Below are 115,042 nucleotides of genomic sequence, written 5' to 3'. Positions count from 1 at the left end.
GGACGATGGCAAGGCGAGCAAGGCGTCGCCGGCAGCGACTTTGGAGCCGTCGATGATTTCGGATTTTTCCACCACGCCGACGCAGAAACCGGCCAGGTCGTAGTCTTCGCCTTCGTACATGCCTGGCATTTCAGCGGTTTCGCCGCCGACCAGGGAGCAACCCGACAGTTCGCAGCCGGCGCCGATACCGGTGACCACTTGGGTCGCGGTCTCGACATTGAGTTTGCCGGTGGCGTAGTAGTCGAGGAAGAACAACGGCTCGGCGCCGCACACCACCAGGTCGTTGACGCACATGGCAACCAGGTCGATGCCGATGCTGTCGTGCTTGTTCAGGTTCAGTGCCAGGCGCAGCTTGGTGCCTACGCCGTCGGTGCCGGAAACCAGTACAGGCTGCTTGTAGCCGGCCGGGATTTCGCAGAGGGCGCCAAAACCGCCCAGGCCACCCATGACTTCAGGGCGCGCAGTGCGCTTGGCGACGCTCTTGATGCGTTCGACCAATGCTTCACCGGCGTCGATGTCTACACCGGCGTCCTTGTAGCTCAGGGAGGGTTGCTTGCTCATGATCCAGGCCTTTAAGGGGGATTTCTGGGTAACGACCGAGCGGGCAGGCACTTTTGGCGAAGGCCCAGCCGTTGACGGTCTGCGAAGGCGCGCGATTTTATCAGGCTTGAGGGGCAGCGGCCATCCTCGGGCCGACGGGCAGGGCATATGAGTCTAAAAAAAACCGAATCGGCCCGGTAATGCACCGTATTAAGGTATAGCCTTGAATCCGCTATCGTTATGACAGTATGAAAACTTACCGAGACCCGTGAATGTTTTACCGGTCGCTGTGTCACAGCCTTGCCAAACCGAGATCACGCGGTCTGTTCCAGCCGCTAAATTTGTCGTTCGGGAATCTTCCATGCGTCTGTGTAAATTCTTTTTTGTAGGCTGTTTGTCGTTGGTCAGCCTGGCGAGTCATGCCGAAACCCTCAATGGCCTCTATCAAGTCCTCGAACCGGTCAGCAGCCAATCGCCCCAGGAGCGCGACCAGGCCACCCAACGCGCCGTGCAGACCCTGGTCATCCGCCTGACCGGCGATGCCAAGGCCGCCGAGGGTCCGGGCCTGGCGGCGGTCCGCAAAGACCCGCAACAAATCATCAGCCAATACGGCTACGACGCCGGCCCGCCGGAAAGCCTGCAAGTGGATTTCGACCCGGTCAGCACCGATCGCGCCCTGCGTGACGCCGGCTTGGCGATCTGGGGCAGCAATCGCCCCTCGATCCTCGGCTGGTGGCTGAACGACTCTACCGAAGGCAGCAGCCTGGTCGGCGACGGCCAGGCGGTGGCTCAAGCGCTGCGCCGGGCGGCCCAGCACCGAGGCTTGCCGTTGCGCCTGCCGCTGGGTGACCTGGACGAACAGGTGGTCGCCACCGCGCCGAACCTGGAAAGTGCCGACGCCACGCCGCTGCGCGCCGCCTCCGAGCGCTATGGCGCCGATGCGTTATTGGCGGTGCATGCGCGCCAGGAAGGCAACCAGTGGCAGGCCAAATGGCGCCTGTGGCTGGGCGACAAGACCGAGCAGGGCAGCGTCCAGGGCGCTGACACTGGCGCGGTCGCCGACGCCGTGTTGCTTGCGGTCAGCCAGAAGCTCGCGCCGCGTTTTGCGGTCAAGCCGGGGGTCAGCGCCGAACAGTTGCTGGAGGTGCAGGGCATGAACCTGGAGCGCTACGCCGTCCTGGGTCGTTTGCTCGAGCCCTTTGGTGGCCAGCCGCAGCGGGTGGACGGCAATCGTATTGTGTATCGCGTCAATGGCAGCGCCGATCAGTTGCGCACCCAGTTGAGCCTGGCCAAGTTGCAGGAAGTGCCGGCGGGTGAAGCCTCCGCCCCGCAACCGCCGGCCGATGGCGCACAACCGGCTGCCGCGCCTGAGCCCCAGGCGCAGTTACGTTTTCGTTGGTAAGTGGCCTGGCTTCTATATAGAAGCGGCAAGCAAATAACAGAGGAAGTGGTTCATGGCGGATACGCGTCGTTGGGTGTGGCTTGGCGGGATTGTCCTGCTGTGCGTTTTTGTGTTCTTGCTGCATTCGATCCTGACGCCATTTCTGGTGGCGTTGCTGCTCGCCTATCTGTTCGATCCGGTGGTGGATCGCCTGGAGAAGGCCGGCCTGTCGCGAACCTGGGGTGTGATCGCGGTGTTTGCCTTGTTTACCCTGATCATCACCGTTCTGGTGCTGGTGCTGGTGCCGATGCTGGCCAAGCAGCTGTATCGACTTTACGAACTGGCGCCGCAGATGCTCGACTGGTTGCAGCACACGGCGATGCCATGGGCCCAGGCCAAGCTTGGGCTGTCGGACGGGTTCTGGAAGTTCGACAAGGTCAAGGCCGCGATCAGTGAACACATGGACAAGACCACCGATATCGTCAGTATGGTGCTCAGCCAGGCCACCGCTTCCAGCCTTGCGCTGATCGGCTGGCTGACCAACCTGGTGCTGATCCCGGTGGTGGCGTTCTACTTGCTGCGGGACTGGGACATCATGATGGCCAAGATCCGCAGCCTGCTGCCGCGCGACCGCGAGGAGCGCATCGTGTCCCTGGCGGGCGAGTGTCATGAGGTACTGGGGGCGTTCGTGCGCGGGCAACTGCTGGTGATGCTGGCGCTGGGCATCATCTACGCCGCCGGCTTGATGGCGATCGGCCTTGAGCTGGGCCTGTTGATCGGCCTGATCGCCGGGCTGGCCGCAATCGTGCCCTACATGGGCTTCGTGATCGGCATCGGCGCGGCGCTGGTGGCGGGGCTGTTCCAGTTTGGCGGCGACCTGTACCCGATGCTGGGCATCGTCGCGGTGTTCATGGTCGGCCAGGCGCTGGAAGGCATGGTATTGACGCCGCTGCTGGTGGGGGACCGTATCGGCCTGCATCCCGTGGCGGTGATCTTTGCGATCCTGGCGGGCGGTGAGCTGTTCGGCTTTACCGGCATCCTGCTGGCGCTGCCGGTGGCGGCGGTGATCATGGTGCTGGTGCGGCATGTTCACGATGTGTACAAGGATTCGGATGTGTACACGGGCGTTGAAGATCCCGATCTGTAATCGCGCTATCACGAACCCGGCTCATGGCCGGGTTTGTTGTTTAATGTGGCGGGTGCGTCAAACAATTCGCGCAAAACCAACAGGTTAACGCAAACCTTTGATTTTGCTTGTGGTCTGCTGCATTGTGCGCCCGGCGCCACGCGTATAAACTTTGCAAACTTTACACAGAGGCCACTCACGGTTCGATGGGAGCCGTTCAGTCAGCATGAAACCGATTCAGCTGCCCCTAGGTGTGCGTCTGCGTGACGACGCTACCTTTATCAACTACTACCCAGGCGCCAATGCCGCTGCACTCGGCTATGTCGAGCGCCTCTGCGAAGCCGACGCCGGGTGGACTGAAAGCCTGATCTATCTGTGGGGCAAGCATGGCGTCGGGCGTACCCACTTGCTGCAGGCCGCGTGCCTGCGTTTCGAGCAGATGGGCGAGCCGGCGGTTTACCTGCCGTTGGCTGAGCTGATGGACCACGGTGTGGGGATCTTCGACAACCTCGAACAATACGAACTGGTGTGTCTGGACGATTTGCAGGCGATTGCGGGCAAGGCGGACTGGGAAGAGGCGCTGTTTCATCTGTTCAACCGCCTGCGCGACAGTGGCCGCCGCCTGTTGATCGCCGCGTCCACGTCGCCGCGTGAACTGCCGGTGAAGCTGGCCGACCTCAAGTCGCGGCTGACGCTGGCGTTGATCTTCCAGATGCGCCCCTTGTCCGACGAAGACAAACTCCGTGCCCTGCAACTGCGCGCCTCGCGGCGCGGGCTGCACCTGACCGACGAGGTCGGGCACTTCATCCTCACCCGTGGCACGCGCAGCATGAGCGCGCTGTTCGAGTTGCTCGAACAGCTCGATCAGGCCTCGTTGCAGGCCCAGCGCAAGCTCACCATTCCCTTCCTCAAGGAAACCCTAGGCTGGTAGCCGAGCCTTGTGTTTCCAGGCTTTCGGCAAATTCCAGGCGCCAGAAAACCTGCGTTTTGGCCGGTTTGGCCACGCACAGGGCCTGTATGTGGGATTAACGGCTTAGATGGCGTGGTCCAAACAGGAAGTCACAAAGAGTTCGATTGAATTTGCAAATCGATGTGATAGAAGGCATAGTCTCGGCTTCTTTACACATCAGCCACGGTCGTGCCCATGCTAAATCGCTTCGCACCCCTCGTGCCTCTCGCACTCGTTACCCTGTTGTTTGGTTGCGCTTCCCACCCTCAGCAGGTGGCAGAACAGCCCAAACCACAGGTTCAAAATCAGGCTAAATTCGTTGCTGCACAGTCTGCTTCTGTTTATGAAGAAGAGCTGGCAACTGAAAAAGAGCTGGCCGACTTCTCCGGCAGCAAGCCTTACCAGCTTCCCGTTCTGGCCGACAGCATTCTCGAACGCGGCATGTCCCTGATCGGTACCCGCTACCGTTTTGGCGGCACCTCTGAAGCCGGTTTCGATTGCAGCGGTTTTATCGGCTACCTGTTTCGTGAGGAAGCCGGCATGAACCTGCCGCGCTCCACCCGCGAAATGATCAACGTGAAAGCACCGTTGGTCGCACGCAACAACCTCAAGCCCGGTGATCTGCTTTTCTTTAGTACAGCCGGTCGCGGTCGTGTCAGCCACGCCGGTATCTACTTGGGCGATAACCAGTTTATCCACTCCAGCAGCCGTCGTAGCGGTGGGGTGCGGGTCGATAACCTGGGTGACAGCTACTGGAGCAAAACCTTCATCGAAGCCAAGCGTGCACTCGCCATGGCCCCGTCTACGGTTACCGCCAGTAAGTAAAGTTAAAGTGATACTTGAAGTTTGACGTGTAAGCGCTAGAATCCCTGGACATTGCTGTAATCCGTTCGCGCGAGCTTTGCTTGCGCGTTCTGGTTTTCAGCGTTCGGCAGCGAAAGCCGCATCCAGACCAGGATTGTTCTGCCCATGTCGACCTCGGCCCGCCTCTTTCTTCTCGTTTGCGCCGCGCTCCTCAGCGCCTGCGCAAGCCGTCCACCGCCGCCTGCTCCCGTAGCCGTCAAGCCTAAGCCGGTGTTCAACTATTCCACCCAGAATTTCTCGCCGGCCGCCGAAGACGTGCTCTTCCGCGCGCTGGGCCTGGTGGGCACGCCGTATCGCTGGGGCGGCAACACGCCGGACTCGGGCTTTGATTGCAGCGGCCTGATTGGCTTTGTCTACCGCGATGCGGCCGGTATCACCTTGCCGCGCACTACCCGCGAGTTGATCGTGATGCGTGCCCAGGACGTCAGCGAGCAGAACCTGCAAACCGGTGACCTGCTGTTTTTTGCCACCGGTGGTGGTTCGCGGGTGAGCCACGCCGGCATCTACGTGGGTGAGGGCCGTTTTGTGCACGCTCCGCAGACTGGCGGTACGGTGAAGCTGGATACGTTGTCGAAGGCGTATTGGCAGAATGCTTACCTGAGTGCCAAGCGCGTGTTGCCAGCAAACTTGGCGCGCAATCCCTGAGTCGAACACCGAACCAAATGTGGGAGGGGGCTTGCTCCCGATAGCAGTGGGTCAGGCGCAGATACTGTGACTGATACTCCGCTATCGGGGGCAAGCCCCCTCCCACATTGTTTTGTGGTGTGCTTGAGAGGGTCTACTTGACCGTAGACACCCGCCACACCCTATTCCCCACATCATCGGCCACCAGCAAATCCCCTTGCTGATCGATCACCACGCCCACCGGCCGGCCCATGGCGTTCTCATCTTTATCGAGGAACCCGGTCAGCACGTCCACCGGCTTGCCTTTCGGCTGCCCGCCCTCGAACGGCACGAAGATCACCTTATAGCCACTGTGCGGCTTGCGGTTCCAGGAACCATGCTGGCCGATGAACGCACCGTTGCTGAACTGCGCCGGGAGTGTGTTGCCCTGGGCGAATGTCAGCCCCAGCGAAGCGGTATGCGGGCCGACCGCATAGTCTGGCGCAATGGCTTTGGCGACCAGCTGCGGGTTCTGCGGGGTGACGCGCACATCCACATGCTGCCCGTAATAGCTGAACGGCCAGCCATAGAACGCGCCGTCCTTGACCGAGGTGATGTAATCCGGCACCAGGTCGCTGCCGATTTCATCGCGCTCGTTCACCGCCGTCCACAATTTGCCGCTCTGCGGCTCCCACGCCATGCCGTTGGGGTTGCGCAGGCCGGAGGCGAAAATACGATGCTGGCCCGTGGCGCGGTCCACTTCCCAGATCGCCGCCCGGCCTTCTTCGGCTTCCAGGCCATTCTCGCCGACGTTGCTGTTGGAGCCGACGCTGACATACAGCTTGCTGCCGTCCTGGCTGGCGATCACGTTTTTGGTCCAGTGATGGTTGAGGCTGCCACCCGGCAAATCGACGACTTTGGTGCCGGCCGCCTTGATCGCGGTCTCCCCAGGTTGATAGGGGAAACGCAGCAACTTATCCGAGTCCGCCACGTACAGGTCATTGCCGACCAGAGCCATGCCGAAGGGCGAGTTGAGGTTTTCCAGGAACACCGTGCGGGTTTCGGCGACGCCGTCGTGATCGGCGTCGCGCAGCAGGGTGATGCGGTTCGGGCTCGGCACGCCTGCGCCCGCGCGGCCCATGACTTTCTCCATGACCCAGCCGCGCACGCCTTTGGCGTCATCGGGCTTGGGCGGTGCATTGGTCTCGGCCACCAGGATGTCGCCGTTGGGCAGCACGTAGAGCCAGCGCGGATGCTCCAGGCCCTCGGCGAATGCAGCCACCTGGGTGCCAGCAGCGGCCGTTGGCTTGGCGCCGCCTGGCCAACCGACAGCCGGCGCGATGTTCACGGTGGGGATCAGCGTCTTGTTCGGTTCCGGCAACCTGGGCGAGGGCCCGGTGCCGTCGGCTACCTGCAGGGTAGAGCTTTCTCCGCAGGCGGCGAGGGTGCCGGCGAGCATGATCAGTAGGGCGAGTCTGGTTTTGTGCATGGTGTTCTCCTGAATACCTGTAAGGGTAGAGAAGCACATCACCTTGATGGTTCAAGTACAGGGCCAGCTTTAATTGACGCTCCACCCCCAACCCACTAACCTTCGCGGCTTGTTCCAGGTGCTCTGTGGCGCATGCGTCGACAGAGTGAAACAGGGAAGCCGGTGAGTGAGCGCACTTGTACACAGTGCCGCCGCAATTCCGGCGCTGCCCCCGCAACGGTAAATGAGTCAAGACGGCGCTATTGGCCACTGTATCGCAGGCGATATGGGAAGGCGCGCCGTTGGCATGTCCTGTCTTTTACAAAAGGCAGGGCGCCACTCATGAGCCCGGAGACCGGCCTGAAACATCCAACAGCATCACGGTGGGCGATGCTTGGCTGTCTGTTGTCTTTTTTCCTGCCCGCCGTTTTTGTCCAGCCCCAACGGAGAGCTGCCATGACCGATACCCCCGACCGCGACGAACGCCACCTGGCGCGCATGCTGCGCAAAAAAGCCGTGATCGATGAACGCATCGCCAACTCGCCCAATGAATGCGGTTTGCTGCTGGTGCTGACCGGCAACGGCAAGGGCAAAAGCAGTTCGGCCTTCGGCATGTTGGCCCGCGCCATGGGGCATGGCATGCAGTGCGGCGTGGTGCAGTTCATCAAGGGGCGCAACAGTACCGGCGAAGAGTTGTTTTTCCGCCGCTTCCCCGAGCAGGTCCGCTTTCACGTGATGGGCGAAGGCTTCACCTGGGAAACCCAGGATCGTCAGCGCGATATCGCCGCCGCCGAAGCGGCCTGGGCGGTGTCCCGGGCGATGCTCAATGACCCTTCCATCGGCCTGGTCGTGCTCGACGAACTGAACATCGCCCTCAAGCACGGCTACCTTGACCTCGACCAGGTGCTCAGCGACCTGCAGGCGCGCCCGCCGATGCAGCACGTGGTGGTCACCGGCCGTGGCGCCAAGCCTGAGCTGATCGAAATGGGCGATACCGTCACCGAAATGGGCATGCTCAAGCACGCGTTCCAGGCCGGTATCAAGGCACAGAAAGGCGTCGAACTTTGAATCAGCCCCGTCATTGCCCGGCCGTCTTGATCGCCGCACCGGCGTCCGGCCAGGGCAAAACCACCGTCACCGCCGCGTTGGCGCGTTTGCACCGCAACCTGGGGCGCAAGGTACGCGTATTCAAATGCGGGCCGGACTTCCTTGACCCGATGATTCACGAGCGCGCGAGCGGCGCGCCGGTGTATCAATTGGATATGTGGATGGTGGGCGAGCAGGAAAGTCGTCGTTTGTTGTGGGAAGCGGCCGGGGAGGCCGACCTGATCCTGATCGAAGGCGTGATGGGCCTGTTCGACGGTACCCCGTCCAGCGCCGACCTGGCGCGGCATTTCGGCGTGCCGGTGCTGGCAGTGATCGACGGCACGGCCATGGCGCAGACCTTTGGCGCCCTCGCGTTGGGCCTGGCGCGCTACCAGCCCGACCTGCCATTCGCCGGCGTGCTCGCCAACCGCGTCGGCACGCTGCGCCATGCGCAGTTGCTGGAAGGCAGCCTCACCGAAGGGTTGCGCTGGTACGGCGCGCTGTCGCGTGAAACCGGTATCGAATTGCCCAGCCGTCACCTGGGCCTGGTGCAAGCCAGCGAACTCAATGACCTCGACCTGCGTCTGGACGCCGCCGCCCAGGCGTTGGGCAGCAGTTGCGAAGTCGCCGTGCCGCCACCGGTGACATTTGCCGCGCCGCAGGTGATCACCGCCGAGCCGTTGCTCGCCGGGGTACGCATTGCGGTGGCCCGTGACGAAGCCTTCGCGTTTACCTACGGTGCCAGCCTCGACTTGTTGCGCGCGATGGGCGCCGAGTTGCGTTTCTTTTCGCCGATCCATGACGGCGCATTGCCTGAAGCCGACAGCCTCTATCTACCCGGCGGTTACCCGGAGCTGCATCACCGGGCCCTGTCGCAAAACACGCCGATGCTCGCCGCCATCCGCGCTCATCATGCAGCCGGCAAGCCCTTGCTCGCCGAATGCGGCGGCATGCTGTATCTGCTGGACTCGCTCACCGATGTCGACGGCAACCGCGCCGAACTGCTCGGCCTGTTGCAGGGCGACGCAGTGATGCAAAAGAAATTGGCGGCGCTGGCGCTGCAAAGCGTCGAACTGCCCGAAGGCACCTTGCGCGGGCACACCTATCATCATTCCCTGACCAGCACCGAATTGGAGCCGATCGCCCGTGGCCTGAGCCCCAATGGTGGGCGTGGGGCTGAGGCGGTGTATCGGCAGGGGCGGATGACAGCGTCCTATGTACACTTTTACTTTCCGTCGAACCCGGAGGCGGTGGCCGCACTTTTTGTGCCAGGCCCTGACACCGCTATCGGGAGCAAGCCCCCTCCCACAGGGGAGTGCATTCCACAGGTGGGAGGGGGCTTGCCCCCGATGACGCCATGAGCGACAACGCCTTCCCCGAGGCCGACCGCCAAGCCGTCTACCGCGCCATCGCCGAACGTCGCGACATGCGTCACTTCAGCGGTGGCAGCGTCGCGCCTGAGTTATTGCAGCGCCTGCTCCAGGCTGCTCACCAGGCACCCAGCGTCGGCCTGATGCAACCGTGGCGCTTTATCCGTATCAGCGACCGTCAATTAAGAGGGCGCATTCAGCAACTGGTCGAAGAAGAGCGCCTGCGCACCGCCGAGGCGTTGGGCGAGCGCTCCGATGACTTCATGAAGCTCAAGGTCGAAGGCATCCACGACTGCGCCGAAGTGCTGGTGGCAGCGCTGATGGACGATCGCGAGCGGCACATCTTCGGCCGTCGCACCTTGCCGGAAATGGACATGGCGTCGTTGTCCTGCGCCATCCAGAACCTGTGGCTGGCGGCCCGCGTCGAGGGGTTGGGCATGGGCTGGGTGTCGCTGTTCGAACCCCAGGCCCTGGCCGACCTGCTGGGTTTGCCGGCGGGCGCAAAACCCCTGGCGGTGCTGTGCCTGGGGCCGGTTGCCGAGTTCTATCCGGCACCGATGTTGCAGCTTGAAGGCTGGGCCGAGCCGCGGCCATTGGGTGACATGCTGTACGAAAACCTGTGGGGAGCGAGTCAATGAGTGTGGCCTTGCTGTGTGTGGCCGCAGTGGCGCTGGATGCGCTGCTGGGTGAGCCCAGGCGCTGGCATCCGCTGGTGGCGTTCGGCAATTTTGCCGGGCGCATCGAACAGCGTTTCAATTCAGGCGGTCGTGGCTGGCGCAGCCATGGGGTGACCGCGTGGTTTATCGCGGTGGTGCCGCTGACCCTGCTGGCCACCGCATTGTCCTGGGCGCCGTACATCGGTTGGGTGCTGGAAATCCTGGCGTTGTACTGCGCCCTGGGCATGCGCAGCCTGGGGGAGCACGTGATTCCGGTCGCCCAGGCCCTGCGCAGTAATGACTTGGAAGCAGCGCGCCAACGCGTGAGTTATCTGGTCAGCCGCCAGACCAGCGAGTTGGATCGCACCGAAGTCGCTCGCGCGGCCACCGAGTCGGTGCTGGAAAACGGCAGCGACGCCGTGTTCGCCGCGCTGTTCTGGTTCGTAGTCGCCGGCGTGCCGGGCGTGGTGCTCTATCGCCTGAGCAACACCCTCGATGCCATGTGGGGCTATCGCAACGAACGCTTCGAACGTTTTGGCTGGGCGGCGGCGAAGATCGACGATGGGCTCAACTATATTCCTGCACGCCTGGTAGCCTTGACCTACGCGTTGCTGGGCAAGACTCGCCTGGCGCTCAAATGCTGGCGCACCCAGGGGCCGACCTGGGACAGCCCCAACGCCGGTCCGGTGATGGCCGCTGGCGCCGGTGCGCTGGGCGTCGAACTGGGTGGCGCGGCGATTTATCACGGCGAGGTGCACCAGCGCCCGCCATTGGGCGAAGGCCCGCCGGCCGACGCTGACGCCATCGACCGAGGCTGGCAGCTGGTGCAGCGCGGCGTATGGTTGTGGCTGCTGGTCCTGTGCGCGGGGGCGCAATTTTATGCTTGAACACGGTGGTCGGCTGCGTAAGGCGGCAATTGAATACGGCATCGCGGAGGCGGATTGGCTCGATTTGTCCAGTGGCCTGGCGCCCTGGCCGTGGCCGATCCCCGAGATTCCCTTGCGCGCCTGGGCACGGCTACCGGAAGCCGATGACGGCCTGGAAAAAGCCGCCAGCGACTACTACGGCGCGGCTCACGTGCTGCCGGTGCCGGGCTCCCAGGCCGCGATCCAATTGCTGCCGCGCCTGCGCCGTTCCGGCAAGGTCGGCGTACTGTCGCCGTGCTACGCCGAACACGCCGAAGCCTGGCGTCGTGCCGGTTATGTGGTGCGCGAAGTGCAGGAGCAGGAAGTCGATTTCTTTCTCGACGGCCTCGACGTGCTGGTGGTGGTCAACCCGAATAACCCCACCGGCTTGAGCCTGGCCCCGGAGCGCCTGCTCGACTGGCATACGCGGCTGGCCCAGCGCGGCGGCTGGCTGGTGGTGGACGAAGCCTTCATGGACGTGACGCCGCACTTGAGCCTGGCCAGCCACACCCAGCAGGTCGGCTTGATCGTGTTGCGCTCATTCGGCAAGTTCTTCGGCCTGGCCGGCGTGCGCCTGGGCTTTGTGCTGGCCGAGCGCCGGTTGCTCAAATTGCTCGCCGAACAGGTCGGGCCCTGGGCGGTCAGCGGGCCGACACGGGTACTCGGCCAGGCATGCCTGCGCGACAGCGCCGGGCACGCCCGCCAGCGCACGCGTTGCATCGAGGCCGGCCAGCGCCTGTCCGAGCTGCTTGAGCGTCAGGGTTTTCAACCCCAGGGTGGCTGCGCCTTGTTCCAGTGGTTGATCACCCCGCACGCCGAACGCTTGCACGAATTCATGGCCCAGCGCGGCATTCTGCTGCGCCTGTTCGTTCACGACAGCAGCGTGCGTTTCGGCCTGCCCGACACCGAGGCCGATTGGCAGCGTCTCGAGACGGCACTGGCCGCCTACAAGGAAGCGACATGACTACGTTGATGGTGCAGGGCACCACCTCCGACGCCGGCAAAAGCACGCTGGTGACCGCACTGTGTCGCTGGCTGGTGCGCCAGGGGGTTGCAGTGGCGCCGTTCAAGCCACAGAACATGGCGCTCAACAGTGCGGTGACTGCTGAAGGCGGCGAGATCGGCCGCGCCCAGGCGGTCCAGGCGCAGGCCGCCAACCTGGCGCCCCACACCGACATGAACCCGGTGCTGCTCAAGCCCAACAGCGACACCGGTTCCCAAGTGATTATCCATGGCCGCGCCGTGACCAGCATGAACGCGGTTGCCTACCACGACTACAAAGCCGTCGCGATGCAGGCGGTGCTGGCCTCTCACACACGGTTGAGCCAGGCCTATCCGGTGGTGATGGTCGAAGGCGCGGGCTCGCCGGCCGAGATCAACCTGCGCGCCAATGACATCGCCAATATGGGCTTCGCCGAAGCCGTGGATTGCCCGGTGCTGTTGATCGCCGATATCAATCGCGGTGGGGTGTTCGCCCATCTGGTCGGCACGCTGGAATTGTTGTCCCCCAGCGAACAGGCGCGGGTCCGGGGTTTTATCATCAACCGGTTTCGCGGAGATATCGCGCTGCTGCAACCGGGGCTGGATTGGTTGGAGGCGCGTACCGGTAAGCCGGTGGTGGGCGTATTGCCCTACGTGATGGACCTGCACCTCGAGGCCGAAGATGGCATCGACCAGCGCCAGCCCGACAAGGCCGCCCAGGTGCTCAACGTGGTGGTGCCCGTGCTGCCGCGCATCAGCAACCACACGGATTTCGATCCGCTGCGCCTGCATCCCCAGGTGAACCTGCAATTCGTCGGGCCGGGTCAGCCGATCCCGGCTGCCGACCTGATCATCCTGCCGGGGTCGAAAAGTGTGCGCAGTGATTTGGCGTACTTGCGTGCCCATGGCTGGGATACCGCCGTGGCGCGGCATTTGCGCTATGGCGGCAAGGTGCTGGGGATTTGTGGTGGCCTGCAGATGCTCGGCGAGCAGGTGCATGACCCGCTCGGCCTGGAAGGGCCCGTCGGCTCCAGCGATGGCCTGGGGCTGCTGGCGTTCAGCACGACGCTTGAGCAAGAGAAGCAGTTGCGCAATGTGCGCGGGCGTTTGTTGCTGGAGGATGCGCAGGTAAGCGGGTATGAGATCCATGCGGGGGTGACGTCCGGCCCGGCGCTGGCGAATGCCGCCGTGCGGCTCGACGACGGGCGCAGTGATGGCGCGCAGAGTGCCGACGGGCAGATCCTCGGCACTTATCTGCACGGCCTGTTCGAGACACCGGCGGCGTGCAGCGCACTGCTGCGCTGGGCGGGGTTGCAGGACGTGCAGGACGTCGACTATCACGCCCTGCGTGAGCGGGATATCGAGCGCTTGGCGGATTTGGTGGAAAACCATCTGGACACTGAATTGTTGCGTCGATTGTGCGGAATCTGACGTCGGCTGACTGGAAAAGGATTGGCTCATGCATCAATTGATTCTCGGCGGCGCCCGTTCGGGCAAAAGCCGTCTGGCTGAAAAACTCGCCGGCGGCAGCGGTTTACCGGTGATGTATATCGCCACCAGCCAGCCGCTGGACGCTGAGATGAACCAGCGCGTTGCCCTGCACCGTGCGCGTCGCCCCGACCATTGGGGCCTGATCGAAGAGCCCATCGAGCTGGCGCGGGTGTTGCGCGACAACGCCGCTGCCGAGCGTTGCCTGCTGGTGGACTGCCTGACCCTGTGGCTGACCAATCTGCTGATGTTGGAAGACCCTGAGCGCCTTGCTTCGGAGCGCGACCAGTTGCTCGATACCCTGGCTGCACTGCCGGGGCAGATCATTTTTGTCAGCAACGAGACCGGACTGGGTGTCGTGCCGCTGGGTGAATTGACTCGCCGTTATGTGGATGAAGCCGGTTGGCTGCATCAAGCCTTGGCCGAGCGATGTCAGCGCGTAGTGCTGACGGTTGCCGGCCTGCCCCTGACTTTGAAAGGTACTGCGTTATGACGGATTTCTGGTGGCTCAACCCCTGCAAGGCCATCGACGCCGCTGCGCAAGCACAGGCGTTGGCGCGTCAGCAGCAGTTGACCAAGCCCGCCGGTTCGCTCGGCCAGCTGGAAGCGCTGGCGGTGCAGTTGGCCGGGTTGCAGGGCCGGGTCAAACCGTCGGTGGAGCAGCTGTGGATCGCGATTTTTGCCGGCGACCATGGCGTGGTTGCCGAGGGCGTGTCGGCGTTTCCCCAGGCTGTGACCGGGCAGATGCTGCACAATTTTGTCAGCGGTGGCGCGGCCATCAGCGTATTGGCTCGCCAGCTGGATGCGCAGTTGGAAGTGGTCGACCTCGGCACGGTCACGCCCTCCCTGGATCTACCCGGCGTGCGCCACCTGAATATCGGCGCGGGCACGGCCAACTTTGTCCACGGCCCGGCGATGACCCAGGTGCAGGGGCGCCAGGCCTTGCAGGCCGGCCGAGACAGCGCACGCCGCGCTTTGGAGCACGGCGCAGAGCTGTTTATCGGCGGTGAAATGGGCATTGGCAACACCACCGCCGCCAGCGCGTTGGCGTGTGCGCTGCTCGATTGCCCGGTGAGTGACCTGACCGGTCCGGGCACGGGGCTGAATGCCCAAGGCGTCAGCCACAAGGTGGCAGTCATCGAGCGCGCCCTGACGTTGCACGCGGCCCAGCGTGGCGACGCGTTGCAGACGCTGTTCAACCTGGGGGGCTTTGAAATTGCCGCGCTGGTTGGTGCCTACCTGGCCTGCGCCCAGGCAGGCATCGTGGTGCTGGTGGACGGGTTTATCTGCAGCGTCGCCGCGCTGGTGGCCACGCGCTTGAATCCGGCCTGCCGCGACTGGCTGGTGTTCGGCCATCGTGGCGCCGAGCCGGGCCATCGTCAGGTGCTGCACAGTCTTGACGCACAGCCGCTGCTGGACCTGGGCCTGCGCCTGGGCGAAGGCAGCGGTGCGGCGCTGGCGGTGCCGCTCCTGCGCCTGGCCTGTGCGTTGCACGGCCAGATGGCGACGTTCGCCGAAGCCGCCGTGGCGGATCGCCCTGCATGACCTTGCACCTGGACCTGCTGCGCCACGGTGAAACCGAGCTGGGCGGCGGCCTGCGCGGCAGCCTGGATGATGCCTTGACGGCCAGGGGCTGGGAGCAGATGCGCGCGGCTGTGCTGGGGCAGGGGCCTTGGGACCGGCTGATCAGTTCGCCGTTGCAACGCTGTGCGCGCTTTGCTGAGGAATTGGGCGGGCGTCTCAACCTTCCAGTCAGCCTGGAAGAAGACCTGCAAGAGCTGCACTTCGGCGCCTGGGAAGGGCAGAGCGCGGCGGCGTTGATGGAAACCGACGCCGAGGGCTTGGGCTTGTTCTGGGCGGATCCCTACCGCTTCACGCCGCCAGAAGGTGAGCCGGTGGAGGCGTTTTCCGAACGGGTGCTGGGCGCCGTCTTACGTCTACAGCAGGCCTATGCCGGTGAACGCGTGCTGTTGATCAGCCACGGCGGCGTCATGCGCCTGTTACTGGCGCGCGCGCGCGGCCTGCCGCGTGAACACTTGCTGAATGTCGAAGTCGGCCACGGTGGGCTGTTCAGCCTGCAGGTAGCGGCCGATGGCACGTTGAAGGAAGGAGTCTGAACATGCTGCCATTCTGGATCGCCCTGCAATTCCTCAGCAGCCTGCCGATTCGCCTGCCAGGCATGCCGCAACCTCAGGAACTGGGGCGTTCGTTGCTGTTTTACCCGGTGGTGGGTCTGCTGTTTGGCCTGCTGCTATGGGGCCTGAACAGCCTGTTGATGGGTGCGCCATTGTTGCTGCACGCCGCGCTGCTATTGACCGCCTGGGTGCTGCTCAGCGGCGGCCTGCACCTGGACGGCCTGGCGGACAGTGCCGACGCCTGGCTGGGTGGCTTCGGCGACCGCGAACGCACCCTCAGCATCATGAAGGACCCGCGCAGCGGGCCGATTGCCGTGGTCACCCTGGGCCTGGTGTTGCTGCTCAAATTCACCGCGCTGGTGGCCTTGATCGAGCAGCATAATGGCGCCGCGCTGATTCTCGCGCCATTGATCGGCCGGGCTTCGATGTTGGCGCTGTTTCTCACCACGCGCTATGTGCGTGCCGGTGGATTGGGCCAGGCGCTGTCGGATCATTTACCGAGGATTGTCGGCCAGCAGGTGCTGATCCTCAGTGGACTGGCCTGCATCCTGATCGGTGGTTTCAGCGGTGGGATAGCGGTACTGCTCGCGGCGGGCTGTTTTATCGGCTTGCGCCATTTAATAATCAGGCGCCTCGGTGGCACCACCGGCGATACCGCCGGCGCCCTGCTGGAACTGCTCGAAGCGGCCGTGCTGATCGGGCTGGCGCTGTAACACTTTCTTGCATTTGCTTAACTCCGGGTATATACACGCTCTATGCTTGCTTCCCAATGTTTGTGCACCAACCTGCGACGCGCCGCCCGTGGCGTCAGCCGGTATTACGACGGCGCCCTCGACGGCTTCGGGATCAACGTTGCCCAGTATTCTTTGCTGAGCAACCTGCAACGTCTCGATCAGCCGAGCATTTCCAGCCTGGCGGAAGCGATGGGCCTGGACCGCAGCACCTTGGGGCGCAATCTGCGCGTACTGGAAGGTGACGGCCTGGTCCGGTTGGTTGAGGGCGATGACCTGCGCAACCGCCTGGTGCAGCTGACCGAGGCCGGGCAGCAGCGGTTGGCCGCGGCCTTGCCGGCATGGGAAGCGGCGCAACAGAAACTGATCGATCAACTGGGCGCCGAAAAGCGCGAAACGTTGTTGGCCTTGCTGGATGAACTTGCCTGAACGGCGGTTTGTTCGACTATAAGCGGGTATATACCCGCGAGCGGAGAATAAGAAATGACCTCAATGTGGCGCACCAGTGGCTGGGTTCTTGTGGGGAGTGCGCTGATCCTGGCGTTGTCGTTGGGCGTGCGGCACGGCTTCGGCCTGTTCCTGGCACCGATGAGCAGCGAATTTGGCTGGGGACGTGAGACGTTCGCCTTTGCCATTGCCTTGCAGAACCTGATCTGGGGCCTGGCGCAGCCGTTCACCGGGGCCCTGGCTGACCGTTTCGGCGCGACCAAGGCGGTGTTCGTCGGTGGCGTGTTGTACGCCGTGGGCCTGGTGCTGATGGGCATGTCGGATTCGGCGTGGTCCTTGTCCCTGAGCGCGGGATTGCTGATCGGCATTGGCCTGTCCGGCACGTCGTTTTCAGTGATCCTCGGTGTGGTCGGCCGCGCCGTACCAGCGGAAAAACGCAGCATGGCCATGGGCATCGCCAGCGCCGCAGGCTCCTTTGGCCAGTTCGCCATGGTGCCAGGCACCCTCGGCTTGATCGGGTGGCTGGGCTGGTCTGCGGCGCTGCTGGCGTTAGGCTTGATGGTCGCGTTGATCCTGCCGCTGGTGGCCATGCTCAAGGACCGGCCGCTGCCGACCACGGTCGGTCAGCAAACCCTGCGCGAAGCGTTGAAGGAGGCGTGCTCTCATTCCGGGTTCTGGCTGCTGTCCTTCGGCTTTTTCGTCTGCGGTTTCCAGGTGGTATTCATCGGCGTGCATCTACCGGCATATCTGGTGGACCAGCATCTGCCGGCTACCGCGGGCACCACGGTGCTGGCGTTGATCGGCCTGTTCAATGTGTTCGGCACCTACACGGCCGGCTGGCTGGGTGGGCGCATGTCCAAGCCGCGCTTGCTCACTGGCTTGTACCTGTTGCGTGCGGTGGTGATCGTGTTGTTCCTGTGGGCGCCGGTCACCGAAGTCACGGCTTACCTGTTTGGCATGGCAATGGGGTTCCTGTGGCTGTCTACCGTGCCGCTGACCAACGGCACTGTTGCGACCTTGTTCGGTGTACGCAACCTCTCGATGTTGGGGGGGATCGTGTTCCTGTTCCATCAACTCGGCTCGTTCCTCGGTGGCTGGTTGGGCGGGGTGGTCTATGATCGAACCGGTAACTACGATTTGATCTGGCAAGTGGCGATTCTGCTCAGCCTGCTCGCGGCGGCCCTGAACTGGCCGGTGCGTGAACGGCCAGTGGCGCGCGTGCAGGCGCAAATGGAGGCGGCATGAGTGCAGCACTGCGGTGCACGGCCCTGGTGGCAGGGCTGATGTTGTTGCTGTTGGCCTGGTGGGGCTGGCAGCACGGCGGCCTGGCGTTGATGCAGTTGGGCATGGCGATCTGTTAAGTTCTATGTCTGAACCCATGCGAGGACTTTTCACATGTTGATGCGCTGGCTCGCTGTACCCGTCCTGATGGCTGCTGGCAGCGTGGCCCTGGCCGCCAGTTGCCCGCCGTTGCTCGAGGGCCAATTGCCCAAGCTGCGGGCCAAGGAATCCATTGACCTGTGCCAGCGTTTCGCGGGTAAGCCCCTGGTCATCGTCAACACGGCGAGCTTCTGCGGCTTCGCCCCGCAATTCAAAGGCCTCGAAGCGTTGTACCAGCGCTATAAGGGCCAGGGCCTGGAAGTGATTGGCGTGCCGTCCGACGACTTCAAGCAGGAAGCCAAGACTGGCGAAGAAACCGCCAAGGTCTGCTATGTGAACTACGGCGTGACCTTCACCATGACCGAGCCGCAGAAGGTCAAGGGGCCGGACGCGGTCAATTTGTTCAAGGTGCTGGCGCAACAGACCGACACGCCGCCCAAGTGGAATTTCTACAAGTACGTGGTGGATCGCCAGGGCAAAGTCATCGCCAATTTTTCCAGCCTGACCAAGCCCGACAGTCCGGAGTTGATCAAGGCGGTAGAAGAGGCGCTGGCGTCCAAACCCTGATCGCCGCCCATTGAAAAGCCCCGCCTCCTGTGCAGGAGAGCGGGGCTTTTTTATACCGCAACCAATCAGAAGCGGTAGGTCATGCCCAGGCCGAAACCGTTGGCACTGTTTTCATACTTGGCGTTGTAGCTGGCCAATTGGTTGGAGCGTGCAACCTTGACGTCCTCTTCCTTCAGGTAGGAGTAGGCCACGTCGATGGTCATGTTCGGCATGACCTCGTAGCCCAGGCCCAGACTGAAGATGGTGCGGTCGCCGGTAGGAATGCGCGGCGAGCGATCAGTGTTGTTGGTCGGCGACTGGTCGAACGTCAGGCCGGTACGCAGCACCACTTGCTTGGTCAACTGGTACGAAGTACCCAGGGCGTAAGCCCAGGTGTCGTGCCAGTTCTGGTCTTCCTTGATGGTGCTTACCAACGCTGGGGCCAGTGCGCCACCGGTTGCGCCGGTGACGCCGTCGTTCTTGACGGTGATGTCTTTCAGGCGGCTCCAGCGGGTCCAGGTTGCACCGGCATAGAGTTTCCATGCGTCGGTCAGGTCCTGGGTCACCGACAGGTCGTAGGACTCAGGCGTATCGATCTTCAGCGAAGCGTCGTAACGGTTGCTGCGCAGGAACGGAGAGGTCGCGGTCGGCGCGGTGACTTCGGTGTGGCCCTCCAGCTTGTAGCTGACCTTGGAGTGATAGGTCAGGCCGACGCGGGTGGTATCGGTGGCTTGTACCAGCACGCCGACGTTGAAACCCAGCGCGGTGTCGTCACCCTTGATCTTGATATTGGTGTCCGGCGCGGCAGGGTTCAGCGTGATGTCCGATTCCAGGGTACCGCCGATGCGGTTGATGGTCGGGCCGAAGCCGACGGAAACGCGATCGTTAAAGGCGTAGCTGACCGTTGGTTGCAAGGTGATGACTTTCACTTCGCTCTTGCTGCCAAAGCCACGGCCCTGGAAGCCGCTTTCGTAGTCGGTTATCAGGCCGAACGGCGCATACACGCCGAAACCGACGGCCCACTGGTCGTTGAGCTTATTGGTGTAGAAACCAAAAGGTACGGCGGTGAACGGCACCATGTCGCCTTTGTTACTGCCGCGAGAGCGACCGCTTGTGTCGCTGAGATCGGTAGAGGCATCGATGGCTGCGACACCGCCGGTGATTTGCTGGCCGTTCAGGCGAGCCATACCGGCAGGGTTACCGTAGACAGTGCTTGCGTCATCGGCAGAAGAAGAGCGACCTGCGAAGCCAGTACCCATTCCGCTGACGCTCTGTTCGTTCAGGGCGAAGCCGCTGGCGAACAGTTGGGAGGAGGCCATGGCAACGGCGAGGCTAAGTGTGGTCTTGAGCATTACTTTTTTCATTATTAGAACTCCGTGTGATCACCGCTGCGGAAAGTATCAATAAATTTAACATCGCGCTATAGGCTGTAATGCAGGAGATAGAGCGGTTTTGTAGGACAATCCGACCAGATTTCCGGTTTTTTGGCGAATCTTGCAATTTGCCCGGTCAACAGGCCACCTGTTTCATTGGGCTGACACAGCTTTGCCAGGCCTGGGAGAAATCTCGCAGGCGGCCTTGAGGGTGAAATATTTCTTTCCAGATACGTGCCATCGCCAATACATCGCCGGGCGCGGGCAGGGCAGGACGGTGTTGTTCCACCAGCAACCAGGCGATTGCCGTGGCGTAACGCAGGTTCACCGTCAATTCCAACTGAGGCGCGCTGAGAAACGCATGTTGGCTGGCCAGCCCGCGCACCAGGCTCGCACGCTCGGGATCGAGCGCCAGGTAGCTATCCCAGAGGGCGCGGTGACGCGGTTCGGTGATGCGGTAGAGGCCATGGCCGCGTCGATCATGCAAGGCCGAGCCCAGTTCCGACTGGCTGGCGGCAATGCCCAGCAGCAGGGCTTCGGCGGTCGGGTTATGGCAGCCGAGGTACATCAAGGTCGGCCTGATCACATAACGACACAATTCGCTGGCGGCAATACCCATACAAACCTCAGTCCGTGGGAATGAATGACGAGCCTGAGAAGGAGGAGCTTGGCAGCGGTGGATCGGATCTCAGGCCCGTCGCAAGCGGATCATGCCGCTTGAGTTGAAGTGTAGTGTCATATTCATCCTGTAAAGGACTGTTTTTAAAACATCTTCTTTATCCGGTTATAACGTTTATATCTATTCGTGCTTAGTAAAAAATCCCAGAACTAAATTCCAGGCAATAAAAAACCCTGTTTTTCAGACAGGGTTTTTGTGTTTCAGCGACTCGGGTCGATCAGGCAATCAGTGCCTGACGGGTACGCTCGATCACGGCCTGCAGCGGTTCTGCGCTGGAGTATTGATCGGGGTACAGGCGTTCGCTGTGACGTGCGATGCCGTGTTCGTTGACCAGGGTGAAGCTGAAGCAGCCTTTGCGAGCGGCCATGATCAGGCAGTTCATTGGGGCAAAAGCGTTGGTGAGGGTGCGGATGGCATCCTGAGTGTGGATTTGAGCGTTCATATTATTGGTGTTCCTACAAATGACACGGATAAGAACCGTGCAACGTTAAAACGTTCCAGAAACGCTGATCACCATTGATCAAACGAAAGAACCTAGTCTGGAACAAAGCAGCCAGTTTGAAGCGCTATTGGATTAGGCGCGCTTGGGCTGGCAGGTAGGTACTTAGGAGGGCAGGCAACACAACAGGGGCAAAGGTTCTGGGCCCAGGGTGAAGATCCTGATCAATTTGCAGGTTGGTTCGGTCAGAGTATGCAGACTTCGCGGCACCCTTTGCTTGTTCAAAGGCAGTGTCGTCGCAAGTGATACCTGGAAACCATCGAGGTGGTCGATCCCATGAAGTTCTAGGGATATGTCGACCAGAATTGACTTTCAGCTTGGTACTAACGCTGCGGATAGTAACGGATCGAAACAAGGAAAGGAAGTGGCTTGGCAAAAAAACCATCAGCCGTCCACCCTCCAGTTTCCTGGCAGTAACATTTCCTGAGCGTGTCGGATCAAAAAACGCCGGGGATATAACCGTTGGCTGGGTACTTGTGCACATTAGTCGCAGCGCCGGTAACTTCGCTGGTAACTGTCCTGAAGCCTGCCCATTTGCCTGCAATCAAAATTTAAGTCAATGAAAAATCTGGCTTTTTTTTATTGGTGAAAAAATCGTCAGTTTGACTGCGGCCCCCATTCCATGGGCCTTTGCGCGAGTTAAAGGCGGGTTGTCCACTGAGTTATCCACAGCTTCTGTGGATTGTCCCAAGCGCTTGCTCTAGAACGGGCGTGCCGGGTTTTTTCAGCTTTACCTGTACGAAAAAAAGAGTAGAGTGGCGCGCCTTCCGTTCTGTCCCACAGTGCTTTATGAAGTTTCGCTCAGTATCACCTTCTGTTACCGACACTCCCCAGACTGTTACCGCGCCCAAGCGTTTCTCTTTGAAAGTCGCCTTGTGGCTCCTCGACAGCCCGCGCCTGGGGCAGAGTACCAACGTCAAGCACCTGGCTGGCCGCCTGCTCAAGCAGCCTGCCCGCGAAGGCGTGGTGGCCGCGCAGAGCCGCCTGGGCCAATTGATGTGCCGTGAATGCGAAAATGCCCGCGACCGGCGCATCGGCCAGGATCTGTTGCGTTCGGCGGCCCGCGCCGGCGACCGTCGCGCTCAGCGCGAACTGGGCCAGGTCGAAGACTGAGCTGTCCTCCCGGGCATTGCTTGGTTAACCTTGCTCTTTTTTGGTGATGGCAGAAATGGCTATGGTTTTCGACTGGACCAGTGTCGCCCTCGGGCTTGCTGGCGCCGCGCTGCCGTTATTGGCGTTGTGCTGGCAGATTCAACGAAGGCTGACCGCGCGCACCACCGGCTGGGAATTGCTGGAGGAGCGCCTGGCGACCGCGCAATTGGCCCAGGAAGGGCTTGCCGCCCAACTGGACGCCAGCCGCGACGAAATCAGCGATCTGAGCCACGCCAATGCCGCCAAGCAGGCCGACCTGGCTGCGGTGCGCCGCGAAGTCGAGCTGTTGCAGATCGACCGCGATAACGCCCGCGACGCCGCCCACGCCTGGAACCTGGACCGCAGCGCCAAGGAAACCGAGCTGCGCCGGCTTGACGCCTTGGCCGCCGCCTTGCGCGCCGAGCTGCGTGAACAGCAGGACAGTCATCAACAACGCCTCGCCGACCTGCAGGGTTCACGGGACGAGCTGCGCGCGCAGTTCGCCGAACTGGCCGGGAAGATTTTCGATGAGCGTGAGCAACGCTTTGCCGAAACCAGCCAGGAGCGCCTGGGGCAACTGCTGGACCCGCTCAAGGAACGCATCCAATCCTTCGAAAAGCGCGTTGAAGAAAGCTACCAGAACGAAGCCCGCGAGCGGTTTTCCCTGGCCAAAGAGCTTGAGCGCCTGCAGCAATTGAACCTGCGCCTGTCGGACGAAGCCACCAACCTGACCCGCGCCCTCAAAGGCCAGAAAACCCAGGGTAACTGGGGCGAGCTGATCCTCGAGCGGGTGCTGGAGCATGCGGGCCTGGAGAAAGGCCGCGAATACCAGACCCAGGTCAGCCTCAAAGGCCCGGATGGCGAACGCTTCCAGCCCGACGTGCTGATCATGTTGCCGGGCGACAAGCAGGTGGTGGTGGACTCCAAGGTCAGCCTGACCGCCTATCAGCAGTACGTTGCAGCGGATGACGAAGTGATTGGCCAGGCGGCGTTGAAGCAGCATGTGCTGTCCTTGCGCAATCACGTCAAAGGCTTGGCCGGCAAGGATTACAAGCGCCTGGAAGGTTTGCACAGCCTGGATTTCGTGCTGCTGTTCGTGCCGATTGAGGCAGCGTTTTCCGCAGCGCTGCAAGCCGAGCCGAACCTGTTCCAGGAAGCTTTCGACCGTCATATCGTGATTGTCAGCCCCACCACCTTGCTCGCCACCCTGCGGGTGATCGACAGCCTGTGGAAGCAGGAGCGCCAGAGCCAGAACGCCCGGGAAATCGCCGAGCGCGCCGGTTGGCTGTACGACAAGTTCGTGCTGTTTATCCAGGATCTGGACGAAGTGGGTAACCGTTTGCAGCAGTTGGACAAGGCTTACAGCGCAGCACGTAACAAGCTGACCGATGGACGCGGGAATCTGGTCAGCCGCACCGAGCAACTGCGCCTGCTGGGCGCGCGTGCCAGCAAAAGCCTGCCGGCGGATTTGCTCGAGCGCGCGATGACCGATTCGGATGGCGTGGCGCATTCCCCTGAATAAAACATGATCAAAATGTGGGAGGGGGCTTGCCCCCGATTGCGGTGGGTCAGTCAACAAATTCACCGCTGATACACCGCCATCGGGGGCAAGCCCCCTCCCACATTTTTACCGAGTACATCCCGTCTACAGAGGCAGGTGTCTGCTTAACAGCGCCCGCAACGCCGCCGGCTTCACCGGCTTGGCCAGATAATCCAGCCCTGCTCCATGCACCTGCGCCACCATTTCCGGGCGCCCGTCTGCACTGATCACCACGCCGGGAATCGGCTCGGCCAATTGCGCCCGCAGCCAACTCATCAGTTCGGTGCCGGTTTCGCCGTGGTCCAGGTGATAATCCACCAGCGCCAGTTGCGGGCGCATGCCTTCGGCCAACAGGGCCGCGCACTCGGCCTGGCCGGTGGCGGTCCAGACTTCGCAGCCCCAGCGCGTCAGCAGGCTGCGCATGCCGATCAAGATACTTTCCTCGTTGTCCACACACAGCACCCGTGCGCCGCTCAAGGGCACGCCGTTTTCTACGGTGGCCTTTGGCTGCGGGCTGACCTGGCTGCGGGCCAGCGGCACACGCACGCTGAACACGCTGCCCTTGCCCGGCCATGAACGTACGCTCAGGCGGTGGCCCAGCACGCGGCACAAACCGTCGGCGATCGCCAGGCCCAGGCCCAGGCCCTTTTCGGCGCGGGTCTGGTGGCTGTCGAGGCGCTTGAACTCTTCGAAAATCACTTTCTGTTTATCCGGCGGGATGCCAGGGCCACGGTCCCAGACTTCCAGGCACAATTGGCCCTGGCGGCGACGCACGCCCAGCAGCACCGGGCCATCGGCATAGCGGAAGGCGTTGGTCAGGAAATTCTGCAGGATCCGTCGTAACAATTTGATGTCGCTGTCCACCCGCAGGCGACTGCCGCGCAAACGAAAGCGCAAGCCCTGCTCATGGGCCAGTGCCTTGAATTCGGCGCCCAGGGTGTCGAACAGCTCGTTGAGGGCAAACGGCTGGCGTTGCGGATTGATCTTGCCGTTTTCCAGGCGCGAGATATCCAGCAAGTCGCTGATCAGGTCCTCGGCCGAGCGCAGTGAACTGTCGAGGTGCTGCACCAGTTGCCGGGCCTCGCTCGAGAGGCCTTCGTGCTGGTGGGAGAGGGCGGCGGAGAACAGGCGCGCGGCGTTCAGCGGCTGCATCAAGTCATGGCTGACGGCCGCCAGAAAACGGGTCTTCGACTGGCTGGCGGATTCGGCCACACCCTTAGCCTCGGTCAGCGCGACATTGAGTTGCGACAGTTCATGGGTGCGCTCGGTCACCCGTTGTTCCAGGCCTTCATTGGCCTCGGTCAGCGCTTGTGCGGCTTCGCGGAACGCGGTGATGTCGGTGAAACTCATGACGAAACCGCCACCGGGCATCGGATTGCCGATCAGCTCGATCACGCGGCCGTTGGGGAACAAGCGCTCGGAGGTATGCGCCCGGCCCTGGCGCATCCAGTGCAGGCGTCGCGCCACATGCACTTGGGCTTCACCGGGGCCGCACAGGCCGCGCTCGGCGTTGTAGCGAATAATGTCGGCAATCGGCCGGCCGACACTGATCAAACCGTCGGGGTAGTTGAACAGCTCCAGGTAGCGCCGGTTCCAGGCCACCAGCTTGAGCGACTGGTCGACCACGCTGATGCCCTGGGTGATGTTCTCGATCGCGCCTTGCAGCAGGGCACGGTTGAACTGCAGCACCTCGGACGCCTCGTCGGCGATGCGTACTACGTCCTCCAGCTGCATTTCCCGCCCTTCAATCGCCGCTTTCACCACTGCTCGCGTCGAGGACGCACCGAGCACACCCGCCAGCAAGCGCTCGGTGTGGGCGATCCAGTCGTTGTCGGCATTCTGGTTGGGGTTGAAGCCTTTGCCCTGGCGATAGGCGAAACGGATAAAGCTCTGCTGCGCCCGTTCTTCGCCGACAAAGCGTGCGGACAGGCTGAGCAGGTCGCTGATCTGTACCGACAACATGGAGCGGGCGCTGGTGCGCTGGCTGGTTTCCTGGCCGATGAAGCGGCCGGCCTGCCAATGCTCGGACACCCGCGTACGCGACAGCATCGACACCCACACGAACAGCGTGAAATTACCCGCCAGCGAAAACACGGTGCCCAAGGTCAGTGAGGTCACGGAAAACCCGAACGGGTGCGAGTGCATCCAGGTCAGGCCGGGGAAAAGGCTTAGCGACCAGCCCAGGCTTTTCGCGGTCACCGGTAGGACCAGGGTGTAGAACCACAGGAAGGTCCCCGCCGCCAAGCCCGCAAAGACCCCGCGCCGGTTGGCCTGCTTCCAGTAGAGCGCGCCGAGCATCGCCGGTGCCAATTGGGTCACGGCGGCAAAGGCGATCTGGCCGATGGTCGCCAGGCTTGCGGTGGAGCCCAGCAGCCGGTAGCTCACATAGGCCAGCAACAGGATGATCACGATGCTGACCCGGCGCACCGACAGCATCCAATGGCGGAACACTTCAAAGGGTCGCTCGGCGCTGGAGCGGCGCAACAGCCAGGGCAGCAGCATGTCGTTGGAGACCATGGTCGACAAGGCGATGCTGGCCACGATCACCATGCCGGTGGCCGCCGATGCGCCGCCGATGAACGCAAGTACCGCGAGGGCCGGGTGGGCTTCGGCCATCGGCAGGCTGATCACGTAGGAGTCCGGCAGCACCGAACCGGGCAACAGCATCTTGCCGCCCAGGGCGATGGGCACCACGAACAACGCGGCAAGGATCAAATACGCCGGGAACACCCACTTGGCCAGGCGCAAGTCCTGCGGGTCGATATTCTCCACCACCGTCACATGGAACTGCCGGGGCAAGCAGATGATCGCCATCATCGCGACGCCGGTCTGCACCACCATCGACGGCCAGTTGATGGTCTCTTTCCAGTATTCCTCCAGGCGCGGTGCAAGCATCGCCTGGCTGAACAGATCGCCGAAACCGTCGTACAGCCCGTAGGTCACAAACGCACCGACCGCCAGAAACGCGAACAGCTTGACCAGGGATTCAAAGGCAATCGCCAGCACCATGCCCCGGTGGTGTTCGGTGGCGTCGAGGTTGCGCGTACCAAACACAATGGTGAACAGCGCCAGCACCAGCGACACGATCAGCGCGGTGTCCTGGGCCCGGGTGCCCGTGGTGTCGGGCCCGGAGCCGATCAACAGGTTCACGCCGAGCACGATGCCCTTGAGCTGCAGGGCGATATAGGGCAATACGCCAACCAGGCAGATCAACGCGACCACGACCGCCAGGGATTGGGATTTGCCGTAGCGCGCGGCGATAAAGTCGGCGATGGAGGTGATGTTTTCCTGCTTGCTGATCAGAATCATCTTCTGCAGCACCCACGGCGCCAGCACCAGCAGCAGCACCGGCCCCAGGTAGATCGGCAAGAACGCCCAAAGCTGTTCGGCAGCTTGGCCTACGGCGCCGAAGAAGGTCCAACTGGTGCAATACACGGCGAGCGACAGGCTATAGACCCACGCACGCACGCGCGGCGGCAGCGGCGCATGGCGACGGTCACCGTAAAAGGCGATGGCAAACATGATGGCCATATAGGCCAGGGCAACGGCGGCGATCAGCCCGCTGGACAGCGTCATGGTAACTCCGAGCATAGGAACACCGGGCATTCCGGGCCCGGTTGGACAGTCTCGCATGATGCCTGTGGTTAGTCAGTGTCGACCAAGGTCGTGTGAGGGCGAATGTCGCAGGTGTGTTCAGCGAGGGGGCAGGGTTTTCTGGCGCAGGATGTAAATCGTCACCAGCACCGCGCTGGTCAGCATGAAGCCGCGTGCCCACGGCAATGGCACCAGGTAGCAGGAAATGGCGATGCTCAGCCACATCAAGCCGATGGCGTAGACCTTGCCCTTGAGCGGGATGCCGTTACCGTCGAGGTAGTCACGAATCCAGGGGCCCAGGCGCGGGTGGTCGACCAGCCAGTGGTAGAAACGCGGGGAGCTTCGAGCGAAGCAGGCGGCAGCCAGCAGGAGAAAGGGCGTAGTCGGCAATACCGGCAGGAAAATGCCGATCACCCCAAGCGCTACGCTCAGCCAGCCGATGGCCAGCAGTGCGTAACGCAGGAGCGGCGAACGCTTGCCCATGGGGTCCACGGGCAAGCGACTCAGTGGTGACGTGGCTTGAGGATCGCCGGTTTTTCGTCAGGCGCATTGCACAGCAGGTACAGCGCGGTGAGGGCTTCGGGGATCTGCACGATCATATCGTCCATCAGGTTGGCGTCGGCGGCGATATCGGAAAACTCCGGCTGGTCGTCGAACAGGCCCGAACCGACCATGATCGGCAGCAGCATTTCGCTGACTTCTTCCTCGGCGGTTTCGAACCAGGCGGCTTCGCGCAGGAATACGCCTTCCATGAAACCGATGCACCAGCCACGCAGGTCGGAGTCGTCCGGGTCTTCACCCAGGTCCAGCTCGCAAGGCAGCTCGAATTCCTCATCGGAGGCCAGTTGGCGACCGATGTGGGCCTTGAGGGCCAGCAGGGTGGCTTCGATTTCTTCGCGCTGGGCGTCGTCGGCGTAGTGAGGTTCTTCGGCGAACAGCGCGTCGATCCATTCACGCTCGGGCACGTCTTCAGAGCAGATCGACAGGGCGGTCAGGTAGCCGTGGGCGGCCACGTAGTCCAGCGCCTCGTCATGCAGCTCATCGGCGTCGAGGAAGGCTTGCAGGCGGGTTAGTTGCTCAGCGAAGGACATTGAAGGGCTACCTTGGGAATAAACGATGCTGAATTCTAGGCTTTCTTGAGCGCCCAGGCCAGCCGCACGGCATTTTTGCCCGGTTTTAGACAGAGGCGGTCTATTCGTCAGTCGCGCCCTTTGCCGGTGAACGCTCGGGTATACTGCCGCGTTTTGTGATGCCCCTGCAGGCCACGCAGCAGTCCGGGAAAACTTCGCTTACGGATTATTTTCCATGAAAGCGGGTTTTTTCGGCCAGCCTGTAAAGAGGGATTTGCGCACCATTTTGGAGTTTTACATGCTCGAGCAGGCTCAACGCGTCCTCAAGGACATCTTCGGCTACGACAGTTTTCGTGGCCGCCAGGGTGCGATCATTGAGCGCGTGGCCAATGGCGGCGATGCCCTGGTCCTGATGCCGACCGGTGGCGGCAAATCGTTGTGCTTCCAGGTGCCGGCGTTGTTGCGCAATGGCCTGGCCGTGGTGGTGTCGCCGCTGATCGCATTGATGGACGATCAGGTCGCCACCCTGGAAGAACTCGGCGTCGCCGCCGCTGCCTTGAACTCCACCCTGAGTGCCGAGCAGCAGCGCGACCTGGCGGCGCGGATCAAGCGCGGCGAAGTGAAGATGCTCTACCTGGCACCGGAGCGGCTGGTGCAGCCGCGCATGCTGGCGTTTCTGCAGAGCCTGGAAATTGCCCTGTTCGCCATCGACGAAGCTCACTGCGTGTCGCAGTGGGGCCACGATTTCCGCCGCGAGTACCTGCAGCTGGGCCAACTGGCGGAGCTGTTTCCTGATGTGCCGCGTATCGCCCTGACCGCCACCGCCGACAAGCGTACCCGCGAAGAGATCGTCGAGCGCCTGCATTTGCAGAACGCCGAGCGCTTCCTGTCGAGCTTCGACCGGCCGAATATTTTCTACCGCATCGTGCCCAAGGAGCAGCCGCGCAAGCAGTTGCTGGCCTTCCTCTCGGAACGGCGCAGCGACGCGGGTATCGTCTATTGCCTGTCACGCAAGAAGGTCGATGAAGTCGCCGCGTTCCTCTGTGAACAAGGCTACCCGGCGCTGCCTTATCACGCCGGCCTGCCCAATGAAACGCGCTCGGCACACCAGAAGCGCTTCCTCAACGAGGAAGGGCTGATCATGGTGGCGACCATCGCCTTCGGCATGGGGATCGACAAGTCCAACGTGCGTTTCGTGGCGCACATGGACCTGCCCAAGTCCCTCGAGGCCTACTACCAGGAAACCGGCCGCGCCGGCCGTGACGGCCTGCCGGCGGATGCCTGGATGGTCTACGGCCTGCAAGATGTGGTGATGCTCAAGCAGATGCTGCAGAACTCCGAAGGCGATGAGCGCCACAAGCGCCTGGAGCAGCACAAACTCGACGCCATGCTCTCGCTGTGCGAAGAGACCCGCTGCCGCCGCCAGACGCTGCTGGCGTATTTCGACGAAGACATGCCGCAACCGTGCGGCCACTGTGACAACTGCATCGACGGTGTGCAGACCTGGGACGCCACCGAGCCGGCGCGCCAGGCATTATCGACGATCTACCGCACCGGCCAGCGCTATGGCGTGGGCCATCTGGTGGATGTGTTGCTGGGCAAGGACAACGAAAAAATCCGCAGCTTCGGCCACGAGAAACTCTCGGTCTACGGCGTCGGCAAGGCCCGCGCCGAAGGCGAATGGCGCTCGCTGTTCCGCCAGATGGTCGCGCGCGGGCTGGTCGACATCGATATCGAAGGCTACGGCGGCCTGCGCCTGAACGACAGTTGCCGGCCCTTGCTCAAGGGCGAAGTCAGCCTGGAGCTGCGCCGCGACCTCAAGCCGCAGACCACCGCCAAGAGCAGCACCAGCCAGGCCAGCCAGCTGGTGCGTGGCGAAGAGCGCGAACAGTGGGAAGCCTTGCGTACCCTGCGGCGCAAACTGGCGCAGGAACACAGCGTGCCGCCGTATGTCATCTTCCCCGACTCCACATTGCTGGAGATGCTTCGCGAGCAGCCCACCACCATGGCCGAGATGGCCAGGGTCAGCGGTGTGGGCGCGCGCAAGCTGGAGCGTTATGGCCAGGCGTTCCTCGAGGTACTCGGCGGCCAGGCCGAAGCACCGAAGGAAATCGCCGATATTCGCCACGAGCTGATCAGCCTGGCTCGCGCCGGCATGACCCCGATCCAGATCGCCGGCCAACTGCAATGCTCGGAAAAGAACGTGTATACGTTGCTGGCCGAAGCCATCGGCAAGCAGCAATTGTCGTTGGAGCAGGCTCTTGATTTGCCTGAAGATTTGCTCGGTGAAATCCAGGATGCATTTCTTGACGGGGAAGGCGAATTGCCACCTGTCGCGGAAATCGCGCCGCTGTTTACCGGGCGTGTTCCCGAGGGCGTTTTGTACTGCGTACGCGCCGCTTTGCAGTCTGAATTCGAAATTTAGTGTGCCAATTACGACAATGTAACGAATCAGTACATACGGGGCCTTGCCTACTGGCATGGCTCATGCTTAGCTGACTAATAATTAGCCACACTTTGTTTTCAGTCTAAAACATGAGTTTTTTATGCCGTTAACCGATCAACACCGATTTGGCATGCAGTTGGCGCAAATGTCCCGAGGTTGGCGCGCCGAGCTGGACCGCCGTCTCGCGGGGCTGGGCTTGTCCCAGGCGCGATGGCTGGTGCTGCTGCACCTGGCCCGTTTTACCGAAGCACCGACTCAGCGTGAACTGGCACAAAGTGTCGGGGTAGAAGGGCCGACCCTGGCGCGTCTGCTCGACAGCCTGGAAGGCCAAGGCCTGGTTCAACGCCAGGCGGTAGTGGAAGACCGTCGCGCCAAACGTATCCTGTTGTGTGATACCGCTCGGCCCCTCATCGACCAGATCGAGACCATTGCCACGGCGTTGCGCCATGAGCTGTTTGTTGGGGTGGACGAAGAGGATTTGCGCGTATGCATGCGCGTGCACGGGCACATCCTGGCGAATCTGGAAAAGTCCTGATTCCTGACACAACGACGATCAAAGTGTGGGAGGGGGCTTGCCCCCGATGGCGGTGTATCAGTGCCATGTCGGCGCCTGACACACCGCCATCGGGAGCAAGCCCCCTCCCACATTTACTCTGTGTTGTGTCAGAAAGTCTGGCCCAGGTTCAGATACACCGCTTTCTGATTGTCATCATTGAATCCATAGCTGAAATTCAACGGCCCCAGCGGTGTATCAAAGCCGAGGAAAACACTCGCCGCGTTGATATACCCGCTGTCGAACTGGTTGTCGTTGTTCCACGCCCGACCCCGTTCCACCGAGGCTCCCAGGTACAACGGGAAATCCAGCGGCAGGTACGAGCGCGGTGTCAGCCGGCGGTAGTACACCGCGCGCATCAGGCTGACGTTCTGGCCCGAGATCGCGTCCTCGCGAAAGCCTGACAATTGCCGTGCGCCACCCAGCAGGAAGCTGGAGACCACCACGTCGGATTTATCCAGGGTGCGTCCGTAGCGTCCGCCCAGGATCAGCGTGTCGGGGCCGTGACTCATGGCTTTGTCCAGCTTGAACTCCCATTGGCGGTAGCGCTGGTCGGAACCCAGCCCCGGCTCGAACTCACGGTAAGCCAGGGCGATGTCTTCGCCGGTGTGCGGGAAGTACACGTTATCGAAAGAGTCGAACGAGTATTTCAGCTCATAGAAGCCCTCACTGAAACTCACGCTCGGCAGGTCGCGGTCGCCGATACGCACGTCCGCCTTGCCCCAGGCTTCGCCCACGCCAAAGCGAATCTCGCCGCTGTTGCCGATCTGCCGCCCGACGTTCAAGCCGAAACCGTAGCGCTCCAGCCGATATTCCGAGATGGGGTCGTTGTCCATGATCAGCTCGACATTCTGCGCCTGGGCACGGATGTAGGGCGCGACGAAGTAGCGCGAGCCCGTGTCCATCGGTTGGTAGAACTCGCTGTACAGCTCCTGGCGATCACCGATTTGCACCCGCGTCAGCCATTCGGCGCCGAGGCGGTTGATACCGTTCATCCGGTAGCTGGCGCCAAGGTTGAAGGCGCTGTCGCCGCGCATGTCATCCGACAGGTTCAAACCCAGGCGCAGGTAGTCGGTGCCGCTGCGCTTGCCGCGTGCGCTGATGACCAGGGTGTTGTCCTTGGCTTTTTTCACCACGCGGTATTGCACCTGTTCGAAGTAGTCGAGGCCGTACAGCGTGCCCATGTCCGATTGCAGGCGGCCGAGGTTGAGCGGTTCGCCCAGCTCCTGGCGGATGTAATAGCGGATCACGTCGTCGCTGACTTTGGAGTCGTTTTCCACCTTGATCGCGGTAATGATCGGGGTGCGTTCGCCGGGCGTGCGCGCGGCGGTCAGTTGCGGGTCTACCGGTTCGGCGGGCCGCAGGTGCGCCAGGCGCAGGTCGAGGGCACGCGTGGCGCGGTAGCCGGCATCGATCATGTCCTTGGCGCGGCCGAAATCCGTCACGCCGTAGGCTGCCAGGGACGGTTGGATCAACACGTCCCTGGGGTGCAAGGCCTTGAGTTGTTCCTCGGAATTGCGCCGGGTCATCAAGGTGATGGACTGGTTGAGCACATCGACCACGGTCGCCAATTGCTTGCGTGAGCGTAGCGGTGTGCCGATGTCCACCACGATGGCGATGTCCACGCCCATTTCCCGCGCCACGTCCAGGGGAATGTTGTCGGTCATGCCGCCGTCCACCAGCAGGCGCCCGTCCAGCTCTACCGGAGCGAACACGGCGGGGATCGACATGCTGGCGCGTATCACCTGGGGCAGGTGGCCCTTGCTGAACACGACTTTTTCGCCGGTGGTGATGTCGGTGGCCACGGCCCGGAACGGAATCGGCAGCTTGTCGAAATTACGCGTGTTGCTGCTGTGGGCGAACATGCTTTCCAGCAGCAATGCCAGGTTCTGGCCCTGGATCACGCCCAGCGGCAGGCCGAGACTGCCGTCGTCGCGAAAGCTGAGTTTCTGTTTGACCAGGAAATCGCGGTCATCCTGCTTGCGCCTGAACGGCACGTCTTCCCGGGGCGGTGCATCGGACAGCGCCTGTTGCCAGTCGATATTCAGGGCGAGCTTTTCCAGCTCGTCGATCTTGTAGCCCGAGGCATACAGCCCGCCAATCACCGCGCCCATGCTGGTGCCGGCAATCGCGTCAACCTGGATGCCTTGTTCTTCCAGCGCCTTGAGCACACCAATATGGGCCAGGCCACGCGCGGCGCCGCCCGACAGCACCAGGCCGATTTTCGGGCGTGGGCTTTCAACGGCATCGGCAAGAAGGGGGAGCAGGCAGAGGAACAGGCAAGACAACAGGCGGCGCATCATGAATCTCGAGGCTGGGCGATAAAGGCCGGTATTATAGCCATGCGATCCACTGACGCCGTCACGCAGGAGCCTTTCACCTTATGTCCGCAAGCAAACCCGAGATCGTCATCACCTATTGCACCCAGTGTCAGTGGCTGTTGCGTGCCGCCTGGCTGGCCCAGGAATTGTTGAGTACGTTTGCCGAGGATTTAGCCAAGGTGTCCCTGGCGCCCTCAGCCGGCGGCGCGTTTCGCATCACGTGCGACAACGTACAGATCTGGGAGCGCAAGGCCGATGGAGGCTTCCCGGAGGCCAAGGTGCTCAAGCAGCGCGTGCGCGATCAGATCGACCCGCAGCGCGACCTTGGGCATAACGACCGTACGCCGTGAAGTCAGGTTGCGGCCGGCTGCTTGGCCTGGCTGGCGCTGCCCATCAGGCCGGAAAGCACGATTGCGACGATGATCAGCGCGCCGCCCAGCAGCATGCGCAAGGTGGGCGTCTCGGCGAACAACAGCCAGGCCACGGTGATGCCGTAGACCGGTTCCATGGCAAACACCACCGACGCGGTGCGCGCCTTGATCACCGCGAGGCTGGCGACAAACAGGCTATGGGCCAGGCCGGTACAGAACACGCCGAGCAGGCCGATCCACAGCCAGTCCAGTGCACGCACGTGCGCAAGCCCCGGTGCCGCCACGGGCAACAGGCACGCAGCAACCACCAGGTTCTGGCACAACGCGGCCTGTACCGCCGGAATGCGCCCGGAGCTGGCGCGGTTGTTCAGCGACAGCAACGAGAACAGCAGCCCGGAAGCGATTCCCCACAGCAGGCCGCCGGTGGCTTCGCTGGCCAGGTTGAAGTCCGGGGTGACCAGCACCAGCCCCACGGTGACCAATACCACCAGCAGCACTTCATTGGCGCGAATGCGCTCACGGAAAATCAACCCTTCGAGCATCACCGTAAACGCCGGGAAGGCGGTAAACCCCAACGTTGCGACCGCCACGCCGGCCACTTTTACCGCAATAAAGAACGTCACCCAATGCGCCGCCAGCAGTACACCGCTGACCAACAAGCGCTGCCAGTCACGCCACTCAAGCCTCTTCCAGGGCGCGTTGCTGGCAAAGCGGGCAAAGACCGCCAGGGCTATCACGGCGAACGCGGCACGCCCGAATACGATGATGGACGGTGAGGCGGCCGCCAGCTTGCCGAAGACACCGGTGAGGCCAAACATCAATGCGCCGATATGCAGGGCGCCGAGGGCTGAGCGGGGAGTCATTGCGATCCTTGGACCAAGGGGTAACAGGGGCGCAGTCTACAACGCCTGGTGGCGAATGCGCTGTCATCAGACTGAAGCACAGCTGTCATGGGCTATTCACTGCCAGGGCGCAAGCTCGCGAAAACAGCGTCGAGGGACACCCATGACCCGTGCCGAATTCGCCAAGCCCAGCCGCAAGCAACGGGTGCGTACCCTGTGGATTTCCGACGTGCATCTGGGCACCCGGGATTGCCAGGCCGAGCACTTGTCGCACTTTCTCAAGGGCTACCACGCCGACAAGGTGTATCTGGTCGGCGACATTATCGATGGCTGGAAAATGCGCGGCGGCATGTATTGGCCACAAGCCCACACCAACGTCATCCGCCGCCTGCTGACCATGGCCAAGCGCGGCACCGAGGTGGTCTACGTCACCGGCAACCATGACGAGTTTCTAAGGCGCTATTCCAAGCTGATCCTAGGCAATATCCAACTGGTGGACGAGGCGGTGCATGTCACGGCGGACGGTCGTCATCTGCTGGTGATTCATGGCGATCAGTTCGATGTGATCACCCGTTATCACCGCTGGCTCGCCTTCCTGGGTGACTCGGCCTACGAATTTACCCTTACCCTGAACCGCTGGCTCAATCACTGGCGAGCGCGCTATGGCTACGGGTATTGGTCGCTGTCGGCTTACCTGAAACACAAGGTGAAAACCGCCGTGAGTTTTATCAGCGATTTTGAAGAGGCCATCGCCCACGAAGTGACCAAGCGTGAGCTGCACGGGGTGGTGTGCGGGCATATTCACCATGCCGAAATCCGCAAGGTGGGGGAGGTGGATTACCTCAATTGCGGCGATTGGGTGGAGTCGTGCACGGCGTTGATTGAGCACTGGGATGGGCATATCGAGTTGTATCGGCTGGCGGATGCGCAGGCCAAAGAGGCGCTGCTCAAAGCCGAAATGGTTGCAGGCTAGAGGTCAACTCAATCCAAATGTGGGAGGGGGCAAGCCCTAATGCCATTCAGTCAAGCGTACACCGCCCTCTGTAGGAGCGAGCTTGCTCGCGAAAAACTCACAGGCACCGCGTTCATTCAGGAAGCACGCGTTATCGTTGACATTTTTCGCGAGCAAGCTCGCTCCTACAAAAAGCCTTAACCCCTCCTATTCAGTTGGAGACGTCGGCGATGGCTTTAGCCAGCAGCGTCAAGCGCGTGGCATCCACCCCCGCCACGTTGGCCCGTCCCGTACTGACCATATACACACTGTGCTTTTCACGCAGTTGCTGGACCTGTTCGGCACTCAACCCAGTATAGGAAAACATCCCACGCTGCGTCCCGATATGCGCATACCGCTCGGCCAAGCCGTGGGGCGCCAGCGCGTCCACCAGCCCGGCGCGCAACTGCGCGATGCGCGAACGCATGGCCTCGACTTCGTCGCTCCACTGCTGTTTCAGCTCGGCATCGCCGAGGATGGTCGCGACCACCGCGGCACCATGGTCCGGCGGTGTCGACCACAGATTACGCGCGATATTGGCCAGTTGACTGCGCACATCCGTAAGCTTTTGCGCATCGGCCGCACACACGATCAAGGCGCCAACGCGGTCGCGGTACAAGCCAAAGTTCTTCGAGCACGAACTGGTGATCAACACTTCCGGCAGTTCGGCGGCGAACAAGCGCACCGCCCAGGCGTCCTGCTCCAGGCCGTCGCCAAAGCCTTGGTAGGCAAAATCGATCAGCGGCAGCAATTGGCGCTCGCGCACAATCTGCAGCACCTGGCGCCAGTCATCCTGGGACAGGTCGAAGCCGGTCGGGTTGTGACAGCAGGCGTGCAGCAAGACCACATCGCCCTCGGGCACGCTGGACAGGGTGGCAAGCATCGCCGCCACATCCAGGCGATTGTCGCTGCCCACGTAAGGGTAGTGACTGACCTTCAGCCCGGCTTTGGCGAAAATGGTTTCATGGATCGGCCAGGTCGGGTCGCTCAGCCACACGCCACGGCCGGGCAGGTTGTGGGCGATAAAGTCGGCGCTCAGGCGCAGGGCCCCGGTGCCGCCTGGCGTCTGGGTGGCGCCGGCACGCTGTTCACGCAGCAGCGCCGAATCGGCGCCAAGCACCAGTTGGCTGATCAGTGCGCCGAACGCTGCATCGCCGTGACCGCCGATGTAGGTCTTGGTGGTTTGCCTATCGACTAGGCGTTGCTCGGCGAGTTTTACCGAGTGCGGAATCGGCGTCAGGCCCTGGTCATCCTTATAGACGCCCACGCCGAGGTCGAATTTGTTCGGGTTGGCATCCTGGGCATACAGGTCCATCAGCCCGAGGATCGGGTCGCCCGGCACGCGGCCAATCGCGTCGAAATGCATTACTTGCGGCCCTCGGCGCTGTTGGCCACTTCATCGGTGCGCGCGGCCATGATGAAGTCGTTGCGGTGAAGGCCCTTGATGGAGTGGCTCCACCAGGTCACGGTGACTTTGCCCCATTCGGTGAGCAGGCCAGGGTGATGGCCTTCGGCTTCGGAGATTTCACCCACGGCATTGGTGAAGGCCAGGGCGAACTTAAAGTTCTTGAACAGGAAAACCTTTTCCAATTGCATCACGCCGTCGCGCACTTCGATGTTCCAGTCCGGGATCTGTTTGATCAGTACCGGCAGTTCTTCATCGCTGACTTGTGGGGCGTCGGCGCGGCAGGCTTCGCAATGGGCTTGGTTCAAGGTGGTCATGAAGGTGTCCTGAATTCGAATGATTGAAGGTCAGTGGCGTCACCCTAAAGCAACGCGAGGCCAGGGAACAGACTCACCTGGCGTCAAAATGTAAGGTTTACGCAGCTTTGGGCTTTGGCGGAAATTTGGGGGCATGCAGGCCCAACTGCATACCGCGCTCGACCATGCCCATGATGTCTTCCTGCGCCACGTCGAACAGGCGCTTGAGCTCGGGCAGCACGAAGTACAGCGGCTGCAGGATGTCGATGCGATACGGCGTGCGCATCGCCTCCAGCGGGTCGAAGGCCTGGTGTTCAGGCTCGTCCGACAGGCAATACACGCTTTCCTTGGGTGATGACAGAATACCGCCACCGTAGATGCGCCGGCCTTCGGGGGTATCCACCAGGCCAAATTCGATGGTCATCCAATACAGGCGCGCCAGGTACACCCGTTGCTCCTTGGTGGCCGCCAGGCCGAGCTTGCCGTAGGTGTGGGTGAATTCGGCGAACCAGGGGTTGGTCAGCAGCGGGCAGTGACCAAAGATCTCGTGGAAAATATCCGGCTCTTGCAGGTAGTCCAGTTCCTCACGGGTACGAATGAAGGTCGCTACCGGAAACTGCTTGCTGGCGAGCAATTCGAAGAAGGTCTGGAAGGGGATCAGCGCCGGCACGCGGGCGACTTGCCAGCCGGTGGTGTCGGCCAGCACTTTGTTGATCTCGCCCAACTGTGGGATGCGATCCAGGGGCAGGCCAAGCTTGTCGATGCCGTCCAGGTATTCCTGGCAGGCACGGCCCTCGATCACTTTCAACTGGCGTGTGATCAGGGTGTTCCACACCGCGTGTTCTTCCGGCGGGTAGTGGATAAAACCTTGCGCATCGGGCTCGCGGGCCACGTAGTGCGTCTGCTTCATACGGCTCTCCTGCTAGGCATTCGTTCTTGTTATGTCCTGCTGTGTGTCTATTGATAACCCGCACAGCGCAGGTTTTCAGCGGCTTCAAAGGCCCTTGAGTAGGAAAAATTACCGAATTTTGTAAACTATTCGTTACGGATGCGGCGCTCGTCGTTGTCTTGGGCTGGGAAAAGCGCCCGAGCTGTCACATAATCTTGACGACTATCTGCGCCCAGCGGCAAAAAAGACGCGGCGCCTACCCACTTTTCGGGCCTTTTCATGCGTATCAAAGTGCATTGCCAGAACCGCATCGGCATCCTGCGGGACATCCTCAACTTGTTGGTGGAGTACGGCGTGAACGTCGCCAAGGGGGAGGTCGGCGGCGAGCATGGCAATGCCATCTACCTGTTCTGCCCAAACCTGGTGAACATGCAGTTCCAGGCGCTGCGCCCGCAGTTTGAGGCGATCGCCGGCGTATTCGGCGTGAAAAGGGTAGGGCTGATGCCCAGCGAGCGTCGGCACATGGAACTCAATGCGCTGCTGGGCGCCCTGGAGTTTCCGGTGCTGTCCATCGACATGGGCGGCTCCATCGTTGCGGCCAACCGTGCGGCGGCGCAGTTGCTCGGGGTGCGGGTGGATGAAGTGCCGGGCATTCCCCTGTCGCGCTACGCCGAAGACTTCGACTTGCCGGAGCTGGTGCGCGCCAGCAAGTCGCGGATCAACGGGCTGCGGGTCAAGGTCAAGGGCGATGTGTTCCTGGCGGATATCGCGCCGCTGCAATCCTCCGAACACGATGACAGCGAAGCCATGGCCGGCGCGGTGTTGACCCTGCACCGCGCCGACCGGGTGGGCGAGCGTATCTACAACGTGCGCAAGCAGGAACTGCGCGGCTTCGACAGCATCTTCCAGAGTTCCAAGGTGATGGCCGCCGTGGTGCGCGAAGCCCGGCGCATGGCGCCGCTGGATGCACCTCTATTAATAGAAGGCGAAACCGGAACCGGCAAGGAGCTGCTGGCCCGTGCCTGTCACCTCGCCAGCCCGCGCGGCCAGTCGCCATTGATGGCGCTCAACTGTGCGGGCTTGCCTGAGTCGATGGCCGAGACCGAGCTGTTTGGCTACGGCCCCGGCGCGTTCGAAGGCGCACGGGCCGAAGGCAAGCTCGGGCTGCTGGAACTGACCGCGGGCGGCACGTTGTTTCTCGATGGGGTGGGGGAAATGAGTGCACGCCTGCAGGTAAAACTGCTGCGCTTTCTGCAGGACGGGTGCTTTCGTCGCGTGGGCAGCGATGAAGAGGTGTACCTCGACGTGCGGGTGATCTGCGCGACTCAGGTCGACTTGTCCGAACTATGCGCCCGTGGCGAATTTCGCCAGGACCTGTATCACCGCTTGAACGTACTGTCGCTGCATATCCCGCCCTTGCGTGAATGCCTGGACGGCCTCGGGCCATTGGTCGAGCACTTCCTCGATCAAGCCAGTCGGCAGATCGGTTGCCCACTGCCCAAATTGGCGCCTGCCGCGATGGACAAACTCAGCCACTATCACTGGCCGGGCAATGTGCGGCAGTTGGAAAACGTGCTGTTCCAGGCGGTTTCGCTGTGCGAGGGCGGGACGGTCAAGCTTGAGCATATTCGCTTGCCGGATTACGGCGTGCGCCAGCCGCTTGGTGATTTCTCGCTGGAAGGCGGGTTGGACGCCATCGTCGGTCGGTTTGAAAAGGCCGTGCTCGAAGCGCTGTATGCCGAGCATCCGAGCAGCCGGCAGCTGGGCAAGCGCCTGGACGTGTCCCACACCACTATCGCCAACAAACTGCGCGATTACGAAATCCTCAAGGCCAGCAAATAACAACTGGTACAAATTGGTCCAAAAATGTGGGAGGGGGCTTGCCCTAATGCCAGTCAGTTAAGGCGACACCGAACCTGTGGCGAGGGAGCTTGCTCCCGCTGGACTGCGCAACAGTCCCATTGTTTGGGGCCGCTTCGCGCCCCAGCGGGAGCAAGCTCCCTCGCCACAAGTTAGTTCTCGCTCCTGCTACTTCTTAACTGACTCGCATTAGGGCTTGCCCCCGATAGCCATAGGTATCTACACAACTTTGTAGCAGCATAGGTAACCACGATGCGAAGCGAGCCGCTCTTGATCTTGCTCTTGATCTAGGCGCCCCGTTAAACCACGCTGGCCGGAATTCGACAGTGATTTGGGGGGTAAACCGGCAGGGATGCCGGTTTAGCCGCCCCGCGCCATGGATGGCGCGTGGCGGCGGCCCCCCAAATCACTGTCGGATTACGGGCACACCGAGCCTAAGCGAGGTGCCGAGTGGTGGGGCAAGAGCGTTTTGCTTACTTTTGCGCTTTTCAAAAGTGAGACGCCGTAAGGGCGGAACCCATAGCAGCCGTTACCGCAGCAACGGATATGTACTCGCTCTGATCCAACATCCCGGTCGTCTGTCAGGCCGCCATCGGGGGCAAGCCCCCTCCCACATTTGGAGCGCGGGGCGGCAGTTAGAGAGGCTTCGGCTGCTGAGCCGTCACAGGTTCAGGGCCACGCCAAAGTTGTGTAGATACCTATGCCCCGATAGCGGTGTGTCAGCCACAGATTGATGAACTGACCCACCGCCATCGGGAGCAAGCCCCTCCCACAGTTTGATTTGCGTCGCCTTCAAGACCGAGGCTTGCCGTTAGCGGCAGTAGTCCGCCGTTTTTTCGACTCTCACCCCACGCTCGGAATCTTGCGGTTCACCCGCAAACCCCGCCCTGCCTGCTCTTCAGCCAATTTTAAGAAGTTGGTTCGCAAATTGCTTAAGCCTCATCAGTACAGCGGTGGACGGCAAGCGTCCGTCAGAAAGAGGATAGAGCGTGGACAAGTACCTTTACGTGGCAATGACCGGCGCCAGCCAGAATGCTCTGGCGCAGAAGGCCCATGCCAACAATCTGGCGAACATTTCCACCAACGGTTTCCAGCGCGACCTGGAGCAGGCGCGGTCGATGCCGGTGTTCGGTGACAGCTTTCCGGCGCGGGCTTTCGCCCTGACCGAACGGCCGGCCACCGACTTCACGCCCGGGGCGATGATCGAAACCGGACGTGACCTGGACGTGGCCGTCAGCGGCGACGGCTGGATGGCCGTGCAAACCCCCGATGGCAGCGAAGCCTACGTGCGCAGCGCCAGCATGAACGTGGATGCGCTCGGTGTGCTGCGGGCCGGCAACGGTATGCCGATCATGGGCAACGGCGGCCCGATTGCCGTGCCGCCCCAGCAGAAAATCGAAGTGGGCGCCGACGGCACCATCAGCATCCGCGCCATGGGCGAAGGCCCGCGGGTGATGGCCGAAGTGGACCGTATCAAGCTGGTCCAGCCCGACCTCAAGAACATGAACAAAGGTTTGGACGGCACCATCCACACCAAGGATGGCCAGCCGGCCCAGGCCGACGCGAACGTCAAGCTGACCTCGGGCTTTCTGCAGGCGAGCAACGTCAATGCGGTTGAGGAAATGACCGCGGTACTTGCGCTTTCCAAGCAGTTCGAGCTGCACATCAAGATGATGAACACCGCCAAAGAAGATGACCAGGCCATGACCCGCGTCTTGCAGATGAGCTAACAGCCTTAATTGGCTTTTAAATAAACAGCGCAGCACGGCGCCAACAAACAGGCGCACGAAGGAGAACAGCATGCTTCCGGCTCTATGGGTTGCCAAGACAGGCCTGTCCGCCCAGGACACTAACCTGACCACCATTTCCAACAACCTGGCGAACGTGTCGACCACGGGTTTTAAACGTGATCGCGCCGAATTCCAGGACTTGCTCTATCAGATCAAGCGCCAGCCAGGCGCCCAGTCGACCCAGGACAGCGAACTGCCGTCGGGCCTGCAACTGGGTACCGGTGTGCAGATCGTCGGCACCCAGAAAAACTTCAGCGCCGGTAACCTGCAACAGACCGGCCAGCCGCTGGACATGGCGATCAACGGCCGTGGCTTCTTCCAGATCCTGCAACCGGATGGCACGACCTCCTACACCCGTGACGGTACCTTCCACTTAGACTCCAACGGCCAGATCGTGACCGCCAATGGTTTTGCCCTGGAGCCAGCCGTGGTGGTGCCGGCAGACGCCAAGACCTTCACCGTCGGCAACGACGGCACCGTGTCCATCACCGTGGCCGGCAACCCCGCGTCGCAAGTGATCGGCAACCTGCAAACCGCCGACTTCATCAACCCGGCCGGCCTGCAGGCCATGGGCAACAACCTGTTCCTCGAAACCGCCTCCAGCGGCGCGCCGCAAATCGGCACCCCTGGCCTGAACGGTTTCGGCACCACGCTGCAAAGCACCCTGGAAACCTCCAACGTCAGCACGGTTGAGGAGATGGTCAACATGATCACCACCCAGCGCGCCTACGAGATGAACTCCAAGGTGATTTCCACCGCCGACCAGATGCTTTCGTTCGTAACGCAGAATCTGTAATCAGTCTATGGGGCGCCCTTGAAAGCGCCTGCAACACCGTGAGGTTAGGGTCATGAATCGCATTGTTTCTGTTCTGGCATTGAGTGGGATCGCCGTGCTTGCGGGCTGTGTCGCCCCGTCGCCGAAACCCAATGACCCGTACTACGCGCCGGTGTTGCCGCGCACGCCATTGCCGGCGGCGGCCAACAATGGCTCGATCTATCAGGCCGGTTTCGAGCAGAACCTGTACAGCGACCGCAAGGCGTTCCGGGTCGGTGACATCATCACCATCACCCTGAACGAGAAGACCCAGGCGAGCAAGAACGCCAACTCGCAGATCGGCAAGACCAGCAAGACCGGTATCGGCCTGACGTCGCTGTTCGGCGGCGGCCTGACCACCAATAACCCGTTGGGTGACGGTGACCTGAGCCTCAGTGCCGGCTACAGCGGCGACCGCGCCACCAACGGCAAGAGCGCGGCGGGGCAGGGCAACAGCCTGACCGGCTCGATCACCGTTACCGTGGCCGATGTGTTGCCCAACGGCATCATCGCCGTGCGCGGTGAAAAGTGGATGACCCTCAATACCGGCGACGAGTTGGTGCGCATTGCCGGCATGGTGCGTGCCGATGATATTTCCACCGACAACACCGTGCCGTCGACGCGGATTGCCGATGCACGGATTACCTACTCGGGTACAGGTTCGTTTGCTGATGCAAGCCAGCCGGGCTGGTTCGACCGTTTCTTCCTTAGCCCGCTGTTCCCTTTCTAGGTGGCCATTTTGAACTTCAAGCAGTTGATGGCGGCGGTCGTGTTGCTGTGCCTGAGCGCCGTCGCCCAGGCCGAACGCCTGAAAGACATCGCCAGCATTTCCGGCGTGCGCAGTAACCAGTTGATCGGTTATGGCCTGGTGGTGGGGCTCAATGGCACGGGTGACCAGACCACCCAGACCCCGTTCACCCTGCAAACCTTCAACAACATGCTGTCGCAGTTCGGCATCAAGGTACCGCCAGGCTCGGGCAACGTGCAGTTGAAGAACGTCGCGGCGGTGTCGATCAGTGCCGACTTGCCGGCGTTCGCCAAGCCGGGGCAGGTGGTGGACATCACCGTGTCGTCCATGGGCAACTCCAAGAGCCTGCGGGGCGGTACGTTGCTGATGACGCCGCTCAAAGGTATCGACGGCAACGTCTACGCCATCGCCCAGGGCAACCTGGTGGTGGGCGGGTTCGACGCCGAGGGCCGTGACGGTTCGAAGATCACCGTCAACGTACCGTCGGCCGGGCGCATTCCCGGTGGCGCCACGGTTGAACGCACCGTGCCGAGTGGTTTCAATCAGGGCAACAGCCTGACCCTGAACCTCAACCGTTCCGACTTCACCACCGCCAAACGCGTGGTCGACAAGATCAACGACATGCTTGGCCCAGGCGTCGCCCAGGCCATCGATGGCGGTTCGGTGCGCGTGACCGCGCCCCTGGATCCCAGCCAGCGCGTGGACTACCTGTCGATCCTGGAAAACCTGGAGGTCGACCCCGGCCAGGCGGTGGCCAAAGTCATCATCAACTCGCGCACCGGCACCATCGTGATCGGCCAGAACGTCAAGGTCTCGCCGGCGGCGGTGACCCACGGCAGCCTGACTGTGACCATTACCGAAGACCCGATTGTCAGCCAGCCTGGGCCGCTGTCCAACGGCCAGACGGCGGTAGTCCCGCGTTCGCGGGTCAATGCCCAGCAGGAAGCCAAGCCGATGTTCAAGTTCGGTCCCGGTACCACCCTGGACGAGATCGTCCGCGCGGTGAACCAAGTGGGCGCGGCCCCTGGCGACTTGATGGCGATCCTCGAAGCCCTGAAACAGGCCGGCGCTTTGCAAGCCGACCTGATCGTGATCTGAGGCCATGGTCATGGATATGCGCAAGAGCGGGATCAGCAGCACGGCGGACTCGGGGTCTTACTCCGACCTGAACCGGCTTAACCAGCTCAAGGTCGGTGCCGACAAGAACAGCGACGGCAACATGCGCAAAGTCGCGCAGGAGTTCGAGTCGTTGTTCTTGAGCGAGATGCTCAAGTCCATGCGCTCGGCCACCGAGGCCCTGGGCAAGGACAACCCGATGAACACCCCGGCGGCCAAGCAGTACCAGGAAATGTACGACCAGCAATTGGCGGTGTCGATGTCCCGCGAAGGCGGTGGTATCGGCCTGGCCGACGTGCTGATGCGCCAGATGCAGAAGAACAAACCGGTGGACGCCCAGGCGGCCACCTTGCAGGGCCCGGCAGCCGATACCCCGGCGAAAAAAGCCGACGTGCCGACGGAAATCGCCGCCGGCACCCAGGCGCAAGGCCCGTTGGGTCGCTCCAACGGCCAGCGCCCGTTGTGGGCCTACCGCGTGGCGGTGCCCGAAGGCGCCAGTGCGCATGCCAACGATATGGAGCTGATGAACCAGCGCCGTATCGCCTTGCCAAGCAAGCTGACCGACCGCCTGCTCGCGGGCATTGTGCCGAGCACGCCGGTCGCTGCGCAAACCACCAGCGCGCCACTGCGCAACAGTGCTGCCGACGACAACGTGGTCAACAGCACCGCCCGCAGCGTTGCCGTGCCGAGCGGCAAGATGCAGGTCTACGGCCGCGCCATCGCCCAGCCACCGCTGGCACCGGCGAAAAAAGCCTTCAGCTCGCAGGATGAATTCGTCGCCACCATGCTGCCGATGGCCAAGGCCGCCGCCGCGCGTATCGGTATCGATCCGAAGTACCTGGTGGCCCAGGCCGCCCTGGAAACCGGTTGGGGTAAATCGGTGATGCGTGCCGAGGACGGCAGCAGCAGCCACAACCTGTTCGGCATCAAGGCCGGCCAGAGCTGGCAGGGCGGCCAGGCACGTGCGATCACCAGCGAGTTTCGCGACGGCGCGATGGTCAAGGAGACGGCGCAGTTCCGCTCCTACAGCTCCTATCAGGACAGCTTCCATGACCTCGTCACCCTGCTGCAAAGCAATGATCGCTATAAAGAAGTTGTGAAATCAGCCGATAACCCGGAACAGTTTGTACGCGAGTTGCAAAAGGCCGGTTATGCAACCGATCCGGCCTATGCCAGCAAGATTTCGCAGATCGCCAAAAACATGAACAGTTACCAGAACTACGCTGCCGCTGGCGCAACCACACATTTATAAGGTCTGAACCATGAGTTTGCTCAGTATCGGGATGTCAGGGCTCAATGCCGCTCAAGGATCGTTGTCGGTCTTGAGTAATAACATCGCCAACGCCAACACCTCGGGTTATTCGCGTCAGCAGACCACGCAGAATGCCAATGCCAACAACCCTTACGGCGGCGTGTACATCGGCAGCGGCACGACCCTGGCCGATGTGCGCCGGGTGTATAACGAATTCCTCGACGCGGCCTACCAGAACAGCACGGCGCTCAACAACGACGCCAAGGCCTATTCCAGCCAGGCCAGCGCCATCGACAAGACCCTGTCGGACAAGACCACCGGCATGTCTTCGGTACTCAGCGCGTTCTTCGCCGCTGTGCAGACTTCGGCGGCCAACCCCAGCGATGTGTCCGCCCGGCAAGTGCTGCTGACCAGCGCCCAGACCCTGAGCAACCGTTTCAACGCGATCTCCAGCCAATTGAATGAGCAGAAAGAGTCGATCAACGGGCAGTTGGTGACCATGAGCGATCAGGTCAACCAGTTGACCTCCTCGATTGCTTCCCTCAACAAGCAGATCACCCTGGCCCAAGGCTCCAGCAACAGCGCCCCGGCCAACCTGCTGGATGCGCGTAACGAGGCAGTGCGTTCGCTCAATGAACTGGTCGGCGTGACCACCAGCGAAAAGAACGGCGTGTTCAGCGTCAGCACCGGCACCGGCCAATCCCTGGTATTGGGCGATCAATCCAACACGATTTCGGCGGTATCGAGCAGCAACGATCCAAGCCAGTACACCATCCAGCTCAATGCCGGCGGCGGTACGGCGATCGACCTGGGCAACGTGCTCAGCGGCGGCAGCATCGGCGGTTTGTTGCGTTATCGCAGTGATGCCCTGATGCCGGCCATCAATGACCTGGGGCGCATCGCCCTGGCGACTGCCGATACCGTTAACAGCCAACTGGGCCAGGGCCTGGACCTGAACGGTGACTTCGGCGCGTCGCTGTTCAAGGACATCAACAGCGCGGCCGCGATTGCCCAGCGCAGTCAGGGCTCGATGGGCAACAGTACTGGCTCCGGCAACTTGAACGTGAGCATCAGCGACACCAGCAAGCTGTCGACCTACGACTATAAAGTCACCTTTACCAGCGGCAACAACTACACCGTGGTGCGTTCTGACGGCAAAGCCATGGGCGCGTTCGACACCACTACCACGCCGCCACCGGTGATCGACGGCTTCACGCTGGCCCTGGATGGCAAGGGACCGATTGCGGCGGGCGACAGTTTCAAAGTCAGTCCAACGGCCACGGGCGCGGCGACCATCGGCACCGCGTTGACCGACGCCAATAAAATCGCGTTCGCCGGGCCATTGCTGGGCGAGGGCAGCAAGACCAACCAGGGCACCGGCACCTTTACCCCGCCGACCCTGACCCTGCCGATCGATATTCATGGTGGTGCCGACACCGCGCAATTGCGTACCGGCATTGAACATTCGATGCCGGTAAAGATGGTGTTCGGCAAACCTGCGGCTGATGGCACCCAGGGCTATACGCTCAACGATGCCCAGGGTAACTCGATCGGCACCGGCACCATCGTGCCGGGCCAGGGTAACAAGATCACCGTCGACGTACCGATGCGCGATGCCAACGGCACGCTGCTGGTGCCGGCCAAGAGCTTCAAGTTCGACACCACCGTCGCAGGTGCGCCCGCTGCGGGCGACAGCACTACGTTTTCCTTCAACGCCTCGGGCAAATCGGATAACCGTAACGCCCAGGCCCTGCTCGACCTGCAGACCAAAACCACGATCGGCCTGTCCGATGGCACTGGCGGCGGCGTGAGCCTGGTGGCGGCCAACAGCCGCCTGGTCTCGACCGTGGGCGCCAAGGCCGCTTCGGCCAATACCGACACTACCGCCACCGGCGCCTTGCTCAAGGCCAACCAGGACGCGCGCAACTCGGTGTCCCAGGTCAACCTGGATGAAGAGGCGGGCGACATGATCAAGTTCCAGCAGTACTACACCGCGTCGTCGCAGATCATCAAGGCTGCGCAAGAAACCTTCAGCACGCTGATCAATAGTCTTTAAGGGAGCCTGGGACGATGCGTATTTCTACCGCTCAATATTTCGAAACCAGTTCCGCCAAGTATTCGGATAACTACTCCAGCGTGGTCAAGGCGCAGGATCAGGCCAGCTCTGGCGTGCGCGTGCAAACTGCCGCGGATGACCCGGTAGCCGCGGCGCGCTTGTTGTTGCTGCAACAGCAGAAAGACATGTTGGCGCAGTTCGACGGCAATATCACCAGCTTGAAGAACTCGCTGACCAACGAAGAAAGTGTGTTGGGCTCGATCAACGAAGCGCTGCAGGCTGCCAGTAGCCTGGCCCTGGAAGCGGGCGGTTCGCTGAGCGACGCTGATCGCAAGTCAATCGCCGGCCAGATCGGTGCGCTGGAGGACCAGGTGTTCGGCTTGCTCAATAGCAAGGACTCGTCGGGCAACTATCTATTTTCCGGTTCCAAGACGTCGACACCACCCTACAGCCGCAACAGCGACGGTACCTACAGCTATCAAGGCGACGAAACCCCGCTGAGTCTGCAGGTTTCCGACACGCTGAAAGTCAATGCGGGCGATACCGGTAAAAGCATCATGGGCGGGGCCGTCAACGCCGGCCGTACCCAGGCGACGTGGATTGCGCCTGCCATCGTGCCGCCGGCAACTGCGCCAGTGCCGAACGACAATAAAGTGTCGATCTCGGCCGGGCTGGTGGCTTCGGGCCCCGATTACACCAATAAATTCACCGACGGTCAGCCTTACAAGCTGACCTTCACCAGCAGCACCCAGTACAAAGTGTCCGATCGCAACGGCACCGATGTCACGTCGGAGATTCCGGGTAACGGCACCTTTGATTCCACCAAGGAAGGCGGCTCCACAGTCAGCCTGCGCGGCGTCAACTTTGATATCTCGGTGAACCTCAAGGACATCGCGACGGGGCCGGATGCCGATGCGCTGGTCAAGGACCGTTCGTTCAGCCTGGCCGCCAAGCCGGACACGTTCAGCGTTTCCCGTACGCCGAGCAATGCCTCGACTGCGCAGCTGACCAACGCCCAGGTAAGCAATCCGACCGCGTATGCGAGCACGTTCCCGGCGAACAGCGGGGCGGTGATCAAGTTCACCAGTGGTACTGCGTATGAAGTCTATGCCCAGCCCTACAGCGCCGACAGCAAAGCTATCGCTACCGGCGATACCGGTGGCGGCCCAACGGTGACCGCCGCAGGCGTGACCTTCGATGTCAGCGGCACGCCGCAAGCCGGGGATCAGTTTGCAGTCGCCGCCAGCACATCGAAGACCCAGAATGCGCTGGATACACTGAGCCAGCTGCGCCTGGCGCTGGAGCAGCCTGCCGACGGCAAGCCGGATGCGATGGTCAAGCTCAAGAATGCGCTGGACTCCGCCATCAGCAACTTCGCCAACTCCCGCGCCCAAGTCGACAACGTGCGCGGCTCCATCGGTGCGCGCCAAGCCGCGCTGGATATCCAGTCGGCTGAAAACATCAGTATCGGTGCGGCGAACAAGAGCACCATGAGCGATCTGGCCAACATCGACATGGGCGAGGCGGCGATCAATCTCACGCTGCAGCAGACCATGTTGCAGGCTTCGCAGCTGGCCTTCGTTAAAATTTCCCAGTTGAGCTTGTTCAATAAGATGTGATTTCAGGCGGTAGATCAGCGGCTCATCCCGGAAACGGGCTGGGCCGTTGTCATTTTTGCAGCCGACGTGTTTACAGATTTCGCACCGATGCATGGAAATTGAGTGACCTGTGAGTCATAAAGCGCATCTTCACTGTATTGTGTAAAAAGGATAAGTCGCCTTGCCGTCGTTCTGCGCGGCGCTCAGCGAAATTTTTATGGGGGCATCCCCCTTTATTGTCAGCACTTCGGGCGCAGACCCTGGGGTGTTCTCCAGCTATTTAGTATTGGGAAGCCACAATGATTGGCATAAAAAGCATCGCCAGTTACGTGCCGGCGGACGGTATCGATAACTACGCCCAGGGTGCCAAATTCGCCAAGGATGAAGAGTTCATCATTGGCAAGATCGGTTCGGCGTTCCTGCCGCGCAAGGAAGCCACGCAGGAAACCTCCGATCTGTGTGTCGAGGCGGTCAACGCTTTGTTTGCCAACAACCCGGAATTGAAGCGCGAGTCCATCGATGCCGTCATTGTGGTCACGCAGAACGGCGATGAAGAAGGGCTGCCCCACACCGCCGCCATCGTCCAGGACAAACTGGGCCTGCCAACCCACGTGGCCGCCTTCGATATTTCCCTGGGCTGTTCCGGTTACGTTTATGGCATCTACGCGATGAAGGGCTTCATGGAAGCCACCGGCCTGAAAAACGGCCTGCTGATCACCGCCGACCCGTATTCGAAGATCGTCGACCCGGAAGACCGCAACACCACCATGCTCTTCGGCGACGCCGCCACCGCCACCTGGATGGGCGAAGACGCGCCGTGGTTGCTGGGCAAATCCAAGTTCGGCACCGACGGTTCCGGCGCGCCGCACCTGAAGGTCAGCGATGGCGTGTTCTTCATGAACGGTCGCCAGGTGTTCAACTTCGCCCTGCTCAAGGTGCCGGCGCATCTGCACGAACTGCTGGATGAGTCGGACCTCAAGGCCGATGACATCGATGCGTTCTGCATTCACCAAGGCAGTGCGGCGATTGTCGACGCCGTGGCGCGACGCTTTGAAGATGCGCCAGTGGACAAGTTCATCAAAGACATGGTCGAGACCGGCAACACCGTGTCGTCGAGCATTCCGTTGCTGCTGGAAAAGCACGTGATGGACGCCACCTGGAAGCGCGTGGCGATCAGTGGTTTTGGCGTGGGCCTGTCCTGGGGCTCGGCGATTCTGTATCGCCCCTGACCCTTTAAGGGCGCATAACAAAACGCCGATGATCGAAAGATCATCGGCGTTTTTTATTTGGCGCCAGAAAACCCAATAAACCCTGGGTTTTCGGCAGTGCTAACCCCTTGAAATGCAAGGGCTGGCACAGGGCTAGTAAAAAAAATCAAAAAAACCCTCAAGCAACCGGCTACCACGACGATAACTATTACGTAGGTTCTCAGGCCACACCCGGCGGTTGCCAGGGCCGGAAGCCGCAGTATCCATCCATCGAGGATTTCGTCATGGCTTTAACAGTAAACACCAACATTGCTTCCATCACTACCCAGAACGGCCTTGGCAAAGCGGCCAACTCGCTGCAAACCTCCATGCAGCGTCTGTCCACTGGTCTGAGCATCAACAGCGCTAAAGACAACGCCTCGGGCCTGCAGATCTCCAACCGTCTGACCAGCCAAATCAACGGCCTGGGCCAAGCTGTAAAGAACGCCAACGATGGTATCTCCATCGCGCAAACCGCTGAAGGCGCAATGCAGGCTTCGACCGACATTCTGCAAAAGATGCGTACCCTGGCTCTGTCCTCGGCTACCGGCTCCCTGAGCGACGCTGACCGTACTTCCAACCAGGAAGAATACCAGGCGCTGACTTCGGAACTGACCCGTATCTCGCAAACCACTACCTTCGGTGGCCAGAAACTGCTCGACGGTTCGTACGGCACCAAAGCCATCCAGGTTGGCGCCAATGCCAACGAAACCATCAACCTGTCCCTGGACAACGTTGCTGCTAACAACATCGGCTCGCAGCAGATCAAGAGCGTCGGCGTTGCACCTAGCACCACAGGTGTTGCCGGTGGCGATATCGGTATCACCGGTAACGGCCAGACCGCTACTGTTACCGTAGCAGCAGGCGCATCGGCGAAAACCATCGCCAGCCAACTGAACGGCGCTGTAGGTGGCCTGAGCGCTTCCGCCAGCACTGAAGCTCAATTCAGCGTGGGTGCTGCCGCCAAGACCGCGCCTGCTACCTTCACCATGACTGTTGGCGGCCAAGCCACCACTTTCACCGGTGTAACCGATACCGCCAGCCTGGCTGACCAACTGAAATCCAACTCTGCAAAACTGGGTATCAGCGTCAACTATGACGAATCCAAAGGCACTTTGTCGGTCAAGTCCGACTCCGGTGAGAACCTGAACTTCAGCGCCTCCACTGACGCCGGTTCGATCACTGTTGCTACCAAAGACGGTAAAGGTGCCTTCGGTACCGGCGTCGCTCTGGCCGACGGCCTGATCGCTACCGGTGCAGTGAACCTGGATTCGTCCAAAGGCTACGCGCTGAACGGTGCTGGTGTGACCGGTCTGTTCGCCGCAGCAGGTACTGCCGCAGCTTCGGCCAAGACCACTGTTGCACAGACCGACGTAAGCAGCGCTTTCAACGCACAGGCTGCTATCGCGGTACTGGACAAGGCTATCGGCGGCATCGATAGCACTCGTTCGGGCCTGGGTGCTGTTCAGAACCGTCTGACCACTACTGTAGACAACCTGACCAACATTCAGAAAAACTCCACCGCTGCACGCTCCACCGTTCAAGACACCGACTTCGCTGCTGAAACAGCTGAGTTGACCAAGCAACAAACCTTGCAGTCGGCTGCTACCGCGATCCTGTCGCAGGCCAACCAACTGCCATCCGCTGTACTGAAGCTGCTTCAGTAATAACGGCGCTTGGTAACTGACGGAAGGGCGCGTTTACGTGCCCTTTCGTCTTTTCGGTTGTAGAGGAGATTGGACATGGACATGAGTGTAAAGCTGGCCTCGTCTTATCCACCGGTAGCCCCTCAAGGCCCGGCCACCGCGGTGGTTGCGGACAAAGACAAAACCAAGGTCGAGGCGATCGTGCCGACCGCCGGTGAGCCGAAACGGGCTGACCTGGAAAAAGCAGTCACCGATATTCGAGAGTTCGTACAAGCGGCCCAGCGCAAACTGGATTTTTCCATTGATGATTCCACCCATCGGGTCGTGGTCAAGGTCATCGCCACTGAAAGTGGTGAAGTGATCCGCCAGATTCCGTCGGAAACGGCCTTGAAGCTGGCACAAAATCTGGCCACCGCCAGTCATGTGCTGTTCGATGAAAAGGTCTGAACTGGCATGAAACTTGTTGCGCTGTTTTCTTGAAGTGCGGTTCGTCAAGAAAACGCCAGCAGCCGTATTAGGAGAAAGACGATGGCGAGTACAACGGTAAACGGTGTGGGTTCTGGCATCGACATCCAGGGCATCGTAAAAGCTTTGGTCGACGCCGATCGGGCGCCGAAGCAGACCCAGATCAATACCCAGTCACAGAAAGCGACTACCCAGCTGTCGTCGATCGGCAAAATCCAGTCGGCGCTGGACGCTTTCCGTGGCGCCATCAAAAGCATGACCGACGACAACAGCTTCAGTGGCCTGACCGGCACTTCGTCAAATGAAAAGGTCGCGACCATGACCACCGCCCAGGGCGCTGCCAACGGCAGCTTCAACCTGGTGGTCAATAAACTCGCCCAGCCTTCCAAACTGTCCACGGTCACCCTGGCTGGCGGCGCTTCGACAGTGGTTAACAAGGGCGATACCGCAACCACCCTGACCATCTCCCAGTCGGGTAAAAAGTTTGATCTGAGCGTGCCGCCGGGCGCAACCCTGCAGCAGGTGCGTGACTCGATCAACACCCAGTTCGGCACCGTCGGGCTTAGTGCCAACATCGTTACCGACTCCACCGGCTCGCGCATGGTGTTGACTTCCACCACGGGTGGCGTCGGTTCGGACCTGACGTTGTCGGGCAACTCGGGTATTGATACCGGCTACAAAGTGATCGATACGCCGCAGAACGCCGAGTACACCATCGATAACGTGCCCTATACGTCCAAGACCAACAACATCACGGACGCGGTGAGCGGGGTCAGCATCAAGCTGCTGTCGGTTTCACCGCCCGTGGATACGAAGGACCCGGACGGGCCGAAGGCAACCACGACGATTTCCGTGAGTACCAGCACCGCGGCGCTCAAGTCCGGGGTCAAAGGCTTTGTCGACAGCTATAACGCTTTGCTCAAGGCGATGAATGCCGAAACCAAGGTGACCAAGGACGCGGCGGGTAACTCGGTATCGGCGACCTTGACCGGTGACGCCAACATGCGCTCGCTGCAAAGCTCCTTGCGCGCCGAGTTCAACGCCTTGTCCGGGAATGGCACCATCAAGTCCCTGGCACAATTCGGTATCAGTACCGACTCCGGTACCGGTCTGTTGACCATGGATGACAAAACCTTCGACAAGATTGCGCTGACCAACTCGGCAGATATCAGCAGTATGTTCAGCGGCAAGACCGGGTTGCTGGCACGCATGACCAATGCCACTGAAGGTTATGCCAAAGCGACCACCGGTATCTTCGCGACGCGCACGACCGCTCTATCCGATAGTCTCAAGACCTTGAGCAAGGACCAGGCGGAACTAGACGTGCATGTGGCGGATCTGCAAGCCAGCCTGACACGCAAATACGCGGCGATGGATTCGCTGGTCGCCCAGTTACGCCAGCAAAGTAACAACATCATGGGCACGCTCAACGCGCTGAACAACCAGAAAAACAATTGACTGAATGCATGAAAAAAGCCCGGGTCATCTGACCTGGGCTTTGTTTTTTACAGGACCATCGGGGTTAAAGTTTCTAGCAGCCCAGTCGACATAATGGTTACTGAAATCCTTTTCGCTGTCGCCTGTCACGAGGTAGAACCATGAATCCCATGCGAGCCCTTCGCCAATACCAGAAGGTTAATTCCCATGCCCAGATCTCCGAGGCGAGCCCGCATCGCCTGGTGCAGATGCTGATGGAAGGCGGTCTGGACCGCATGGCCCAGGCCAAAGGGGCGCTGGCGCGTGGCGACATCGCTGCCAAGGGCCTGATGCTCGGCAAGGCGATTGATATCGTGATCGGCCTGCGTGACGGCCTGGATGCAGAAAAGAGTGATAACCCGGCCTACGTTCAGCAGTTGGAAAGTTTGTATGCATATATGACTAACCGTTTGATGGAAGCGAACCTGCATAACGACGCCGACATGATCGACGAAGTGGCTCGTTTGCTGATCACCGTAAAAGAAGGCTGGGACGCCATTGCGGCGCAACAGGCAGTAGCAGAATAAGGCCTGAAGCCTTAAGGAGCACGTCATGAGCCACGCACTGCAACGCATTGATGAAACCCGTGAAGCCCTGGTCGACGCACTGGCTGCGCGCAACTGGGACGCCATTGGCGAGTTGGACCTGGGCTGTCGCAACGTGATCGATAACGTGCTCAGCGAAGCGCCGGTGGACGAGAATGCGTTGCGGGAGAAGCTGGAGGCACTGTTGGCGGTGTACCAGCAGTTACTTGAGGTGACGACCGGCGAGCGCCAGGCGATATTCGAAGAGATGTCGCAGATCAACCAAGCGAAAAATGCGTCAAAGGTTTACCATCTGTTCGGCTGATAGGGGCGCGGTTGGTCCGAACGGCGCGTCATATATTTGACTGTGCCAGCATTTTTGACTTAACTAGTGCTGTTTTCAGATTTCAGACGTCTAGTAGAAGATAAGTCTTACAGACGTCTTGATTGCCTTCATTCCGGGGCAGGAAGTTTTACTAGGGAAGTTGCTATTGCATGTGGCGTGAAACCAAAATTCTGCTGATCGATGACGATAGCGTCCGCCGCCGCGATTTAGCGGTGATTTTAAATTTTCTCGGTGAAGAAAATTTGCCCTGCGGTAGCCATGATTGGCAGCAGGCGGTCAGCTCGTTGGCGTCGAGCCGTGAAGTCATTTGTGTGCTGATCGGGACGGTAAACGCTCCTGGCGCTGTTTTGGGCTTGTTAAAGACACTGTCAACCTGGGATGAGTTCCTTCCCGTGTTGCTGATGGGCGATATTTCTTCCGTCGACCTGCCTGAAGACCAGCGTCGCCGGGTACTTTCCACCCTGGAAATGCCCCCCAGCTACAGCAAGTTGCTCGACTCCCTGCACCGCGCCCAGGTCTATCGCGAGATGTACGACCAGGCCCGCGAGCGCGGCCGTCACCGTGAACCCAACCTGTTTCGCAGTCTCGTCGGCACCAGCCGGGCGATCCAGCACGTGCGCCAGATGATGCAGCAAGTGGCCGACACCGACGCCAGCGTGCTGATCCTGGGCGAGTCGGGCACCGGCAAGGAAGTGGTCGCACGCAACCTGCATTACCATTCCAAGCGTCGCGACGGGCCGTTCGTGCCGGTCAACTGCGGGGCGATCCCGGCAGAGCTGCTGGAAAGCGAATTGTTCGGCCACGAGAAGGGCGCCTTTACCGGCGCGATCACCAGCCGTGCCGGGCGCTTCGAACTGGCCAATGGCGGCACGCTGTTTCTCGACGAAATCGGCGATATGCCGTTGCCAATGCAGGTCAAGCTGCTGCGCGTGTTGCAGGAGCGCACCTTCGAGCGCGTGGGCAGCAACAAGACCCAGAGCGTGGATGTGCGCATCATTGCCGCGACCCACAAGAACCTCGAAAGCATGATCGAGGTCGGCAGCTTCCGCGAAGACTTGTATTACCGCCTCAACGTATTCCCAATCGAGATGGCGCCGCTGCGTGAGCGTGTGGAAGACATCCCGTTGTTGATGAACGAACTGATCTCACGCATGGAGCACGAAAAACGCGGCTCCATCCGCTTCAACTCCGCCGCAATCATGTCGCTGTGCCGCCACGGCTGGCCGGGCAACGTCCGCGAGCTGGCCAACCTGGTGGAACGCATGGCGATCATGCACCCCTACGGTGTGATCGGCGTGGTCGAGTTGCCGAAGAAATTTCGCTACGTCGACGATGAAGACGAGCAACTGGTCGACAGCCTGCGCAGCGACATGGAAGAACGCGTGGCGATCAACGGCCACGCGCCGGACTTCGGCGCCACGGCCATGCTGCCGCCGGAAGGCCTCGACCTGAAGGACTACCTCGGCAACCTGGAACAAGGCCTGATCCAGCAGGCCCTGGACGACGCCAACGGCATCGTCGCGCGTGCCGCCGAGCGCCTGCGTATCCGTCGCACCACCCTGGTGGAAAAGATGCGCAAGTACGGTATGAGCCGCAAAGAGGGCGATGAACAGGCGGATGATTGACGCCTGTTTTTCAACCAGTTGATTCTTAGGTAGTTTTTTTTCGGCACGGGTATTGCTACAGCCCTCGCAACGTTCCGTTTAACTGACGGTCAGCCAAGCGAGAGAGCATGATGCCCCACGCCGCCCAACTATCTCCGGCCCCTGCCATCCAGGGGCTGGTTTCGCCTGTAGAGCCGCCGACCCGCCAGGGTCTTGAACAGGCGTTCTCGCAGTTCAACCAGATGTCGAGCCAGCTGACCGATTCCTACAGTCTGCTTGAAGCCCGGGTGTCCGAGCTTAAAGGCGAACTTGCGGTGGTCAGCGCCCAGCGCATGCAGGAACTGGCTGAAAAGGAGCGCCTGGCCAACCGCCTGCAGAATCTGCTTTCGCTGTTGCCCGGTGGCGTGATCGTCATCGATGACCAGGGCCGTGTGCGCGAAGCCAACCCGGCGGCCTGCGACTTGCTCGGCCTGCCGCTGGAAGGCGAGTTGTGGCGCCACGTCATCACCCGCTGCTTCGCGCCGCGTGAGGATGACGGCCACGAAGTGTCGCTTAAAGACGGGCGTCGCCTGTCCATCGCCACCCGCTCCCTGGATGCTGAACCGGGCCAGTTGGTGCTGCTCAACGATTTGACAGAAACCCGTCACCTGCAAGACCAACTGGCGCGGCATGAGCGGTTGTCGTCGTTGGGGCGGATGGTCGCGTCCCTCGCGCATCAGATCCGCACGCCGTTGTCGGCGGCGTTGATCTACGCCAGTCATTTGACTGATGAGCAGTTGCCGGCGGCCACCCACCAGCGCTTTGCCGGGCGTCTCAAGGAGCGCCTGCACGAGCTGGAACATCAGGTGCGCGACATGCTGGTGTTTGCCCGTGGCGAATTGCCGTTGACCGACCGCCTCACTCCGGCCGGTTTGATGCAGGCCCTGCAAGCGGCGGCGGCCACGCATATCCAGGGCGCCAGCCTGCGCTGGCAGTGCGACAGCCACCACGGCGAGTTGCTGTGCAACCGTGACACCCTGGTCGGCGCGCTGCTCAACCTGATCGAAAACGCCACCCAGGCCAGCGGCCCTGGTGCACGCCTCAAGGTGCACCTGTATCGCCGCGAGCAAACCCTGCGCCTGTGCATCAGCGACAGCGGCAGCGGTATCGCACCGGCCGTGCTGCAGCGCCTGGGCGAACCTTTTTTCACCACCAAGACCAACGGCACCGGCCTCGGCCTGACCGTGGTCAAGGCAGTGGCCCGTGCGCATCAGGGAGAATTGCAGTTGCGCTCCCGGTTGGGGCGCGGCACCTGTGCATTGATGACCTTGCCGCTGTTTTCCAGCGCGGCGAGCGCGGAGTAAAAGGATCATGGCTATCAAGGTTTTATTGGTTGAAGACGATCGCGCCCTGCGTGAAGCATTGGCTGACACGCTGCTGTTGGCGGGCCATGACTACCGCGCGGTCGGCTCTGCCGAGGAGGCCTTGGAGGCGGTGCAGCAGGAGGCGTTCAGCCTGGTGGTCAGCGATGTGAACATGCCCGGCATGGACGGCCACCAACTGCTCGGCCTGCTGCGCGCGCGCCAGCCGCAATTGCCGGTGCTGCTGATGACCGCCCATGGCGCCGTGGAGCGGGCCGTGGACGCCATGCGCCAGGGGGCGGCGGATTATCTGGTCAAACCGTTCGAACCCAAGGCGTTGATCGAACTGGTCGCCCGGCATGCCCTGGGCGTCATCTCGGCGGTGGCGGGTGAGGGCCCGATCGCCTTCGAACCGGCCAGTGCACAACTGTTGGAACTGGCGGCCCGTGTGGCGCGCAGCGACTCCACGGTGTTGATTTCCGGCGAGTCCGGCACCGGCAAGGAAGTGCTGGCGCGCTATATCCACCAACAATCCAGCCGTGCCCAGCAGCCGTTTATCGCGATCAACTGCGCGGCGATCCCGGACAACATGCTCGAAGCCACCCTGTTTGGCCATGAGAAGGGCTCGTTCACCGGGGCTATCGCGGCCCAGGCCGGCAAGTTCGAGCAGGCCGACGGCGGCACCATTCTGCTCGACGAAATCTCGGAAATGCCCCTGGGTCTGCAAGCCAAGTTGTTGCGCGTGTTGCAGGAGCGAGAAGTCGAGCGGGTGGGCGCACGCAAGCCGATCCAGCTGGATATCCGCGTGGTCGCTACCACCAACCGCGACTTGGCGGGCGAAGTGGCGGCGGGGCGCTTTCGCGAAGACTTGTTCTATCGCCTGTCGGTGTTCCCGCTGGCCTGGCGCCCGTTGCGCGAACGCCCGGCCGATATCATTCCTCTGGCCGAGCGCCTGCTGAACAACCACGTCAAAAAAATGAAACACGCCCAGGCGCGGCTGTCGGCCGAGGCCCAGGCCTGCCTGGTCGCTTACCCCTGGCCGGGTAATGTGCGCGAGCTGGACAATGCGATCCAGCGCGCGCTGATCCTGCAGCAGGGCGGCTTGATCCAGCCCCAGGATTTCTGCCTGGCCATGGGCAATGGCGTGGCGCCGTTGCCGAGCCTGGCGCCGGCACCGGTGCCTGCCGAAGCCGAATCGGCCGGCGCCCTGGGCGATGACCTGCGCCGGCGCGAATTCCAGATGATCATCGACACCCTGCGCGCCGAGCGCGGCCGCCGCAAAGAAGCGGCCGAGCGCCTCGGCATCAGCCCGCGCACCTTGCGCTACAAGCTGGCGCAGATGCGCGACGCGGGGATGGATGTGGAAGCGTATCTTTTCGCTACCTGAGCAAAGCCTAGGCTGACAAGCTTTGTCGGCTTTTCTTACGAGTCGCAACGAAGCTGGCACCCTTGTTGCACCTCCCCTGGTAACCGCTGCGTAGTGTCAAAAAATTGCGGGTCGTCGGAGAGAGAAGGTCATGAGCCAGGGTATTGAGTTCAATCGGTTGATGTTGGATATGCGCTCCATGCAAATGGATGCCATGGCTCAACCGAAATCTGTCGCGCCAGCGCCGGAATTGGGCCAAAGCAGTTTTGCCGACATGCTCGGTCAGGCAATCAATAAAGTCAGTGATACCCAGCAGGCGTCCAGCCAGTTGGCGACCGCGTTCGAGATCGGTAAAAGCGGCGTGGACCTCACCGATGTGATGGTCGCCTCGCAAAAGGCCAGTGTTTCCTTCCAGGCCTTGACCCAAGTGCGTAACAAGCTGGTTCAGGCTTACCAAGACATCATGCAGATGCCGGTTTAAGGGCGAGATTTAAGTCATGGCAGAAGCAGTCGTGGACAACGTACCCGCCAAGACAGACGGCAAGCCGCCGCTGTTTGGCCTGTCGTTCCTGGAAAACCTCTCGGAAATGACCATGTTGCGTCAGGTGGGCCTGATGGTCGGCCTGGCTGCCAGCGTGGCGATTGGTTTTGCCGTGGTGTTGTGGTCGCAGCAGCCTGATTACCGGCCGCTGTACGGCAGCCTGGCGGGCATGGATTCCAAGCAGATCATGGAAACCCTCGCCGCCGCCGACATCGCCTACACCGTGGAGCCCAACTCCGGTGCCTTGCTGGTCAAGGCCGACGATGTGGCGCGTGCGCGGATGAAACTGGCGGCCGCCGGCGTCACGCCGTCCGACAGCAATATCGGCTTTGAAATCCTCGACAAGGACCAGGGCCTGGGCACCAGCCAGTTCATGGAAGCCACCCGCTACCGTCGCGGCCTGGAAGGCGAACTGGCGCGGACCATTTCCAGCCTGAATAACGTCAAGGGTGCCCGCGTGCACCTGGCCATCCCGAAAAGCTCGGTGTTCGTGCGTGACGAACGCAAGCCGAGTGCCTCGGTATTGGTCGAACTGTTTTCCGGCCGCTCCCTGGAGCCTGGCCAGGTATTGGCGATCATCAACCTGGTGGCCACCAGCGTGCCGGAGTTGAGCAAGTCGCAGATCACCGTGGTCGACCAGAAGGGCAACCTGCTGTCCGACATGGCCGAAAATTCCGCGCTGACCCAGGCCGGCAAGCAGTTCGACTACAGCCGTCGCATGGAAAGCATGCTCACCCAGCGCGTGCATAACATCCTGCAGCCGGTGCTGGGCAACGACCGCTACAAGGCTGAAGTGTCCGCCGACGTGGACTTCAGCGCCGTCGAATCGACGTCCGAGCAATTCAATCCGGACCAGCCCGCCCTGCGCAGCGAGCAGTCCACCAGTGAACAACGCACCGCCAGCAACGGCCCGCAAGGCGTACCGGGGGCCCTGAGCAACCAGCCGCCGGCACCGGCTTCCGCCCCGCAAACCACCGGTGGCGCCGCTGCCACCGCTGGCGCGATTGCAGCCGGCCAACCGCTGCTGGACGCCAACGGCCAGCAGATCATGGACCCGGCCACCGGCCAGCCGATGCTCGCGCCGTACCCGGCGGACAAGCGTAACCAGTCCACCAAGAACTTCGAGCTCGACCGCTCCATCAGCCACACCAAGCAGCAGCAGGGCAAGGTCAATCGCCTGTCGGTGTCGGTGGTGGTCGATGACCAGGTCAAGGTCAACGCCGCTGACGGTGCCGTTACCCGCGCACCCTGGAGCGCCGACGAATTGGCGCGCTTTACCCGCCTGGTGCAGGACGCCGTCGGCTTCGACGCCAGCCGTGGCGACAGCGTCAGCGTAATCAACATGCCATTCTCCGCCGAGCGCGGCGAAGTGATCGCCGACCCGGCGTTCTACACCCAGCCGTGGTTCTGGGACATCGTCAAGCAAGTGCTGGGAGTGTTGTTCATCCTGGTGCTGGTATTTGGTGTGCTGCGGCCGGTACTCAACAACATCACCGGGCATGGCAAGAAACAACTGGCCTTGGCCGGTAGCGACGTCGAACTGGGCGGCATGGGTGGCCTGGACGGCGAGTTGGCCAACGACCGCGTCAGCCTGGGCGGCCCGCAAAGCATCCTGTTGCCAAGCCCGAGCGAAGGCTATGACGCTCAGTTGAACGCAATCAAGAGTCTGGTGGCAGAAGACCCGGGCCGTGTGGCCCAGGTCGTGAAAGAGTGGATTAACGCTGATGAATGATCGAGTCGCTGTTGCCAAGCTCTCCCGGGTCGACAAAGCCGCCGTGCTGCTGCTGTCGTTGGGCGAGACCGACGCCGCCCAAGTGCTGCGCCACATGGGCCCCAAAGAGGTCCAGCGCGTCGGCGTGGCCATGGCGCAGATGCGCAATGTGCACCGCGAGCAAGTCGAACAGGTGATGAGCGAGTTCGTCGAGATCGTCGGCGACCAGACCAGCCTGGGCGTCGGCTCCGACAGCTATATCCGCAAAATGCTCACCTCGGCCCTGGGCGAAGACAAGGCCAACGGCCTGATCGACCGCATCCTGCTGGGCGGCAACACCAGTGGCCTCGACAGCCTGAAGTGGATGGAGCCGCGCGCGGTCGCCGACGTGATTCGCTACGAACACCCCCAGATCCAGGCCATTGTCGTGGCCTACCTGGACCCGGACCAGGCCGGCGAAGTGCTCGGCCACTTCGACCATAAAGTGCGCCTGGACATCATCCTGCGCGTGTCGTCGCTGAACACCGTGCAGCCGGCGGCGCTGAAAGAACTCAACACGATTCTCGAGAAGCAGTTCTCGGGCAACTCGAACGCCTCGCGCACCACCCTGGGCGGGATCAAGCGTGCAGCCGACATCATGAACTTCCTCGACAGCTCGGTCGAAGGCCAGTTGATGGACTCGATCCGCGAGATCGACGACACCCTGTCCGGCCAGATCGAAGACCTGATGTTCGTGTTCAACAACCTCGCCGATGTCGACGACCGTGGCATCCAGGCGTTGCTGCGCGAAGTGTCGTCCGACGTGCTGGTGCTGGCCCTCAAGGGCTCGGACGAGGGCGTCAAGGAAAAGATCTTCAAGAACATGTCCAAGCGTGCTTCCGAACTGTTGCGCGACGACCTGGAAGCCAAGGGCCCGGTGCGCGTCAGCGACGTGGAAACCGCGCAGAAAGAAATCCTCACCATTGCCCGCCGTATGGCCGAAGCCGGAGAAATCGTTCTCGGCGGGAAGGGCGGCGAAGAAATGATTTAAGGCGCCCCGCATGTCGAACAAAGATGAGACGCCCAGCGACCTGATTCGCGCGCGGGATGTCGGCGGGTTCGACATCTGGTCGTTGCCCAGCTTCGACCCCCACGTGCCGGAGCCAGAACCTGAGCCGGTGGAGGAACCGCCGGCACAGATGGAAGAAGTGCCGCTGGAGGAAGTCCAGCCGCTGACCCTTGAAGAGTTGGAAGCCATCCGCCAGGAGGCTTACAACGAAGGCTTCGCGGCCGGTGAAAAAGACGGCTTTCGCAGCACTACTCTCAAGGTTCGCCAGGAAGCCGAAGAAGCCCTCAGTGGTCAATTGGCCAGCCTGGAGCGCTTGATGGGCAACCTGTTCGCCCCCATCGCCGAACAGGACGCGCAGCTGGAAAAATCCATGGTCGGCCTGGTGCAGCACATCACGCGCCAAGTGATCCAGCGTGAACTGGTGCTGGATTCCAGCCAGATCGAAAGCGTGATGCGCGAGGCCCTCAAGCTGCTGCCCCTGGGTGTCGGCAATGTGCGGCTGTATATCAACCCGCAGGATTTCGAGCAGGTCAAAGCCTTGCGCGAGCGCCATGAAGAAACCTGGCGCATCGTCGAGGACGCGGCGTTGCAGCCCGGTGGCTGCCGCGTCGAGACCGAGCACAGCCGCATCGATGCCACGGTGGAAACCCGCATCAGCCAGATCATGACCAAATTGCTCGACCAGTTGCATGAGCAGGTGCTGCACCCGGCCGAGCCTGATCTGAGCGTTGATCTGGACGCCACCGATGCGCCTTGACCGCACCAGCTTCGCCAAACGCCTGGGCAGCTACGCCGAGGCCACTGAGTTGCCCGGCCAGCCGATCCTTGAAGGGCGCCTGTTGCGCATGGTCGGCCTGACCCTTGAAGCCGAAGGCTTGCGTGCCGCCATGGGCAGCCGCTGCATGGTGATCAACGACGACAGCTACCACCCGGTGCAGGTCGAAGCCGAAGTGATGGGCTTTTCCGGCAATAAGATTTTCCTGATGCCGGTGGGCAGCCTCGCCGGTATCGCCCCCGGTGCCCGCGTAGTGCCGCTGGCCGACACCGGGCGCCTGCCGATGGGCATGAGCATGCTCGGCCGCGTACTCGACGGCGCCGGTCGCGCGCTGGATGGCAAGGGCGGCATGAAAGCCGAGGACTGGGTGCCGATGGACGGCCCCACCATCAACCCGCTCAACCGTAACCCCATCAGCGTGCCGCTGGACGTGGGCATACGCAGCATCAACGGTTTATTGACGGTCGGTCGCGGCCAGCGCCTGGGCCTGTTCGCCGGTACCGGTGTGGGTAAATCGGTGTTGCTGGGCATGATGACGCGCTTTACCGAGGCCGACATCATCGTGGTCGGGCTGATCGGCGAGCGTGGCCGTGAGGTCAAGGAATTCATCGAGCACAGCCTCGGTGAGGAAGGGCTCAAGCGTTCGGTGGTCGTCGCCTCTCCGGCGGATGACGCACCGCTGATGCGCCTGCGCGCCGCCATGTATTGCACGCGCATCGCCGAATATTTTCGCGACAAGGGCAAGAATGTCCTGTTGCTGATGGACTCGCTCACCCGTTTCGCCCAGGCCCAGCGCGAGATCGCCCTGGCCATCGGCGAGCCGCCGGCGACCAAGGGCTATCCGCCGTCAGTGTTCGCCAAGCTGCCCAAGCTGGTGGAGCGGGCCGGTAATGCCGAGGCCGGCGGGGGCTCGATCACCGCGTTCTACACCGTGTTGTCCGAAGGCGATGACCAGCAGGACCCGATTGCCGACTCGGCGCGGGGCGTGCTTGACGGGCACATCGTGCTGTCGCGGCGCCTGGCCGAAGAAGGGCACTACCCGGCCATTGATATCGAGGCGTCCATCAGCCGGGTAATGCCGGCGGTGGTGACGCCGGAACACATGGCCCGCGCGCAATACTTCAAGCAGCTGTGGTCGCGTTATCAGCAGAGCCGCGACCTGATCAGCGTTGGCGCCTACGTCGCCGGTGGCGATCGCGAGACCGACCTGGCCATTGCGCTGCAACCGCAGTTGGTGACCTACCTGCGCCAGGGGCTGAACGACAAGATCAGCATGGGCGAAAGCGAAGCGCATCTGCAGTCCATCTTCGCCCCCGCGCCAGGCGGCTAAGCCATGGCCAACAGTCGCGCCGCGCGCCTGGCCCCGGTGGTGGAAATGGCCGAAAAGGCCGAAAAGACCGCTGTGCAGCGCCTGGGCTATTTCCAGGGCCAGGTGCGCCTGGCGGAAAGCAAGCTGGGCGACCTCGAGCGCTTTCGCCTCGAGTATCAGCAACAGTGGATCGAGCGCGGCAGCAAGGGCGTGTCGGGCCAGTGGCTGATGGGGTACCAGGGCTTTCTCAACCAACTGGAAACCGCCGTCGGCCAACAGCGCCAGAGCCTGGCCTGGCACCAGAACAACCTCGATAAGGCGCGCGAAAGCTGGCAAGCGGCGTTCGCCCGCGTCGAAGGTTTGCGCAAATTGGTGCAGCGCTATCTCGACGAAGCGCGGGCCATTGAGGACAAGCGTGAACAAAAGTTGCTCGACGAGCTGTCCCAGCGCCTGCCCCGCCAGGAACAGTTCTAACCAGCGAAACAGGGCACATTTGAAATGCTGTGTTGCTCACATCCAGTTCAGCTGCTACACCTTGTGTCTAGTGCCAATGACAAGGAAGCAGTCACATGTCGATCGAGCCAGATGTATCCCTGGATGGGAAGAAGTTGACGATCACGATCAAGGGCCGATTCGATTTCGGCAGCCACCAGGCATTTCGTGATGCCTACGAGCGGTTCTATAAGGTGCCTGAGTCGTACGTCGTGGACCTGAAAGAAACCACGTATATGGACAGCTCGGCCCTGGGCATGCTTCTGCTGCTGCGGGACCATGCCGGTGGCGATAATTCAGACGTGCGCGTGACCAACAGCAACACGGACGTGCGCAAAATCCTCGCCATTTCAAATTTCGACAAGCTTTTCGATATCTCGTGAGAGTCCTGGCGCCCTTATCCGAGCCGCTGACCATCCTGATTGCCGAAGACAGTGCCGCCGACTTGCTGTTGTTGTCGACCATCGTGCGGCGTCAGGGTCACCATGTGCTCACCGCGACCAATGGCGAGCAAGCCGTTGAGGTGTTTGCGCGCGAGCGCCCGCAGTTGGTGTTGATGGACGCGATGATGCCGGTGATGGATGGTTTTCTCGCCGCGCGCTGGATCAAGCAATTGGCGGGCGAGCAGTTGGTCCCCATCATCTTCCTGACCTCGCTGCGCGAAAGCGCCGCACTGGCCGAGTGTCTGGACGCCGGCGGCGACGATTTCCTGCCCAAGCCCTATAACCAGTTGATTCTGGCCGCCAAGATCAACGCCATGGACCGCCTGCGGCGGCTACAAGCCACGGTGCTGCAGCAGCGTGACCAGATCGCCCGTCACAACGATTACTTGTTACATGAGCAGCGCACCGCCAAGGCCGTGTTCGACAAGGTCGCGCATTCGGGTTGCATCAACGCGGCGCCGAATATCCGCTACCTGCAATCGCCCTATGCACTGTTCAACGGGGACCTGTTGCTGGCGGCCTATACGCCGTCCGGCGACATGCACGTGTTGCTCGGCGATTTCACCGGCCACGGCCTGCCGGCGGCCATCGGTGCCATGCCCCTGGCCGAAGTGTTCTATGGCATGACCGCCAAGGGCTATGGGCTGACGCAGACCCTGCGCGAGATGAACGCCAAGCTCAAGCGCATCCTGCCGGTGGACATGTTCTGCTGCGCCACACTGTTGTGCCTGAGCACCGAGCGGCGCGTGGTGGAGGTGTGGAACGGCGGCATGCCCGAGGGCTATGTGCATGAGGTCGCTACCGGCAAGCGCACGCCGTTGATGTCGCGGCATCTGCCGTTGGGCGTGCTGTCGGCCCAGGCATTCGATGACAGCACCGAAGTCTGGCCCATGGCCCTGGGCGACCGGGTGTTCCTGCTCTCCGATGGGGTGCTGGACACCGCCGACGCCAATGACCAGTTGTTCGGCGCCGAGCGTTTGCAGCAGGTGTTTGCCGCCAACCGCGAGCCCGACCGCTTGTTCGAGGATATCGAGCAGGCGCTGGCGGCATTTCGCGGTGAGGCACGGGACGACGTCAGCATGGTTGAAATCACCTTGCTGTCCGGCCAACCGCTGCGCGTGGCGGAACCGATGTATTCCGACAGTGGCCAGTCGTGCCCGCTGAATTGGTCGGTGAGTTTTGAATTTCGCGCGCAGACCCTCAGGCGCTACAACCCATTGCCCTATCTGCTGCAATTACTGTTGGAGGTCCACGGCCTGCGTGAGCAGAGCGGTGCGCTCTACACGGTGATGGCCGAGTTGTATGCCAATGCCCTCGAACATGGGGTACTGGGGCTGGATTCACAGCTCAAGCAAGATGCCGAAGGGTTTGCGCAGTACTACCGCCTGCGCAACGAGCGGCTGGCGCAATTGAACAGCGGCCATATCCGCATACATGTGCAGGTGTCCCCGACTGCAAAGGGCGGCAAGATGACGTTGCGTGTCGAGGACAGCGGGCCTGGCTTCGATGTTGACGAGGTGCTGGCGCGGCCGCTGGATGCTGACCGTCTGTCTGGCCGCGGCTTGAGCCTGGTGCGTCAACTTTGCAGCGCGGTACGCTGGTCCGATGGCGGGCGCAGTGTCTGCGTGGAGTTTTGCTGGGAGGCTCTGGCATAATCCGCCGATTCTTGATCAAGGAGCGAGCAAGTGGCTGAGATTCATCTGGACCCTGACGTGCTGTCGGGCTTGCAGGAGGTGATGGAGGACGAGTACCCACGGTTGCTGGAGACCTTCCTTCATGACTCCGAAGAGCGCGTCACCGCCTTGCGCAAAGCGCGTGATGACGCCAAGGCGCTGGGGCGCATCGCCCATAGCTTCAAGGGTAGCAGCGGCAACCTTGGGGCGGTGCGACTGGCGCAGTTGTGTCAGCGCCTGGAAGTGGAGTCTGTTGGGACGACGGCGGACCTCGGGGCCCTGGTCGATCAGATCGATCATGAGTTTGCCTTGGTCCGGCCGCTGTATGAGTCGGAGCGGCAGCGCTTCAGTCTCTGAAGCACTTCAAACCGCGATTTAGCTGCCCAGGGCGACTTGGCCCGACTCTTGCTCTATCTCTGGATACTGCATCCCCGACCCCATGCAGTGGAGACCTTTACCTATGCCAGTCGCCCCTAATTCGCTTCTTCAGGCTGCCCCCGCGGCCAAGCCTCAAGCGCCTGCCGCCACCCCTGTGGCAGCGGCTGCGGACCCACGGGACAAGGGCCCTGGCTTCGCTCAAGTGTTCGCCAACCAAGGCGCCAAATCTGCCTTGAAAACCGCCGACGCCCCAGGCAAGTCGGCACCGACGGCAGCCGGCGATCAATCTGCCGCCAGCACGCCGGCGGTTGCCGATAGCGGCAATCCCTTGCCTGCCAAGCCGGCCAAGGCCGACGAGGACGCCGCCGACACAGCCGCCGACCCGTCCCTGGCGCAACAGCCGCCGGCCGATCCGCCGGTCGACCCCGCGCTGATCGCCACGATCACACCCGCTGCCGTGCCGGTGGAAACGCCAGCGCCTGTGGCGGTCGTGGAAGATGACAAGCCCCAGCCGGTCGCCGCCGCCCCCGTTGCCGTGAGCGACCAGGCCAAGTCACCGGCCTTCGACCCCGAAGCCGACCCCCTGGATGCGATGCCCGCCGTACGCTTGGCGATGGAGCAGGGCGGTCATGTATCGGCCAGCAGCCAGGCGCCACAGAAAACTGCGCCAGCCACGCCCCTGGATCAACCGACCGCCGCGCAGAACTTCGCGGCAGGCCTGGCCACTATGGTCGATCAACAAGCCACCAAGGACAGCACCGGCCAGGGCGGCGACAAAGCCTTCGGCGCGCTGATCGATGACGGCCTCAAGGACCTCAAGGACGCCAGCAGCGACACCCGCGTGGATGACTTTGCCAACCGCCTCGCCGCGCTGACCCAGGCCGCCACGCCGAAAACCGCCAACGCCTTGCCGCCGGTGACCAACGCCCCGCTGGCCATGCACCAGAGCGGCTGGACCGAAGAAGTGGTCAACCGCGTGATGTACCTCTCCAGCGCCAACCTCAAGTCGGCCGAAATCCAGCTGCAGCCGGCCGAACTGGGGCGCCTGGACATCAAGGTCAACATGACGCCCGACCAGCAGGCCCAAGTGAGCTTCATGAGCGGCCATGCGGTGGTCCGTGAAGCGCTGGAAAGCCAGTCCGGGCGCCTGCGCGAGATGTTCGCCCAGCAAGGCATGGGGCAGGTGGACGTGAATGTGTCCGACCAGTCTCGCGGGCAGGAGCAGCAGCAACAGCAGAGCCAGGCGCGGGGCGTGAGTAGCGGCCGCAGTAGCGCTGGCGATGCTGCCGACTCTGGCGAAGTGGCGGCCGCCGTCGCGCCGGTGGTGAGCAGTGTGATCGGCTCCAGCGCTGTCGACTACTACGCCTGACCCAAGCCGAACAGAGATCAAAATGTGGGAGGGGGCTTGCTCCCGATTGCGGTGTATCAGCAACAGATTTGTTGAATGACACACTGCTATCGGGAGCAAGCCCCCTCCCACATTTGATTGGTGTTGCCCTGGTGCCAGACAACTCTGGCATAACACTTGCTCCTGCCTTTCCGTAGATCTATGAATCCCAGAATAGTGACGGATTATTGGCATGGCGAAGAGCGACGACGCAGCAACTCCCCCCGCAGGCAAAGGCAAGCTCAAGCTGATCCTGCTGATTGTGCTGGGCCTGCTCCTGGCCATTGGCGCCTCGGTGGGTGGCACCTGGTACATCATGCACAGCAGTGCCAGCAAGCCGGCTCCCGCTGCCGACGCCGCCACTAACGTCAAGCAACCGGCAATCTTCGAGCCGATGCTGCCGGCGTTTGTCGCCAACTACAACCAGAACGGTCGCCAACGCTACTTGCAGGTGAGCATCACCTTGCTGGCGCGCAACCAGGCGGACCTGGACGCGCTCAAGGTGCACATGCCGGTGATCCGCAACAACCTGGTGATGCTGTTCTCCGGGCAGAGCTTCGACAGCCTGGCCACTGCGGTGGGCCAGGAAATGCTGCGCCAGAAGGTCACTGCCAGCGTGCAGGAAGTGGCCCAGAAAGAGCTCGGCAAAGTCGTGGTCGAGCAGGCGCTCTTCACTAACTTCGTATTGCAGTAGGACCACGACATGGCCGTGCAAGACCTGCTGTCCCAGGATGAAATCGACGCGCTGTTGCATGGCGTCGACGATGGTCTGGTACAGACCGAAATGGCTGCCGAACCCGGCAGCGTCAAAAGTTACGACCTGACCACCCAGGATCGCATCGTCCGTGGACGCATGCCGACCCTGGAAATGATCAACGAACGTTTCGCCCGTTACACCCGCATCAGCATGTTCAACATGCTGCGCCGTTCGGCGGACGTGGCGGTGGGCGGTGTGCAGGTGATGAAGTTCGGTGAATACGTGCACTCGCTGTACGTTCCCACCAGCCTCAACCTGGTCAAGATCAAGCCGTTGCGCGGCACCGCGCTGTTCATCCTCGACGCCAAGCTGGTGTTCAAGCTGGTGGACAACTTCTTCGGTGGCGACGGCCGTCACGCCAAGATCGAAGGCCGTGAATTCACGCCCACCGAACTGCGCGTGGTGCGCATGGTGCTGGAGCAGGCCTTCATTGACTTGAAGGAAGCCTGGCAGGCGATCATGGAAGTCAATTTCGAGTACATCAACTCGGAAGTGAACCCGGCCATGGCCAATATCGTCGGGCCGAGCGAAGCCATTGTGGTGTCGACGTTCCACATCGAACTCGATGGCGGTGGCGGCGACCTGCACGTGACCATGCCGTACTCGATGATCGAGCCGGTACGCGAAATGCTCGACGCCGGTTTCCAGTCCGACCTCGACGACCAGGACGAACGCTGGGTCAAGGCCCTGCGCGAAGACCTGCTCGACGTCGACGTACCCCTGAGCGCCACCGTGGCCCGCCGCCAGCTGCGCCTGCGCGACATTCTGCACATGCAGCCGGGTGACGTGATCCCCGTCGAACTGCCGGAAGAACTGATCATGCGCGCCAATGGTGTGCCGTCGTTCAAGGTCAAGCTCGGTTCCCACAAGGGCAACCTGGCGTTGCAGGTGATTGAACCGATCAATCGCCGCTGATGCACCCCCTATTCATGATTGTTTGCTGCGCCGAGGACATGTAATGGCTACCGAACACGAAAACACTTCCGCCGAAGACCAGGCCCTGGCTGACGAGTGGGCTGCGGCCCTGGAAGAAACCGGCGATGTCGGCCAGGACGATATCGACGCGCTGCTGGCCGCCGACGCTGCCTCCGCGCCGGCCGGCAAACGCCTGCCGATGGAAGAATTCGGCAGCGTGCCGAAAAACAACGAACCTGTGACCCTCGACGGCCCCAACCTGGACGTGATCCTGGACATTCCGGTGTCGATTTCCATGGAAGTGGGCAGCACCGAAATCAACATCCGTAACCTGCTGCAGCTCAACCAGGGCTCGGTGATCGAGCTTGACCGCCTGGCCGGCGAGCCGCTGGATGTGCTGGTCAACGGAACGCTGATCGCCCATGGCGAGGTGGTGGTGGTCAACGAGAAGTTCGGCATTCGCCTGACGGACGTGATCAGCCCGAGCGAACGCATCAAGAAGTTGCGCTGAAATGAAGTACAGCATGGCGGGACTGTTGCTGGCGCTGCCCTTGGGCGCCCTGGCGGCTGAGCCGATCGCGCAAGCGGCTGCGGCACCTGCGGTCGGCAGCGTCGGCGGGCAGTTGACGCAACTGATGCTCGGCCTGTTGCTGGTGGTCGGCCTGATTTTCGTGCTGGCCTGGCTGATGCGCCGCGTGCAGCGTATCGGCCCGGGCAACGCCCAGGTCATCGAGCTGATCGGCTCGCGTGCCCTCGGCCCGCGCGATCGCCTGGTGCTGGTGCAGGTCGGCGAGGAGCAGATCCTGCTCGGCCTCACCCCCGGCCGCATTACCCCGTTGCACGTACTCAAGACACCGGTGGACGCGGCCAAGACCGAGGCCGCCACGCCAGAATTCGCCCAGCGCCTGATGGAATTGCTGGGCAAGGATCAGAAGGATAAGAAGTAATGCGCGTGTTCCTGACGCTCATGCTGTTGCTGGCCGCGCCGATGGCCCTGGGCGCCGACCCGTTGTCGATCCCGGCGATCACCCTGGGCACCAATGCGGCCGGCGCGCAGGAATACTCGGTCAGCCTGCAGATCCTGCTGATCATGACCGCGCTGAGTTTTATCCCGGCGTTCGTCATGCTGATGACCAGCTTCACGCGGATCATCATCGTGTTCTCGATCCTGCGCCAGGCCCTGGGCCTGCAACAGACGCCGTCGAACCAGATCCTTACCGGCATGGCGTTGTTTCTGACGCTGTTCATCATGGCGCCGGTGTTCGACAAGGTGAACCAGCAAGCCCTGCAGCCCTACCTGGCGGAGAAAATGACTGCCCAGGACGCCATCGACAAGGCCCAGGGCCCGATCAAGGACTTCATGCTGTCGCAGACCCGCTCCAGCGACCTCGAGCTGTTCATGCGCCTGTCCAAGCGCACCGACATCGCCACGCCGGACCAGGCTCCGCTGACCATCCTGGTGCCGGCGTTCGTCACCTCGGAATTGAAGACCGCGTTCCAGATCGGCTTCATGATTTTCATCCCGTTCCTGATCATCGACCTGGTGGTGGCGAGCGTGCTGATGGCGATGGGGATGATGATGCTCTCGCCGCTGATCATCTCGTTGCCGTTCAAGATCATGCTGTTTGTGCTGGTGGACGGCTGGGCGCTGATTATCGGCACCCTGGCCGGCAGTTTCGGAGGGGTATAGCGCGATGACCCCAGAAGTTGCCGTCGACCTGTTTCGCGAAGCGCTGTGGCTGACCACCCTGATGGTCGCCGTGCTGGTGGTGCCGAGCCTGCTGGTCGGCCTGCTGGTGGCGATGTTCCAGGCCGCCACCCAGATCAACGAACAGACCCTGAGCTTCCTGCCGCGCCTGCTGGTGATGCTGATCACCCTGATCGTCGCCGGCCCGTGGCTGGTGCAAACCTTCATGGAATACATCCTGCAGCTGTACGGCAGTATTCCGCAGTTGATCGGCTGAGCCGATGCAATCGTTACTGGCCTTGACCGACACCCAGATCAGTACCTGGGTGGCCTCGTTCATCCTGCCGCTGTTTCGCGTCACGGCCATGTTGATGGCCATGCCGGTGTTCGGCACCACCCTGGTACCACGGCGTGTGCGCCTGTATTTCGCGGTCGCGATCACCGTGGTGATCGTGCCCGGCTTGCCGCCGATGCCGCCGGTCAACGCCCTCGACCTCAGCGCGTTGATGCTGATCGCCGAACAGGTCCTGATCGGCGCCATGCTGGGCTTTTCCCTGAGCCTGTTCTTCCAGGCGTTTGTGGTCGCCGGGCAAATCATCTCGGTGCAGATGGGCATGGGCTTCGCGTCCATGGTCGACCCCACCAACGGTGTGTCGGCGGCGGTGATCGGGCAATTCCTGACCATGCTTGTGACCTTGCTGTTCCTGGCCATGAACGGCCATCTGGTGGCGTTCGAGGTCATGACCGAAAGCTTCACCACCTTGCCGGTGGGCTCGGGGTTGGTGGTCAACCATTTCTGGGAACTGGTGGGGCGCCTCGGCTGGGTGCTGGGCGCGTCCTTGCTGCTGGTGTTGCCGGCGATCACGGCGTTGCTGGTGGTCAACATCGCGTTTGGCGTGATGACCCGCGCGGCGCCGCAGCTGAACATCTTCTCGATTGGTTTCCCCTTGACCCTGGTGTTGGGCATGGGGATTTTCTGGGTCGGCCTGGCTGACATTCTCAATCAGTATCAACCGCTGGCGACCGACGCCTTGCAGTTCTTACGTGACCTGGCACGGGCGCGCTGAGCCATGGCCGAGAGCGAGAGTGGTCAGGACAAGACAGAAGACCCCACGGAGAAACGTAAAAAGGACTCCAGGGAAAAGGGCGAGATCGCACGCTCCAAAGAGCTCAATACCGTTGCGACCATGATGGCCGGTGCCGGCGCCTTGCTGATCTACGGCGGTGGCCTGGCGCTGGACTTGCTGGAGCTGATGAAGCACAACTTCAGCTTGCCCCGCGAGGTACTGCTCAACCCGGATTCCATGGGGCTCTACCTGCTGCATTCGGGCAAGATCGCGCTGCTGGCGGTGCAACCGATCCTGATCACCTTGCTGCTCGCCGCGCTGATCGGCCCGGTCGCCCTCGGCGGCTGGCTGTTTGCCGCCAGCAGCATGGCGCCCAAGTTCAGCCGCATGAACCCGGCGGCCGGGCTCAAGCGCATGTTTTCCACCAAGGCCCTGGTGGAGCTGCTCAAGGCCTTGGCCAAATTCATCCTGATTCTGTTCGTGGCGTTGTCGGTGTTGTCGTCCGACATCGACGACTTGCTGCGCATCGCCCATGAACCGCTGGAGTCGGCGATCATCCACAGCCTGCAAGTGGTGGGCTGGAGCGCGCTGTGGATGTCTGCCGGGCTGATCATCATCGCGGCCGTGGACGCGCCGATCCAGCTGTGGGAAAGCCACAAGAAACTGCTGATGACCAAGCAGGAAGTGCGCGACGAACACAAGGACCAGGAAGGGCGCCCGGAGGTCAAGCAACGCATCCGCCAACTGCAGCGGGAAATGTCCCAGCGCAAGATGATGGCCTCGGTGCCCGACGCCGATGTGATCATCACTAACCCGACCCACTACGCCGTCGCCCTCAAGTACGACCCGGAGAAGGGTGGCGCGCCCATGTTGCTGGCCAAGGGCAGCGACTTTACCGCGCTCAAGATCCGTGAAATCGCCGTGGCCAACGACATTCTGCTGCTGGAATCACCGGCGCTGGCGCGGTCGATCTTCTATTCCACCGACCTCGATCAGGAAATCCCCGCCGGGCTGTACCTGGCCGTGGCGCAGGTATTGGCCTACGTCTACCAGATCCGCCAGTACCGGGCGGGCAAGGGCAAGCGGCCCGATCCGCTCAAGGACCTGCCGATCCCGCCGGATTTGCGTCGCGACTCCTGAAAACGCGCTTTTATGTCTGCCTCTGTGGGAGCGAGCTTGCTCGCGAAAAACTCCGAGTCGCCGCGTTCATCCTGATTTGCGCGTTATCGTTACCCACCTTCGCGAGCAAGCTCGCTCCTACAGGAGGGTGCCCATTACCTGTCAACTTTGACAGTAGCCAATGCGCCGCCTTCACTGTTTGATACAGCGATGAGTCGCGCAGCCATGCGCGGCTCGGGAGGCGGTGATGGATAGGACTACGGTCAAGTGGTTCGATGCGGTCAAGGGCATTGGTTTTATTGCCCGGGATCGTGATGGCAACGCGGTTGCCGTGCAGTCGACAGATGCCAAGTGCGGTGAAGTCCCGCCAGCCGCTCCCACCATGCGAAAACCCCGCAAGCGGAAAAAAACACCGAAAGCCCCTCGCTAGCACCCATGGTCGTTTGCGTCTACCTGTCAACTTTGACAGTAGCCAGCGCCAGCGTCTCGCGGTTCTATTGCACCAGGCACTGCGCGCAGGCTGTGAACGAGATGCAGGGAGAACGGTATTGAAAGTGACCACGGGTACAGTCAAACGTGAGCTGGCCAGGGGCAAGTGGCTGATTGCGCTGGATGACGGGCATGACTGCGTCTTTATCGATTGGAGCGATTGGCGGGGGGCTGCACTGTCGATTGGTAAGAAGTTAACGTTTCAAATGATCCATAAACCCCAGGGCGTTTATGCGCTCCCCGTCAGCGCGCGTAACGATACCGGGACGGGTCCATAAGTGTGTGGAGAACGGCAATGGCAACTGGCACTGTGAAATGGTTTAACGCGGAGAAGGGCTTTGGTTTTATTACACCGGATGATGGAAGCGCGGATGTTTTTGCTCATTACTCGGCAATTCAGACGGGAGGATATAAAAGCCTGCAAGAAAATCAAAAAGTTGAATATGACCTAGCACAAGGACCAAAGGGGCCTCAGGCCGAGAATATACGGCCTCTTTAAAAGACTACCCGGTTGCAAATGTGGGAGGGGGCTTGCCCCCGATAGCGGCGTATCAGCCACCTGTTCCGGGCCTGACACACCGCCATCGGGAGCAAGCCCCTCCCACATTCGACCTGAGCCACACCCGGTAGGCTGCGTCGCTTTGCCAGTGGCGAGCCTGGCGCTTCAGCGCGTGGATAAAACGGGCGTTGCACATTGAATTCGTTGAGCGAATCAAGGAGGGCAGTGATGGCTACGGGAGTGGTCAAGTGGTTCAACTATGAAATGGGATGTGGCGGGATAATGCCCGATGACGCAGGCGCAGAGGTATTTGTCCACTATGTCGATATTCCAGGCGGCCCGTTCAAGGTCCTTGTGCCAGGCCAGAAGGTCAGCTATGACGTGGTCCAAAGCGCCAAGGGCCCGAGAGCCATACATGTCGAATCGGCCTGTCAGCATACTGTGTTTGATGAGCATCGCTGGCGGTGGAGTTGAGCGGGAAAGCAGAGGCTTGGTACGGGGCGCAGCGTTTGCAGCGATGTGTACACACACATCCAAATGTGGGAGGGGGGCAAGCCCCCTCTTATCAAACTTAAAATAACTCGCTGATTTTAAAGGATTAATTTTTCAGTTAAAAACTGAAATTTCACATTCAAAGATCGTTCCCACGCTCCTGCGTGGGATTGCAGCCCGTGACGCTCCGCGTCACCTGTGCGCAATCGCCGAAACTTGCAGCGCTTGGCGGGACGCGGAGCGTCCCAGGAGGCATTCCCACGCAGAGCGCGGGAACGATCACCTCAGCGCCAAGAATATTTGTAGGCGCCCCCAGTTTGCTGCGCGACAGCGCTACGTCGAAGAGGTAGTGGGGCCTCCCACATTGAGTGCGTGTTATCAGTGGTTTTAGGCTGTCGTCAGCCCGATGCCACGCGATCAGCCAGTAACTGCGCCAGATTGATCAACTGCGCAATGCCGAGCAATTCCTCTCGTTTAGAGCCCTCCAGGTCAAAGGCCAGGTCGCAGCTCAAGGCATTGGCCGAGGCGAGGGTTTCGCTGAGGTTGACCAGCAGGTCTTCGGTGCTGATGCCGTCAGCTACGGTAAACAGCCGGATGGGGGGATTTGGGGTGGGTTTGATCATTGTGACTATCCTCGGTAAAGGTGGAACTGCCGCTGATCGCCGCGACGCGATGGAGGGTGGCAGCTGTGCGCAGGTTCGCGGACCGGTTACCAAGGAACCCGGCATACCCGAAGGTATCCCGCGCACAGCCACCATAAGGGCCGCACAGTAGACGACAAAAAATCGCTGACTGAAAGCGGACAATGGCGCTTCTGCGCATTGGTAAACCGGACCGCGACGCCCGTCCGCTGCGTTTGCAGCGGTGTACGGAGACTAGAGAGCGAGTTTCCTAGGGGCAACCCCAAATCCTTGTCAGAAATTTCCTCAGTAGCAACAGCTGTACATCAATTCAAATGTGGGGGGGGCTTGCTCCCACATTTGACCTGGATTTTCACTTCGATAAGCTCCGTTGACTGTCGAATCGTCACGGCTGCGCCACTCGTCGGCCCCATCAACTATCTGTCAACTCTAACAGTGGTTCTGCCTGTTTTTTTGCGATTAGATGAAATTGCGATGCCGCACGCTGGGTGCGGTGTGTTGAGTCAGGCAAGGAGAATCATCATGGCGACAGGCACGGTGTATTTTTTTAACACGGCTAAGGGTTTTGGATTTATCACTCCAGACGGCGGAGGGGCTGATGTATTTGTACATATCGAAGATGCTCTAGCCTCAGGTATTCAGTCTTTCACGAAGGGGCAAAGGGTATCGTACGAGCCCGGTACCGATAAAAAAACTCTAAAACCAAAGGCTACTGAGCTTAAGCTGATTTAAGCATTGATCGGCGATAGAAACTGCCCCTGGTATTTCCTCCAAGCAAAGTTGGAAGGCTTCTTGCAATACCGCCTGCAGGACGCCCCCCAGCGTCAAAACTTTGCTTCAAGGACACGAGGAAGACCGGTGGTAGATCGCTCTCAAATGCTCAGCACGGCCCGTGGCACCCTGACTGACCTGTCGCGGGGCAACCTGGGCGTGCCGTTGTTGTTGCTGGTGATGCTGGCAATGATGATGTTGCCGATGCCGCCGTTCCTGCTCGACGTGTTTTTCACCTTCAACATCGCCCTGTCGGTGGTGGTGCTGCTGGTGTGTGTGTACGCCCTGCGGCCATTGGATTTCGCGGTGTTCCCGACCATCCTGCTGGTGGCGACCCTGCTGCGCCTGGCGCTGAACGTGGCGTCCACCCGCGTGGTGATGCTCCACGGCCAGGACGGTCACGCCGCTGCCGGTAAGGTAATCCAGGCCTTCGGTGAAGTGGTGATCGGCGGTAACTACGTGGTCGGTATCGTGGTGTTCGCGATCCTGATGATCATCAACTTCGTGGTGGTCACCAAGGGCGCCGGGCGGATTTCCGAGGTGAGCGCGCGGTTTACCCTGGATGCGATGCCCGGTAAGCAGATGGCCATCGACGCCGACCTCAATGCTGGCCTTATCGACCAGAACCAAGCCAAGAGCCGTCGCCTGGAAGTGGCCCAGGAAGCCGAGTTCTACGGCTCCATGGACGGCGCCAGTAAGTTCGTGCGCGGTGACGCCATCGCCGGCCTGCTGATCCTGTTCATCAACCTGATCGGCGGCATGGCCGTGGGTATTTTCCAGCACGGCATGACCTTCGGCGATGCGGGCAAGGTCTACGCCTTGCTGACCATCGGTGACGGTTTAGTGGCGCAATTGCCATCACTGTTGTTATCCACAGCTGCTGCGATCATGGTAACCCGTGCTTCGGGCTCCGAAGACATGGGCAAGCAGATCAGCCGGCAGATGTTTGCTTCGCCCAAGGCGCTGGCCGTGGCCGCCGGTATCATGGCCGTCATGGGCATCGTGCCGGGCATGCCCCACGTTTCGTTCCTGAGCATGGCGGCCATGGCCGGCGGCGCGGCCTACCTGTTCTGGAAGAAACAGAATGCGGTCAAGGTTCAGGCCCTCCAGGAAGTCGCCCGCCAGCAGGAATTACTGCCATCCCCGGCCCGCGCCCAGGAAACCAAGGAACTGGGCTGGGACGACGTAACCCCGATCGACATGATCGGCCTGGAAGTCGGTTACCGCCTGATCCCGTTGGTGGACCGCAACCAGGGCGGCCAATTGCTGGCGCGGATCAAGGGTGTGCGCAAGAAGCTGTCCCAGGACCTGGGCTTTTTGATGCCCACCGTGCATATCCGCGACAACCTCGACCTGGCCCCCAGCGCCTACCGCCTGACCTTGATGGGCGTGATCCTGGCCGAAGCCGAGATCTACCCGGACCGGGAACTGGCGATCAACCCAGGGCAAGTGTTCGGTTCGCTCAACGGCATCACCGCCAAAGATCCGGCTTTCGGCCTGGAAGCGGTGTGGATCGAAGTCAGCCAGCGCAGCCAGGCGCAGTCCCTCGGTTATACCGTGGTGGACGCCAGTACCGTGGTCGCTACCCACCTCAACCAGATTCTCTACAAACACTCCCACGAGCTGATCGGCCACGAGGAAGTCCAGCAATTGATGGGTTTGCTGGCCAAAGCCTCGCCAAAACTGGCCGAAGAGCTGGTGCCGGGCGTGCTGTCGCTGTCGCAGTTGCTCAAGGTGTTGCAAGCCTTGCTCGCCGAACAGGTGCCCGTGCGCGATATTCGCAGCATCGCCGAGGCCATCGCCAACAATGCCGCCAAGAGTCAAGATACTGCCGCGCTGGTGGCGGCGGTGCGGGTCGGTTTGTCCCGCGCCATCGTGCAAAGCATTGTAGGCGTTGAGTCTGAGCTGCCTGTTATCACCTTGGAGCCAAGGTTGGAACAGATATTGCTCAATAGTATTCAGAAGGCAGGGCAAGGCCAGGAAGAGGGCGTCCTGCTGGAGCCAAGCATGGCTGAAAAGCTGCAGCGTTCGTTGATCGAAGCCGCGCAGCGCCAGGAAATGCAGGGCCAACCGGTGATTCTGCTGGTGGCCGGTCCGGTCCGCGCGATGTTGTCGCGCTTCGGGCGCCTGGCAGTACCGAATTTGCACGTGTTGGCTTACCAGGAAATTCCTGACAATAAGCAAGTGACTATCGTCGCGACAGTAGGGCCCAACGGCTGAGGGTAGTGGGTTATGCAAGTAAAGCGTTTTTTCGCCGCCGATATGCGTCAGGCCATGAAGTTGGTCCGCGATGAGCTGGGCGCCGATGCCGCGATTATCGGTAACCGTCGTATTGCCGGCGGTGTCGAGCTGACGGCTGCCCTGGATTACACGCCTCAGGCCCTGGCTCCGCGTGTGCCGAACATGGAGCTCGAAGACGAGCTGCGCAAGACCGCTTCGCGCATCGTCTCGGCCCAGGCCGAACTGAGCATGCGCGGTGACAGCGACGCCACCACCAACCGCCAATTGTTCGCCGGCCTGCCACTGACCGCCGCCGAGCCGCTGGTGGAACCTACGTTTGTCGAGCCGCCACGTCCTGCAGCGCCAGCCCCGGCCGCCGCAGTCGACCAGCGTGTGTTCGATTCGATGCGCTTTGAACTCAACGGCCTGCGCGAGCTGCTTGAAGTGCAGCTGGGCTCGCTGGCCTGGAGCCAACTGCAAGGCAGCAAGCCGCAACAAGCCAACCTGTGGCGCCGGCTGCAGCGCATCGGCCTGTCCGGGCCGTTGTCCCGCGACCTGCTGGCGCTGACCGCCGAAGTCGAAGAGCCGCGCCAAGCCTGGCGCATGCTGCTGGCGCACTTGGCGCGGATGATCGCCACCCCGGAAATCGAACCCCTGGAAGAAGGCGGTGTGATCGCCATGGTCGGCCCCGCCGGCATGGGCAAGACCACCACCCTGGCCAAGCTGGCCGCGCGTTATGTGCTCAAGTACGGCGCATCGAATATCGCGCTGGTGAGCATGGACAGCTACCGCATCGGCGCCCAGGAACAGCTCAAGACCCTGGGCCGTATCCTCAATGTGCCGGTGACCCACGTCGACCCGGGCCAGTCCCTGGCCAATGCCCTCGACCCGCTGCTGCGCAAGCGCGTGGTGTTGATCGATACCGCCGGCCTGCAAGCCAGCGACCCGGCCCTGCGCATGCAGCTCGAAAGCCTGGCCGGACGCGGCATCAAGTCGAAAAATTACCTGGTGCTTGCAACCACCAGCCAGAAACAGGTTCTTACCGCTGCCTATCACAGCTACAAACGCTGCGGCCTGGCCGGTTGCATCCTGACCAAACTGGATGAAACCGCCAGCCTCGGCGAAGTGCTGAGCCTGGCGATCAGTCATGAATTACCGGTCGCCTACCTGACCGACGGGCCGCGGATCCCGGATGATTTGCATCTGCCGCGCCGTCATCAGTTGGTCAGCCGTGCTGTCAGTGTGCAAATGCAAGACGAGCCTAGCGAGGAAGCGATGGCCGACATGTTCGCCGACCTTTATCACAACCCGGCAAAGCGGGTGGGATAAGGCAGGATGAACACCGTGAAATGTACCTACATCGATGGTCTGCAAGCGATACACGCGACCAAGCCATGTAGCCTGCGTCTAAGCAAGACAAGGTAAAGAAATAAAATGGGCAGCATGCATCCCGTACAGGTGATCGCGGTGACCGGCGGCAAAGGTGGCGTCGGCAAAACTAACGTGTCAGTGAATTTGTCCCTGGCCCTGGCAGAGCTTGGCCGTCGCGTCATGCTGCTGGATGCTGACCTGGGCCTGGCGAACGTGGACGTTCTGCTGGGGCTGACACCCAAACACACGCTCGCCGATGTGATCGAAGGCCGCTGTGAGCTACGCGATGTGCTGCTCCAGGGCCCCGGTGGTATCCGCATCGTGCCGGCCGCCTCGGGCACCCAGAGCATGGTGCACCTGAGCCCGGCGCAGCATGCCGGCCTGATCCAGGCTTTCAGCGATATCGGCGACAACCTCGACGTGCTGGTGATCGACACCGCCGCCGGGATCGGCGAGTCGGTGGTCAGCTTCGTACGCGCCGCGCAAGAAGTGCTGCTGGTGGTCTGCGACGAACCCACTTCGATCACCGACGCCTACGCTCTGATCAAACTGCTTAACCGTGACTACGGCATGAACCGCTTCCGCGTGCTGGCCAACATGGCCCAGAGTCCGCAGGAAGGGCGCAACCTGTTCGCCAAGTTGACCAAGGTCACGGATCGTTTCCTCGATGTCGCCTTACAATACGTCGGTGCAGTTCCCTATGACGAGTGTGTGCGCAAGGCCGTGCAAAAGCAGCGTGCGGTCTACGAAGCGTTCCCTCGTTCCAAGTGCGCACTGGCGTTCAAGGCGATAGCCCAGAAGGTCGATACCTGGCCGTTGCCTGCCAACCCTCGGGGGCATCTGGAGTTTTTTGTCGAGCGATTGGTGCATCAGACGAGCGCAGGGCCTGTGCTATGACATCCAGCGGCTACAACCTTTACAAAAAGTCGGCCCGTGACAGCCAGGGCGAGTTGATCGAGCGCTATGCGCCACTGGTCAAGCGCATTGCCTATCACCTGCTGGCGCGCCTGCCCGCCAGCGTGCAGGTGGAAGACCTGATCCAGGCCGGGATGATCGGCCTGCTCGAAGTGTCGACTAAATACGACGCGAGCAAAGGGGCGAGTTTCGAGACGTATGCGGGTATCCGTATCCGTGGCGCGATGCTCGATGAAGTGCGTAAAGGGGATTGGGCGCCGCGTTCGGTACACCGCAATACGCGCATGGTCAGTGACGCAATTCGTGCAATTGAAGCAAAAACCGGTCGTGACGCTAAAGATCATGAAGTTGCGGCCGAACTCCAATTGAGTCTCGACGATTATTACGGGATTTTGAACGATACCTTGGGCAGCCGCCTGTTCAGTTTCGACGACCTGTTGCAGGACGGCGAACACGAAGGGCTGCACGAGGACGGCGCGAGCGCGCATATGGAACCGTCGCGCGATCTGGAAGATGAACGTTTCCAGGGAGCGCTGGCGGAGGCCATTGCCAATTTGCCGGAGCGCGAGCGCCTGGTGTTGGCGCTGTACTACGACGAGGAGCTGAACCTCAAGGAAATCGGTGAGGTCCTGGGGGTCAGCGAATCGCGTGTCAGCCAGTTGCATAGCCAGTGCGCGGCCCGCTTGCGGGGGCGGTTGGGAGAGTGGCGCGCGCGCTGACAGGCAGTGTGGGGACACTGCAGACGCTACCGCGAAGGTTTCGGCCTTCGCGGGTTCGCTCCGTGGTGCCCTGGGCAGTCCTTTTTGTGTAACGCCTGTTGATTGAAGTGGCGCGTCCAGGTGCTGGGCGCGTTTAAGACTGCTTGGAGGTCGAATTGGACAAGAACATGAAAATCCTCATCGTTGATGACTTCTCAACGATGCGGCGGATCATAAAAAACCTGTTGCGTGACCTTGGGTTCACTAACACGGTCGAGGCGGACGACGGCATTACGGCGATTCCGATCCTCAACAGCGGGAGCATCGACTTTCTGGTAACCGACTGGAACATGCCCGGCATGACCGGCATCGACTTGCTGCGTCATGTGCGCGCCGATGAAAAACTGCGCAGCCTGCCGGTGTTGATGGTGACCGCCGAAGCCAAGCGTGAACAGATCATCGAAGCCGCCCAAGCCGGGGTAAACGGCTATGTGGTCAAGCCATTCACTGCCCTGGCCTTGAAAGAGAAGATCGAAAAAATCTTCGAACGCATCGGCCATTGATGCTGCCACGGGGGAGCTATGGACCATAACGAAACGTCACAGGGCGATTTTGAGTCGACCCTGAAAAAACATGCTCACCAGTTGGTCGAATGCCTTGAAAAGGGCCAGTTCGGCGATGCGGTGCAGTTGATCCATGAGCTTAACCAGACCCGTGACCGCGGCCTGTACCAGGAAGTGGGCAAGCTCACGCGTGAGCTGCACAGTGCGATCGTCAATTTCCAGATTGACCCGCGCATGCCCCAGGCCGAAGAAATTTCCCAGATCACCGATGCCACCGAACGCCTGTCCTATGTGGTCAGGCTGACCGAGGCGGCGGCCAACCGCACCATGGACCTGGTGGAAAACGCCACGCCTCTGGTCAATGGCATGGCCAATGAAGCCCAGGCCTTGAGCGTTGACTGGGGCCGCTTCATGCGCCGCGAAGTGGGGGCTGAAGAGTTCCGTGAACTGGCGCGTCGGGTCGACGGTTTTCTGTCGCGCAGCGAACAGGAAAACCGCACGGTGGCCGGCAACCTCAACGACATTCTGCTCGCCCAGGATTACCAGGACCTCACCGGTCAAGTGATCAAGCGTGTGACCCAACTGGTCACCGAAGTGGAAAGCAACCTGCTCAAACTGGTGCTGATGGCCGGCCAGGTCGACCGTTTTGCCGGCATCGAACATGACCGCGAAGCGATCCTCTCGGAAAAAGATCCACAAAAACACCTCGCCAAGGGTGAAGGTCCGCAGATTCATGCCGATAAACGTGAAGACGTCGTATCCGGTCAAGATGACGTAGACGATTTGCTGTCCAGTTTAGGCTTCTAAGGAGCACCCACATGAGCTTCGGCGCCGATGAAGAAATCCTTCAGGATTTCCTTGTAGAGGCCGGCGAAATTTTAGAGCAACTGTCCGAACAACTGGTCGAGCTGGAAAGCCGTCCGGATGATGCGAACCTGCTCAATGCAATTTTTCGCGGTTTTCACACTGTAAAAGGGGGCGCCGGCTTCCTCCAGCTCCATGAGCTGGTGGAGTGCTGTCACATCGCCGAGAACGTGTTCGACATCCTGCGCAAGGGTGAGCGTCAGGTTGACTCGGAATTAATGGACGTGATTCTCGAAGCACTGGATGCGGTCAACGCCATGTTCAGCCAGGTGCGTGAACGTGCACCGGTCACCGCCGCCACGCCGGAACTGCTGGCCGCCCTGGCGCGCCTGGCCGAACCGGCTGCGCAAGCACCGGCTGTGCAAGCCGTGCCTGAGCCAGTGGTGGAAGCCGAGGCGGATGTGACCGACAGCGAGTTCGAGCAACTGCTCGACTCGCTCAATGCGGTCAAGGCCGAGGCTGAAGCACCGGCTGCAACGGCGCCGGTTGCCACACCGACCAGCGAAGACATTACCGACGCAGAATTCGAATCCCTGCTCGATCAGTTGCATGGCAAGGGCCAGTTCGCGGCCGACGCCGTGGCACCGGCGGCTGCGCCAGCGGCACCGGCGGCCAACGCCAGTACCGATATTACCGACGACGAATTCGAGGCGCTGCTCGACCAACTGCATGGCAAAGGCACGTTCGTCGCCGAAGCCTTGCCGCAGGTCGCTGCCACTGCCGCCGTCGCTCCGGCGGCCAGTGCAGCACCTGCCGGTGACGGGTTGATTTCGGATAACGAGTTCGAGGCTTTGCTGGACGAGTTGCACGGCAAAGGCAAGTTCACCGAAGTGGCCCCGGCTCCGGCCGCCGCCGCAGCGGTCGCTACAGCCGCACCGGTTGCCGCCGCCAAAGCCGCAGCGCCGGTCGCCAAGCCAGCGCCTGCACCGGCTGCCGCGCCAGCTCCGGCGCGTCCTGCCGCTGCGCCGGTTGCCGATAAACCTGCCACTGAAGCCGAAACCACGGTGCGCGTAGACACTGCGCGCCTGGACGACATCATGAACATGGTCGGCGAGCTGGTGCTGGTGCGTAACCGCCTGGTGCGCCTGGGCCTGAACAGTGGCGATGAAGCCATGCAGAAGGCCGTGTCGAACCTCGATGTGGTCACCGCCGACCTGCAAACCGCCGTGATGAAAACGCGGATGCAGCCGATCAAGAAAGTCTTCGGCCGTTTCCCGCGCCTGGTGCGCGACCTGGCGCGCCAGCTCAAGAAAGAAATCAACCTGGAACTGGTGGGCGAAGAAACCGACCTCGACAAGAACCTCGTCGAGGCCCTGGCCGACCCGCTGGTCCACTTGGTACGCAACGCCGTCGACCACGGCGTGGAAACCCCGGAAGAACGCGAAGCCTCGGGCAAATCGCGGGGCGGCAAGGTGATCCTGGCGGCGGAACAAGAGGGCGACCATATCCTGCTGTCGATCACCGATGACGGCAAAGGCATGGACCCGGCGATTTTGCGCAATATCGCGGTCAAGCGCGGCGTGATGGACAAGGACGCCGCCGATCGCCTCACCGACACCGAGTGCTACAACCTGATCTTCGCCCCCGGCTTCTCGACCAAGACCGAGATCTCCGACGTGTCCGGCCGTGGCGTCGGCATGGACGTGGTGAAGACCAAGATCAGCCAGCTCAATGGCTCGATCAATATCTACTCGACCAAGGGCCAGGGCTCGAAAATCGTCATCAAGGTGCCGTTGACCCTGGCGATCATGCCAACCCTGATGGTGATGCTGGGCAACCAGGCCTTCGCCTTCCCGCTGGTCAACGTCAACGAGATCTTCCACCTCGACCTGTCGCGCACCAACGTGGTGGACGGCCAGGAAGTGGTGATCGTGCGTGACAAGGCCCTGCCGCTGTTCTACCTCAAACGTTGGCTGGTGGCATCGGCCAAGCATGAAGAGCAGCGCGAGGGCCATGTGGTGATTCTGTCGGTGGGCACCCAGCGCATCGGCTTTGTGGTCGACCAACTGGTGGGCCAGGAAGAAGTGGTCATCAAGCCGTTGGGCAAAATGCTGCAGGGGACCCCCGGCATGTCTGGCGCGACCATCACCGGTGACGGTCGCATCGCGTTGATTCTCGATGTTCCGAGCATGCTCAAGCGTTACGCCGCACGGCGTATTTGATTCTGGCGGGGCAGGGCGGTAGCGCCCGCCCCGTCTAACGGAGTGTTTATGGTAGTCAAGGTCCTGGTGGTGGACGATTCGGGTTTCTTCCGCCGCCGCGTCTCGGAGATTCTTTCCGCCGATCCAACGATCCAGGTAGTCGGCACGGCCACCAACGGCAAAGAGGCGATCGATCAAGCCATTGCGTTGAAGCCGGACGTGATCACCATGGACTACGAAATGCCGATGATGGATGGCATCACGGCCGTGCGTCACATCATGCAACGCTGCCCCACACCGGTATTGATGTTCTCCTCGCTGACGCATGAAGGCGCCCGGGTCACCCTGGATGCGCTGGATGCCGGCGCGGTGGATTTCCTGCCGAAGAATTTCGAAGACATCTCGCGTAACCCCGATAAGGTCAAGCAGATGCTGTGCGAGAAGGTGCACAGCATTTCGCGCAGTAACCGCCGCAGTCTGTTCAGCGCCCCCGCGCCGACTCCTGCGCCTGCACCTGCACCTGTGGCCGCGCCGACATCATCGTTCAGCCGCCCGGCGCCCGCACCCGTCGCTCGGCCCGCGCCGGCAGCGCCTACCCGCGCGGCTGCACCGAGCGCCCATTCGCCCGCGCCCAAGCGCAAGGCCTACAAACTCGTGGCGATCGGTACGTCCACCGGCGGGCCGGTGGCCTTGCAGCGTGTATTGACCCAACTGCCGGCCAACTTCCCGGCGCCGATCGTGTTGATCCAGCACATGCCTGCCGCGTTCACCAAGGCCTTTGCCGAGCGCCTGGACAAGCTGTGCCGCATCAGCGTCAAGGAAGCCGAGGATGGCGACATCCTGCGCCCTGGCCTGGCGCTGCTGGCCCCGGGTGGCAAGCAGATGATGGTGGATGGCCGTGGCGCGATCAAAATCCTGCCGGGCGACGAGCGCCTCAACTATAAGCCGTGCGTGGATATCACCTTCGGCTCGGCGGCCAAGTCCTACGGTGACAAAGTTCTGGCGGTGGTGCTCACCGGCATGGGCGCCGATGGCCGTGAGGGCGCGCGCCTGCTCAAGCAGGGCGGCAGTGCAATCTGGGCCCAGGACGAAGCCAGTTGCGTGATCTACGGCATGCCCATGGCGATCGTCAAGGCTGACCTGGCCGACGCGGTCTACAGCCTGGACGACATCGGCAAGCATCTGGTGGAGGCCTGCCTCTGATGGATGTCTTGAGCCTGATCGGCATCACCCTGGCGTTTGTCGCCATTATCGGCGGCAACTACCTCGAAGGCGGCCACCTCGGCGCCCTGGCCAACGGCCCGGCGGCGCTGATCGTGATCGGTGGCACCGTGGGCGCGGCGTTGTTGCAGGCGCCGGTGAGCTCGTTCAAGCGCGCCATGCAGATCCTGATATGGATCATTTTCCCGCCACGGGTCGACTTGCCAGGCGGCATCGACCGCGTGGTCAACTGGAGCCTCACCGCACGCAAGGAAGGCTTGCTGGGCCTGGAAAGCGTGGCCGATGCCGAGCCCGACAGCTACGCCCGCAAAGGCCTGCAACTGCTGGTGGATGGCGCCGAGCCGGAGGCGATCCGCAGCATTCTCGAGGTGGATTTCTACACCCAGGAAAGCCGCGACATCAACGCGGCCAAAGTCTTTGAAAGCATGGGCGGCTACGCGCCGACCATCGGCATCATCGGTGCGGTTATGGGCCTGATCCACGTGATGGGCAACCTGGCCGACCCTTCGCAACTGGGCAGCGGCATTGCCGTGGCATTTGTCGCCACCATCTACGGTGTGGCGAGCGCCAACCTGGTGTTGTTGCCGGTGGCGAGCAAGCTCAAGTCGATTGCCATGCGCCAGTCCCGTTACCGCGAAATGTTGCTCGAAGGCATCCTGTCGATCGCCGAGGGCGAGAACCCGCGCTCCATCGAATTGAAGCTCCAGGGCTTCATGGATTGATGCACATGGGCATGGGCATGTGGCGAGCGAGCTTGCTCGCGCTGGGCTGCGAAGCAGCCCCACTCCAGGCAACACGGTCTTTCAGACAGGTCGCAGCGTCTGGGTTCAGGGCCGCTTCGCGCCCCAGCGCGAGCAAGCTCGCTCGCCACAATGAAGTGTTCGCTGTTGGTCAGAGAGGGAAGTGCCTGTGAGCCGTCGCCGTCGCGAGCCTGAAGAGCACGTCAACCATGAACGCTGGCTGGTGTCCTACGCGGACTTCATCACCTTGCTGTTTGCGTTTTTCGTGGTGATGTACTCGATCTCGTCGGTGAACGAAGGCAAGTACAAGGTTATTTCCGAAGCGTTGATCGGCGTGTTTTCCGACTCTGATCGCGCGCTCAAGCCTATTCCTATAGGCGATGAACGACCCAAGACCGTGACCCCGGCCAAGCCGTTGGTCAACGACAGCGATGAAACCGCCGCCGGTGTCGGCGGCACCAGCGACCCGCTCAAGAGCATTGCCGACGATATCAGCGCCGCATTTGGCGACCTGATCAGCTCCAACCAGATGACCGTGCGCGGCAATGAGCTGTGGGTGGAGATCGAGCTGAACTCCAGCCTGTTGTTCGCCAGCGCCGATGCACTGCCCAGCGACCAAGCCTTCACCATCATCGACAAGGTGGCAGCGATTCTCAAGCCGTTTGAAAACCCGATCCACGTCGAAGGCTTTACCGACAACCTGCCGATCAGTACGGCGCAGTACCCGACCAACTGGGAATTGTCCTCGGCCCGGGCGGCAAGCATCGTGCGCATGCTCGCGATGCAGGGCGTGAACCCGCAGCGCCTGGCGTCGGTGGGCTACGGTGAATTCCAGCCGGTGGCCAATAACGCCACGCTTGAAGGCCGTGCGCGCAATCGGCGGGTGGTGCTGGTGGTGTCGCGCAACCTGGATGTACGCCGCAGCCTGACCGGCACCGGCACGGCGAATGCAACACCGGATGCGGCGTTGAGGCGCGCTGGCACACAAACTGCACCGGCCCCTGCAAAGCCGCTGGTGCGGGCCAGCTCCGTCAATTCTCCGTCACCGGCTCACTAACCTATGCAATGTCTCGGTCGCGCGTGTGCCCACCGGGAGGAATCAACCGAATGAGAGTCTGGGCAGTTGCCAATCAAAAGGGTGGAGTCGGCAAGACCACCACCTCCATCGCGTTAGCCGGTTTGCTGGCCGAGGCAGGCAAGCGCGTGGTCGTGGTCGACCTGGACCCCCACGGCTCCATGACCAGCTATTTCGGTTACGACCCGGATGCGCTGGAACACAGTTGCTACGACCTGTTCCTGCACAAAGGCAGCGTGCCCGGCGACTTGCCTGGGCAACTGCTGCTGCCCACCAGCAGCGACAGTATTTCGCTGTTGCCGTCCAGCACCGCCCTGGCCACCCTTGAGCGCCAGTCGCCGGGCCAGAGCGGCCTGGGCCTGGTGATCGCCAAGACCCTGGCGCAGCTGTGGCAGGACTTCGACTACGCGATCATCGACAGCCCGCCCTTGCTCGGCGTGCTGATGGTCAACGCCTTGGCGGCCAGCCAGCAGTTGGTGATCCCGGTACAGACCGAACACCTGGCCGTCAAAGGCCTGGAGCGCATGGTCAGCACCCTGGCGATGATCAATCGTTCGCGCAAGCAGGCGTTGCCGTACAGCATCGTGCCGACCTTGTTCGACCGGCGTACCCAAGCCTCCCTCGGCACCCTGCGCGTACTGCGCGATGCCTATCCGGACACCATCTGGAACGGCTACATCCCGGTAGACACGCGCCTGCGTGACGCCAGCCGCGCCGGGCTCACGCCGTCGCAATTCGACGGCAAGAGCCGTGGCGTGCTGGCTTATCGGGCGTTGCTCAAGCACCTGCTGTCCCAGCAGCTTGTGGCGCAGGTGGCCTGATGAACCGTCCCCTGGACTTCAAGACCCGGCCGCAACTGGCACTGGAATCCTACCTGGATGCCTTGCTGCAGGAGGCGACCGCCGAGGAACTGCCGGAACCGATCCTGGTGCTGGAGCCGGCCGTCGAGCCTGACGCTGCGCTGGATGAGTTCCAATTGGCGGTGCTTGAGGAGCAGGCCCGCGATGCACACGTCGAAGCGACGCCGCTGGTGGTGCCAATCACGCCTGAGGTGGTGGCGCCGGTGGTGGTCGAGCCGATCGTGGAAGTGCACCTGCCGCCGAGCATCACGCCGCCGCCGGTGACCGGCGATGGTCGCCCGTCGTGGGCCGCCGAGCCGTTCGAATGCCTGCTGTTCGACGTCGCCGGGTTGACCCTGGCGGTGCCGCTGGTGTGCCTGGGCTCGATCTATTCCCTGGAAGGCCAGGAGCTGACGCCGTTGTTCGGGCAACCGGAGTGGTTCCTCGGCATCCTGCCCAGCCAGGCCGGCAATCTCAAGGTGCTGGACACCGCGCGCTGGGTGATGCCCGACCGCTACCGCGACGATTTCCGCCAGGGCCTGCAGTATGTGATCTCCGTGCAGGGCTACGAGTGGGGGCTGGCGGTGCATCAAGTCAGCCGCTCGTTGCGCCTGGACCCGAACGAAATCAAATGGCGCAGCCACCGTGGCCAACGGCCGTGGCTGGCGGGCACCGTGATCGAACACATGTGCGCGTTGCTCGACGTCGCCGAACTGGCCGAGTTGATCGCCAGTGGTGCGGTCAAGGAAATGGCGCAGAACAAACGCAGTTGATTGAACAATAAAGGTCGTGCGGTTGCGCGGCCCATTAGCACACACGCCGTCGATAGCGGCATTTGAAGGGGTCAGAAGCATGAACAAGTCAGCGTCCACACAAGGTTTGGATGATCCGATCCTGCAATGGGTGACCTTCAAACTGGACAACGAGTCCTACGGCATTAACGTGATGCGCGTGCAGGAAGTGCTGCGCTACACCGAGATCGCTCCGGTCCCGGGTGCGCCGAGCTATGTGCTGGGCATCATCAACCTGCGCGGCAACGTGGTGACGGTGATCGACACGCGCCAACGCTTCGGCCTGGCGCCGACCGATGTCAACGACAACACGCGCATCGTCATCATCGAAGCCGACAAGCAAGTGGTCGGGATCATGGTCGACAGCGTGGCCGAAGTGGTCTACCTGCGCCAATCGGAAGTGGAAACCGCACCGAACGTGGGCAACGAAGAATCCGCCAAGTTTATCCAGGGCGTGTGCAACAAGAACAACGAGCTGTTGATTCTGGTTGAGCTGGACAAAATGATGAGCGAAGAAGAGTGGTCGGACCTGGAGAGCATCTGATTGTTTCTTGAGGCGGCGGTGATCGTCCTGGCCCTGTTGTGGGCCGGGACTTTGGCGTTTGTGCTGCGCTATGTGCGCCAGCAACGGGAGTTGGCCTTGCAACAGGCCGAGCGCGATGCGGTGCGTGACCGGCGCATTCTGGAGCTGGTCAAGCGTGTCGATCATTTCCAGCAGAGTGCGGTGCGGGTGGGGGATGAAGTGCATGAACTGCGCGCGATTCTCGGGCCGCTGCCGGACAAGTTGGTGCAGTTGGAGCAGCGCGATCCTGCGAACCTGTCGTTCGCCCAGGCGGCGAAGCTGGTGGGCATGGGCGCAACCGTGGATGAGCTGACGCAGTCGTGCGGCTTGACCCAGGCCGAGGCGCAGTTGATGAGCAAGTTGCACAAGAGCTGATTCGGGCCGGGCTTGCTGGATTCAATGTGGGAGGGGGCTTGCTCCCGATGGCGGTGTATCAGTCAGCTTAACTAGAGCTGACCCACCGCTATCGGGAGCAAGCCCCCTCCCACATTTTGATCTCCGTACATCTGCCAAATTTGTCCAGCCACAGACTTTTCCTCATCCCCAAGGGTCAACATCCTGCAAGCACCTTGACCCAGGAGAGTTCCCCAAATGACCACCGCCAAAGCCCTGTTGATCCTCCACGGCAAACAAGCCCTCAACGAGGACGTGCGCGCGGCTGTGCTGGCCCGGCGTGAGCAGGGTTGGGAGCTGGCAGTGCGGGTGACCTGGGAAGGCGGCGATGCCCAGCGCCTGGTCAATGAAGCCCTGGCCGACGGTTACACCCACATCATCGCCGGCGGTGGCGACGGCACCTTGCGTGATGTGGCCGAAGCCATGGCTCACGCCAATACCGATGCCAGCCTGGTGCTGATGCCGCTGGGCACCGCCAATGACTTCGCCAAGGCCGCCGGCGTGCCGTTGGAGCCGGCTGGCGCCCTGGCGTTGCTGGACGTTGAACCGAGGGCGATTGACCTGGGCCAGGTCGGCGGGCAGATATTCTTGAACATGGCCACCGGCGGTTTCGGCAGCCAGGTCACCGCCAACACCTCCGAAGACCTGAAGAAAATCCTCGGCGGTGCCGCCTACCTGTTCACCGGTTTGTCGCGTTTCAGTGAATTGAAGGCTGCCTACGGTGAGCTGGAAGGCCCGGATTTCCATTGGAAAGGCGAGCTGCTCGCGCTGGGGATCGGCAACGGGCGCCAGGCCGGGGGCGGGCATGTGCTGTGCCCGGGTGCGCTGGCCGATGATGGCCTGCTGGACATCAGCATCCTGCCGGCGCCCCAGGAGGTGGTCGGCACCTTGCGCGAATTGATGAGCAATGGCTGGGGCCTGGACACCATGTTCGTGCGGGCACGCCTGCCGTGGGTCAATATCAAGGTGGCGCAGGGCTTGTACATCAATCTCGATGGCGAGCCGCTGGAAGGCGATGATCTGCATTTCGAGGCCTTGCCCAAGGCCCTGCGCGTGCACCTGCCGCTGGGTTCGCCCCTAGTCGTCCAGGCTGATGATCTGCTCGCGCACCGCGAATAACACCAGGCCCGCCACGTCGAAAATCTGCAGGCGCTTCATGATCTGCGAGCGATGCGCTTCTACCGTCTTGATGCTCAGGCCCAGGCCGTGGGCGATTTCCCGGGTGGACTTGCCGCGCACGATCAGGCGCAGGATTTCCAACTGGCGCGCCGTCAAGTTGTGGCTATGGGGCGCGGGCGTCGCAGGGCCGTTGCTGCGGATCAGTGCTTGATTGATCACGGTGTGGGCGATGGCCGGGCTCAGGTAGCGCTCGTTGTTGCGCAAGGCATGCAGGGCGTGTTCCAGCTCGTTGGCGGTCATGTCCTTGAGCAGGTAGCCGTGGGCACCTGATTCCAGCGCGCGCATGATCAGGTCGGGGTCGGTGTGCATCGACAGGATCAGCACTTTGCTCAGGGGATAGGCGCCCTTGAGTTCCTGCAAGGCATCCAGGCCGCTGGTGTGTTTCATCGACAGGTCCAGCAGCACGATGTCCGGCTGCAGGGCGCGAAATTGCGCGAGCACTTGCGCGCCATCGCTGGCCTCACCGATCACGTCGTAGCCGGGCATGTCCAGGATCAGCGCACGCACGCCTGCGCGAATCAGTGCGTGGTCATCCACCAGGAGTAAATTGCAGGTCACTCGAAACCCTTAGGGGAACTGGCACGTTCGAGGGCGCGGGGCGCCCAGGGGAAAAGCGCGTCGATCCGCGTGCCTTGGCCTGGCTGACTGCTGACCGACAAGGTGCCGCCCAGTTGGTCTATCCGCTCGGCCATGCCGGCCATGCCGCGTTGGCCTGCAAGGCCTGGGTCGGTAGCCGGCGAAAAGCCCTGGCCGTCATCGCAGATCATCAGCGACAAGCCTTCGGGCAGGCGTCGCAGGCACACCCGCAGGTTGTGTGCCTGGGCGTGACGGAGCATGTTGGTCACGGCTTCCTGGGTGATGCGAAACGCCGCCACGGCCATTTCTTCAGGAATACCGGTCAGGCGTTGCTGGCATTCCAGGCTCCAGCACACCGAGGTGTTTTCCAGGGTCTTGAGCAGGTGCGCGCGCAAGCTGGCTTCCAGGCCCAGGCTGGCCAACTGGCGCGGGTTGAGAATGGCCGACACGTCGCGCACTTTGGCCAGGGTTTCGTCGAGGGTGTTGCACAGCACCGTGCAGTGCTCGCGCAGCTCTGGCGGCAGGCGACGCTGCAGCCATTCGCTTTGCAGCTTGGCGGCGGTCAGCAGTTGGCCGATGTCGTCGTGCAGTTCGCGGCTGAGGCGATGGCGTTCGTTTTCCTGGACCTGCAACAGTCGGTCGGCCAATTCCTGGGGTTGGAATTTGATGGATTTGCGCGAACGCCATTGGTGCAGGCCCACCACCGCCAGCGTGGCCAGGTTGACCAGCAGGATCAGCAGCGACCAGGGCGAAGCATGCGCGTAGGCCCACACGCTGACCGACAACGAACACAGGCACAGCGCAAGGACGATGCGGCGTGCGTTGCTGCGCGACACAGACCTTGAGAAAAGGGGCTTGAGGTTGGCGTACATAGCGGATGGAGCCACTGAGGGTTCGCTGCGGGGAGACCGGTTGGCCGGGCTCTGTTTGGAATACGCTGCCGAATCGTGTTTAACCATGATGAAGTTGAGTCACTTCGAGTGGGGGCATAGTACCACCCCTGTTACCGTTGGTCGCCTGATTGGTTTATGGCCCGCGCAAATACTCTGGGGGGTAATCCCAGAGTTGAAAAAGTTGTATTAGTAAAGTTGGTTTGTATAGTTATTGCGTAGATGGCTAAGTGATATTTCTGCCTTTCTCGCCGTTATCGGTCGTTTTTGGACAGGTCAGCTATCGTCGGTGACATGCTTGGGACTCAGGACGCATGATGCAACCGCTGCTGTGGTTTATGCCGGAAATCCTTTTGCGGAATCTGCAAGGTAACCGTCGCGATCAACGACGTTTGCTCGGTCTCGTCCAGGGCCAGTTCGCCGGTGCGCGTGTCGATCAGCTCCAGTTGCCAGGCCAGCAGCGTGAGGCAGTCATGTAACGCATCCAGTGCCTGGTCATGCAGTTGCATCGGGTTCTCGGCGTTGGCAATGAGGTCCTGCAGGTGCCGCGAGAACTCGCTGATCGCCTGCAGCGCCAGGCTATCGGCCTTTTCAGCCAGTTTGGCGAGGCTGGTTTTCATACAGTCGATGGCGTCGCTGTCGTTGCGGATCAAATGCAGGTGGCTCAAGCACTCTTGGGACTTGATCAGCAGCATTTCGGCCTCCAGCAGAAACTCGGGAAGTGCCGTTTGCCATTCTTTCGCGCTATTCATCATGCATGTCTCCGCAACTCAAGCTCGGGTGATGAGATGTCGCACCGGGTGAATAGCTTAAAACTAGCGCTGAAATATGATTTGAGCTTGTAGGTTGATTCCGATATTCCAGTAGGACATTTATTGAAATGCTCACGAAAGTCGTGCGTAGTCCCAGTTGAGCGGGATGACACGACTTCAGTTGCCGATACGTGAGTGCCTGGAAGGCCCATGGGCCTAGGGCGTGGGATGGCAAACAAAAGCCTGACTCCATTCATGCAATGAGAATGGCGTCACATTAATGGCTATTAGATATCGCGAATATCAGGTCGGGCCTGATTGCGCGTAGGGGAATCCCCTACGTCATGGAACCGCACGCCGATTGGAGTGTCGTGCAAGGCCCACGCAGCCCGAGGACAGGGCTGATGCAGTAAAGCATGATGTCAGTGTGACATCAATGTATTTACATGGCATTTTAGCGGGGTCAAGGTCTGGCGCTTGCCGCCGATAACTTGCCTATACGAACTGCACACCCTCTCAGCGCGCAACCCATGTGCACACCAGGAGCTCTTAATGGCCGGCATTCTCGACACCGTAGATCAACGCACGCAATTGGTGGGTGAGAATCGCCTGGAGATTCTCATGTTCCGCCTGTTCGGGCGGCAGCTGTTCGCGATCAACGTGTTCAAGGTGCAGGAAGTGCTGCAACTGCCCAAGTTGACCCTGATGCCCCAGCGCCATCCGTTTGTCTGCGGCGTGGTCAACCTGCGTGGCCAGACGTTGCCGGTGATCGACTTGTCCCAGGCGATCGGCATGCGCCCGCTGGTGCCAGGGCCCAACAGCACCATTATCGTCACCGAGTACAACCGTTCGGTGCAGGCGTTCCTGGTGGGCGGCGTCGACCGCATCGTCAACATGAATTGGGAAGCCATCCTGCCACCGCCGGCCAGCGCGGGGCGCCAGCACTATCTCACTGCCATCAGCAAGGTCGATGACCAGTTGGTGGAAATCATCGACGTGGAAAAAGTCCTGGCGGAAATCGTGCCTTATAACGCCAAGGTCTCCCGGGAAAAACTCGAGGACCCAGTGCTGGAACGCGCCCGTGGCCGTGAAGTGTTGCTGGTGGACGACTCCAACGTAGCGCTGTCGCAGTTGAAGGACACCCTGGGCCAGTTGGGCGTGAAGATGCACATCGCCAGCGACGGCCTCAAGGCGCTGAACATGCTCAAGGCCTGGGCCGACAGCGGCCAGGTGATGACCGACAAGCTGCTGATGATCTTCACCGACGCCGAAATGCCCGAGATGGACGGCTACCGCCTCACCACCGAAATTCGCAATGACCCGCGCCTGCGTGACCTCTACGTGGTGCTGCACACCTCGCTGTCGGGGAGCTTCAATGACTCGATGGTCAAGAAGGTCGGCTGCGACAATTTTCTCTCCAAATTCCAGCCGGACAAGCTGGTGGATGTGGTGCGTCAACGACTGATGCTGGACGAAGTGCCTGCATGACACTAGGGTATGCGACTTTGTTCCCCAGGAATGCAGGCTCATGCTCCGTCTCAGCGCGTTGTACCGTTACCCCTTGAAATCCGGCAAGGCCGAGGCCTTGCAGCAGAGTGGCCTGGATAAACTCGGGCTGGCAGGGGATCGACGCTGGATGCTGGTGGACGAAGCCAGCGGGCGCTTCCTTACGCAACGCGCCGTGGCGAAGATGAGCCAGTTGACGGCGCTGTGGAACGCGGCGGGCGGCCTGACCCTGAGCTCGCCTGGCTATGGGACGCTCGACGTAGCATTGCCCGGCGCCGATGCGTTGCGCGGTGTGATCATCTGGCACGACACCCTGCGCGTGCCGGACGCGGGCGATGCGGCAGCGGCCTGGGTCAGCGCCTTCATCGGCAAGCCCACGCGCCTGGTGCATATGCCCCTGGAGCGTGCACGCTCGACCCAGGCCGGTTTTGGCCGGGATGACGATCAAGTGGGGTTTGCCGATGGCTACCCCTTGCTGCTGATCGGCCAGGCTTCCCTGGACGATTTGTGCGCGCATATCGGCCGGCCGATGGAAATGCTGCGCTTTCGTCCCAATCTGGTGATCGAAGGCGGCGAGGCCTTTGCCGAGGATGGCTGGAAACGCTTGCGCATCGGCGATGTGGAGTTTCGCGTGGTCAAGCCCTGTTCACGCTGCATTCTCACGACCGTCGACCCCCAGACCGGCGAGCGCAGCCCGGACCGCGAGCCGTTCGCCACCCTGCAGGCCTATCGCAGCACCGAGAAGGGCCCGATGTTCGGTCAGAACCTGGTCAACGATGGGGTTGGCGAGTTGGAAGTCGGGATGCCGGTAACGGTGCTGGAATAAAAAATGCCCGTCTCGCAGGAGACGGGCATTTTTTTGCGCCGAGTCAGGCTCAGCTGCGGTATTCGCACAGGTAAGCGGTGTCTACGCCAACCTTCAACTGGAATTTGCTGTTGGCCGGGACGTTGAACTGGCTGCCGGCGGCGAAGGTTTCCCACTCGGCGTCAGGCAGTTTGACGATCAGCGCGCCGGAAACGACGTGCATGATTTCACGCTGGTCGGTGCCGAACTCGTATTCACCCGGGGCCATCACGCCGATGGTCGCTGGGCCTTCCGCGGTGCCGAAAGCGATCGACTTGACGGTGCCGTCGAAGTATTCATTGACTTTGAACATGAGTGAATCCTCGGAAAAAAGGGTCAGAACTTACGCCACCCGCTGTAGGAGCGAGCTTGCTCGCGAAAAACCTGAGAGCACCTCGTTAAACCAGATGCGCTACGTTATCGTTGGCGATCTTCGCGAGCAAGCTCGCTCCTACAGGTGGGCAGCATTAAGGCAAAAAGGTTGATCAGTATGCCCAAGCCTTTCAGAGCTGCCTAGACCGGCAAAATCAGCGGCAACAGGCGTGCGGTGTTGCGCGCATCCTCCAGCGCCCGATGCTGCTGGCCGTTGAACTGCATCCCCGCCAATTGCAGCGCGCCATTAAGCCCCAAGGGCTTGTCCAGCCGCCGGGCCTTGGCGAACCGTTGCTTGAGGTTGACATGGGGCGTCTGGCCGAGCGCGCTGGCCAGGCCATGGCGTTGCCATTCCAGCTCGAGTTGCACACGATCGTAGTCGCCCCAGCTGGCCCAGCCTTCCAGGCGTGCCTGATGCTGGCCCAGCCAGCGCTCGAACAGCGGCCACACCTCGGTGATCGGCGTTGCCGCGTCGATATTGGCCTGGGTGATATGGGTCAATTGGCGGCAAAAAGGCGTCAGCAGCGGCCGCCGCAGCGGTCGCACGAAGCGCTGGAAGTGATCCAGCTCGCGGCCCTGGCGGTTGACCAGGCTTGCGCCAATTTCGATGACTTCCATCTCCGTCACGGGCCAGCCGCCGTCATCCGTGGTGGCTTCAAGGTCAATAATCAGCCAATGAGGCATGCGCAGGTTCCCGTACTGTTCCTGTCCTGATGGGGATAGAGCGTAGCCGGGCCTTGTAGTTCCGCCCAGGGGGCTGATTCGCCTGGTTTGTAAACCCCGTACACAAGTTTTGCCCAAGCGCTTGCTTGGGTGGCGGTCACGGCCTAAATTGCCGCCCAAGACGATAGTAGACATGAGGGACAGCAGCATGGACGACCCCCAAGCCCTGCGGGTGATGCGCACCCTGGTCGACGCTGGACAATTGACCGACCCCGAGAGTGCCCGGGGCAAGTTGCTGCAAACCGCGGCGCACCTGTTTCGCAACAAGGGCTTCGAGCGCACCACCGTGCGTGACCTGGCCAGTGCGGTGGGCATTCAGTCCGGCAGCATCTTTCATCACTTCAAGAGCAAGGACGAGATCCTGCGCGCAGTGATGGAAGAAACCATCCTCTACAACACCGCGATGGTGCGGGCTGCGCTGGAAGCCGCGAGCACGGTGCGCGAGCGCGTGTTGGCGCTGATCCGCTGCGAATTGCAGTCGATCATGGGCGGCAGCGGTGAGGCGATGGCGGTGCTGGTGTATGAATGGCGCTCGTTGTCTGCCGACGGCCAGGCCCAGGTACTGGCCCTGCGGGATGTGTATGAGGACATCTGGCTGCAGGTACTGGGCGAAGCCAAGGCCGCCGGTTATATCAGGGGCGACGTGTTCATCACCCGACGCTTCCTGACCGGCGCGTTATCCTGGACCACCACATGGTTTCGCACCCAAGGCAGCCTGACCCTCGAAGAGCTGGCCGACGAAGCGCTGTTGATGGTGCTCAAGGCGGACTGAAGTGCGGCTATTAATTTGCGGGTGAACATTGTCTCCCCAGGGAAAAACGCCTAGCTTATCGCCATCATAGAATTCACGGTGTGTGCCTAGATGTTTTCGCCATGGCGGCTGGCTGCAGGACTGACATTTTGGGCATTGGGTACCGCAGGGTGGGCGCAGGCCAGCGCCGCGCAGTTGGTGAGGATCGGCGCGGCGCATTTTCCGCCGTATACCGTACGCCCTGAGCAAGGCGCCGATACCGGATTGCTGCCGCAATTGGTCGAAGCGCTGAACGCCGTGCAAAGCGACTATCAGTTTGTGCTGGTGCCCACTTCGATTCCCAGGCGTTTTCGCGATTTCGAGCAAGGCCGGGTCGACATGGCGATCTTTGAAAACCCGTCCTGGGGCTGGAAAGACGTGGCCCATACCAGCGTCGACATGGGCCTGGAAGACGCTGAAATCTTCGTCGCCGAGCGTGAACCCGGTCGCGACCAAAGCTATTTCAGCGATCTTGCCGGCAAACGCCTGGCGGTGTTCAGCGGCTATCACTACGCCTTCGCCAACTTCAACCCCGACCCCAAGTACCTGGCTGAGCACTTCAACGCAACGTTGACGTACTCCCATGACAGCAACTTGCTGATGGTCGCCCGCAGGCGTGCTGATATCGCCTTGGTCACCCGTTCGTACCTGAGTGACTTCATGGTGCGCAATACCGAGATGGCCGGGACATTCCTGGTGTCGGAGCGCATCGACCAGGTCTATCACCATTACGCGTTGCTACGGCCCAAAGCCCCGATCACCGGGCCCGCGTTTGCCGGGTTGCTCAAGCAGCTGCGGGATAATGGCCAGATGCTCAAGATCTTCGAGCCGTATCGCATCGATGTAATGCCAGTCCCCTGAGAGCGCTGGAAATCAAATGTGGGAGGGGGCTTGGCCCCTCCCACATGTGTTTTTCAGACCCTGCGCGCAAACGTATCGCTGTGGTTGCCCGACACCTTGCGGCAGTGCACCAGCGCATCGCGGATCATGAAGTTCACCAACGTCGGCGAAACCCCGAGTTCCTTGGCGATATCCTTCTGCGGTACGCCGTGCAGGCGGTACATCTCGAAGGCGTAGCGGGTGCGCTGCGGCAGCTCGGTCAGGGCGTCGGCGATGTTTTCCAGGGTGTTGAAATTGATATGGGAAGTTTCCGGTGAAGCGCCGTGGATCACCACATTCAAGCCTTCCTCTTCGGTCCCGGAATACTTGAGCTCCAGGGCCTGCTTGCGGTAGTGATCGATCGCCAGGTTGCGCACGATCTGGAACAGATAGCTCAGTTGGGCCTTGAACGAGGAGGTGATCGTCGGGGCCGACTGCAGCCGGAAATAAGCGTCCTGCACCACATCCTCGGCACGGGAACGACAGCCGGTAATACGTGCCGCGATCTTCACCAGGATCAGTCGATTGTCGACGAACGCCTGGAGAAGTGGTGAGTCGCACCTGCCTGTGGATACTGGTTCCGTCATGGAAATCACCTGGTTGCAAAAGAGGTTAGGGGAGGGCGTCCTTGCTGAGGCCTCCTACACATCGGGCAACAAATTATGCTGAATGATAATGATTGTCAAATGAGAAGGCGAACTAATCTTATGCCTTCCGGTAAGGTGTGAACCGCGTCTCGCTCGCCCCCGGCGACTAATTATTTGCCGGGGCCGTCCGTTCTTCTGGGTGACAGGCCTGTAAACAAACGGCCAAGGATCAGCACCCGCAGGAGGGCGAAATGGGTTTTTATCGTGCACACAGCGTGTTTCAGCTTGGAGTCCTCGGGTGATGAGTACGCCAACGCCGCTGCGCCTGTTCTGCCTGCCCCATTCCGGCGCGAGCGCCTCGGTCTACGCACGTTGGCGCCGCGTGCTGCCGGATTGGTTGCAGGTGTGCCCGCTGGAATTGCCAGGGCGTGGCATGCGCATGGGCGAGCCGCTGCAGCGCGATATCAAGGCCTTGGCTGCCCAGCTCGCGACTGAAATCAGCCGCGACCTCAATGGCCCCTATGCGTTGTTCGGCCACAGTCTCGGCGGCCTGTTGGCGTTCGAACTGGCCCATGCATTGAAAGCGCGCAATGTGCCGGCGCCGCTGGCGTTGTTCGCCTCCGGCACCGCCGGCCCGGCGCGGCGCGATGTCAGTGAATACGCCATCGAAAAGACCGACGCACAACTGATCGTCCGCTTGCGCGAACTGCAGGGCACCTGCGACGCCGCGTTGGCCAATGCTGAATTGATGGAGTTGATGCTGCCGATCCTGCGCGCCGATTTCCTGCTGTGCGGCAGCTTCACCTATGGCGAGCGCGAGCCGCTAGGCGTGCCGATCCATGTGTTCGGCGGCAAGCAGGACAGCGTGCGCGCCGACCAATTGCTCGACTGGCAGCTCGAGGCCGCCAGCGGCTTTTCCCTCGACATGTTCGACGGTCACCACTTCTTCCTCGTGCAGCACGAAAGCGCCGTGCTGCGCTGTGTGCGCCGCTATGCCGACGAGCACCTGACCCGCTGGCGCCTTGGCGCGGCGCGGCAACTGGCCGCCGGCTGAATCTCACCGACTTCCCGACTTTCCCGTAAGCCGATTTCAGGCAGGAACCCCATGATGGACGCCTTCGAACTTCCCCGCACCCTGGTCCAGTCCCTCCAACGCCGTGCCGCGCAGACGCCGGACCAGATAGCCCTGCGCTTTCTGGCCGAGTCCGCCGAGCACAGCGTGGTGCTCAGCTACCGTGACCTGGACCAGCGCGCCCGCACCATCGCCGCCGCCTTGCAAGCCGATGTCGCGATGGGCGAGCGCGCAGTGCTGTTGTTCCCCAGCGGCCCGGACTATGTCGCAGCGTTCTTCGGCTGCCTGTACGCCGGGGTAATCGCGGTGCCGGCCTATCCGCCGGAATCCACCAAGCGGCATCACCAGGAGCGTTTGCTGTCGATCATCAGCGACGCCGAGCCGCGCCTGCTGCTGACCATCGCCAGCCTCGGCGAAAGCCTGGCGCAGATTGACCACGCACCACCGGTCTTGAGCGTAGACACCCTCGACGCACAGCTGGCTGATCACTGGGTCGCCCCCGAGCTGCAACCCGACGACATCGCATTCCTGCAATACACCTCCGGCTCCACCGCCCTGCCCAAGGGCGTGCAAGTCAGCCACGGCAACCTGGTGGCTAACGAAGTGCTGATCCGTCGCGGCTTTGGCATCGACCTCAACCCGCACGACGTCATCGTCAGCTGGCTGCCGCTCTACCACGACATGGGCCTGATCGGCGGCCTGTTGCAGCCGATCTTCAGCGGTGTGCCCTGCGTGTTGATGTCGCCGGCCTACTTTCTGGCGCGGCCGTTGCGCTGGCTGGAAGCGATCAGCGACTACGGCGGCACCATCAGCGGTGGTCCGGATTTCGCCTACCGCCTGTGCAGCGAGCGGGTCAGCGAGTCGGCCCTGGAACGCCTGGACCTGAGCCAGTGGCGCGTAGCCTATTCCGGTTCCGAACCGATCCGCCTGGACACCCTGGAGCGCTTTGCCGACAAATTCGCCGCCTGCGGTTTCACCTCAAGCAATTTCTTTGCTTCCTACGGGCTGGCCGAGGCGACCCTGTTCGTCGCGGGCGGCACCCGTGGCCAAGGCATCCCTGCGCTGCACGTCGATGAGCACGCGCTGGCCGCCAACCGCGCCGCGCCGGGGCAGGGCAGGGCCGTCATGAGTTGCGGCACCCCGCAGCCGGACCACGGCGTGCTGATCGCCGATCCCCACGCGCTGAGCGCGTTGGCCGACAACTGTGTCGGCGAACTCTGGGCGAGCGGCCCGAGCATCGCCCAGGGTTACTGGCGCAACCCTGAAGCCACCGCCAAGACATTCGTCCAGCACGCCGGCCGGACCTGGCTGCGCACCGGCGACCTGGGGTTTATCCGTGACGGCGAGGTGTACATCACCGGGCGCTTGAAAGACCTGCTGATCGTGCGCGGGCACAATCTGTATCCACAGGACATCGAGCAAACCATCGAGCGTGAGGTCGAGGTGGTGCGCAAAGGCCGGGTGGCGGCCTTTGCGGTGAATGACCAGGGCCTGGAAGGCATCGGCATCGCTGCGGAAATCAGCCGCAGCGTGCAGAAAATCCTGCCGCCCGAAGCGCTGATCAAGGCGATTCGCCAAGCGGTGGCCGAGGCTTACCAAGAGGCGCCTAGCGTGGTGGTGCTGCTCAACCCTGGCGCGCTGCCGAAAACCTCCAGCGGCAAGGTGCAACGGGCGGCGTGTGCGCTGCGCCATGCCGATGGCAGCCTCGACCGCTATGCGCAGTTTCCCGAGGTGCAAGCGCCGGCGAGTGAGGTTGCGCTGGCGTCGGCCCTGCAACAGCAGATCGCGGCGATCTGGTGTGAGCAGCTGCAAGTGGCCACGGTTGCCGCCGATGATCATTTTTTCCTGCTCGGCGGCAACTCCATAAGCGCCACCCAGGTGGTCGCGCGCCTGCGTGAAACCCTGGGCCTGGAGCTGAACCTGCGCCTGCTGTTCGAGGCGCCCACCCTGCAAGGCTTCGCCACCAGCGTCGCGCAGGTGCAGCAGGCCGGCGGCGTTGCACAAGGCGCAATGGCTGCGCTGTCGCGCCAGCACGGGCTGCCGCAATCCCTGGCCCAGAACCGCTTGTGGATCACCTGGCAGCTGGACCCTCACAGCAGCGCCTACACCATCCCCGGCGCCCTGCGCCTGCGCGGCGCGTTGGATGAAGACGCGCTGCGCTCAAGCTTCCAGCACCTGGTCCAGCGCCACGAAGCCCTGCGCACGCGTTTCTATGAGCGTGACGGCGAAGGGTTCCAGCGCATCGAGTCCAGTGCGGTGTTCGACCTGCACACCATCGACCTCAGCGACCTGCCCGGCGCCGAGCGCGAAGCCCGTGCGCAGCAAATCCGTGAAGACCAGGCACGTACTTCGTTCGACCTGGAAAAAGGCCCGCTGCTGAGGGTGACCCTGGTGCGCCTGGATGAAGAAGACCACCAGTTGCTGGTCACCCTGCACCACATCATCGCCGATGGCTGGTCGCTGACTATTCTGATCGACGAGTTCTCCCGTCTCTACGCGGCCGCGTCCCAGGGCCAACCCCTGGAGCTGCCGCCACTGAGCCTGCAATACGCCGACTACGGCAGTTGGCAGCGCCAATGGCTGGCCGCAGGTGAAGGCCAGCGGCAACTAGCGTACTGGCAGGCAACGCTTGAGGGCGATCACCCAACGCTCGACCTGGCCACTGACCACCCGCGCTCGGCGCAGCGTCTGAACAGCGCCTCGCGCCATACCGTACGCCTGAGCGCCAAGCTCAGTGACGCGATTCGCCAGACCGCACAGGCCCATGAAGCCACCCCATTCATGCTGCTGCTGGCCGCGTTCCAGACGCTGTTGTATCGCTACAGCGGCCAGCGCGATATCCGCATCGGTGTGCCCAATGCCAATCGCTCACGCCAGGAAACCCAAGGGCTGGTCGGGTTCTTCATCAACACCCTGGTATTGCGTGCCGAGCTCGACGGGCTCCAGCCTTTCAACCAGCTGTTGGCCGCGACACGCCAGGCGGCAATGGACGCCCAGGCGCATCAGGACCTGCCGTTCGAACAACTCTTGGAGGCCTTCCCCCAGGCGCGGGAACAGGGCCTGTTCCAAGTCATGTTCAACCACCAGCAACGTGACCTCAGCGCCCTGCGCCGCCTGCCGGGCCTGCTCGCCGAGGAGCTGCCGTGGCACAGCCGCGAAGCCAAGTTCGACCTGCAACTGCACAGCGAAGAAGACCGCACCGGGCGCTTGAGCCTGGCCTTCGACTACGCCGATGAGCTGTTCGAGCCGGCAACCGTGCAGCGCCTGGCCGAGCATTACATCCACCTGCTGCAAGCGGTCTGCGAACAACCGCAGCAAGCCTTGGGCGAGCTGAAACTGACCGCAGAGGACGAGCAACAGGCGTGGAGCCAGGCACCCTGCGCGCCGGCCCGGCAGTGGTTGCCCGAGCTGCTCAACCAGCACACCTCGCACGCCCCCGCGCTGGTCTGGCAAGCGGGCAGCTTGAGCTTTGCCCAGTTGCATACCCAGGCCAACCGCTTGGCGCATTACCTGCGCGACAAGGGCGTCGGCCCGGACGTCTGCGTGGGCATCGCCGCCGAGCGTTCGCCGCAGTTGCTGATCGGTCTGCTGGCGATCCTCAAGGCCGGCGGCGCTTATGTGCCGCTGGACCCGGAGTACCCCACCGAGCGCCTGGCCTACATGCTTGAGGACAGCGGCGTGCACCTGCTGTTGACCCAAACCGCACTGCTGGAACAACTGCCGACGGTGGCAGGCGTGTGTGTGATCGCCATGGACAGCCTGCACCTGGACCGCTGGCCGACCCAGCCACCGGGCCTGCACCTGCATGCCGACAACCTTGCCTACGTGATCTACACCTCCGGCTCCACCGGCCAGCCCAAAGGCGTGGGCAATACCCATGCGGCGCTGGCCGAGCGGTTGCAGTGGATGCAAGCCACCTACACGTTGGACGCCGGCGACGTGCTGATGCAAAAGGCGCCGATCAGTTTCGACGTGTCGGTGTGGGAGTGTTTCTGGCCGCTGATCACAGGGTGCCGTCTGGTACTGGCCGGCCCTGGCGAGCACCGTGACCCTCATCGCATCGCGCAACTGGTGCAGGAACATGGCGTGACCACGCTGCACTTCGTGCCGCCGCTGTTGCAGTTGTTTATCGATGAACCCTTGGTGGCCGAATGCACCAGCCTGCGCCGCCTGTTCTCCGGCGGCGAAGCCTTGCCCGCGCAGTTGCGCAACCGCGTCCTGGCGCGCCTGCCGGCGGTGCAACTGCACAACCGTTATGGCCCGACCGAAACCGCGATCAACGTCACCCATTGGCACTGCGCCGTGGAGGATGGCGAGCGCTCGCCGATAGGCCGGCCACTGGGCAATGTGATCTGCCGGGTGCTCGACGACCAGCTCAATCCGTTGCCGGCCGGTGTGCCGGGTGAACTGTGCATCGGCGGCATCGGCCTGGCGCGCGGTTACCTCGGCCGTGCAGGGCTCACCGCCGAACGCTTTGTCGCCGACCCGCTGGGCGCAGCCGGGACGCGTCTGTATCGCACCGGTGACCGTGCGCGCTGGAGTGTCGATGGCGTGCTTGAATATCTGGGCCGTCTCGATCAGCAGGTCAAGCTGCGCGGCTTTCGGGTGGAACCGCAGGAAATCGAAGCCCGCCTGTTGGCGTTGGACGGCATCGCCCACGCCGTGGTGCAGGTGCGGGACGGCCAGTTGATCGGTTACTACACCGGCCCGGCCGAACTGGATGCACAGGCAGTGAAAGCCGCCCTGGCCGTTGACCTGCCCGAGTACATGGTGCCTGCCTACCTGATGCGCCTGGACGCGATGCCCCTGAGCCCCAGTGGCAAACTCGACCGCCGCGCACTGCCCGAACCGGTGTGGCAAACCCGCGAACACGTCGAACCGGAAACGCCGCTGCAGCAGCAAATTGCCGCGATCTGGCGAGAAGTGCTCGGCCTGCCACGGATCGGCCTGCGCGACGACTTTTTCGCCCTCGGCGGCCACTCGCTGCTGGCCACGCAAATCGTCTCCCGCACCCGCCAGGCCTGCGATGTCGAACTGCCGTTGCGCACCTTGTTCGACGCCAGCGAGCTGGGCGACTTCGCCGCGCAAGTGGGCCTGATCCAGGCCTCGGGCCAACGCAACCAACAGACTGCAATCGCCAAGGTCGACCGCAGCCAACCCGTGCCACTGTCCTATTCCCAGCAGCGCATGTGGTTCCTCTGGCAGATGGAACCGGACAGCCCGGCTTATAACGTCGGCGGCATGGCGCGCTTATGCGGGGTGCTGGATGTGGGGCGTTTCGAGGCGGCGTTGCAGGCCTTGATCATGCGTCACGAAACCCTGCGCACCACCTTCCCGAGCGTCGATGGCGTGGCCTGTCAGAAAGTCTCGCCACAGACCGGCCTGCGCATGGACTGGCAGGACGTCTCGGCACTGACTGAAACCGAGCGCCAGCAGCGCTTGCAGCAACTGGCGGATCAGGAAGCGCATACGCCGTTCAACCTGGAAACCGGGCCGTTGCTGCGCGCTTGCCTGGTCAAGGCAGGTGAGCAGGAGCATTACCTGGTGCTGACCCTGCACCATATCGTCACCGAAGGCTGGGCCATGGACATCTTTGCCCGTGAGCTCAGTGGGCTCTACGAAGCCTTCATCGACGAGCGCGACTCACCGCTGGCGCCACTGCCGGTGCAATACCTGGACTACAGCGTGTGGCAGCGCCAGTGGTTGGAAGCGGGCGAGCGCCAACGCCAGCTGGATTACTGGACCGCGCAACTGGGCAGCGAACATCCGCTGCTGGAACTGCCTGGCGACCGCCCGCGCCCGGCGGTGCAAAGTCACCGGGGCGAGCTGTATCGCTTCGACCTGAGCGACGCGCTGGCCGCCCGTGTTCGCGCGTTCAACGCCGAGCATGGCCTGACCCTGTTCATGACCATGACCGCCACCCTGGCCGTGTTGCTCTACCGCTACAGCGGCCAGACCGACCTGCGCATCGGCGCGCCGGTAGCCAATCGGATCCGTCCGGAAAGCGAAGGGCTGATCGGTGCGTTCCTCAACACCCAGGTAGTGCGTTGCCAACTCGATGGGCAGATGAATGTCGCGCAGCTGTTCGAGCAGGTGCGTCACACCGTGATCGAAGGCCAGTCCCATCAGGACCTGCCGTTCGACCATCTGGTGGAGGCGCTGCAACCGCCGCGCAGCGCCGCATATAACCCGCTGTTCCAGGTGATGTGCAACGTGCAGCGCTGGGAGTTCCAGCAACGCCGCCAACTGGCCGGCATGAGCGTCGAGTACCTGGCCAACGATGCCCGCGCCACCAAGTTCGACCTCAACCTGGAAGTCACTGACCTCGACTATCGCCTGGGCTGCTGCCTGACCTACAGCACCGATTTGTTCGACGAGCCGCGCATTGCCCGCATGGCCGCGCATTGGCGCAACCTGCTGGAAGCGCTGATCGACAATCCGAAGCAACGCCTCAGCGAATTGCCCATGCTCAGCGCAACCGAGCAGCACGCAGTGCAGGACAGCCTCGGGGTGGAGGCCGGTGAGCATCGGCTCGACCAGTGCATTCACCCACTGTTCAGTGAGCAGGCGCGCAAGCGTGCCGATGCGCCGGCGCTGACCTTTGCCGGGGTGACGCTCACTTACGCCGAACTTGACGCCCGCGCCAATCGCCTGGCCTGGATGCTGCGCGAGCGCGGCGTTGGCCCGCAGGTGCGCGTCGGCCTGGCGCTGCCGCGTTCGCTGGAAATGGTCATCGGCCTGCTGGCGATCCTCAAGGCCGGCGGCGCCTACGTGCCGCTGGACCCGGAATACCCGCTGGACCGCCTGCATTACATGATCGAAGACAGCGGCATCGGCCTGCTGCTCAGCGATGCGCCGATGTTCGATGCCCTTGGCCCGTTGCCCGCGAACGTCGCGACCTGGTGCCTGGAACACGACCTGCCGCTGCTGAGCAACTACCCGGCCGGCGAGCTGCCGATGATCAGCCTGGCGCAACACCCGGCGTACCTGATCTACACCTCCGGTTCCACCGGCAAGCCCAAAGGCGTGGTGGTGTGCCATGGTGAAATCGCCATGCATTGCCAGGCGGTGATCCAGCGTTTCGGCATGCGCCCGGACGACTGCGAACTGCACTTTTATTCGATCAACTTTGACGCCGCCACTGAGCGCTTGTTGGTGCCGTTGCTCAGCGGTGCCCAGGTGGTAGTGCGCGCCCAGGGCCAATGGGATGCCGAGGAAATCTGCGCGCTGATCCGCACGCACCGCATCAGCATCCTTGGGTTTACGCCCAGCTACGGCAGCCAGTTGGCGCAGTGGCTGGCCACGCAACAGCAGACCCTGCCGGTGCGCATGTGCATCACCGGCGGTGAAGCCTTGACCGGCGAACACCTGCAACGCATTCGCAGCGCGTTCCAGCCACAGATGTTCTTCAACGCCTATGGCCCGACCGAAACCGTGGTGATGCCACTGGCCTGCCTGGCGCCGGAGCAACTGGAAGAGGGCGCTGCCAGCGTGCCGATCGGCAGCATCATCGGCGCACGCGTGGCTTACATTCTCGATGCCGACCTGGCCCTGGTGCCGCCAGGCGCCAGCGGTGAGTTGTATGTCGGCGGAGCAGGCCTGGCCCAGGGGTATCACCAGCGTCCGGGGATGACAGCGGAGCGTTTTGTCGCTGACCCGTTTGCCGCAAATGGCGGGCGTCTGTACCGCACCGGTGACCTGGTGCGCCAACGTGCCGATGGGTTGGTGGAATACTTGGGGCGTATCGACCATCAAGTGAAGATTCGCGGGTTCCGCATTGAGTTGGGCGAGATCGAAACCCGCCTGTTGGAACATGACGCCGTGCGCGAAGCGGTGGTGCTGGCGCTGGATTCGCCGAGTGGCAAACAGCTGGTGGCGTATCTGGTCAGCGACGCTGAGCACGGCGCGTTGCGCGAGGCGGTGAAGGCCCGGCTCAAGGCGCAACTGCCGGACTACATGGTGCCCGCCCATGTGATGGTGCTCGACAGCATGCCGCTGACCGCCAACGGCAAGCTCGACCGGCGCGCCTTGCCCGAGCCGGACCCCGAGGCGAATCGACAACAGTATGTGGCGCCACGCAATGCGCTGGAGCACAGCCTGGCAGCGATCTGGTGCGCGGTGTTGAACCTGCAGCAAGTCGGCCTGGACGATAACTTCTTCGAGCTGGGTGGCGATTCAATCCTGTCGATCCAGGTGGTCAGCCGTGCGCGGCAGGCGGGCATTCATTTCAGCCCGCGTGACCTGTTCCAGCACCAGACCGTGCAAAGCCTGGCTGCCGTCGCTACACGCGCCGAGCAGGTCAGCGCCGAGCAAGGTGTGATTACCGGAGCCTCGGCCCTTACGCCGATCCAGCAGTGGTTCTTCGACACCGATATTCCGGCGCGTCAGCACTGGAACCAGGCGCTGCTGCTCAAGCCGCTGCAACTGCTCGACCCGCGCCGCCTGGAGCAAGCCCTGCTGGCGGTGCTGGAGCATCACGACGCGCTGCGCCTGAGCTTCACCCGGCGCGACGCCCAGTGGCACGCCGAACACCTGGCCGTGCCCGAAGGTGGCGTACTGATGCAGGCCCAAGTGCGCGACATGGCCGACTGCACCGCGCTGTACACCGACACCCAGCGCAGCCTCGACCTGCAACACGGCCCGCTGCTGCGTGCCTTGCTGGTGGACGGCCCCCAAGGCCAGCAGCGCCTGCTGATCGTAATCCATCACCTGGTGGTGGACGGCGTGTCATGGCGCGTGTTGCTCGAAGACCTGCAAACTGTTTATCGCCAACTGAGCGATGGCCAGTCCGTCAGCCTGCCGGCCAAGACCAGCGCGTTGCGCGAGTGGGCGGCGCGTTTGCAGGCGTATGCCCACAGCGAATCCCTGCGCGAAGAGCTGAGCCTGTGGCAAGCGCAGTTGGCTGGCCCGGCGCTGGCGTTGCCGGTGGCTCGCCCACAAGGTGCACGGCGCAACCGTGACGCGCAGACGGTCAGCGTGCGCCTGGATGCCGAACGCACCCGGCAATTGCTGCAACACGCACCAAGCGCCTATCGCACCCAGGTCAACGACCTGCTGCTGACCGCCCTGGCCCGCGTGCTGTGCCGCTGGAGCGGCCATGATTCGGCGTTGATTCAACTGGAGGGCCACGGCCGCGAAAGCCTGTTCGATGACATCGACCTGACCCGCAGCGTCGGCTGGTTCACCAGTGCTTATCCGCTGCGCCTGACCCCGCAGGCGCAACCGGGCGATTCGATCAAGGCCATCAAGGAGCAACTGCGCGGCGTGCCGCATAAAGGTCTGGGCTACGGCGTGCTGCGCTACCTGGCGGACGACCTGTGCAAACGCACCCTGGCGGCGCTGCCGGGCGCCGATATCACCTTCAATTACCTCGGCCAGTTCGACCAGAGCTTCGGCGCCGATGCGCTGTTCCATCCGCTGGATGAATCCGCCGGGCTCGCGCACGATCCGGACGCGCCGCTGCCCAACGAGCTGAGCGTCGACAGCCAGGTGTACGGCGGCGAACTGGCGCTGCGCTGGACCTTCAGCCGTGAACGCCACGATCAACACACTATCCGCGCACTGGCCGAGGCGTATCTGGCCGAGCTGCACAGCCTGATCGCCCATTGTCTCGAAGACGATGCTGGCGGCTTCACGCCGTCCGACTTCCCCCTGGCCCAACTGACCCAGGCGCAACTGGACAGCTTGCCAGTACCAGCCAACGCCATCGAAGACGTCTACCCGCTGACCCCGATGCAAGAGGGCCTGCTGCTGCACACCCTGCTGGAACCGGGCACCGGCCTGTATTACATGCAGGACCGCTACCGCATCGACAGCGCCCTGGACCCCGAGCGTTTCGCCGAGGCCTGGCAACGGGTGATCGCCCGCCACGAAGCCTTGCGCGCCTCGTTCTGCTGGAACGTCGGCGAAGACATGCTGCAAGTGATCCACAAGCCGGGCAGCACGCCGATCGAATACCTGGACTGGAGCGCCGATCCCGAGCACGAGCACGAACCGCGTCTGCAAGCCTTGCTCAAGGCCGAGCGCGAAGCCGGTTTCGATCTGCTCAACCAGGCGCCGTTCCACCTGCGCCTGATCCGCGTGGGCGAGGCGCGCTACTGGTTCATGATGAGCAATCACCACATCCTCATCGATGCCTGGTGCCGTTCGCTTTTGATGAATGATTTTTTCGAAATCTACAGGGCCCTGGGCGAAGGTCGCGATGCGCAACTGGCGACGCCGCCGCGTTACCGCGACTACATCGCCTGGCTGCAACGCCAGGACCTGGACGAAGCGCGCCAGTGGTGGCAGCACAACTTGCAAGGGTTCGAGCGCACCACGCCGATCCCGAGCGACCGGCCCTTCCTGCGCGAACACGCAGGCCACAGCGGCGGCATGGTGGTGGGCGATTGTTACACCCGTCTGGATGCCCGTGATGGCGCGCAATTGCGCGAGCTGGCCCAGGCCCACCAATTGACCGTCAACACCTTCGCCCAGGCGGCCTGGGCGTTGGTACTGCGGCGCTTGAGCGGCGAGCGTGACGTGCTGTTCGGCGTCACCGTGGCCGGGCGTCCGGTGCAGATGCCCGAGATGCAACGCACCGTCGGCTTGTTCATCAACAGCATCGCCCTGCGGGTAAAACTGCCGGCAGACGACCAGCGTTGCAGCGTGCGCGACTGGCTGAGCGGCCTGCTCGACAGCAATATGCAATTGCGCGAGTACGAATACCTGCCCCTGGTAACGATTCAGGAACTCAGCGAACTGCCCAAGGGCCAGCCGCTGTTCGACAGCCTGTTCGTGTTCGAAAACGCCCCGGTGGAAACCTCGGTGCTGAGCCAAGCGCAAAGCCTGAAAGCCACCTCGGACTCCGGCCGCACCCACACCAACTTCCCGCTGACCGCCGTGTGCTACCCCGGCGATGATCTTGGCCTGCACCTGTCCTACGACCAGCGCTACTTCGATGAAAGCACCGTGCAAGGCATGCTCGGCGAGTTCAAGCGCCTGCTGCTGGCGCTGGTGCAGGGCTTCCATGGCGACATGGCCGAGCTGGCGCTGATTGGCGAGCAGGAACGTGAATTCCTGGTGCACGGCTGCAACCAGAGCGAACACGACTATCCGCTGCAGCGCAGCTATATCGAGCTGTTCGAGGAACAGGTGGCGCAGCATCCACAGCGTATCGCCGCCAGTTGTCTCGACCGGCAATGGAGCTATGACGAGTTGAACCGGCGCAGTAACGGCCTGGGGCATGCGCTGATCGCGGCGGGTGTCGGCCCGGACCAGCCGGTGGCGTTGCTGGCCGAGCGTAATCTGGAGCTGCTGGGCATGATCATCGGCAGCTTCAAGGCCGGTGCCGGCTACTTGCCGCTGGACCCGGGGCTGCCGAGCCCGCGCCTGAGCCGCATCATCGACCTGAGCCGCACGCCGTTGCTGGTGTGCAGCGAAGCCTGCCGGGAACAGGCCATCGAACTGCTCGAAGGCTTCGACTGCCAGTTGCTGGTGTGGGAGGAAGTACCGGCGCGGGGTGAGAATCCAGGTGTCTATAGCGCTCCGGACAACCTCGCCTATGTGATCTATACCTCGGGTTCCACCGGCTTGCCCAAAGGCGTGATGGTCGAACAGCGCGGCATGCTCAATAACCAGTTGAGCAAGGTGCCCTACCTGCAACTGAGCGAGACGGATGTAATCGCGCAGACGGCTTCGCAAAGCTTCGATATTTCCGTGTGGCAATTCCTCGCTGCGCCGCTGTTCGGCGCGCGGGTAGACATCGTGCCCAACAGCCTTGCCCATGATCCCCAGGGCTTGCTGGCCCATGTCCAGGCACAGGGCATTACTGTGCTGGAAAGCGTGCCGTCACTGATCCAGGGCATGCTCGCCCAGGACGCTGTCCGCCTCGACGGCCTGCGCTGGATGCTGCCGACCGGGGAAGCGATGCCGCCGGAGCTGGCGCACCAGTGGCTGTTGCGCTACCCGCACATCGGCCTGGTCAACGCATACGGCCCGGCGGAATGCTCGGACGATGTGGCGTTCTACCGTGTCGACCTGGCCTCGACGCGGGGCACCTATTTGCCGATTGGCATGCCCACCGACAACAACCGCTTGTACCTGTTGGACGGCGCACTGGAATTGGTACCGCAAGGCGCTGTCGGCGAACTGTGCGTGGCCGGCACCGGGGTCGGTCGTGGTTACGTCAGCGACCCGTTGCGCACCGCACCGGTGTTCGTGCCGAACCCGTTCGGAGCACCAGGCGAGCGGCTGTACCGCACCGGCGACCTGGCACGGCGGCGCAGTGACGGCGTGTTGGAGTATGTCGGGCGGGTTGACCACCAGGTGAAGATTCGCGGCTACCGCATCGAACTGGGTGAAATCGAAGCGCGCCTGCACGAACAACGTGAAGTGCGTGAT

Annotated in this window: 104 protein-coding genes and 1 riboswitch (2 of these 105 cut by a window edge); of the genes, 84 read left to right on the top strand and 20 right to left on the bottom strand. The window is 62.0% G+C overall.

Annotation, left to right across the window (positions count from 1 at the left end; translation table 11 throughout):
• Window positions 1-561, bottom strand: the 5' portion of a protein-coding gene (purM, locus tag C4J86_RS18590; protein WP_124363831.1) for a phosphoribosylformylglycinamidine cyclo-ligase. 498 nt of this gene lie to the left of the window's left edge; only the first 561 of its 1,059 coding nucleotides appear in the window; it begins with the start codon at window positions 559-561; its stop codon lies off the left edge, out of view.
• A 340-nt stretch (window positions 562-901) separates the two neighbouring features.
• On the opposite strand from purM, the gene C4J86_RS18585 reads away from it, so the two are divergent.
• From C4J86_RS18585 to C4J86_RS18565, 5 genes are all read left to right on the top strand, one after another.
• The gene (locus C4J86_RS18585) at window positions 902-1,942 is read left to right on the top strand and encodes a DUF2066 domain-containing protein (protein WP_124371448.1); all 1,041 of its coding nucleotides are present in this window, start codon (window positions 902-904) and stop codon (window positions 1,940-1,942) included.
• A 52-nt stretch (window positions 1,943-1,994) separates the two neighbouring features.
• Entirely contained in the window at window positions 1,995-3,068 is a 1,074-nt protein-coding gene (locus C4J86_RS18580; protein WP_124367880.1) for an AI-2E family transporter, read from the top strand.
• Window positions 3,069-3,273: 205 nt separating this feature from the next.
• Window positions 3,274-3,978, top strand: coding sequence for a DnaA regulatory inactivator Hda (hda, locus tag C4J86_RS18575; RefSeq protein WP_124363828.1), 705 nt, complete (start codon window positions 3,274-3,276; stop codon window positions 3,976-3,978).
• A 213-nt stretch (window positions 3,979-4,191) separates the two neighbouring features.
• Window positions 4,192-4,821 carry a C40 family peptidase gene (locus C4J86_RS18570; RefSeq protein WP_124363827.1) on the top strand — a complete coding sequence of 210 codons (630 nt, stop codon included), beginning with the start codon at window positions 4,192-4,194 and terminating at the stop codon, window positions 4,819-4,821.
• A gap of 144 nt (window positions 4,822-4,965) precedes the next feature.
• Entirely contained in the window at window positions 4,966-5,505 is a 540-nt protein-coding gene (locus C4J86_RS18565) for a C40 family peptidase (protein WP_124363826.1), read from the top strand.
• Window positions 5,506-5,638: 133 nt separating this feature from the next.
• Here C4J86_RS18565 and C4J86_RS18560 read toward each other — a convergent pair whose 3' ends face one another.
• Window positions 5,639-6,952 carry a sorbosone dehydrogenase family protein gene (locus C4J86_RS18560; RefSeq protein ID WP_124371447.1) on the bottom strand — a complete coding sequence of 438 codons (1,314 nt, stop codon included), beginning with the start codon at window positions 6,950-6,952 and terminating at the stop codon, window positions 5,639-5,641.
• Window positions 6,953-7,051: 99 nt separating this feature from the next.
• Window positions 7,052-7,310, top strand: a riboswitch (cobalamin riboswitch).
• Window positions 7,311-7,387: 77 nt separating this feature from the next.
• Between C4J86_RS18560 and cobO the strand changes: the two genes are divergently transcribed.
• The 13 genes from cobO to C4J86_RS18495 all read left to right on the top strand — a co-directional run bounded on the left by cobO (window position 7,388) and on the right by C4J86_RS18495 (window position 18,677).
• Window positions 7,388-7,999, top strand: coding sequence for a cob(I)yrinic acid a,c-diamide adenosyltransferase (gene cobO, locus C4J86_RS18555; protein ID WP_124371446.1), 612 nt, complete (start codon window positions 7,388-7,390; stop codon window positions 7,997-7,999).
• Complete coding sequence (locus C4J86_RS18550; protein ID WP_124371445.1) at window positions 7,996-9,378, top strand: cobyrinate a,c-diamide synthase; 1,383 nt, start codon at window positions 7,996-7,998, stop codon at window positions 9,376-9,378. The genes cobO and C4J86_RS18550 overlap by 4 nt, the downstream gene beginning before the upstream one ends.
• A complete protein-coding gene (gene bluB, locus C4J86_RS18545) occupies window positions 9,375-10,025 on the top strand; it encodes a 5,6-dimethylbenzimidazole synthase (protein ID WP_124371444.1) in 651 nt (216 codons plus the stop codon). Before C4J86_RS18550 ends, bluB begins: the two co-directional genes overlap by 4 nt.
• Window positions 10,022-10,930: an adenosylcobinamide-phosphate synthase CbiB gene (cbiB, locus tag C4J86_RS18540; protein WP_124371443.1), complete on the top strand. Its 909-nt coding sequence runs from the start codon at window positions 10,022-10,024 to the stop codon at window positions 10,928-10,930. Before bluB ends, cbiB begins: the two co-directional genes overlap by 4 nt.
• Window positions 10,923-11,912: a threonine-phosphate decarboxylase CobD gene (cobD, locus tag C4J86_RS18535; RefSeq protein ID WP_124371442.1), complete on the top strand. Its 990-nt coding sequence runs from the start codon at window positions 10,923-10,925 to the stop codon at window positions 11,910-11,912. The genes cbiB and cobD overlap by 8 nt, the downstream gene beginning before the upstream one ends.
• Window positions 11,909-13,360, top strand: a complete 1,452-nt coding sequence (locus tag C4J86_RS18530; RefSeq protein WP_124371441.1) for a cobyric acid synthase — start codon at window positions 11,909-11,911, stop codon at window positions 13,358-13,360. Before cobD ends, C4J86_RS18530 begins: the two co-directional genes overlap by 4 nt.
• A 28-nt stretch (window positions 13,361-13,388) precedes the next feature.
• The gene (cobU, locus tag C4J86_RS18525) at window positions 13,389-13,910 is read left to right on the top strand and encodes a bifunctional adenosylcobinamide kinase/adenosylcobinamide-phosphate guanylyltransferase (protein WP_124371440.1); all 522 of its coding nucleotides are present in this window, start codon (window positions 13,389-13,391) and stop codon (window positions 13,908-13,910) included.
• On the top strand, window positions 13,907-14,962 hold the full coding sequence (gene cobT, locus C4J86_RS18520; RefSeq protein ID WP_124371439.1) for a nicotinate-nucleotide--dimethylbenzimidazole phosphoribosyltransferase: 1,056 nt from the start codon (window positions 13,907-13,909) through the stop codon (window positions 14,960-14,962). The genes cobU and cobT overlap by 4 nt, the downstream gene beginning before the upstream one ends.
• The gene (cobC, locus tag C4J86_RS18515; RefSeq protein ID WP_124371438.1) at window positions 14,959-15,534 is read left to right on the top strand and encodes an alpha-ribazole phosphatase family protein; all 576 of its coding nucleotides are present in this window, start codon (window positions 14,959-14,961) and stop codon (window positions 15,532-15,534) included. Before cobT ends, cobC begins: the two co-directional genes overlap by 4 nt.
• Before the next feature lie 2 nt (window positions 15,535-15,536).
• Window positions 15,537-16,265: an adenosylcobinamide-GDP ribazoletransferase gene (locus tag C4J86_RS18510; RefSeq protein WP_124371437.1), complete on the top strand. Its 729-nt coding sequence runs from the start codon at window positions 15,537-15,539 to the stop codon at window positions 16,263-16,265.
• 42 nt (window positions 16,266-16,307) lie between these two features.
• The gene (locus C4J86_RS18505; RefSeq protein ID WP_124363814.1) at window positions 16,308-16,712 is read left to right on the top strand and encodes a MarR family winged helix-turn-helix transcriptional regulator; all 405 of its coding nucleotides are present in this window, start codon (window positions 16,308-16,310) and stop codon (window positions 16,710-16,712) included.
• Between the two features lie 54 nt (window positions 16,713-16,766).
• Entirely contained in the window at window positions 16,767-17,975 is a 1,209-nt protein-coding gene (locus tag C4J86_RS18500; RefSeq protein WP_124367868.1) for an MFS transporter, read from the top strand.
• Between the two features lie 150 nt (window positions 17,976-18,125).
• Window positions 18,126-18,677 carry a glutathione peroxidase gene (locus C4J86_RS18495; RefSeq protein WP_124371436.1) on the top strand — a complete coding sequence of 184 codons (552 nt, stop codon included), beginning with the start codon at window positions 18,126-18,128 and terminating at the stop codon, window positions 18,675-18,677.
• Between the two features lie 65 nt (window positions 18,678-18,742).
• Here C4J86_RS18495 and C4J86_RS18490 read toward each other — a convergent pair whose 3' ends face one another.
• The 3 genes from C4J86_RS18490 to C4J86_RS18480 form a co-directional block, all read right to left on the bottom strand.
• A complete protein-coding gene (locus C4J86_RS18490) occupies window positions 18,743-20,020 on the bottom strand; it encodes an OmpP1/FadL family transporter (protein ID WP_124363811.1) in 1,278 nt (425 codons plus the stop codon).
• Window positions 20,021-20,165: 145 nt separating this feature from the next.
• Window positions 20,166-20,648: a hypothetical protein gene (locus tag C4J86_RS18485; RefSeq protein WP_124371435.1), complete on the bottom strand. Its 483-nt coding sequence runs from the start codon at window positions 20,646-20,648 to the stop codon at window positions 20,166-20,168.
• A 277-nt stretch (window positions 20,649-20,925) separates the two neighbouring features.
• Complete coding sequence (locus C4J86_RS18480) at window positions 20,926-21,150, bottom strand: hypothetical protein (protein WP_010208698.1); 225 nt, start codon at window positions 21,148-21,150, stop codon at window positions 20,926-20,928.
• Window positions 21,151-21,996: 846 nt separating this feature from the next.
• Between C4J86_RS18480 and C4J86_RS18470 the strand changes: the two genes are divergently transcribed.
• Both C4J86_RS18470 and rmuC read left to right on the top strand, forming a co-directional pair.
• Window positions 21,997-22,320, top strand: coding sequence for a sel1 repeat family protein (locus C4J86_RS18470; protein ID WP_124367865.1), 324 nt, complete (start codon window positions 21,997-21,999; stop codon window positions 22,318-22,320).
• A gap of 175 nt (window positions 22,321-22,495) precedes the next feature.
• Entirely contained in the window at window positions 22,496-23,860 is a 1,365-nt protein-coding gene (rmuC, locus tag C4J86_RS18465) for a DNA recombination protein RmuC (protein ID WP_164485291.1), read from the top strand.
• 123 nt (window positions 23,861-23,983) lie between these two features.
• On the opposite strand, the gene C4J86_RS18460 is transcribed toward rmuC, so the two are convergent.
• The 3 genes from C4J86_RS18460 to C4J86_RS18450 all read right to left on the bottom strand — a co-directional run bounded on the left by C4J86_RS18460 (window position 23,984) and on the right by C4J86_RS18450 (window position 28,563).
• Window positions 23,984-27,454: a hybrid sensor histidine kinase/response regulator gene (locus C4J86_RS18460; RefSeq protein WP_124371434.1), complete on the bottom strand. Its 3,471-nt coding sequence runs from the start codon at window positions 27,452-27,454 to the stop codon at window positions 23,984-23,986.
• Between the two features lie 117 nt (window positions 27,455-27,571).
• Window positions 27,572-27,955: a YbaN family protein gene (locus tag C4J86_RS18455; protein WP_124363807.1), complete on the bottom strand. Its 384-nt coding sequence runs from the start codon at window positions 27,953-27,955 to the stop codon at window positions 27,572-27,574.
• A 20-nt stretch (window positions 27,956-27,975) separates the two neighbouring features.
• Entirely contained in the window at window positions 27,976-28,563 is a 588-nt protein-coding gene (locus C4J86_RS18450) for a YecA family protein (RefSeq protein WP_124363806.1), read from the bottom strand.
• 277 nt (window positions 28,564-28,840) lie between these two features.
• On the opposite strand from C4J86_RS18450, the gene recQ reads away from it, so the two are divergent.
• The gene (gene recQ, locus C4J86_RS18445; protein ID WP_124371433.1) at window positions 28,841-30,967 is read left to right on the top strand and encodes a DNA helicase RecQ; all 2,127 of its coding nucleotides are present in this window, start codon (window positions 28,841-28,843) and stop codon (window positions 30,965-30,967) included.
• A gap of 121 nt (window positions 30,968-31,088) precedes the next feature.
• Window positions 31,089-31,523, top strand: a complete 435-nt coding sequence (locus C4J86_RS18440; protein ID WP_065884521.1) for a MarR family transcriptional regulator — start codon at window positions 31,089-31,091, stop codon at window positions 31,521-31,523.
• 128 nt (window positions 31,524-31,651) lie between these two features.
• On the opposite strand, the gene C4J86_RS18435 is transcribed toward C4J86_RS18440, so the two are convergent.
• Window positions 31,652-33,841, bottom strand: coding sequence for a patatin-like phospholipase family protein (locus C4J86_RS18435; RefSeq protein ID WP_124371432.1), 2,190 nt, complete (start codon window positions 33,839-33,841; stop codon window positions 31,652-31,654).
• A gap of 83 nt (window positions 33,842-33,924) precedes the next feature.
• Here C4J86_RS18435 and C4J86_RS18430 point away from each other — a divergent pair, with 83 nt between their 5' ends.
• Window positions 33,925-34,212 carry a SelT/SelW/SelH family protein gene (locus C4J86_RS18430; RefSeq protein ID WP_124371431.1) on the top strand — a complete coding sequence of 96 codons (288 nt, stop codon included), beginning with the start codon at window positions 33,925-33,927 and terminating at the stop codon, window positions 34,210-34,212.
• 2 nt (window positions 34,213-34,214) lie between these two features.
• Here the strand turns inward: C4J86_RS18430 and C4J86_RS18425 are convergent, their stop codons facing one another.
• The gene (locus tag C4J86_RS18425; protein ID WP_124371430.1) at window positions 34,215-35,096 is read right to left on the bottom strand and encodes a DMT family transporter; all 882 of its coding nucleotides are present in this window, start codon (window positions 35,094-35,096) and stop codon (window positions 34,215-34,217) included.
• A 142-nt stretch (window positions 35,097-35,238) separates the two neighbouring features.
• On the opposite strand from C4J86_RS18425, the gene C4J86_RS18420 reads away from it, so the two are divergent.
• Window positions 35,239-36,048 (top strand): UDP-2,3-diacylglucosamine diphosphatase, encoded by an 810-nt coding sequence (locus C4J86_RS18420; protein WP_124371429.1) that lies wholly within the window; start codon window positions 35,239-35,241, stop codon window positions 36,046-36,048.
• Between the two features lie 190 nt (window positions 36,049-36,238).
• Here the strand turns inward: C4J86_RS18420 and C4J86_RS18415 are convergent, their stop codons facing one another.
• The 3 genes from C4J86_RS18415 to phhA all read right to left on the bottom strand — a co-directional run bounded on the left by C4J86_RS18415 (window position 36,239) and on the right by phhA (window position 38,677).
• A complete protein-coding gene (locus tag C4J86_RS18415) occupies window positions 36,239-37,432 on the bottom strand; it encodes an amino acid aminotransferase (protein WP_124371428.1) in 1,194 nt (397 codons plus the stop codon).
• Window positions 37,432-37,788 carry a 4a-hydroxytetrahydrobiopterin dehydratase gene (locus C4J86_RS18410; RefSeq protein ID WP_124363799.1) on the bottom strand — a complete coding sequence of 119 codons (357 nt, stop codon included), beginning with the start codon at window positions 37,786-37,788 and terminating at the stop codon, window positions 37,432-37,434. The genes C4J86_RS18415 and C4J86_RS18410 overlap by 1 nt, the downstream gene beginning before the upstream one ends.
• 97 nt (window positions 37,789-37,885) lie before the next feature.
• A complete protein-coding gene (phhA, locus tag C4J86_RS18405) occupies window positions 37,886-38,677 on the bottom strand; it encodes a phenylalanine 4-monooxygenase (RefSeq protein WP_124371427.1) in 792 nt (263 codons plus the stop codon).
• A gap of 258 nt (window positions 38,678-38,935) precedes the next feature.
• Here phhA and C4J86_RS18400 point away from each other — a divergent pair, with 258 nt between their 5' ends.
• The 38 genes from C4J86_RS18400 (at window position 38,936) to C4J86_RS18210 (ending at window position 76,668) form a co-directional block, all read left to right on the top strand.
• The gene (locus C4J86_RS18400) at window positions 38,936-40,498 is read left to right on the top strand and encodes a sigma-54-dependent transcriptional regulator (RefSeq protein WP_124367858.1); all 1,563 of its coding nucleotides are present in this window, start codon (window positions 38,936-38,938) and stop codon (window positions 40,496-40,498) included.
• A 1,007-nt stretch (window positions 40,499-41,505) separates the two neighbouring features.
• A complete protein-coding gene (locus tag C4J86_RS18395) occupies window positions 41,506-42,246 on the top strand; it encodes a flagellar basal body rod protein FlgF (protein ID WP_124363796.1) in 741 nt (246 codons plus the stop codon).
• A 70-nt stretch (window positions 42,247-42,316) separates the two neighbouring features.
• On the top strand, window positions 42,317-43,102 hold the full coding sequence (flgG, locus tag C4J86_RS18390) for a flagellar basal-body rod protein FlgG (RefSeq protein WP_057721328.1): 786 nt from the start codon (window positions 42,317-42,319) through the stop codon (window positions 43,100-43,102).
• A 52-nt stretch (window positions 43,103-43,154) separates the two neighbouring features.
• The gene (gene flgH / locus C4J86_RS18385; protein ID WP_124363795.1) at window positions 43,155-43,850 is read left to right on the top strand and encodes a flagellar basal body L-ring protein FlgH; all 696 of its coding nucleotides are present in this window, start codon (window positions 43,155-43,157) and stop codon (window positions 43,848-43,850) included.
• Between the two features lie 6 nt (window positions 43,851-43,856).
• A complete protein-coding gene (locus tag C4J86_RS18380) occupies window positions 43,857-44,966 on the top strand; it encodes a flagellar basal body P-ring protein FlgI (RefSeq protein WP_372237507.1) in 1,110 nt (369 codons plus the stop codon).
• Between the two features lie 4 nt (window positions 44,967-44,970).
• Window positions 44,971-46,236, top strand: coding sequence for a flagellar assembly peptidoglycan hydrolase FlgJ (gene flgJ / locus C4J86_RS18375; protein ID WP_124371426.1), 1,266 nt, complete (start codon window positions 44,971-44,973; stop codon window positions 46,234-46,236).
• Window positions 46,237-46,246: 10 nt separating this feature from the next.
• Window positions 46,247-48,292 (top strand): flagellar hook-associated protein FlgK, encoded by a 2,046-nt coding sequence (flgK, locus tag C4J86_RS18370; protein WP_124371425.1) that lies wholly within the window; start codon window positions 46,247-46,249, stop codon window positions 48,290-48,292.
• Between the two features lie 14 nt (window positions 48,293-48,306).
• Entirely contained in the window at window positions 48,307-49,911 is a 1,605-nt protein-coding gene (locus C4J86_RS18365; RefSeq protein WP_124371424.1) for a flagellar hook-associated protein 3, read from the top strand.
• A gap of 278 nt (window positions 49,912-50,189) precedes the next feature.
• A complete protein-coding gene (locus tag C4J86_RS18360) occupies window positions 50,190-51,119 on the top strand; it encodes a ketoacyl-ACP synthase III (protein WP_124371423.1) in 930 nt (309 codons plus the stop codon).
• Between the two features lie 263 nt (window positions 51,120-51,382).
• The gene (locus C4J86_RS18355) at window positions 51,383-52,804 is read left to right on the top strand and encodes a flagellin (protein WP_124367853.1); all 1,422 of its coding nucleotides are present in this window, start codon (window positions 51,383-51,385) and stop codon (window positions 52,802-52,804) included.
• Window positions 52,805-52,879: 75 nt separating this feature from the next.
• Window positions 52,880-53,230 (top strand): flagellar protein FlaG, encoded by a 351-nt coding sequence (locus tag C4J86_RS18350; protein WP_124367852.1) that lies wholly within the window; start codon window positions 52,880-52,882, stop codon window positions 53,228-53,230.
• Between the two features lie 81 nt (window positions 53,231-53,311).
• Window positions 53,312-54,706, top strand: a complete 1,395-nt coding sequence (fliD, locus tag C4J86_RS18345; RefSeq protein WP_124367851.1) for a flagellar filament capping protein FliD — start codon at window positions 53,312-53,314, stop codon at window positions 54,704-54,706.
• A gap of 140 nt (window positions 54,707-54,846) precedes the next feature.
• Window positions 54,847-55,251 carry a flagellar export chaperone FliS gene (gene fliS, locus C4J86_RS18340; protein WP_124367850.1) on the top strand — a complete coding sequence of 135 codons (405 nt, stop codon included), beginning with the start codon at window positions 54,847-54,849 and terminating at the stop codon, window positions 55,249-55,251.
• Window positions 55,252-55,276: 25 nt separating this feature from the next.
• Window positions 55,277-55,573 carry a flagellar protein FliT gene (fliT, locus tag C4J86_RS18335; RefSeq protein WP_124367849.1) on the top strand — a complete coding sequence of 99 codons (297 nt, stop codon included), beginning with the start codon at window positions 55,277-55,279 and terminating at the stop codon, window positions 55,571-55,573.
• Between the two features lie 170 nt (window positions 55,574-55,743).
• Window positions 55,744-57,219, top strand: a complete 1,476-nt coding sequence (locus tag C4J86_RS18330) for a sigma-54 dependent transcriptional regulator (RefSeq protein ID WP_124363784.1) — start codon at window positions 55,744-55,746, stop codon at window positions 57,217-57,219.
• Between the two features lie 110 nt (window positions 57,220-57,329).
• Entirely contained in the window at window positions 57,330-58,541 is a 1,212-nt protein-coding gene (locus C4J86_RS18325) for a PAS domain-containing sensor histidine kinase (protein WP_124365190.1), read from the top strand.
• 7 nt (window positions 58,542-58,548) lie between these two features.
• Window positions 58,549-59,925 carry a sigma-54 dependent transcriptional regulator gene (locus tag C4J86_RS18320; RefSeq protein WP_124371422.1) on the top strand — a complete coding sequence of 459 codons (1,377 nt, stop codon included), beginning with the start codon at window positions 58,549-58,551 and terminating at the stop codon, window positions 59,923-59,925.
• A 130-nt stretch (window positions 59,926-60,055) separates the two neighbouring features.
• Entirely contained in the window at window positions 60,056-60,385 is a 330-nt protein-coding gene (gene fliE, locus C4J86_RS18315; RefSeq protein ID WP_017134937.1) for a flagellar hook-basal body complex protein FliE, read from the top strand.
• Between the two features lie 16 nt (window positions 60,386-60,401).
• Entirely contained in the window at window positions 60,402-62,177 is a 1,776-nt protein-coding gene (gene fliF, locus C4J86_RS18310) for a flagellar basal-body MS-ring/collar protein FliF (protein WP_124371421.1), read from the top strand.
• Complete coding sequence (gene fliG / locus C4J86_RS18305) at window positions 62,170-63,186, top strand: flagellar motor switch protein FliG (protein WP_057721344.1); 1,017 nt, start codon at window positions 62,170-62,172, stop codon at window positions 63,184-63,186. Before fliF ends, fliG begins: the two co-directional genes overlap by 8 nt.
• A 10-nt stretch (window positions 63,187-63,196) precedes the next feature.
• The gene (gene fliH, locus C4J86_RS18300; RefSeq protein ID WP_124371420.1) at window positions 63,197-63,961 is read left to right on the top strand and encodes a flagellar assembly protein FliH; all 765 of its coding nucleotides are present in this window, start codon (window positions 63,197-63,199) and stop codon (window positions 63,959-63,961) included.
• Complete coding sequence (gene fliI, locus C4J86_RS18295; protein ID WP_124363780.1) at window positions 63,951-65,309, top strand: flagellar protein export ATPase FliI; 1,359 nt, start codon at window positions 63,951-63,953, stop codon at window positions 65,307-65,309. Before fliH ends, fliI begins: the two co-directional genes overlap by 11 nt.
• A gap of 3 nt (window positions 65,310-65,312) precedes the next feature.
• The gene (gene fliJ / locus C4J86_RS18290) at window positions 65,313-65,762 is read left to right on the top strand and encodes a flagellar export protein FliJ (protein WP_124371419.1); all 450 of its coding nucleotides are present in this window, start codon (window positions 65,313-65,315) and stop codon (window positions 65,760-65,762) included.
• Window positions 65,763-65,857: 95 nt separating this feature from the next.
• Window positions 65,858-66,163: an STAS domain-containing protein gene (locus C4J86_RS18285; protein WP_124367845.1), complete on the top strand. Its 306-nt coding sequence runs from the start codon at window positions 65,858-65,860 to the stop codon at window positions 66,161-66,163.
• Window positions 66,160-67,878 (top strand): fused response regulator/phosphatase, encoded by a 1,719-nt coding sequence (locus C4J86_RS18280; RefSeq protein ID WP_124371418.1) that lies wholly within the window; start codon window positions 66,160-66,162, stop codon window positions 67,876-67,878. Before C4J86_RS18285 ends, C4J86_RS18280 begins: the two co-directional genes overlap by 4 nt.
• Before the next feature lie 30 nt (window positions 67,879-67,908).
• Complete coding sequence (locus C4J86_RS18275; protein ID WP_124367843.1) at window positions 67,909-68,253, top strand: Hpt domain-containing protein; 345 nt, start codon at window positions 67,909-67,911, stop codon at window positions 68,251-68,253.
• 103 nt (window positions 68,254-68,356) lie between these two features.
• Window positions 68,357-69,643: a flagellar hook-length control protein FliK gene (locus C4J86_RS18270; RefSeq protein WP_124371417.1), complete on the top strand. Its 1,287-nt coding sequence runs from the start codon at window positions 68,357-68,359 to the stop codon at window positions 69,641-69,643.
• A 211-nt stretch (window positions 69,644-69,854) separates the two neighbouring features.
• A complete protein-coding gene (fliL, locus tag C4J86_RS18265) occupies window positions 69,855-70,355 on the top strand; it encodes a flagellar basal body-associated protein FliL (protein ID WP_124363774.1) in 501 nt (166 codons plus the stop codon).
• 9 nt (window positions 70,356-70,364) lie between these two features.
• A complete protein-coding gene (fliM, locus tag C4J86_RS18260) occupies window positions 70,365-71,333 on the top strand; it encodes a flagellar motor switch protein FliM (protein WP_124363773.1) in 969 nt (322 codons plus the stop codon).
• Between the two features lie 43 nt (window positions 71,334-71,376).
• The gene (fliN, locus tag C4J86_RS18255; RefSeq protein ID WP_124371416.1) at window positions 71,377-71,844 is read left to right on the top strand and encodes a flagellar motor switch protein FliN; all 468 of its coding nucleotides are present in this window, start codon (window positions 71,377-71,379) and stop codon (window positions 71,842-71,844) included.
• Window position 71,845: 1 nt separating this feature from the next.
• The gene (gene fliO, locus C4J86_RS18250; RefSeq protein ID WP_124367841.1) at window positions 71,846-72,280 is read left to right on the top strand and encodes a flagellar biosynthetic protein FliO; all 435 of its coding nucleotides are present in this window, start codon (window positions 71,846-71,848) and stop codon (window positions 72,278-72,280) included.
• On the top strand, window positions 72,280-73,023 hold the full coding sequence (gene fliP / locus C4J86_RS18245) for a flagellar type III secretion system pore protein FliP (protein WP_124363771.1): 744 nt from the start codon (window positions 72,280-72,282) through the stop codon (window positions 73,021-73,023). Before fliO ends, fliP begins: the two co-directional genes overlap by 1 nt.
• A 4-nt stretch (window positions 73,024-73,027) precedes the next feature.
• Window positions 73,028-73,297 carry a flagellar biosynthesis protein FliQ gene (gene fliQ / locus C4J86_RS18240; RefSeq protein ID WP_057721355.1) on the top strand — a complete coding sequence of 90 codons (270 nt, stop codon included), beginning with the start codon at window positions 73,028-73,030 and terminating at the stop codon, window positions 73,295-73,297.
• Between the two features lie 4 nt (window positions 73,298-73,301).
• Window positions 73,302-74,087: a flagellar biosynthetic protein FliR gene (fliR, locus tag C4J86_RS18235; protein ID WP_124363770.1), complete on the top strand. Its 786-nt coding sequence runs from the start codon at window positions 73,302-73,304 to the stop codon at window positions 74,085-74,087.
• Window positions 74,088-74,090: 3 nt separating this feature from the next.
• Window positions 74,091-75,227: a flagellar biosynthesis protein FlhB gene (flhB, locus tag C4J86_RS18230; protein WP_124371415.1), complete on the top strand. Its 1,137-nt coding sequence runs from the start codon at window positions 74,091-74,093 to the stop codon at window positions 75,225-75,227.
• A 533-nt stretch (window positions 75,228-75,760) separates the two neighbouring features.
• Window positions 75,761-75,973: a hypothetical protein gene (locus C4J86_RS18220; RefSeq protein WP_256657507.1), complete on the top strand. Its 213-nt coding sequence runs from the start codon at window positions 75,761-75,763 to the stop codon at window positions 75,971-75,973.
• A gap of 17 nt (window positions 75,974-75,990) precedes the next feature.
• Window positions 75,991-76,194: a cold-shock protein gene (locus tag C4J86_RS18215; RefSeq protein ID WP_124371413.1), complete on the top strand. Its 204-nt coding sequence runs from the start codon at window positions 75,991-75,993 to the stop codon at window positions 76,192-76,194.
• A 228-nt stretch (window positions 76,195-76,422) separates the two neighbouring features.
• Entirely contained in the window at window positions 76,423-76,668 is a 246-nt protein-coding gene (locus C4J86_RS18210; RefSeq protein ID WP_124371412.1) for a cold-shock protein, read from the top strand.
• A 416-nt stretch (window positions 76,669-77,084) separates the two neighbouring features.
• Here C4J86_RS18210 and C4J86_RS18205 read toward each other — a convergent pair whose 3' ends face one another.
• A complete protein-coding gene (locus C4J86_RS18205) occupies window positions 77,085-77,309 on the bottom strand; it encodes a DUF6124 family protein (protein ID WP_124371411.1) in 225 nt (74 codons plus the stop codon).
• A gap of 540 nt (window positions 77,310-77,849) precedes the next feature.
• Here C4J86_RS18205 and C4J86_RS18195 point away from each other — a divergent pair.
• The 16 genes from C4J86_RS18195 (at window position 77,850) to yegS (ending at window position 93,610) form a co-directional block, all read left to right on the top strand.
• Complete coding sequence (locus tag C4J86_RS18195) at window positions 77,850-78,059, top strand: cold-shock protein (protein WP_124371409.1); 210 nt, start codon at window positions 77,850-77,852, stop codon at window positions 78,057-78,059.
• Window positions 78,060-78,203: 144 nt separating this feature from the next.
• The gene (gene flhA / locus C4J86_RS18190) at window positions 78,204-80,318 is read left to right on the top strand and encodes a flagellar biosynthesis protein FlhA (protein WP_124365188.1); all 2,115 of its coding nucleotides are present in this window, start codon (window positions 78,204-78,206) and stop codon (window positions 80,316-80,318) included.
• 12 nt (window positions 80,319-80,330) lie between these two features.
• Window positions 80,331-81,647 (top strand): flagellar biosynthesis protein FlhF, encoded by a 1,317-nt coding sequence (flhF, locus tag C4J86_RS18185; RefSeq protein WP_124363767.1) that lies wholly within the window; start codon window positions 80,331-80,333, stop codon window positions 81,645-81,647.
• A 105-nt stretch (window positions 81,648-81,752) separates the two neighbouring features.
• Window positions 81,753-82,586 carry a flagellar synthesis regulator FleN gene (gene fleN, locus C4J86_RS18180; RefSeq protein WP_003192912.1) on the top strand — a complete coding sequence of 278 codons (834 nt, stop codon included), beginning with the start codon at window positions 81,753-81,755 and terminating at the stop codon, window positions 82,584-82,586.
• A complete protein-coding gene (gene fliA / locus C4J86_RS18175; protein WP_124359259.1) occupies window positions 82,583-83,323 on the top strand; it encodes an RNA polymerase sigma factor FliA in 741 nt (246 codons plus the stop codon). The genes fleN and fliA overlap by 4 nt, the downstream gene beginning before the upstream one ends.
• Before the next feature lie 167 nt (window positions 83,324-83,490).
• Window positions 83,491-83,865, top strand: coding sequence for a chemotaxis response regulator CheY (locus C4J86_RS18170; RefSeq protein WP_005790040.1), 375 nt, complete (start codon window positions 83,491-83,493; stop codon window positions 83,863-83,865).
• An 18-nt stretch (window positions 83,866-83,883) separates the two neighbouring features.
• Complete coding sequence (locus C4J86_RS18165; RefSeq protein ID WP_124367838.1) at window positions 83,884-84,672, top strand: protein phosphatase CheZ; 789 nt, start codon at window positions 83,884-83,886, stop codon at window positions 84,670-84,672.
• 11 nt (window positions 84,673-84,683) lie between these two features.
• Entirely contained in the window at window positions 84,684-86,891 is a 2,208-nt protein-coding gene (locus tag C4J86_RS18160; RefSeq protein WP_124371408.1) for a chemotaxis protein CheA, read from the top strand.
• 48 nt (window positions 86,892-86,939) lie between these two features.
• The gene (locus tag C4J86_RS18155; RefSeq protein ID WP_124371407.1) at window positions 86,940-88,073 is read left to right on the top strand and encodes a chemotaxis response regulator protein-glutamate methylesterase; all 1,134 of its coding nucleotides are present in this window, start codon (window positions 86,940-86,942) and stop codon (window positions 88,071-88,073) included.
• Window positions 88,073-88,813 (top strand): flagellar motor protein, encoded by a 741-nt coding sequence (locus C4J86_RS18150; RefSeq protein ID WP_124363763.1) that lies wholly within the window; start codon window positions 88,073-88,075, stop codon window positions 88,811-88,813. The genes C4J86_RS18155 and C4J86_RS18150 overlap by 1 nt, the downstream gene beginning before the upstream one ends.
• A gap of 187 nt (window positions 88,814-89,000) precedes the next feature.
• The gene (motD, locus tag C4J86_RS18145; protein WP_124363762.1) at window positions 89,001-89,888 is read left to right on the top strand and encodes a flagellar motor protein MotD; all 888 of its coding nucleotides are present in this window, start codon (window positions 89,001-89,003) and stop codon (window positions 89,886-89,888) included.
• 50 nt (window positions 89,889-89,938) lie between these two features.
• Entirely contained in the window at window positions 89,939-90,727 is a 789-nt protein-coding gene (locus C4J86_RS18140; protein ID WP_124371406.1) for a ParA family protein, read from the top strand.
• Window positions 90,727-91,518, top strand: coding sequence for a CheW domain-containing protein (locus C4J86_RS18135; protein ID WP_124371405.1), 792 nt, complete (start codon window positions 90,727-90,729; stop codon window positions 91,516-91,518). Before C4J86_RS18140 ends, C4J86_RS18135 begins: the two co-directional genes overlap by 1 nt.
• 79 nt (window positions 91,519-91,597) lie before the next feature.
• Entirely contained in the window at window positions 91,598-92,080 is a 483-nt protein-coding gene (locus C4J86_RS18130) for a chemotaxis protein CheW (protein WP_124371404.1), read from the top strand.
• Window positions 92,081-92,473: a DUF2802 domain-containing protein gene (locus C4J86_RS18125; protein ID WP_124363758.1), complete on the top strand. Its 393-nt coding sequence runs from the start codon at window positions 92,081-92,083 to the stop codon at window positions 92,471-92,473. It begins immediately after the preceding gene.
• 216 nt (window positions 92,474-92,689) lie between these two features.
• Entirely contained in the window at window positions 92,690-93,610 is a 921-nt protein-coding gene (yegS, locus tag C4J86_RS18120; RefSeq protein ID WP_124371403.1) for a lipid kinase YegS, read from the top strand.
• On the opposite strand, the gene C4J86_RS18115 is transcribed toward yegS, so the two are convergent.
• The 3 genes from C4J86_RS18115 to C4J86_RS18105 all read right to left on the bottom strand — a co-directional run bounded on the left by C4J86_RS18115 (window position 93,569) and on the right by C4J86_RS18105 (window position 95,891).
• Window positions 93,569-94,228 (bottom strand): response regulator transcription factor, encoded by a 660-nt coding sequence (locus tag C4J86_RS18115; protein WP_124371402.1) that lies wholly within the window; start codon window positions 94,226-94,228, stop codon window positions 93,569-93,571. The genes yegS and C4J86_RS18115 overlap by 42 nt on opposite strands.
• Complete coding sequence (locus C4J86_RS18110; protein WP_124372457.1) at window positions 94,225-95,118, bottom strand: sensor histidine kinase; 894 nt, start codon at window positions 95,116-95,118, stop codon at window positions 94,225-94,227. Before C4J86_RS18110 ends, C4J86_RS18115 begins: the two co-directional genes overlap by 4 nt.
• Window positions 95,119-95,441: 323 nt before the next feature.
• The gene (locus C4J86_RS18105; RefSeq protein WP_177412752.1) at window positions 95,442-95,891 is read right to left on the bottom strand and encodes a hypothetical protein; all 450 of its coding nucleotides are present in this window, start codon (window positions 95,889-95,891) and stop codon (window positions 95,442-95,444) included.
• 549 nt (window positions 95,892-96,440) lie between these two features.
• On the opposite strand from C4J86_RS18105, the gene C4J86_RS18100 reads away from it, so the two are divergent.
• Both C4J86_RS18100 and C4J86_RS18095 read left to right on the top strand, forming a co-directional pair.
• Window positions 96,441-97,376, top strand: coding sequence for a chemotaxis protein CheV (locus C4J86_RS18100; protein WP_124371401.1), 936 nt, complete (start codon window positions 96,441-96,443; stop codon window positions 97,374-97,376).
• A 40-nt stretch (window positions 97,377-97,416) separates the two neighbouring features.
• Complete coding sequence (locus C4J86_RS18095) at window positions 97,417-98,220, top strand: MOSC domain-containing protein (RefSeq protein WP_124371400.1); 804 nt, start codon at window positions 97,417-97,419, stop codon at window positions 98,218-98,220.
• Window positions 98,221-98,269: 49 nt separating this feature from the next.
• Here C4J86_RS18095 and C4J86_RS18090 read toward each other — a convergent pair whose 3' ends face one another.
• Both C4J86_RS18090 and C4J86_RS18085 read right to left on the bottom strand, forming a co-directional pair.
• Window positions 98,270-98,551, bottom strand: coding sequence for a pyrimidine/purine nucleoside phosphorylase (locus C4J86_RS18090; RefSeq protein ID WP_124363753.1), 282 nt, complete (start codon window positions 98,549-98,551; stop codon window positions 98,270-98,272).
• A gap of 200 nt (window positions 98,552-98,751) precedes the next feature.
• Window positions 98,752-99,294 carry an exonuclease domain-containing protein gene (locus C4J86_RS18085; RefSeq protein ID WP_057700884.1) on the bottom strand — a complete coding sequence of 181 codons (543 nt, stop codon included), beginning with the start codon at window positions 99,292-99,294 and terminating at the stop codon, window positions 98,752-98,754.
• 187 nt (window positions 99,295-99,481) lie between these two features.
• On the opposite strand from C4J86_RS18085, the gene C4J86_RS18080 reads away from it, so the two are divergent.
• Window positions 99,482-100,105: a TetR/AcrR family transcriptional regulator gene (locus tag C4J86_RS18080; RefSeq protein ID WP_124367830.1), complete on the top strand. Its 624-nt coding sequence runs from the start codon at window positions 99,482-99,484 to the stop codon at window positions 100,103-100,105.
• A gap of 90 nt (window positions 100,106-100,195) precedes the next feature.
• Window positions 100,196-100,984: an ABC transporter substrate-binding protein gene (locus C4J86_RS18075; protein WP_124371399.1), complete on the top strand. Its 789-nt coding sequence runs from the start codon at window positions 100,196-100,198 to the stop codon at window positions 100,982-100,984.
• Between the two features lie 53 nt (window positions 100,985-101,037).
• Here C4J86_RS18075 and C4J86_RS18070 read toward each other — a convergent pair whose 3' ends face one another.
• A complete protein-coding gene (locus C4J86_RS18070; RefSeq protein ID WP_124363749.1) occupies window positions 101,038-101,589 on the bottom strand; it encodes an RNA polymerase factor sigma-70 in 552 nt (183 codons plus the stop codon).
• A 301-nt stretch (window positions 101,590-101,890) separates the two neighbouring features.
• On the opposite strand from C4J86_RS18070, the gene C4J86_RS18065 reads away from it, so the two are divergent.
• A complete protein-coding gene (locus C4J86_RS18065) occupies window positions 101,891-102,643 on the top strand; it encodes a thioesterase II family protein (RefSeq protein WP_124371398.1) in 753 nt (250 codons plus the stop codon).
• A gap of 51 nt (window positions 102,644-102,694) precedes the next feature.
• Window positions 102,695-115,042: the 5' portion of a non-ribosomal peptide synthetase gene (locus C4J86_RS18060; protein ID WP_124371397.1), read on the top strand. Its footprint extends 549 nt past the window's final position; only the first 12,348 of its 12,897 coding nucleotides appear in the window; the start codon lies at window positions 102,695-102,697; its stop codon lies beyond the right edge, outside the window.

It is taken from the genome of Pseudomonas sp. R2-7-07 (assembly GCF_003852355.1).
Taxonomy (GTDB): domain Bacteria; phylum Pseudomonadota; class Gammaproteobacteria; order Pseudomonadales; family Pseudomonadaceae; genus Aquipseudomonas.
The sequence above is the reverse complement of the archived record's forward strand: the minus strand, read 5'-3'. Positions and strand labels throughout refer to the sequence as shown.

Bases quoted from the DNA above. Each gene is read 5' to 3' on its own strand.
- C4J86_RS18585 (WP_124371448.1), top strand. From the start codon at position 902: ATGCGTCTGTGTAAATTCTTTTTTGTAGGCTGTTTGTCGTTGGTCAGC.
- C4J86_RS18580 (WP_124367880.1), top strand. From the start codon at position 1,995: ATGGCGGATACGCGTCGTTGGGTGTGGCTTGGCGGGATTGTCCTGCTG.
- hda (WP_124363828.1), top strand. From the start codon at position 3,274: ATGAAACCGATTCAGCTGCCCCTAGGTGTGCGTCTGCGTGACGACGCT.
- C4J86_RS18570 (WP_124363827.1), top strand. From the start codon at position 4,192: ATGCTAAATCGCTTCGCACCCCTCGTGCCTCTCGCACTCGTTACCCTG.
- C4J86_RS18565 (WP_124363826.1), top strand. From the start codon at position 4,966: ATGTCGACCTCGGCCCGCCTCTTTCTTCTCGTTTGCGCCGCGCTCCTC.
- C4J86_RS18560 (WP_124371447.1), bottom strand. From the start codon at position 6,952: ATGCACAAAACCAGACTCGCCCTACTGATCATGCTCGCCGGCACCCTC.
- cobO (WP_124371446.1), top strand. From the start codon at position 7,388: ATGACCGATACCCCCGACCGCGACGAACGCCACCTGGCGCGCATGCTG.
- bluB (WP_124371444.1), top strand. From the start codon at position 9,375: ATGAGCGACAACGCCTTCCCCGAGGCCGACCGCCAAGCCGTCTACCGC.
- cbiB (WP_124371443.1), top strand. From the start codon at position 10,022: ATGAGTGTGGCCTTGCTGTGTGTGGCCGCAGTGGCGCTGGATGCGCTG.
- cobD (WP_124371442.1), top strand. From the start codon at position 10,923: ATGCTTGAACACGGTGGTCGGCTGCGTAAGGCGGCAATTGAATACGGC.
- C4J86_RS18530 (WP_124371441.1), top strand. From the start codon at position 11,909: ATGACTACGTTGATGGTGCAGGGCACCACCTCCGACGCCGGCAAAAGC.
- cobU (WP_124371440.1), top strand. From the start codon at position 13,389: ATGCATCAATTGATTCTCGGCGGCGCCCGTTCGGGCAAAAGCCGTCTG.
- cobT (WP_124371439.1), top strand. From the start codon at position 13,907: ATGACGGATTTCTGGTGGCTCAACCCCTGCAAGGCCATCGACGCCGCT.
- cobC (WP_124371438.1), top strand. From the start codon at position 14,959: ATGACCTTGCACCTGGACCTGCTGCGCCACGGTGAAACCGAGCTGGGC.
- C4J86_RS18510 (WP_124371437.1), top strand. From the start codon at position 15,537: ATGCTGCCATTCTGGATCGCCCTGCAATTCCTCAGCAGCCTGCCGATT.
- C4J86_RS18505 (WP_124363814.1), top strand. From the start codon at position 16,308: ATGCTTGCTTCCCAATGTTTGTGCACCAACCTGCGACGCGCCGCCCGT.
- C4J86_RS18500 (WP_124367868.1), top strand. From the start codon at position 16,767: ATGACCTCAATGTGGCGCACCAGTGGCTGGGTTCTTGTGGGGAGTGCG.
- C4J86_RS18495 (WP_124371436.1), top strand. From the start codon at position 18,126: ATGTTGATGCGCTGGCTCGCTGTACCCGTCCTGATGGCTGCTGGCAGC.
- C4J86_RS18490 (WP_124363811.1), bottom strand. From the start codon at position 20,020: ATGAAAAAAGTAATGCTCAAGACCACACTTAGCCTCGCCGTTGCCATG.
- C4J86_RS18485 (WP_124371435.1), bottom strand. From the start codon at position 20,648: ATGGGTATTGCCGCCAGCGAATTGTGTCGTTATGTGATCAGGCCGACC.
- C4J86_RS18480 (WP_010208698.1), bottom strand. From the start codon at position 21,150: ATGAACGCTCAAATCCACACTCAGGATGCCATCCGCACCCTCACCAAC.
- C4J86_RS18470 (WP_124367865.1), top strand. From the start codon at position 21,997: ATGAAGTTTCGCTCAGTATCACCTTCTGTTACCGACACTCCCCAGACT.
- C4J86_RS18460 (WP_124371434.1), bottom strand. From the start codon at position 27,454: ATGACGCTGTCCAGCGGGCTGATCGCCGCCGTTGCCCTGGCCTATATG.
- C4J86_RS18455 (WP_124363807.1), bottom strand. From the start codon at position 27,955: ATGGGCAAGCGTTCGCCGCTCCTGCGTTACGCACTGCTGGCCATCGGC.
- C4J86_RS18450 (WP_124363806.1), bottom strand. From the start codon at position 28,563: ATGTCCTTCGCTGAGCAACTAACCCGCCTGCAAGCCTTCCTCGACGCC.
- recQ (WP_124371433.1), top strand. From the start codon at position 28,841: ATGCTCGAGCAGGCTCAACGCGTCCTCAAGGACATCTTCGGCTACGAC.
- C4J86_RS18440 (WP_065884521.1), top strand. From the start codon at position 31,089: ATGCCGTTAACCGATCAACACCGATTTGGCATGCAGTTGGCGCAAATG.
- C4J86_RS18435 (WP_124371432.1), bottom strand. From the start codon at position 33,841: ATGCGCCGCCTGTTGTCTTGCCTGTTCCTCTGCCTGCTCCCCCTTCTT.
- C4J86_RS18430 (WP_124371431.1), top strand. From the start codon at position 33,925: ATGTCCGCAAGCAAACCCGAGATCGTCATCACCTATTGCACCCAGTGT.
- C4J86_RS18425 (WP_124371430.1), bottom strand. From the start codon at position 35,096: ATGACTCCCCGCTCAGCCCTCGGCGCCCTGCATATCGGCGCATTGATG.
- C4J86_RS18420 (WP_124371429.1), top strand. From the start codon at position 35,239: ATGACCCGTGCCGAATTCGCCAAGCCCAGCCGCAAGCAACGGGTGCGT.
- C4J86_RS18415 (WP_124371428.1), bottom strand. From the start codon at position 37,432: ATGCATTTCGACGCGATTGGCCGCGTGCCGGGCGACCCGATCCTCGGG.
- C4J86_RS18410 (WP_124363799.1), bottom strand. From the start codon at position 37,788: ATGACCACCTTGAACCAAGCCCATTGCGAAGCCTGCCGCGCCGACGCC.
- phhA (WP_124371427.1), bottom strand. From the start codon at position 38,677: ATGAAGCAGACGCACTACGTGGCCCGCGAGCCCGATGCGCAAGGTTTT.
- C4J86_RS18400 (WP_124367858.1), top strand. From the start codon at position 38,936: ATGCGTATCAAAGTGCATTGCCAGAACCGCATCGGCATCCTGCGGGAC.
- flgG (WP_057721328.1), top strand. From the start codon at position 42,317: ATGCTTCCGGCTCTATGGGTTGCCAAGACAGGCCTGTCCGCCCAGGAC.
- flgH (WP_124363795.1), top strand. From the start codon at position 43,155: ATGAATCGCATTGTTTCTGTTCTGGCATTGAGTGGGATCGCCGTGCTT.
- flgJ (WP_124371426.1), top strand. From the start codon at position 44,971: ATGGTCATGGATATGCGCAAGAGCGGGATCAGCAGCACGGCGGACTCG.
- flgK (WP_124371425.1), top strand. From the start codon at position 46,247: ATGAGTTTGCTCAGTATCGGGATGTCAGGGCTCAATGCCGCTCAAGGA.
- C4J86_RS18365 (WP_124371424.1), top strand. From the start codon at position 48,307: ATGCGTATTTCTACCGCTCAATATTTCGAAACCAGTTCCGCCAAGTAT.
- C4J86_RS18360 (WP_124371423.1), top strand. From the start codon at position 50,190: ATGATTGGCATAAAAAGCATCGCCAGTTACGTGCCGGCGGACGGTATC.
- C4J86_RS18355 (WP_124367853.1), top strand. From the start codon at position 51,383: ATGGCTTTAACAGTAAACACCAACATTGCTTCCATCACTACCCAGAAC.
- C4J86_RS18350 (WP_124367852.1), top strand. From the start codon at position 52,880: ATGGACATGAGTGTAAAGCTGGCCTCGTCTTATCCACCGGTAGCCCCT.
- fliD (WP_124367851.1), top strand. From the start codon at position 53,312: ATGGCGAGTACAACGGTAAACGGTGTGGGTTCTGGCATCGACATCCAG.
- fliS (WP_124367850.1), top strand. From the start codon at position 54,847: ATGAATCCCATGCGAGCCCTTCGCCAATACCAGAAGGTTAATTCCCAT.
- fliT (WP_124367849.1), top strand. From the start codon at position 55,277: ATGAGCCACGCACTGCAACGCATTGATGAAACCCGTGAAGCCCTGGTC.
- C4J86_RS18330 (WP_124363784.1), top strand. From the start codon at position 55,744: ATGTGGCGTGAAACCAAAATTCTGCTGATCGATGACGATAGCGTCCGC.
- C4J86_RS18325 (WP_124365190.1), top strand. From the start codon at position 57,330: ATGCCCCACGCCGCCCAACTATCTCCGGCCCCTGCCATCCAGGGGCTG.
- C4J86_RS18320 (WP_124371422.1), top strand. From the start codon at position 58,549: ATGGCTATCAAGGTTTTATTGGTTGAAGACGATCGCGCCCTGCGTGAA.
- fliE (WP_017134937.1), top strand. From the start codon at position 60,056: ATGAGCCAGGGTATTGAGTTCAATCGGTTGATGTTGGATATGCGCTCC.
- fliF (WP_124371421.1), top strand. From the start codon at position 60,402: ATGGCAGAAGCAGTCGTGGACAACGTACCCGCCAAGACAGACGGCAAG.
- fliG (WP_057721344.1), top strand. From the start codon at position 62,170: ATGAATGATCGAGTCGCTGTTGCCAAGCTCTCCCGGGTCGACAAAGCC.
- fliH (WP_124371420.1), top strand. From the start codon at position 63,197: ATGTCGAACAAAGATGAGACGCCCAGCGACCTGATTCGCGCGCGGGAT.
- fliI (WP_124363780.1), top strand. From the start codon at position 63,951: ATGCGCCTTGACCGCACCAGCTTCGCCAAACGCCTGGGCAGCTACGCC.
- fliJ (WP_124371419.1), top strand. From the start codon at position 65,313: ATGGCCAACAGTCGCGCCGCGCGCCTGGCCCCGGTGGTGGAAATGGCC.
- C4J86_RS18285 (WP_124367845.1), top strand. From the start codon at position 65,858: ATGTCGATCGAGCCAGATGTATCCCTGGATGGGAAGAAGTTGACGATC.
- C4J86_RS18270 (WP_124371417.1), top strand. From the start codon at position 68,357: ATGCCAGTCGCCCCTAATTCGCTTCTTCAGGCTGCCCCCGCGGCCAAG.
- fliL (WP_124363774.1), top strand. From the start codon at position 69,855: ATGGCGAAGAGCGACGACGCAGCAACTCCCCCCGCAGGCAAAGGCAAG.
- fliM (WP_124363773.1), top strand. From the start codon at position 70,365: ATGGCCGTGCAAGACCTGCTGTCCCAGGATGAAATCGACGCGCTGTTG.
- fliN (WP_124371416.1), top strand. From the start codon at position 71,377: ATGGCTACCGAACACGAAAACACTTCCGCCGAAGACCAGGCCCTGGCT.
- fliO (WP_124367841.1), top strand. From the start codon at position 71,846: ATGAAGTACAGCATGGCGGGACTGTTGCTGGCGCTGCCCTTGGGCGCC.
- fliP (WP_124363771.1), top strand. From the start codon at position 72,280: ATGCGCGTGTTCCTGACGCTCATGCTGTTGCTGGCCGCGCCGATGGCC.
- fliQ (WP_057721355.1), top strand. From the start codon at position 73,028: ATGACCCCAGAAGTTGCCGTCGACCTGTTTCGCGAAGCGCTGTGGCTG.
- fliR (WP_124363770.1), top strand. From the start codon at position 73,302: ATGCAATCGTTACTGGCCTTGACCGACACCCAGATCAGTACCTGGGTG.
- flhB (WP_124371415.1), top strand. From the start codon at position 74,091: ATGGCCGAGAGCGAGAGTGGTCAGGACAAGACAGAAGACCCCACGGAG.
- C4J86_RS18215 (WP_124371413.1), top strand. From the start codon at position 75,991: ATGGCAACTGGCACTGTGAAATGGTTTAACGCGGAGAAGGGCTTTGGT.
- C4J86_RS18210 (WP_124371412.1), top strand. From the start codon at position 76,423: ATGGCTACGGGAGTGGTCAAGTGGTTCAACTATGAAATGGGATGTGGC.
- C4J86_RS18205 (WP_124371411.1), bottom strand. From the start codon at position 77,309: ATGATCAAACCCACCCCAAATCCCCCCATCCGGCTGTTTACCGTAGCT.
- C4J86_RS18195 (WP_124371409.1), top strand. From the start codon at position 77,850: ATGGCGACAGGCACGGTGTATTTTTTTAACACGGCTAAGGGTTTTGGA.
- flhA (WP_124365188.1), top strand. From the start codon at position 78,204: ATGCTCAGCACGGCCCGTGGCACCCTGACTGACCTGTCGCGGGGCAAC.
- flhF (WP_124363767.1), top strand. From the start codon at position 80,331: ATGCAAGTAAAGCGTTTTTTCGCCGCCGATATGCGTCAGGCCATGAAG.
- fleN (WP_003192912.1), top strand. From the start codon at position 81,753: ATGGGCAGCATGCATCCCGTACAGGTGATCGCGGTGACCGGCGGCAAA.
- fliA (WP_124359259.1), top strand. From the start codon at position 82,583: ATGACATCCAGCGGCTACAACCTTTACAAAAAGTCGGCCCGTGACAGC.
- C4J86_RS18170 (WP_005790040.1), top strand. From the start codon at position 83,491: ATGAAAATCCTCATCGTTGATGACTTCTCAACGATGCGGCGGATCATA.
- C4J86_RS18165 (WP_124367838.1), top strand. From the start codon at position 83,884: ATGGACCATAACGAAACGTCACAGGGCGATTTTGAGTCGACCCTGAAA.
- C4J86_RS18160 (WP_124371408.1), top strand. From the start codon at position 84,684: ATGAGCTTCGGCGCCGATGAAGAAATCCTTCAGGATTTCCTTGTAGAG.
- C4J86_RS18155 (WP_124371407.1), top strand. From the start codon at position 86,940: ATGGTAGTCAAGGTCCTGGTGGTGGACGATTCGGGTTTCTTCCGCCGC.
- C4J86_RS18150 (WP_124363763.1), top strand. From the start codon at position 88,073: ATGGATGTCTTGAGCCTGATCGGCATCACCCTGGCGTTTGTCGCCATT.
- C4J86_RS18140 (WP_124371406.1), top strand. From the start codon at position 89,939: ATGAGAGTCTGGGCAGTTGCCAATCAAAAGGGTGGAGTCGGCAAGACC.
- C4J86_RS18135 (WP_124371405.1), top strand. From the start codon at position 90,727: ATGAACCGTCCCCTGGACTTCAAGACCCGGCCGCAACTGGCACTGGAA.
- C4J86_RS18130 (WP_124371404.1), top strand. From the start codon at position 91,598: ATGAACAAGTCAGCGTCCACACAAGGTTTGGATGATCCGATCCTGCAA.
- yegS (WP_124371403.1), top strand. From the start codon at position 92,690: ATGACCACCGCCAAAGCCCTGTTGATCCTCCACGGCAAACAAGCCCTC.
- C4J86_RS18110 (WP_124372457.1), bottom strand. From the start codon at position 95,118: ATGTACGCCAACCTCAAGCCCCTTTTCTCAAGGTCTGTGTCGCGCAGC.
- C4J86_RS18105 (WP_177412752.1), bottom strand. From the start codon at position 95,891: ATGATGAATAGCGCGAAAGAATGGCAAACGGCACTTCCCGAGTTTCTG.
- C4J86_RS18100 (WP_124371401.1), top strand. From the start codon at position 96,441: ATGGCCGGCATTCTCGACACCGTAGATCAACGCACGCAATTGGTGGGT.
- C4J86_RS18095 (WP_124371400.1), top strand. From the start codon at position 97,417: ATGCTCCGTCTCAGCGCGTTGTACCGTTACCCCTTGAAATCCGGCAAG.
- C4J86_RS18090 (WP_124363753.1), bottom strand. From the start codon at position 98,551: ATGTTCAAAGTCAATGAATACTTCGACGGCACCGTCAAGTCGATCGCT.
- C4J86_RS18085 (WP_057700884.1), bottom strand. From the start codon at position 99,294: ATGCCTCATTGGCTGATTATTGACCTTGAAGCCACCACGGATGACGGC.
- C4J86_RS18080 (WP_124367830.1), top strand. From the start codon at position 99,482: ATGGACGACCCCCAAGCCCTGCGGGTGATGCGCACCCTGGTCGACGCT.
- C4J86_RS18075 (WP_124371399.1), top strand. From the start codon at position 100,196: ATGTTTTCGCCATGGCGGCTGGCTGCAGGACTGACATTTTGGGCATTG.
- C4J86_RS18070 (WP_124363749.1), bottom strand. From the start codon at position 101,589: ATGACGGAACCAGTATCCACAGGCAGGTGCGACTCACCACTTCTCCAG.
- C4J86_RS18065 (WP_124371398.1), top strand. From the start codon at position 101,891: ATGAGTACGCCAACGCCGCTGCGCCTGTTCTGCCTGCCCCATTCCGGC.